This window comes from Streptomyces sp. NPDC037271 (assembly GCF_055603605.1).
Genome location: NZ_JBVJVN010000002.1, coordinates 245784 through 361126 on the forward strand (window position 1 = coordinate 245784; position 115343 = coordinate 361126).

The following is a 115343-nucleotide window of genomic DNA, read 5'->3' on the forward strand; positions in this document are numbered from 1 at the left end:
CCGTACCTCTTTTTTTTTCTGCCCCCCCCCCCCCATCCACCCCCCCCCCCCCCCCCCCCCCCCTCCCCCCCCCCCCCTCCCCCCCCCCCCCCCCCCCCCCCCCCCCCCACCCCGGAGACATCCGCCCCGTCGCTGCTTCGGCAGACTTGCGGCCGCACCGGTCGCGGCACCGGCGCCGGGGAGGCGTCCCGTACCGGTCACGGAACCGGCGCCGGGGAGGCGTCCCGTACCGGTCACGGAACTGGCGCCCGGGAGGCGTCCCGTACGAGTCACGGAACCGGAGCCCGGGCGTCGGCCCCCCGCACCGCGCCACCCGTGCCCCACCACCCTCACCCCGCCGGCCGGGTCAGCCGTGCCGGTGGCGCCGGCCCCGCCGGGCGGGTTCGTTCATGTCGTCCAGGCCGTCGCGGGCCGGCCGGCCCGCTCCCCGTGGGCGCGGCCGGTCAGGGTGACGCCGCGGGCCGGGGCGCCGCAGGCGGTGCGTCAGCCGCGCTCCGCGAGCGTGCGGCGGAACGCCAGGCACTCCTCGTACAGCGGCAGGATTCCCGCGTCCCGGGCCTGGGCCAGTGTCGGGCCCTGGGCGTCCTTGGCGGACAGCTCGGGCGGGCCGGTCACCGGCCACTCGATGCCGATCTCCGCGTCGAGCGGGTGGACGGTCCGCTCGCGTTCGGGGGCGTAGCCCTCGGAGCAGAGGTACGTGACGGTCGCGTCGTCGGTCAGCGCGCAGAATCCGTGGCCGAGCCCCTCGGAGAGGTAGACGGCCTTGCGTTCCCGGTCGTCGAGGCGGACGGCCTCCCACTGCCCGAAGGTCGGCGAGCCGACCCGGACGTCGACGATCACGTCGAGTACGGCACCGCGCACGCAGGTGACGTACTTGGCCTGGCCGGGCGGCACGTCGGCGAAGTGGATGCCGCGCACGACACCGGCCGCGGAGACGGAGAGGTTGGCCTGCTTCAGGTCGAGCGGGTGGCCGACGGCCTCGGCCATGTGCTCGGCCTTGTACCACTCCAGGAAGAGACCGCGGGCGTCACCGTGCTGCCGGGGGACGAACTCCCACGCGCCTTCGATGCCCAGGGGGTTGATCTTCATCGACACGGTCCGTCCGCCCTCAGGCCTCGTGGGTGAGCAGGTTGAGAAGGTAGTCGCCGTAGCCGCTCTTGGTCAGCGGCTCGGCGAGGGCGCGCAGTCGCGCGTCGTCGATGTGTCCGGCACGCCAGGCGGCCTCCTCGATGCAGCCGATCTTCATGCCCTGGCGCTCTTCGACGACACGCACGTACTCGGACGCCTGGACGAGCGACTGGAAGGTTCCGGTGTCGAGCCAGACGGTGCCGCGGTCGAGGACCGAGACCTGGAGTTCGCCCCGGTCCAGGTAGTACTTGTTGACGTCGGTGATCTCCAGCTCGCCGCGGGCGCTGGGCTTGAGCTCCTTGGCGATCTCGACGACCCGGCTGTCGTAGAAGTACAGGCCCGGCACCGCGTAGCGGGACTTGGGGTGCTCCGGCTTCTCCTCGATGGAGCGGGCGCGGCCCTGCTCGTCGAAGTCGACGACGCCGTACGCGGACGGGTCGGAGACGGCGTGCGCGAAGACGACGCCGCCGTCGGGCTCGCTGTACCTGGCGAGCTGCCGGCCGAGGCCGACACCGTGGAAGATGTTGTCGCCGAGGATCAGCGCGACCGGCTCGTCGCCGATGAAGTCCTCACCGATGACGAACGCCTCGGCGATTCCGTTGGGGTTCTCCTGGGTGGCGAACCGGATGTCCAGTCCGAGGTCGCTCCCGTCCCCCAGCAGCCGCTCGAACTGCGCGCGCTCGTCGGGGCCCGTGATGACCAGGATGTCCCGCACGCCCGCCATGATCAGGGTGGACAGGGGGTAATAGATCATCGGCTTGTCGAAGACCGGCATGAGCTGTTTCGACACGGCACGGGTGATCGGCCACAGCCGGGAGCCGGTACCACCGGCGAGCACTATTCCACGCATGGGAAGGCAGACTACGTCAGCCGTGGAGCCGCTCCTCGGGTGCCGGGGGTGAGAACGGCCACTGAACCACCCTTGAACGACCACTGAACGGTGTCGGTCGGCGTGCCCCTAGAATGCTGGCTCTTATGAAGATTCTCGTCACCGGCGGCGCCGGGTTCATCGGTTCACAGTTCGTGCGGGCGCTGCTGCTCGGACAGCTGCCTTCGGGCGAGGGCGCCCAGGTCACCGTCCTGGACAACCTGACCTATTCCGGCAACGAGGAGAACCTCGCGCCGGTGGCCGGCCTGGCCGGTTACGCGTTCGTCCGCGGTGACATCCGCGACTACGGCACGGTCGACGACGTGATGCGCGGCCAGGACGCGGTGGTGCACTTCGCCGCGGAGTCGCACGTGGACCGGTCGATCACGGACTCCTCGCCGTTCGTCACCACGAACGTCCTGGGCACCCAGGTCCTGCTGGACGCCGCGAAGCGCCACGGTGTGGGCCGGTTCGTGCACGTGTCCACGGATGAGGTGTACGGCTCGATCGCCGAGGGGTCGTGGACCGAGGACTGGCCGCTGGCGCCGAACTCCCCGTACTCGGCCTCGAAGGCCGGCTCGGACCTGCTGGCGCTGTCGTACCACCGCACGCACGGCATGGACGTCGTGGTCACCCGCTGCTCCAACAACTACGGGCCGTACCACTTCCCCGAGAAGATGATCCCGCTGTTCACCACGAACCTGCTGGACGGCAGGAAGGTGCCGCTGTACGGCGAGGGCCTGAACGTGCGCGACTGGCTGCACGTCTCCGACCACTGCCGGGGCATCGAGATGGCGCTGCGCGGCGGCCGGGCCGGAGAGGTCTACCACATCGGCGGCGGCACCGAGGTCACCAACAAGGAGCTCACCGGTCTGCTCCTGGACGCCTGCGGAGCGGGCTGGGACATGGTCGAGCACGTCGCCGACCGCAAGGGCCACGACCTGCGCTACTCCCTGTCGATCGCCAAGATCCAGGAGGAGCTCGGCTACACCCCGCTCGTCACCTTCGAGCAGGGCCTGGCCGACACCGTCCAGTGGTACCGCGACAACCGCGCCTGGTGGGAGCCGCTCAAGGCGAAGGCGGCGCTTCCGGCATGACCCGTTGGCTGATAACCGGCGCGGGCGGCATGCTCGGCCGTGACCTCACCGAGGTGCTCACCCAGGACGGGACGCGGTCGGTCACCGCGACGGCCCGCAAGGACCTGGACGTCACCGACCCCGCCGCGGTCCGCGCCGCGGTGGCGGGCCACGGCGTCGTGGTGAACGCCGCCGCCTGGACCGACGTGGACGGCGCCGAGGCCGACGAGACCGCGGCCACCCGGGTCAACGGCGAGGGTCCACGGGTGCTCGCCGAGGCCTGTGCCGCCGAGGGCGCCGTACTGGTCCAGGTGTCCACCGACTACGTCTTCCCCGGTGACGGCACCGAGCCGTACCCGCACGACGCCCCGACCTCGCCGGTCAACGCCTACGGGCGCGGCAAGCTCGCCGGTGAACGGGCGGTGACGGAGCTGCTGCCCGAGCTCGGCTACGTGGTGCGCACGGCGTGGCTGTACGGCGCGCACGGGCGCAACTTCGTCTCGACCATGCTGGACCTCGCCGCCCGGCGCGAGACCGTGGACGTGGTCGACGACCAGCTCGGCCAGCCCACCTGGACCGTCGCGCTCGCCCACCAGATCGTGGAGCTGGGCGAGGCGGCCCTCGCGGGGCGCGCCCGGGCAGGCGTCTACCACGGCACCGCGTCCGGCTCGGGCACCTGGTTCGACCTGGCACGGGCCACGTTCGAGCTGGCCGGTCTCGACCCGGAACGGGTGCGTCCGACGACCTCGGAGAAGTTCGTACGGCCGGCCGTCCGGCCCGCGTACAGCGTGCTCGCGCACGACCGGTGGGCGAAGGCGGGTGTGGCGGTGCAGCCGCACTGGCGCGATCAGCTCTCCGCGGCCCTGGGGACGATGACCGCGAAGGGGCGGGCGGGCGCGTGAGCCTCCTCGACCGCATCACCACGGCGCTGCCGCGGGGCACGGCCTTCGTCGGCGCCGGAACGGCGGTGCTCGGCGTCGCCAGCTACGTCCACCTCGCGGCGGCGGGCCACACGCTCGCCGTCGACGACATGGCGAGCTTCTCGGTCCTGTGGACCGTGGTCTCCTCCATCGGCCTCGGGCTGTTCTTCCCGGTCGAGCAGGAGATCACCCGGATCGTGGCCGGCCGCGTGGTGCGCGGCGACGGGGTCATGCCGGTGCTGCGGCGCGGCGCGGCGCTCTCCCTCGGGCTGCTCGCCGTGGTCCTCGTGCCGCTCGCGCTGTTCGCCCAGGACGTCGCCGACCTGTTCTTCCACGGGGACACGAGCCTGGTGCTGGCGCTCGGCGGCGCCTTCACGGCGCTGGCCGTGGCGTACGTGACGCGGGGTGTCCTCGCCGGTCTCGGCCGTTTCGAGGCGTACGGAACGCAGCTCGGCCTGGACGGCGGGCTGCGCATCGTGCTGTCGGCGGGGCTCGCGGTGGCCGGTGTGCAGTCGGTGTTCGCCTTCGCGGCGGTGCTGACGGTGGCGCCGCTGCTGGCCCTGCTCGCGACGATCAAGCCGGTCTTCCGGGGAGCGCGGGACGGGACGCAGGCCCAGTGGCGTGAGCTGATCGAGCACCTGGGGCTGCTCGTCGGCTCGACGCTGCTGGCCCAGCTGCTGGTCAACATCGCGGTGATCAGTACGAAGGTGATCGCGACCGACGACGACGCCCTGGTCGCGGCGCTGCTGTCGGCGCTGGTCCTGGCCCGCGTGCCGCTCTTCGTCTTCGGCGCCTTCCAGGTGTCGCTGCTCGCGGGGCTGTCGGCGGCGGCGGCCGAGGGCGACACCCAGGGTTACCGGCGGCTGCTGGTGCGGGCGGCGTCCGTCACGGCCGGGCTCGGCGTGGCCGGCGGCATCGGCGCGGTGGCCCTCGGGCCGGCCCTGCTGCCGACGGTGTTCGGGGCGCCGGACGTGCTCGGGGCGGCCGACTTCGCCTGGCTGTCGCTCGGCACGGTCCTGTACATGCTGGCCATGGTGCTGGGGCAGGCGCTGCTCACGAGCGGCGGTGCCCGGATGCAGCTCGTGGCGTGGGTCGTGGGAACGGTGGTCCTGGTGGCGGTCACCCTCAGTCCGCTGGAGCTGCGTACCCGGGTCGAACTGGCCTACGCCGCGGGCTCGCTCGCGGTGGCCACCTTTATGACACTCGTTCTTCGCTCTCATGTAAGCTACCGCCCTGTGCGTTCATAGGATGATCACCCTTCCTGTCACTCTCAGTGAGTATGACGACGGACGGTGGAATGCAGTTCGGCGGCCCTCAGCGGTCGTCCGCCCCCTGGTACAGCCCTGATACACCCCCGGTACAGCCCTGGTACACCCCTGGTACACCCCTGGAAGAGTAGACAGGCCCTTTCCATGAGTCGTCCGATACCCCGGAGCGCGGCGTGAAGTTGTGGATGCTGACTTCGGTCACCGGAGTCTTTCTCGTCGCCTGCATCGTCGAGATGCTGCGCCGCCGCAAACTGAAAGAGAAGTACGCGTTCCTGTGGGTGCTCACCGGCCTGGTGATCATCCCGCTCGGTTTCTTCCCGACCGTCCTGGACTCGGTGGCCAGGCTCGTCGGCGTCGCCTCGGGCGTCAGCCTCATCCTGTTCCTGAGCGTGGCGTTCCTCTTCGTCGTCTGCCTCCAGTTGAGCTGGGAGGTCGGCCACCTGGAAGAGGAGGGCCGCACGCTCTCCGAAGAGGTGGCGCTGCTCCGCATCGACGTCCAGGAGCTCCGGGGCCGGCTGGCAGACCACGAGGCCCCCACCGTCTCCGCCGACCAGGGGGTCCAGAAGTGATCGACGGCAAGCGCGTACTGATCATCATGCCCGCGTGGAACGAGGCGGACGGCGTCGCGGAGGTCATCAAGGAGGTCCACTCCACGCTTCCGGGCGCGGACGTCCTCGTCGTCGACGACGGCTCCACCGACGACACGACCGCCGTCGCCCGGGCCGCCGGGGCGACCGTGATGAGCCTCCCGTACAACCTCGGTGTGGGCGGGGCGATGCGCGCCGGCTACAAGTTCGCCCACGACCGCGACTACGACGTGGCCATCCAGGTGGACGCCGACGGACAGCACGACCCGCGCAACGTGCCCGAGCTGCTGGCCCGCCTGGACGGCGACGCCGACCTCGTCATGGGAGCCCGGTTCGCCGGCACCGGCGAGTACGAGGCCCGCGGTCCGCGCCGCTGGGCGATGCTCGTCCTCGCCTTCTGGCTCTCCCGCATGGCGCGCACCAGGCTCACCGACGTCACCTCCGGCTTCCGCGCGTGCGACCGCGACCTGATCAAGCTGTTCGCCCGCTGGTACCCGGCCGAATACCTGGGCGACACCGTGGAATCCACGATCGCCGCGATCCGCGCCGGTTTCCGCGTCGAGCAGGTGCCCGTGGCGATGCGTCCGCGGACGACCGGCACGCCCAGCCAGTCGCCCTGGAAGGCCACGCTCTACCTCGGGCGCATCGGCATGATCCTGCTGCTCGCGTTCAGCCGCGGCACCTCGCTCGGCCTCGCGCAGAAGGGCAAGTAACCCCGGTGCAGACCCTCGACATCATGCTGCCGCACTACGGCGACACCGGGCTGATGCAGGCCGCCGTGAACAGCGTGCTCGACCAGACCGACAAGGACTGGCGGCTGACCGTCGTCGACGACGGCAGCGAAGAAGGCGTACCGGAGTGGTTCGCGTCACTCGGCGACAGCCGGGTCCGCTATCTGCGCAACGAGCAGAACCTGGGGATCACCCGCAACTTCCGCAAGTGCGTGGAGCTGGTGGAGTCGACGCACTTCACCATGCTCGGCAGCGACGACCTGCTGATGCCGACCTACGTCGAGACGGTACGCGCGGCCGTCGAAGCCGAGCCGGGCGCCGCGATCTACCAGCCGGGCGTCGAGGTCATCGACGAGCACGGCAATCCGTCCACCTCGCTGGGCGACGAGGTCAAGCGGCGGCTGTACGCGCCGAAGGACAAGGGCCGCAGGCTGGTCCTCTCCGGCGAACCGCTCGCCGCGAACCTGCTCGGCGGCAACTGGCTGTACTTCCCGTCGATCTGCTGGCGCGCCGACGCCGTCAAGGCGGTCAGCTTCCGCGAGGACCTCTCGGTCATCCAGGACCTGGCCCTGATCATCGAGCTGATCCGGCGGGGCGAGAAGCTGGTCGTCGACCCCGAGCCGGCGTTCCGCTACCGCCGCCACTCCGGCAGCCTCTCCTCGGCGGAGGCCGTCACCGGCGCCCGTTTCGGTGAAGCCGTGCGATTCTTCAACGAGGTCGCCGACGACATGGACCGGCACGGCTGGCCGAAGGCCGCCCGAGCCGCGCGGCGGCACCTGTCCATGCGGCTGCACGCCCTGACCATGCTTCCCGCGGCGCTGCGCCACCGGCACGCGCAGGCCGTACGCCGTCTGCTCGGATACGCCCTGACAAGATCCGAGTAACCGCCCCACCGAAAGGACAAGGCGCCCCGCACCCCGCCTTACCGCACGTCGCCCCACCCCCGTCGGAAGTCCGAGTCTCATGATCCCCACGCAAAACCCCGTGCCCCGCTTCAGCGTCATCGTGCCGGCCTACGGCGTCGAGGCGTATCTCCGCGACTGCCTCGACTCCGTACTGGGTCAGTCGTTCGAGGACTTCGAGGTCATCGCGGTCAACGACGCCTCTCCGGACGCCAGCGGCGAGATCATGGCCGAGTACGCGGCCAAGGACCCGCGCGTCGTGGACGTGCAGCTCGAACAGAACGTGGGCCTGGGCCGGGCGAGAAACGAGGGCATGGCGCGTGCCCGGGGCACCTACCTGATCTTCCTGGACAGCGACGACACGATGCTGCCGGGCTCCCTCCAGGCGATCTCCCACCGCCTGGAGGAGACCGACGACCCCGAGCTGCTGGTCTTCGACTACTCGCGCACCCACTGGCACGGCCGGATCAGCCCCAACGCGAAGCGGGCGGTACTCACCGAGAGCCCGCGCGGCGTCTTCTCCCTGGACGACAACCCCGAGCTGCTCGGACTGCTCCAGGTCGCCTGGAACAAGGCGTACCGCCGCGACTTCGTGGAGCGCTGGGGCTTCGTCTACCCCACGGGCTACTACGAGGACACCCCCTGGACCTACCCGGTCCTGGTGGCCGCCGAGACCATGGCCGTCCTCGACCGGGTCTGCATCCACTACCGCCAGCGGCGCCAGGGCAGCATCCTGCACTCCACCAGCCGCAAGCACTTCGACGTCTTCGACCAGTACGACCTGGTCTTCGCGTTCCTGTCCGAGCACCCCGAGCTCGAACGCTGGCGGGGCGCGCTCTTCGAGCGCATGACCAACCACCTCCGGGTGATCGAGAACAGCCCCGGCCGGCTGCCCGAGGACGCCCGCGCCGAGTTCCGTACCCGCCGGCTGGCGGCCGAGCGGGCCCACCGCCCGGACGACTACCGGGAGCCCCAGGCCGCCAAGCCGGCCGCGCGCCGCTCCGCCGACCGGCTGCCGGCACCGCTGTACTCCGCCGCCCGCGGCGCGTACCGCTCCGTCCGCCGGGGCCGCCAGTTCTCCCGCAGGGCGAAGAAGGCACTGCGCGGCAGGGTCCTGGCGAACTACTACCGGGCCCACCGCCTGCTGCCGGTGAAGGACGACCTCGCCGTCTTCGCCGCGTACTGGAACGCCGACTACTCCTGCAACCCGGCCGCGGTGCACAGGAAGCTGCTCGAACTCTCCCCGCAGACCAAGACGGTCTGGGTGCTGAAGCCGGGCTCGCGCAACACCCCTCCGCCCGGCACCACGGTCGTCCGCCCGGGCTCATGGGGCTTCTGGCGGACGATGGCGCGCGCCAAGTACTTCGTCAACAACGTCAACTTCCCGACCCGCGTGGTCAAGCGGCCCGGGCAGGTCTTCCTCCAGACCCACCACGGCACACCGCTCAAGCGGATGGGCGTCGACCAGGCCGATTTCCCGATGGCCCAGGGCCAGCTGAACATGCGGGCGCTGATGCAGCGGGTCGACCGGTGGGACTACAGCGTCTCCTCCAACAGCTTCAGCACCGCCGTCTGGCAGCGGGCCTACCCGGCCGAGTACACCTCCCTCGACTACGGCTACCCGCGCAACGACGTCCTGGTGAACGCCACCGACGAGGACAGGGTCCGGGCCCGCGAGGCGCTCGGCATCGCTCCCGACGCCAAGGTCGTCCTGTACGCGCCGACCCACCGGGACTACCACGCCAAGCCGCAGCCGATGCTCGATCTGGAGCACTTCGCCCACCGGCTCGGCGACGACTTCACCGTGCTGTCGCGGTCCCACTACTTCAACCTGGGCGAGGGCCCCGGCGCCGCGGAGGGCTCCGGGATCATCGACGTGAGCGGGCACCCCTCGGTCGAGGAGCTGTACCTCGCCGCGGACTGCCTGCTGACCGACTACTCGTCACTGATGTTCGACTACGCGCTCCTGGACCGGCCGATCGTGGTCCTCGCCAACGACTGGGAGATCTACCGGGCCACCCGCGGCACCTACTTCGACATCCACGACATACCTCCCGGCCACGTGGTGGCAACCGAGGACGACCTTCTCGACGTCTTCCTCTCGGGGCGCTGGTGCGACGACACCTCCGCGAAGGCCCGCCTGGAGTTCCGCGGACGATTCTGCGAGTTCGACGACGGCCGGGCCGCGGAGCGCGTGGTACGCCGGGTCTTCCTGAACCAGGAGAACGTGCCGCCGATGGCCCTCCCCTCGGATCGCCCTGGACGCCGCCCCGCGCGCGACTAGAGCTACCGTGTCCGGCGAGTCCGGTCATCGCCGAACACGAACGAAACCTTGAGAAAGGTGCAGTACCCCACATGCCTCCCCGTCTGTCACTGGTTGTCCCCGTCTACAACGTGGAGCTCTTCCTCGAAGAGTGTCTGCAGTCGATCGCGGACCAGACGTTCACCGACTGGGAGGCCATCGTGGTGGACGACGGGTCCAAGGACGGCAGCCTCGCGATCGCCGAGAGGTGGGCCGAGAAGGACGACCGGTTCCGCGTCGTCGCGCAGGAGAACCAGGGCCTGGGCCCGGCCCGGAACAACGGGGTCGCCCACCTGACCGAGGGCACCGAGTTCCTCGCCTTCGTCGACAGCGACGACGTGGTGCTGCCCGACGCGTACGAGCGGTGCATAGCCAGTCTGGAGGCGACCGGCTCGGACTTCGTCAGCGGCAACGTCAACCTGCTCAAGGCCGGCGAGATCCTGCCGTCCCCGCTGCACCGGAAGCGGCTGCGCACCAGCCGCGAGCGGACCCACATCAGCCGCGACAAGGACCTCGTCTACGACCGCACGGCCTGGAACAAGGTCTTCCGCCGGTCGTTCTGGGACAAGCACGCCTTCGAGTTCCCGGGCATCCTCTACGAGGACGCCCCGGTCACGCTGCCCGCGCATTTCCTGGCCTCCTCGGTCGACGTCCTCGGCGACCCGATCTACCTGTGGCGCCAGCGCACCGGCGGCGCCCCGTCCATCACCCAGCGCCGCACCGAGCCGGTCAACGTCCGGGACCGCATCAGGTCCTGCGACACCGTGAGCCGCTTCCTGGCCTCCCGGCCGGGCGAGCGGTACGCCGCGCACAAGCGCTGGTACGACGAGATCTTCATCACCGACGAGCTGCCGCTCTTCATGGCCGTCCTCGACGAGGCCGGTGACGAGTTCCGCGACCTGTTCATGAGCGGCGCCGCCGACTTCCTCAGCCGGGTCGACCCCCAGGTCATGCCCCGGCTGCCGGTCGCGCTGCGGCTGAAGTGCCACCTGATCCTCGAGGGCCGCCTCGACGAGCTCATGGACCTCCTCGCCTTCGAGCGGGAGACCGGCCGGGCCGTCCCGGTGGTCCGCCAGGGCCTGCGCCACTTCGCCGACTACCCGGTGATCGACACGAAGAAACAGGCGGTGCCCCGCTCGATCCTGCGCGTGGACTCCGACTTCTCGGCCCGTGCCCGGGCCGAGGAGGTCGTGTGGCGCGGCGGCCGTCTGCTCGTCAAGGGCCACGCCTACATCCGCAACCTGGCCGCCGGGGAGCCCCAGCGCACGGCCCTGCGCGTGCTGATGCTGCGCGAGGTCGGCAGCCGGCGCACCGTCCTGGTACGGCCCAGCCGGACCCGCGCCGCGCGCGCCACGCAGACGTCCGGACAGTCGCTGCACAACTACGACTGGTCCGGCTTCACCCTCGCGCTCGATCCGGCCAGGCTCAGGGGCCGCGGCGGCTGGCGTGACGGCGTGTGGCGGGTCACCGTCGCCACCGTGCAGCAGGGCCTCGTCCGCCGTACCCGGCTCAAGGCCGGCGAGACCGGCAGCGCCGAGAGCCCCGCCGCGTTCTGGGTGGACAAGGACGTGCGGGTCGTCCCGTTCGTCTCCGACCAGCACCTGTACCTGCGGGTCGACCGGGTCCGCGCCAAGCTGACCGGCCACCGGACCGTGGACGGTGCCCTGGAGCTGACCGGGGTCCTCGGCCACGAGGCCGCCGCCGGCGCCGCCCCGCTCACCCTGGGCCTCACCCACGGCTCCACGCAGGCGGCGCTCGAGTACCCGGTGGAGCGCGGGTCCGGCCAGGAGTTCTCCGTACGGGTACCGCTGGCCGACCTGGACGTCCCCGGCCGCGACTCCGACAACCTCGAGGTCACCGACAAGTGGGCCGCCGAGCTGGTGATCGGTGCCGAGCACCGGTTCCCCGTGGCCGTCGAGGCCGGCAGCGGCGACCTGGGCCGGCAGTACCCGTTCGACGGACGGCCGGCCGCCGCCTGGGGCGGACGGTCCGTCGCCGTCGCCGATGACGGCGCGGGCCGCCTGGCGCTGCGCACCCAGCCCGTCCAGCCCGTGGTCGCCGACCTGTCCGTCACCCCCGAGGGCCGCATCGTGCTGGCGGGCGTGCTGCCCGCGACCGCGGACGGGCGGGTCGAGGTCGTGCTGCGGCACAGCCGGCACGCCGAGGAGCACTCCCACCCCGCCACCGTCGCCGACGGCGTCTTCCGCACCGAGTTCCTGCCGGTGCCCGACAGCATCAGCGAGGTGCCGCTGCGCCAGGGCCGCTGGTACCTGTTCGCCCGCGACACCGCGACCCGTGTCGAGGTGCCGGTCCGTGCCGCACCGCCGGCACTCGCCGACCTGCCCGTCCGCTTCACCGTGCGCGGCCGGGACTACGCCCTCACCCACCGCTTCTCCGACCGTCTCCTCGTCGAGGCGGCGCCCGACCTGGGCCCGCAGGAGGTGGGCTGGTTCCGCCAGCGCGAGATGCGCACCGGCGTGTACGCACAGGCGCGCACGGCTCCGCTGCGCGACACGGTCCTGTACGCCTCGTTCTCCGGCCGCCAGTTCTCGGACTCGCCGCGCGCCGTCTACGAGGAGCTGCTGCGCCAGGGTGCGGAACTGGAGCACGTGTGGGTCGTGGAGGACCGCCGCGCCGAGATCCCCAAGGGGGTCAAGGCCGTCCGGCGGTGGAGCCGCGAATGGTACGAGGCGCTCGGCCGCAGCCGGTACATCGTGACCAACACCCACATGCCGCACTGGGTCCGGCGCCGCGAGGGCCAGGTCATCGTGCAGACCTGGCACGGCACCCCGCTCAAGCGGATCGGTCACGACATCGGCAGCGTCCAGTTCGCCGACCGCAAGTACCTGTCGAAGGTCGCGGAGGAGACCCCGAACTGGAGTTTCCTCGTCTCCCCGAACCGGTTCTCCACGCCGATCATGAGACGCGCCTTCCAGTACGAGGGCGAGATCCTGGAGTCCGGCTACCCCCGCAACGACGTGCTGCTCTCCGAGAAGACGGAGGAGACGGCACGGGCCGTACGCGAGCGCATCGGCCTGCCGGAGGGCAAGAAGGTCGTGCTGTACGCGCCGACCTGGCGGGACGACCAGTTCTACCGGGCGGGCAACTACAAGTTCGACCTGCGCATCGACATGCGCAAGGCGGCCGAGCGCCTCGGCGACGACCACGTCGTCCTCGTGCGCAAGCACTCCAACATCGTCGACGCGGTACCCGGCGCCGGGGACGGCTTCGTCTTCGACGTGTCCAGCTACCCGGACATCGCCGACCTGTTCCTGATCACGGACGTGCTGGTCACGGACTACTCGTCGCTCATGTTCGACTTCGCGAACACGGGCCGCCCGATGCTGTTCTTCACGTACGACCTGGAGTACTACCGCGACCAGCTTCGCGGCTTCTACTTCGACTTCGAGAAGCAAGCACCAGGACCGCTGCTGCAGAGTTCTGACGAGCTCATCGAGGCCCTCGCCGACACGGAGCGGATCAGCGCCACCTACACGGAGGCCTACCGTGCGTTCAAGGACGTCTTCTGCGACCTCGACGACGGCCACGCCGCCCAGCGGGTGATCAGCCGGATGCTGGAGCTTGCCCACCCCGACCGTCCCACTTCCGAGCCCGCGGAGCAGCGTTGAAAGTCCGAAGAACCTCCCTTGGCGGAGCCCGCCTGAAGGAGCGCCTGGAGCGCATCCCGGCGCGGCGCCGGCTGCCCCTGGCCGTCTACGCCGGCACCCAGCTGATCTTCCTGTTCTGGTGGGCCGCCTTCTACCCCGGCGGGATGAGCTACGACTCCGTCTCGTACGTGTGGCACGTCACCACCGACCACTGGATGTCCAACCACTCGGTGGCCTACGACGCGCTCGTGTGGCTGTCGCTCAAGGCCACGGGCGACCTGGCGGTCCTGACGTTCGCGCAGAGTGTCGCCATGGCGGCGACGCTGGCCTACGTGACGGTGACGCTGCGGAAGTTCGGCGTGCCGGGCAAGTGGAGCGCGGCCGCCGCGATCGCCTGCGCGGCGGTGCCGTCGATCGGCTCGTTCGTCATCTTCGTCTGGAAGGACGTGCCGTTCGTCATCGGCGCGGTCCTGGTGTTCGGTGCGGCCGGGCGGCTGGTGGCGCGCCGGATGCGGGGGATGCAGGACGTCCACGACAAGGAATTCCGGAACGAGATCGCGGTCCTGTTCCTCGGGTTCCTGTCCATGGGCCTGTTCCGCAACAACGGCCTGCTCGTCGCGGTCCTCGCCGTGCCGGTCATGCTGATCGTGCTGCCGCGGATGCGCCGGGCGGTACTCGTCGCCACGGTGGTCCCCACGCTGATCTCGGGCCTGATGAACGTGGCGGTCTATCCGGCGCTGGGGGTGACCACCCCGACGAAGGACCAGGTGTACGCGATGAACTACGCGGACATCGCGGTGGTCTACGGCAAGTACCCGCAGACCTTCACCAAGGCCGACACGGAGCTGATGGCGAAGGTGGCGCCGCTGTCGCACTGGAGCGGCCGGGCCGCCAACTGCTACAACGCCGACTGGGCGATGCGGCCCCCGATGGACCGCCCGGCGGCCGCGAAGCACAACACCGAACTGCTCGACCTGTGGATGCGGGTCCTGAAGCGGTCGCCCGACCAGATGATCGCGGCGCGGCTGTGCCGCTCGCACATCGCCTGGTCGCCGTTCCCGGGTCCGGCGGACAAGGCGGGCAACACCCTGGTCAGCTGGCCGTCGGTGCCGAAGAACCTCTTCGGCTGGGCGGACTGGAACCCCGAGATGCGGGACAGCCCGTACCGTTCCGTCCTGCAGATCCGCCCGGTCAACGACCAGCTGCACGACATCGCCTTCTTCACGTGGAAGGCCAGCAAGGTCCCGCAGCTGGAGTGGCTGCTGTTCCGCGGCGCGATCTGGTGCTACGCGGCGTACGCGGTGCTGCTGGTCTTCGCGCGCCGGCACCGGTCCTGGGCGCCGCTGGGTCTGATGGCGGTCCCGCTGGCGCTCCAGCTGACGGTGGTGGCGGCGAACCCCGCCCCCCTGGCGCGGTACATGTTCGCGCCGATGTTCCTGGGCATCCTGACCCTGCCGCTGATCGGTGAGCGGCTGCGGCACGCCAAGCGGCAACGCGACGCCGTCCGGGCCGAGGGGTCCGACCCGGTGGGCGAGCCGGAGGACGTCCCGTCCGCCGACCGGCACCGGGAGACCGAACCGGCGACCTGACACGGACATCGGCTCGGGACACACCGAAGGGGCCCGCCCACATCCTCACGGATGCGCGCGGGCCCCTTCGGTGTGTCCCGTCCCCCCCCGGTCGTTCCGTCCCGTACCACCGGTCGAACCCGTACGACCAACCGACCCGGACGCAGGTCTGGCCCGCCACCCCCTGATGCCGACGGACGGACGAGCGCCCGGGCCGACAGGGCTGTGCGCGCCCCGGTCGCCCGCCCCGGCACCAGCCCGTGGGGAACGGCGGACCATGCCCTCGGGGTACGGCTGTACGCGCAGCTGGGCGAAGGTTCCTGACCACCGCCGCCCGGCCCCGCCGCTAGAACGGCTCGAAGCCGTCGAACTCCCGCTCCGCCTCGTCGCGTTCCGCGTCCCGGTCCCGGCGTCGCTGGGCCGCCGGGCGGGGCGCCTCGAAGCGGTGGTCCTCGCCGCGGCGGCCGAGCATCTCGGCGCCGGCCGTCACCGACGGCTCCCAGTCGAAGACGACCGCGTTGTCCTCGGGGCCGATGGCGACGCCGTCACCGTTGCGGGCGCCCGCCTTCATCAACCGCTCCTCCACTCCGAGGCGGTTGAGCCGGTCGGCGAGGTAGCCGACGGCCTCGTCGTTGTTGAAGTCGGTCTGGCGCACCCAGCGTTCGGGCTTCTCGCCGCGCACCCGGAACAGACCGTCCTCCTCGCGGGTGACGGTGAAGCCCGCGTCGTCCACGGCCTTGGGCCGGATGACGATCCGCGTGGCCTCGTCCTTGGGCCGGGCGGCACGCGCGTTGCCCACCAGCTCGGCCAGCGCGAAGGACAGCTCCTTCAGCCCCGTGTGGGCCACCGCCGACACCTCGAAGACCTGGTAGCCGCGCGCCTCCAGGTCGGGCCGGACCATCTCGGCGAGGTCCTTGCCGTCGGGCACGTCGATCTTGTTGAGGACGACGATCCGGGGCCGGTTGTCCAGCCCGCCGTACTCCCGCAGCTCCGCCTCGATGATGTCCAGGTCGGTGACCGGGTCGCGCTCGGACTCCAGCGTCGCCGTGTCCAGGACGTGCACCAGCACGCTGCACCGCTCCACGTGCCGCAGGAACTCCAGGCCGAGGCCCTTGCCCTGGCTGGCGCCGGGGATGAGTCCGGGGACGTCCGCGACGGTGTAGACGGTCTCGCCGGCCGTCACCACGCCCAGGTTCGGGACCAGCGTCGTGAAGGGGTAGTCGGCGATCTTCGGCTTGGCCGCGCTCAGTACGGAGATCAGCGAGGACTTGCCGGCGCTCGGGTAGCCGACCAGCGCCACGTCGGCGACGGTCTTCAGCTCCAGCTGGATGTCCTGGAGGTCGCCGGGCACACCGAGCAGCGCGAAGCCGGGCGCCTTGCGCCGCGCGGAGGCCAGCGCCGCGTTGCCGAGGCCGCCCCGGCCGCCCTGCGCGGCGACGTAGGAGGTGCCCTGGCCCACCAGGTCGGCGAGGACGTTGCCCGCCTTGTCGAGGACCACGGTGCCGTCGGGTACGGGCAGGACCAGGTCCTGGCCGTCCTTGCCGGAGCGGTTGCCGCCCTCACCGGGCTTGCCGTTGGTGGCCTTGCGGTGCGGGGAGTGGTGGTACTCGAGGAGCGTGGTCACCGACTGGTCGACGGTGAGGATCACGTCGCCGCCGCGGCCGCCGTTGCCGCCGTCCGGGCCACCGAGCGGCTTGAACTTCTCACGGTGGACGGAGGCACAGCCGTGGCCTCCGTTACCCGCGGCGACATGCAGTTCGACGCGGTCCACGAAGGTGGTCATGGGATGTGCCTCCAGTTACTGCTCACTGCCGGAATGTCTCTTGGGTCAACACGCGAAAGGCGGACCCGCTTCCCCTGGGGGGAAGTGAGGTCCGCCTCGCGAAGGTTTCCGGTCAGGCGACCGGAACGATGTTCACGACCTTGCGGCCACGGTGGGTGCCGAACTGCACCGCACCGGCCTGCAGGGCGAACAGCGTGTCGTCGCCGCCACGGCCGACGCCCGCACCCGGGTGGAAGTGGGTGCCGCGCTGGCGGACCAGGATCTCACCCGCGTTGACGGCCTGACCGCCGAAGCGCTTCACGCCGAGCCGCTGGGCATTGGAGTCGCGACCGTTCCGAGTGGACGATGCGCCCTTCTTGTGTGCCATCTGTTCTCAGTCCCTTACTTCGCAGCCGCGGGGATCTCAGTGACCTTGATCGCCGTGTACTGCTGGCGGTGGCCCTGACGACGGCGGTAGCCGGTCTTGTTCTTGTAGCGCAGAATGTCGATCTTCTGGCCCTTGTGGTGGTCCACGACCTCGGCCTGGACCTTGATGCCGGCCAGCACCCACGGGTCGCTGGTCACAGCGTCGCCGTCAACGACGAGCAGGGTCGAGAGCTCGACCGTGTCGCCGACCTGGGCGGTGGAAATCTTGTCAACCTCAACGATGTCGCCGACAGCAACCTTGTGCTGGCGACCACCGCTGCGCACGATGGCGTACAAGCGGATCTCACTCTCTCGCTCGGGAACGGCACCCCCGCAGTCCAGCCACCCGGTGACACACGCGGACAGCCTCTCCCGACCGGGGCCCGGCAGGGCCCGCGCCCGGAAGGAAAGAGGTTTACGGGGATGTGACGCGTCAGTCGACACGCCGACGGTCAAGATTACGGGGCCGCACGACAGGGGTCAAACCGGGCCCCGCGCCTCACCCGGCGACCGACGCGACGTACTCGGCGTACGCCTCCTTGAGCCGCGCCGGCGGCAGGTCCAGGTGCTCCAGGATCGTGTACCGGCCGGGCCGGGTCCGCGGCGCGAACTCCACGGCCCGCACGAACTCGTCGTCACCGAACCCGATCTCCTGGGCCACCACCGGCAGCCCGTGCCGGCGCAGCGTCCGGGCCATCAGCAGGGAGGCCTCGTGGTCGCCCCGCAGATACGTCGCGAAGGCCGCGCCGATGCCCACCTGCTCGCCGTGGCTCGCGGCGCGCCTGGGGTACAGCAGGTCGAGCGCGTGGCTGATCTCGTGGCAGGCGCCGGACGAGGGGCGGGTGTGCCCGGCGATCGTCATGGCGATGCCGGACAGCACCAGACCCTCGGTCAGCACGGTCAGGAACCCGTCGTCCCCGCAGCCGCCGGGGTGGCGCAGCACCGCCTCGCCGGCCTGCCGGGCCAGGGCCGCGGCGAGGCCGTCGACCTTCTCGCCGTTCACCCGGTGGGCCAGCTCCCAGTCGGCGACCGCGGAGATGTTGGAGACGGCGTCACCGATCCCGGAGCGCACGAAACGGATCGGCGCCTCGCGGATCACCGCCAGGTCGACGACGAGGGCGATGGGCGTCGGCACGCCGTACGAACCGCGGCCCGCGTCGTTGTCCAGTATCGACACCGGCGAGCAGATGCCGTCGTGGGAGAGGTTGGTGGCGACGGCGACCATGGGCAGCCCGACGCGGGCCGCGGCGAACTTGGCGCAGTCGATGACCTTGCCGCCGCCGAGGCCGACGACCGCGTCGTAGCGGCCCGACTTCATCCCGTCGGCCAGCCGCACCGCGTCGTCGATGGTGCCGCCGCCCACCTCGAACCAGTCGGCGCCGGGCAGGGACGGCGACAGCCGCCGGCGCAGCAGCGCCCCCGAGCCGTCGCTGATGGCCACGGCGAGCTTTCCGGACCGGGAGATCCGCTGGTCGGCGAGGACACCCGCCAGGTCGTCGAGGGCGCCCGGGCGGATGTCCACCACGAGCGGCGAGGGGATGAGCCTCGTCAGTACCGGCACGTGATCTTCTCTCCTCGCGGGGCGGGTCGGCGGGGCGGGGACGAGCCGGTGGCACGGCTGTCCGGTGATGATGCGCCCGAAGACGTCCGGGGAAACGTGTGGTCCCTGTCCGAACCGGATTCCCAGCGGATTCCGGACGGACAGGGACCACACGTCCTGCGACAGGCGGCCGGATCAGCCCTCGTCGGTGGCGGCCGTGACCGGGGACGACGCCTGCTGGGCAGCCGCCGCGGTCTTCTTCGACGCCGCCTTCTTGGCCGTGGTCTTCTTGGCCGTGGCCTTCTTGGCGGTCGTCGTCTTCGCGGTCGTCGTCTTGGCCGTGGCCTTCTTGGCCGTGGCCTTCTTCGCGGCCGTCGTCTTCGCGGCCGTCGTCTTCTTGGCCGCGGTCTTCTTGGTGGCGGCCTTCTTCTCCGTCGCCTTCTTGGCCGTCTTGCGGGCCGCCGCCTTCTTGGCCGGAGCGGCCTCCTCGACGGTCTCCGCCGCGACCACGTCCTCCGCGACCAGGTCCGGCTCGGCCGCTTCCGGCTCGGCCGCTTCCGGCTCGGCCGCCGCGTCCGCCGGGACCGACGGGACGACCATGACGGCCGCCTCCTCGGACGCCGTGGACGTCGTGGGCTTGCGCACGGCCCGGCGCCGCGGACGGGCCGGGGCGGCGCTCTCGGCGGCCGTACCGGACGGCTCCGCGGACACCTCGGCGGCGGCCGGCGCCTCCGGCACCTGCTCGGCCTGAGTGGTCTCCGGGACCGTCAGCACGGCGGCCTCGGCCCCGGCGGGCGAACCGGCCGGCGCGGACGCCTTCCGGGTCGCCCGACGGCGGGTACGGCCCTTGGGCGCGGCCTCCTCGGCGGCCGGCACCGGAGCCTCGGCCACGGCCGGGGCTTCCACGACCGCGGGGGCTTCCGCGACGGTCGGCGCCGGGGCGCCGGAAACGGCGTCCTCGACGGCGGCGGGCTCGGCCAGCACCTCGGCGGCGGGCTCCCGCCGCACGGGACGCTCGACCTCCTCCTCGACCGTGACGTCCTGCGCGGTCGGGACCTCGGCGCGCCGGGCCTCGCCCTTCGCGGCCTTCGGGGCGCCCGCCGGGGACGACGCCCGCCGGCTCGCGCGACGCCGCCCGCGACCGCGCGTGGCGGCGGCCTCGGCTTCGGCGGCGCTGCTGTACAGCTCCTCGTCCGCGCTGAAGTCGGGCGCCGGCAGGGCGACCGGCTCGGCCACCTCGGCGGCGACCTCGGACTCGGACTCGGTGTCCGCCTCCTCCTCCGCCGTCACGCCGGTCTCGACACCGGCCACGGCCTCGTGCTCGTGCGGCTGCTCGCCGCCGGCCCGCGCCCGCTTACGACGCTTGCCACCGCCGCCACCGGCAGCGGTCGGCTGGTCCAGGTGGACGATGACGCCGCGGCCGTTGCAGTGGACGCAGGTCTCCGAGAACGACTCCAGCAGTCCCTGGCCCACCCGCTTGCGGGTCATCTGGACCAGACCCAGCGAGGTCACCTCGGCGACCTGGTGCTTGGTCCGGTCCCGGCCCAGGCACTCCAGCAGGCGCCGCAGCACCAGGTCCCGGTTGGACTCCAGCACCATGTCGATGAAGTCGATGACGATGATGCCGCCGAGGTCGCGCAGCCGCAGCTGGCGCACGATCTCCTCGGCCGCCTCCAGGTTGTTCCTGGTGACCGTCTCCTCGAGGTTGCCGCCCTGACCGGTGAACTTGCCGGTGTTGACGTCGACGACGACCATCGCCTCGGTCCGGTCGATCACCAGCGAACCGCCGCTGGGCAGCCAGACCTTGCGGTCCAGCGCCTTGGCGAGCTGCTCGTCGATCCGGTACGTGGCGAAGACGTCGACCTCGCTGGTCCACTTGGACAGCCGGTCGGCGAGGTCGGGCGCCACGTGGGACACGTAGCCGTGGATGGTCTGCCAGGCGTCGTCACCACTGACGACGACCTTGGTGAAGTCCTCGTTGAAGATGTCGCGCACGACCCGGACGGTCATGTCCGGCTCGCCGTAGAGCAGCGTGGGCGCGTTCGAGCTGCCGCCGCTCTTCGCCTTCTTCTGGATGTCCTCCCACTGCCCCTGGAGCCGCTCGACGTCGCGGCGCAGCTCCTCCTCGCTCGCGCCCTCGGCGGCGGTGCGCACGATGACGCCCGCGTCCTCGGGGACGATCTTCTTGAGGATGGTCTTCAGCCGGGACCGCTCGGTGTCGGGCAGCTTGCGGCTGATGCCGGTCATCGAGCCCTCGGGCACGTAGACCAGGTAGCGGCCGGGCAGCGAGACCTGGCTGGTCAGGCGGGCGCCCTTGTGGCCGATCGGGTCCTTGGTGACCTGCACGAGGACCGACTGGCCGGACTTGAGGGCGGACTCGATACGGCGCGGGCCGTTCGCCATGCCCAGCGCCTCGAAGTTGACCTCACCGGCGTACAGGACGGCGTTGCGGCCCTTGCCGATGTCGATGAAGGCGGCCTCCATCGACGGCAGCACGTTCTGCACCTTGCCGAGGTAGACGTTGCCGACGTACGAGGTCGCCTGCTCCTTGTTGACGTAGTGCTCGACGAGCACGCCGTCCTCCAGGACGCCGATCTGCGTGCGCTCGCCGTGCTGGCGGACGATCATGACGCGCTCGACGGCCTCACGGCGGGCCAGGAACTCGGCCTCGGTGATGATCGGAACGCGCCGGCGGCCCTGCTCGCGGCCTTCCCGGCGGCGCTGCTTCTTGGCCTCGAGGCGGGTCGAGCCCTTGATGGACTGCACCTCGTCGGACGGCTCGGCGCCCCTCTCCCGCGCGGGACGGGGCTCACGGACCTTGACGACGGTGCGCTCGGGGTCGTCGGCGGACGACTCGGACTCACCGGAGCCGTCCCCGGCACGGCGACGACGGCGACGGCGACGGCGGCTGCTGCTGGAGCCACCGCCCTCACCCGCGGCGTCCTCGCTCTCCTCGGCGTCCTCGTCGGCCTGCTCGGCGGTGTCCGCGGCGTCCTCATCGGCCCGGTCGGCCTGCTCGGCGGCGGTGCGCTCGTCGCCGTCGGCGGACTCGCCCAGGTCGCCCTCGCCCCGGCGGCGGCGACGGCCGCCCCGGCGACGGCGGCGGCGCGAGCCGGACTCCTCGGAGCCCTCGGCGTCGTCGTGGTCCTCGCCCGACTCGTCGGCGTCGGCCTCGGTCTCGGCCTCGTCGTGCGGCTCGTCCTGCGGCACGGCGGCGGCGGTCCGCTCCTCGGGGGCCTCCTCGGCGGCACCCCGGCGCTTGCGGCGGCGGCGCGACCCGGCGGTCTGCTCCTCCGCGACCTCCGTGACCTCCGCGACCTCCTCGGTCTCCTCGGGCGCCTTCGCCGTCTCCGCCCCGGCCGCCTCGGCGGCGGCCTCGGCGGCGGCCCGCTCGGGCGTCTGGAACTGGGGCTCGGCGAACACGGGCGCCTGGAACACGGCCACGGCGGGACGCGACGGGCGCTTGGGAGCGTCGGCCTCGCCGGACGCCGCGGCGGCCGTCCGCGGCGGCGCGGCGAAGCCGGTGGCGGCCTTGCGGGTGGACCGGCGGCGCGCGCGACGCGGAGCGGCGTCCTCGACGGGCTCGGCGGTCTCCGCCGCCTCGGGGGCCGGGACGGGCTCGGGGGCCGCCGGGACGGGCTCGGGCGCCGGCGCGGGCTCGCGCACGTCGGCGGCGGCGTCGGCGGCGGCGTCGGCGGGTGCGCCGGCCGGGGCGGACACACGCCGCGTGGCACGGCGGCGGGAACGGCGGGGAGCGGCGTCCTCGGCCGCCTCGGCGGGCGCGGGCGCCTCTACGGGCTCGGCGGCGGCGGGCTCGGCGTCCGTCGCCGGAGGGGTGGACGCCTCCGCGGCGGCCGGCTCGGTGGGCGAGGTCACACTGCGCGTGGCACGACGGCGGGTACGACGGGGAGCGGCGTCCTCGGCGGGCGCGGGCGCCTCGGCGGGCTCAGGAGCGGCGGCGGGCTCGGGGACCGCGGCGGGCTCGGCGGCGGCCGAAGCCCCGGCGGTCTCCACGGCGGCCGGCTCGGTGGACGAGGTCACCGCGCGCGTGGCACGACGGCGGGTGCGGCGCGGTGCGGCCCCCTCGGCGGCCTCCGGGCTCGGCTCGGACGCGGCGGCCGGCTCGGGCCGGGCGGGCGTCTCGGCGGCGGAGGACGCCGGAACGACGGTCTCGGCCGTCTCCGCCGACGCCGGGGTCCCGACGGGCGCGGAGGCGCGGCGCACCGCGCGGCGACGCGGCCGGCCCGCGGACGCGGGCTCCGGAGCCGCCACGGCCGCCGCTGCGGCCGCCTCCTCGGCTTCCGTCTCTTCCGGCTCGTCGGCCGCGGCGCTCACACCGGCAGGCGCGACGGTCTCCGCCGGCGCGGCGGAGCCACCGGACGGCGGTCCCGCCGGCCGGGACGCGGCCCTGCGCCGACGGCGCGGCGGCAGGGTGTCGCTGGGGGTGTTCGATTCGGTGTCCGTCGAGGTGGTCGAGGACCCTGTGGGTTCGGTCGGTTCGAGCATGCGGGGGTTTCTCCCGTCAGGCTCCCGGGCGCCGCGCCTGGTCCGGCATCGACCATGTCGACCGCCGGTGACGTCCGCGGCTCGCGCGATGCGCGGTCGCCGCCGTCCGGGGCGCGGGCGCCGCTCGGGAGCTCTCCGTGTCTTGTCTCGCCGGTTCCGTACCCCTTGTCGTGTACGGCCTGGCGAAAGTCTTGTGGTCGGTGCGCTGCCCGACCCAGGTGGCTCCCGAGTTCGAGGGCGGCGCTACGACGTCCGTCCCTACGCGGAACCTTCCTTACGCCGGCGCCTTCGCGGCGGCGGAAGCGGCGGCCGGTTGCGGCTCGGGCGCTTCTGCCTCGCGGTCGGGCGCGAGCGGGTCGGTCACCGCACCGGTCTCTTCATCGAACAGCCCCTGCGCCAGCCTGGTCACCGCTGCGGGGACCGGCGGCGCCAGGTCGGCCACGGCGCGAAGACCGGACAGGACGTCGTCGGGTCGTACGGCAGGCGTCACGTGCCGAACAACCAGCCGCAGTATCGCACAGGGCCGGTCGGTCGGCCTATCAGCCGGCGAACCGTGCGTGGTGACGCTCTCGAGGTGCGCGACGGCGGAGCGGGCGTCGAAGGTGCGGACGCCGTTCTTCGTCCTGCGCTGGACCTCCACGGCCGGGGCCGCGTTGAAGGCCGCCACGGCGCGTTCCGCGTCCGCGGAGTGCACACCGTCCAGCCGCAGCTCCCACACGGAAGCCGTCAACCGGTCCGCGAGTCCGGAGGTCCTGGCCTCGGCCGCCTCGACGATGTCGAGCCCGGCGGGCAGCGACTCGTCGAGGAGCAGCCTGAGCCGCTCCGGGTCACGCGCCTCGGTGAGCGCGATCTCCAGGTACTCCGCCTCACTGCCCGTGCCGGTGGGTGCGGCATTGGCGTACGACACCTTCGGATGCGGCGTGAACCCCGCCGAGTACGCCATGGGCACCTCGGCACGGCGCAGCGCACGCTCGAAGGCGCGCTGGAAGTCACGGTGGCTGGTGAACCGGAGGCGGCCGCGCTTGGTGTAACGCAGTCGGATGCGCTGCACCGCGGGAACGGGCGGCGGGCCTTCGGGCTGTCGCTTGCCCAGGGGAACTTCTCCTTGTGTACGGCGGTCGGGACGGGGCACCGTCCTCGCCTCGGCGGGGGCATCACGCCCAGTCCTCTTTTCTAGAGTACGCGTTCCCGCCACCACGAGTTCCCGCCGGTACGCGAACCGCCACGACGGGACACTTTCCGGCGTCCGACCGTCGTGGCGGTTCGTGCGAGCGAGCGTGCGAGCGAGCGCAGATCAGGCGATGTCGCTCCGCGCCCAGGTCCAGCTGCTGCCGCTGTCCGCGCTGTCCGCGCTGTCCCAGACCTTGACCGGCTTGCCCGAGCCGGACCCGGTGCTCGTCAGCGTCCACAGGCCCGTGCGGCTGCCGCCGTCCGCCTGCACGCCGTAGTCGTACAGCACACCGACGTCACCGCGGCCGTCACCGTTGAAGTCACCGGCGACCGGCTTGGAGCGGTCCCAGCTCCAGCTGCCGCCGTCCACGCTGTCCCAGACCCTGACCGGCTTGCCGAAGGCGGAGCCCGTGCTCGTCAGCTTCCACAGCGCGGTGCGGTTGCCGCCGCCGTCCGCCCGCACCCCGTTGTTGTAGAGCACACCGACGTCGCCGCGGCCGTCACCGTCGAAGTCACCGGCGACCGGCTTCGAGCTGTCCCACCTCCAGCTGATACCGCTGTCCACGCTGTCCCAGGCCATGACCGGCTTGCCGAAGCCGGACCCGGTGCTCGTCAGCGTCCACAGGCCCGTGCGGCTGTCGCCGTCCGCCTGCACGCCGTAGTCGTACAGCACACCGACGTCACCGCGGCCGTCACCGTTGAAGTCACCGGCGACCGGCTCGGAGCGGTCCCAGCTCCAGCTGCCGCCGTCCGCGCTGTCCCAGACCTTGACCGGCTTGCCGAAGCCGGACCCGGTGCTCGTCAGCTTCCACAGCGCCGTGCGGTTGCCGCCGCCGTCCGCCCGCACCCCGTAGTCGTAGAGCACACCGACATCGTCGCGGCCGTCACCGTCGAAGTCACCGGCGACCGGCTTCGAGCTGTCCCAGCTCCAGCTGCCGCCGTCCGCGCTGTCCCAGACCTTGACCGGCTTGCCGAAGCCGGACCCGGTGCTCGTGAACGTCCACAGCGCCGTGTGGTTGCCGCCGCCGTCCGCCCGCACGCCGTAGTTGTACAGCACACCGACATCGCTGCGGCCGTCACCGTCGAAGTCACCGGAGAACGCCTTCGAGCGGCTCCCGTTCCAGCTGCCGCCGTCCGCGCTGTCCCACTTCATCTGCGGCTCGGCCATCCCGGACCCGGTGCTGGTGAGCGACCAGAGAGTCGAACGGGACCTGCCGTCCTGGAGGGCGCCGTTGTCGTAGAACACGCCGACGTCGCTGCGGCCGTCGCCGTCGAAGTCGGAGCCGGGAGTGGCCCGGGCGTTGGCCGTGATCCAGTCCCGGACGTCGTCGACACGGGTGCTGATCGCGGTGCTGGGGGTGCCCGCCGGGGCGTCGTTGCCGAAGCAGCCCGCCTGGTCGGAGCGGCTGCTGATCGCGACGAGCGCCGGCTTACCGTCGACGGTGCGGACGGCGGGGCCTCCCGCGTCGCCCTGACAGACTGCGGCGCCGCCCTTCCCACTGAGGGTGAGGTCGCCGCCGGCGACGGAGGCGACGGCGAACGTGCCGGTGTGCCCGCCGAGCGGCGCCCATTCCCCGGCCGTACGGCCGTGTCCGGCGACGGTGAGCTCCTGCCCGGCGGCGGGCGCCGCGGCGGCGACGGCGACCGGGGTCACGCCGCGCACGGGCTGGGCGAGACGGGCCAGGACGAGGTCGCGCTCGCCGTGCGGTCGCAGTTCGGCCACGGTCCGGGACTGGCCGCCGCCCACGGTCACGACGGTCTTGACCCTGGGGGCGCCGGCCGGCACCGTGCGGTCGGCGACCGGGTCCTCGGCGAAGCAACTGGCGGCCGTGAGCACCCACTCGGCGGATATCAGCGCGCCGGAGCAGCCTCGCTCGTAGTCGCCGACGAGAAGCCGGGCGGTGAAGCCGTAGGAAGCGCCCTCGGCAGGCTCACCGACCACCGCGTGGCCCGGTGAGGCGGTCATGAGCAGCAGCGGCGCCGCACCGAGCAGGGCCGCTGACCTGATCGCGGCGGCTCCGGGCGCCTGCCGTCTGGATCGCTTCGGATGTGCTGTGCTGGGGGTGCCGGGTGCTCTCATCACTGTCCTAGAGATCGTTCGGGCACAACTGGACTGGAGGATGCGGCCCGCCGGCGGCCCCCGGACACCCGGAAGTCACGTAGGCGCCACCGCAACTTCGGACATCTAAGATCATCTACGTGATCTCGTCCACCGGTCCATCCCAGGCAAACTGACCGTACGTCACACACCGAATGTGACGTACGGCACCACGCCACGTCACCCGCGCCGCACGGTCCCCCGCTCAGCCGGCTACTTGACCGTCAGCGGCAGCAGCTTCTTGCCGGTCGGACCCACCTGGATCTCGGTCTGCATGGCCGGGCACACGCCGCAGTCGAAGCACGGCGTCCAGCGGCAGTCCTCGACCTCGGTCTCGTCGAGGGCGTCCTGCCAGTCCTCCCAGAGCCACTCCTTGTCGAGGCCGGAGTCGAGGTGGTCCCAGGGGAGGACCTCCTCGTAGCCCCGCTCGCGGGTGGTGTACCAGTCGACGTCGACGCCGAACGGCTCCAGTGCCTTGTCGGCGCAGGCCATCCAGCGGTCGTACGAGAAGTGCTCGCGCCAGCCGTCGAAGCGGCCGCCGTCGTCGTAGACGGCGCGGATGACGGCGCCGATGCGGCGGTCGCCGCGGGAGAGGAGGCCCTCGACGATGCCGGGCTTGCCGTCGTGGTAGCGGAAGCCGATGGAGCGGCCGTACTTCTTGTCGCCGCGGATCTTGTCGCGGAGCTTCTGCAGCCGGGCGTCCGTCTCCTCGGCGGAGAGCTGCGGGGACCACTGGAAGGGGGTGTGGGGCTTGGGGACGAAGCCGCCGATGGAGACCGTGCAGCGGATGTCGCCCGAGCCGGAGACCTCGCGGCCCTTGGCGATGACGCGGGTGGCCATGTCGGCGATCTGGAGGACGTCGTCGTCGGTCTCGGTGGGGAGGCCGCACATGAAGTACAGCTTCACCTGGCGCCAGCCGTTGCCGTACGCGGTGGCGACGGTGCGGATCAGGTCCTCTTCCGAGACCATCTTGTTGATGACCTTGCGGATGCGCTCGGAGCCGCCCTCGGGGGCGAAGGTCAGGCCGGAGCGGCGGCCGTTGCGGGTCAGCTCGTTGGCGAGGTCGATGTTGAAGGCGTCGACGCGGGTGGAGGGGAGGGACAGGCCGATCTTGTCCTCCTCGTACCGGTCCGCGAGGCCCTTGGCGACGTCGGCGATCTCCGAGTGGTCCGCGGAGGACAACGACAGCAGGCCGACCTCCTCGAAGCCGGTCGCCTTCAGGCCCTTCTCGACCATCTCGCCGATGCCGGTGATGGAGCGCTCGCGGACCGGGCGGGTGATCATGCCGGCCTGGCAGAAGCGGCAGCCGCGGGTGCAGCCGCGGAAGATCTCCACCGACATGCGCTCGTGGACCGTCTCGGCGAGGGGGACGAGGGGCTGCTTGGGGTAGGGCCACTCGTCGAGGTCCATGACGGTGTGCTTGGAGACGCGCCACGGGACGCCCGAGCGGTTGGGGACGACGCGGGCGATACGGCCGTCGGGGAGGTACTCGACGTCGTAGAAGCCGGGGACGTAGACCCCGCCGGTCTTGGCGAGGCGGAGGAGGAGCTCCTCGCGGCCGCCGGGGCGGCCCTCGGCCTTCCAGGCGCGGATGATCGCGGTGATCTCCAGGACGGCCTGCTCGCCGTCGCCGATGACGGCGCAGTCGATGAAGTCGGCGATCGGTTCGGGGTTGAAGGCCGCGTGTCCGCCGGCCAGGACGACCGGGTCGTCGATGCCGCGGTCCTTGGACTCCAGCGGGATGCCGGCCAGGTCCAGGGCGGTCAGCATGTTCGTGTAGCCGAGCTCGGTGGAGAAGGAGAGGCCGAACACGTCGAAGGCCTTCACCGGGCGGTGGCTGTCGACCGTGAACTGCGGGACGGTGTGTTCCCGCATCAGCGCCTCCAGGTCCGGCCACACGCTGTAGGTGCGCTCGGCGAGGACGCCCTCCTGCTCGTTGAGGACCTCGTAGAGGATCATGACGCCTTGGTTGGGCAGACCGACCTCGTACGCGTCGGGGTACATCAGGGCCCAGCGGACGTCGCAGGATTCCCAGTCCTTGACCGTGGAGTTGAGCTCTCCGCCGACGTACTGGATCGGCTTCTGCACATGCGGGAGCAGCGCTTCGAGCTGCGGAAACACGGAAGACACAGACTCGGCGGCTTCGGCAGGCATCTCACGGAACCTTCGTGTGCTGACAAGGGGGACCATCCAGCCTAACCCGGCGCGGGCGGTCCCCCGTACCGCTCGGGCGGCCGGTGCCCTGCCTTACGCCGACATCGGTCTCTGCACCGTGATCGACTGGAGCAGGCCCACCGCTATCCACACGGCGAACATGGAGGAGCCGCCGTACGACACGAAGGGCAGGGGGAGGCCGGTGACCGGCATGATGCCGAGGGTCATGCCGATGTTCTCGAAGGTCTGGAAGGCGAACCAGGCGACGATGCCGGCGGCGACGACCGTGCCGTACAGGTCGGTGGTCTCGCGGGCGATCCTGCAGGCGCGCCACAGGACCACGCCGAGCAGGGCGATGATCAGGCCCGCGCCGAGGAAGCCCAGTTCTTCTCCGGCGACGGTGAAGACGAAGTCGGTCTGCTGCTCCGGGACGAACTGGCCGGTGGTCTGGGAGCCGTGGAAGAGGCCGGAGCCGGTCAGGCCGCCGGAGCCGATCGCGATGCGTGCCTGGTTGGTGTTGTAGCCGACGCCCGCGGGGTCGAGTTCCGGGTTGGCGAAGGCGGCGAAGCGGGCGATCTGGTAGTCGTCGAGGATGCCGAGCTGCCAGACGGCGAGCGCGCCGGCGGTTCCCGCGCCGAGCAGTCCGAACACCCAGCGGTTGGAGGCGCCGGAGGCGAGCAGCACGCCCAGCACGATGATGACCATGACCATGACCGACCCGAGGTCGGGCATGAGCATCACGATCAGCATCGGCACGACGGCCAGGCCCAGGGCCTGGAGGACGGTCCGGTGGTCCGGGTGGGACCGGTCCCCCGCGTCGACGCGTGCGGCCAGCAGCATCGCCATGCCGAGGATGATCGTGATCTTCACGAACTCCGAGGGCTGCAGGGAGAAGCCGCCGGGGAGTTTGATCCAGGAGTGGGCGCCGTTGATGGTCGAGCCGAGCGGGGTGAGCACCAGCAGGATCAGGAACACGGAGAAGCCGTACAGGACCGGCACGGCGGTGCGCAGGGTGCGGTGGCCGAGCCAGACGGTGGCGATCATCAGGGCGAGCCCGATGCCGGTGTTCAGCAGGTGCCGGGTCAGGAAGTAGTACGGGTCGCCCTGGTTGAGCTCGGTGCGGTTGCGGGTCGCGGAGTAGACGAGCAGGGAGCCCATCAGCGAGAGCGCGACGGCGGCCAGCAGTATCGGCCAGTCGAGCCGGCGTGCCATCGAGTCCCGGGCGAGCAGCCGGGTCCAGCCGGCTTTCTCGGGTCCGTAGCCGGAGACCTGGAAGCTGTTGGAACCGGTCATGCGCGTGTCCTCCGGCTTCCGCTTCTGGCCGCCCCGCGGCTTCCGCTGCCGCGACGGCCCCCGCCGCGTCGTCGGTGGCGGCGCGTGTCGCGGTTGTCGCCGTTCTGTGCCGGTGGCGTCGCTCCCTGTTCCTGTCCGTCGACGGGGGCGTACTCGTCCTCCGGGGAGGCCTTCTCCTTGGGGAGGAGGTCCTTGATCACGTCCTTGGGGATCTTCGGTGCGGGGATGGTCCCGTCCGCCTTGATCGTCGGCAGCTTCGCCTGCGGTTCGGGCAGCAGCCCCTTCCTGCTGTCGACCTCCCCGTCGTCCGAGACGCCGTACAGCGCGTCGTAGATGTTACGGACGGCGGGACCGGAGGCGCCCGAGCCGGTACCTCCCTGGGAGATCGTCATGACGATCGCGTACTCGTCGGTGTAGGTGGCGAACCAGGAGGTGGTCTGCTTGCCGTAGACCTCGGCCGTGCCGGTCTTGGCGTGCATCGGGATCTTGTCCTGCGGCCAGCCGTCCTGGGCGAACCGCCAGGCGGCGGTGCCGCGGGTGGCGACGCCTTCGAGGGCGTCGTCCATCTTGGCGAGCGTGGTCCTGCTTATCGGCAGCTTGCCGTGGGCCTTGGGCTCGATCGGGCGGATCTCCTTGCCGTCGGGGCTGATGATCGCCTTGCCGATGCTCGGGTCGTACATGGTGCCGCCGTTGGAGATGGCCGCGTAGATGGTGGCCATCTGGATGGGGGTGACGAGGGTGTCGCCCTGTCCGATGGAGTAGTTGATGGCGTCACCGGCGCGCATCTGGTTGCCCTCGAGGCAGTTCTCGTACGCGATCTGCTCGACGTAGGAGCCGCCCTTCTTGCCGGACTTGCACCAGGCGTCCTTGTTGGCCTCCCAGTACTCCTGCTTCCACTGGCGGTCGGGGACGCGGCCGGTGACCTCGTTGGGGAGGTCGATGCCGGTCTTCTTGCCGAGGCCGAAGTCGTGGGCGGCCTTGTAGAAGTAGTCGTCGGGGTTCTTCGGCTTCATGCCGCCGTCCTTCTTCCACTCCTGGTGGGCCAGGCGGTAGTAGACGGTGTCGCAGGAGAGTTCCAGGGCGCGGCCGAGGTCGATCGAGCCGTAGCTGGCGGACTCGTAGTTCTTGAAGACCTGGCCGCCGACGGAGTAGGAGCTGGAGCAGTCGTAGCCGCCGTCGAAGTCGTAGCCGGCGTCCACGGCGGCGGACGTGGAGATCACCTTGAAGATGGAGCCGGGGGCCGCCTGGCCCTGGGTGGCCCGGTTGAGCAGCGGGTAGCGGGAGTCCTTGCCGGTGAGCTTCTTGTAGTCGGCGGCGGAGATTCCGCCGACCCAGGCGTTGGGGTCGTACGCGGGGTTGGAGGCCATGGCGACGACGCGGCCGGTCTTGGCCTCCATCACGACGACGGCGCCGGCGTCGGCCTTGTAGTTCTCGCCGGTGTTGTCGTCGTAGACCTTGCGGGCTTCCTTCATCGCCGCGTTCAGCTCGTACTCGGCGACCCGCTGGACGCGGGCGTCGATGCTGGTGACGAGGTTGGAGCCGGGCACGCCGGGGTCGGACTCGGCCTCGCCGATGACCCGGCCGAGGTTGTCGACCTCGTAGCGGGTGACGCCGGCCTTGCCGCGCAGCGCCTTGTCGTACTGGCGTTCCAGGCCGGAGCGGCCGACCTGGTCCGAGCGCAGGAAGGGCGAGTCGGTGTCCTGGGCCTTCTGGATCTCCTCGTCGGTGACCGGTGAGAGGTAGCCGAGGACCTGTGCGGTGTTGGACCCGCCGGGGCCGGCGTAGCGGCGCAGCGCCTCGGGTTCGGCGGTGATGCCGGGGAAGTCCTCGGCGCGCTCGCGGATCTGGAGGGCCTGCTTGGGGGTGGCCTCGTCGGTGACGGGGATCGGCTGGTAGGGCGAGCCGTTCCAGCAGGGCTGGGGGGTTTCGGCGTCGCACAGCCGGACCTTGTCCATGACTTCTTTGGGCTGCATGCCGAGGACGCCGGCGAGCTTGGTGAGGACGGCCTTGCCGTCGTCCTTCATCTTCAGCAGGTCGGTGCGGGAGGCGGAGACGACGAGGCGGGTCTCGTTGTCGGCGAGGGCCACGCCGCGGGCGTCCAGGATCGAGCCGCGGGTCGCGGGCTGGACGACCTGCTGGACGTGGTTGCCGGAGGCCTCCTCGGCGTACTCGTCGCCCTGGCGGATCTGGAGGTACCAGAGCCGGCCGCCGAGGGTGGCGAGGAGGGAGAGGACGAGGATCTGGATGACGACGAGCCGGGTCTGGACGCGTGTGCTGCGGCCGGTCTCCGGAATGTTACTCATGGGAGCAGCCCATTCCGTTGAGGGTGGTGGTGGGCGACGGGCGGGGGTCGGTCACTGCGGCTGCCTCCCCCGTTCAGTGGGTGTACGTGTCGAGGCGGTCGTACGGCCGGGAGGTCGTCGTCACAGCCGCTTGACCCCCTTGATGCGTCCGGCCCGGGCGACCCGCGCCCGCGCCGCCTTGGCCCGCAGTCCGTTGCGCTGGCTGCCGATGCGCAGTCCGGTGCCGCCGGAGAGCCAGCCGGAGGCGATGTCGGTCTTCTGGCCCGCGGAGTTGGTCTCGGCGAGCGGGTCGTTCTCGGCGCGTCGGGCCAGGGCCATGATGCCGGGGACGACGAAGGGCGCGAGCAGCAGGTCGTACAGGGCGGCCGTGAACAGCAGGCCGGGCAGGCCGACATGGCGGGCGGCGGTGTCGCCGACGAGGGCGCCCACGCCGGCGTAGAGCAGGGTGGTGCCGAGGGCGGCGACGACCACGACGGCCATGGGGCCGGTGGCCGACCTGAGCCGGCCGTTCTCCGGTTTGGCGAGCCCGGCGAGGTAGCCGATGACGCAGAGTACGAGGGCGTATCGGCCGGCGGCGTGGTCGGCGGGCGGGGCGAGGTCGGCGAGGAGTCCGGCGCCGAAGCCGACGAGGGCGCCGCCGACGTGGCCGTAGACCAGGGCGAGGCCGAGGACGGTGAGGAGCAGCAGGTCGGGGACGGCGCCGGGCAGGTGGAGGCGGGCGAGGACGCTCACCTGGATGACCAGGGCGACGACGACGAGGGAGACGGACAGCAGGATCCGGTTGACGCGCATGGGGTGAAAGCTCCTACTGCTCGGTCTGCTGGTTCTGCTCGGTCTGCCCGTCCTGCTGGGTCTGCCCGTCCTGCTCGTCCTGCTCGTCCTGCGACTGGCCGTCGACGGGGGCCCCGGCGGACGGAGTGACGGTCACCGTCACGGTCGGCCTGGGTTCCGGCTTGGGCTTGTCCGGGAGCACCGTGTCCCGCGGGTCCTTCTGCGGGGCCTGGACGACGACGCCGACGATGTCGAGCTTGGTGAAGCTGACGAACGGTGTGACGTCGAGGGTGCGGGTCAGGTCGCCGCCGGAGGGGTCGACGCGGGAGACGACGCCGACGGGCACGCCGGGCACGAACGGCTTGTCGGCCTGGGAGCCGAAGGTGACCAGGCGGTCGCCCTTCTTGACGTCGGCCTTGCCGTTGAGGAGTTCGACGCGCAGGGGGCGGCCGCCCTGGCCGGAGGCGAAGCCGAGTTCGTCGCTGCCCTCCATCCGGGTGCCGACGGTGAAGTCGGGGTCGTTGGCGAGCAGCACGGTGGCGGTGTTCGGGCCGACGGTGGTGACGCGGCCGACGAGGCCGTCGCCGTTGAGGACCGTCATGTCGCGCTTGATGCCGTCGCCCGCGCCGGCGTCGATGGTGATGGTCCAGGAGAAGCCCTGCGCCGCTCCTATGGCGATGACCTGGGCGCCCTTGATGCCGTACTGGCCGGCGCCGGCGAGCCCGAGCATCTTGTCGAACTGCTTCAGGCGGCTGCGGCCGCGCTCGTCGCTGCCGAGCTTCGCCTCCAGGGCCGCGTTCTGCGTCTCCAGTTCGGAAAGGCGGTCGTGCCGGTCGCCGGATTCACGGATCGCCGTGATGGCGTTGCCCACCGGGTCGACCGCGGACGACACCCCGTTCTCGATCGGGCCGAAGACGGTGGCCGCGGCCTGCCGGGCACCGTCGACCGGTGAGTCCTCCCCGCCGCGGATGTCCACCGTGATCAGTGCGAACGCGATGGCGATCAGCAGCACCAGGAGCAGCCGGCTCTCTTTCGTGTCCCTCACGTGCGGCGGCCGTGCCTTCCTCGTCGAATTCGGGAATTACGTGGCGGTGTTCAGGAATTCAGGCGATTCGGTACCCGAGGTACATGCGCGGTACCGCACCTCTATATCAACGATCCGCCGTACGAGAGGAGTTCGTCTCGTACGGCGGAACCGAGGGGTCACGTCATCTGCGGGGCTGGGCGTCCAGCACCTGCTGGAGCGCGTCGAACTCCTCGACGCACTTGCCGGAGCCGAGCGCCACGCTGTCCAGCGGGTCCTCGGCGATGTGGATCGGCATTCCGGTCTCCCGGCGCAGCCGCTCGTCGAGCCCGCGCAGCAGCGCGCCGCCGCCGGTCAGGACGATGCCCCGGTCCATGATGTCGCCGGACAGCTCCGGCGGACACTTGTCGAGGGTCGTCTTGACGGCGTCGACGATCGCGTTGACCGGCTCCTCGATCGCCTTGCGTACTTCGGCGGCGGAGATGACGACGGTCTTGGGCAGCCCGGAGACGAGGTCCCTGCCGCGGATTTCGGTGTGCTCGTCGGTGTCGAGGTCGTACGCCGAGCCGACCGTGATCTTGATCTGCTCGGCCGTGCGCTCGCCCAGCAGAAGGCTGTACTCCTTCTTCACGTGCTGGATGATCGCGTTGTCCAGCTCGTCACCCGCGACGCGGATGGACTGGGCGGTGACGATGCCGCCGAGCGAGATGACCGCGACCTCCGTGGTACCGCCGCCGATGTCCACCACCATGTTGCCCGTGGCCTCGTGGACCGGCAGGCCGGAGCCGATGGCCGCGGCCATGGGCTCCTCGATGATGTGCACCTGACGGGCGCCGGCCTGGGACGACGCCTCGATGACGGCGCGGCGCTCGACGCCGGTGATGCCCGAGGGCACACAGACGACGACCCGCGGGCGAGCCAGATAACGCCGCTTGTGGATCTTCAGGATGAAGTAGCGGAGCATCCGCTCGGTGATCTCGAAGTCGGCGATGACGCCGTCCTTCAGCGGGCGTACGGCAACGATGTTGCCGGGCGTGCGCCCGATCATCTTCTTCGCTTCGGCGCCGACCGCGAGGATGCCACCGGTGTTGGTGTTGATCGCGACGACGGACGGCTCGTTGAGTACGATCCCGCGACCCCTGACGTACACCAGCGTGTTGGCGGTCCCGAGGTCGACAGCCATGTCACGGCCGATGAACGACATTGAGTTCCCCATCAGGATTCGACTGGCCTTCCCATGAGCTTTTGAGGGCTTTTCAGGTAGGCGAGGTGGGTGCAGTGACGCGTGGAGGCTTCCATCGTAGACGCGCTTTCGCGAACACTGCGCGAGGGTCTTCGCCATTGTCAGCAGATGGCGCATCGCCTCGCTTGTGGAGACGGGCCAACGGAGGCATCAGTTCCCCCGAACAGGCGCGCATATGCCACAGGGCGGTCGCTTTTACGCGACCGCCCCGGTCTGCTGCGGGCCATTCGACTGACGTCGCGTCAGAAAAAAGCCGTGTCCGGCGTGTCCGGGAAGGGACTCAGACCCGGCCCGGGAAGAAGATCTTCAGCTCGCGCTCGGCGGACTCCTCGGAGTCGGAGGCGTGGATCAGGTTCTCCCGCACGATCACGCCGAAGTCCCCGCGGATGGAGCCGGGGGCGGCGGCGATCGGGTCGGTCGGGCCGGCCAGCGCGCGCAAGCCCTCGATGACCCGCTCCCCCTCGACGACCATGGCGACGACCGGGCCGGACGCCATGAACTCGACCAGCGGCTCGTAGAAGGGCTTGCCCTTGTGCTCGCCGTAGTGCTGCTCCAGCGTCTCGGCGTCCAGAGTGCGCAGTTCCAGCGCGGTGATCTGCCAGCCGGCCTTGCGCTCGATACGGCTGATGATCTCGCCGGTCAGGCCGCGACGGACGGCGTCGGGCTTGAGGAGGACGAGGCTGCGCTGGGTCACGACGGGCTCCTTGGAGAGGTGCGTTCGCACGGGCGTGCGAACGTGCGGTGGTACGAAGTGATGACTGAGGTTACCGGGCGTGTCGCGGCGCCCGTCACGCAGCGTCAGGCGGCGTCGGGCGCCGCGGCGTCCGCCTGGGCCGCGAACCTCGCCTTCGCTTCGTCGATCTTCCGCCCGTAGTGCACGGACGCCCACCACAGGGCGGCGAAGACCGCCCCCAGGAAGAACATGGTCGGCACGACGAACCCGGAGGCGATCAGTGCGATCTGCAGGGCCCAGCCGAAGGCGACGCCGCCCGGCCGGGTGACCACGCCGCACAGCGCCACGCACAGGAACATCGCGATGCCGCTGACCGTCCACACCGTCCCCATGGACAGGTCCGGGTCCTTCATGGCGACCAGTCCGGCGAAGCCGATCACGAAGACCTCGCCGATCAGAGTCGAAGCGCAGAGCGTACGCACGTTTCTCAGCCCCTCCCGAGGAGCAGTCGGGCCTCGCCGACGGTGATGACGGAACCGGTGACGAGCACACCGCCGCCCGCGAACTCGCCCTCCTCCTCGGCCAGCGTGATCGCGGCCTCCAGGGCGTCCGGCAGCCGCGGCTCGACCTGGACGCGGTCCTCGCCGAACACCTCCACGGCGACGGACGCCAGCTCGTCCGCGTCCATCGCGCGGTGGCTGGAGTTCTGGGTGACGACGACCTCGGCGAAGACCGGCTCGAAGGCCTCCAGCAGCCCCCGCACGTCCTTGTCGCCGCTCGCGCCGACCACACCGATGAGCCGGCTGAACTGGAACGCCTCCCCGACCGCCTCCGCGGTGACGCGGGCCCCGGCCGGATTGTGCGCGGCGTCCAGCACCACGGTCGGCGAGCGCCGCACCACCTCCATCCGCCCCGGCGAGGCGACGGCGGCGAAGGCCTTGCGCACGGTGTCGATGTCCAGCGGCCCGGGACGCTGCGCCCCGACGCCGAAGAACGCCTCCACGGCGGCCAGCGCCACGGCCGCGTTGTGCGCCTGGTGGGCGCCGTGCAGCGGCAGGTAGACCTCGGTGTACTCGCCGCCGAGCCCGCGCAGGGTCATCAGCTGCCCGCCGACGGCGACCTGCCGGGCGACGACCCCGAACTCCAGCCCCTCGCGCGCCACGGTGGCGTTGACGTCCACGGCCTTCTTCAGCAGCACCTGCGCCGCGTCCACCGGCTGCTGGGCCAGGATCACCGTGGCGTCCTGCTTGACGATGCCGGCCTTCTCGGCCGCGATCGCGCCGGGCGTCTCGCCGAGCCGGTCGGTGTGGTCCAGGTCGATGGGGGTGACGACGGCGACGTCCCCGTCGATGACGTTGGTGGCGTCCCAGGAGCCGCCCATGCCGACCTCGACGACGGCCACGTCGACGGGCGCGTCGGCGAAGGCGGCGTAGGCCATGCCGGTCAGTACCTCGAAGAAGGACAGCCGGTAGTCCTGCTGCGCGTCGACCATCTCGACGTACGGCTTGATGTCCTCGTACGTCTCGATGAACCGCTCGGCGGAGATCGCGGCGCCGTCCAGGCTGATGCGCTCGGTGACCGACTGCACGTGCGGCGAGGTGTACCGCCCGGTGCGCAGGTCGAAGGCGCCGAGCAGCGCCTCGATCATGCGGGCGGTGGTGGTCTTGCCGTTGGTCCCGGTGATGTGGATGGACGGGTACGACCGCTGCGGGTCGCCCAGCACGTCCATCAGCGCGGCGATGCGGGCGACGGACGGCTCCAGCTTGGTCTCGCCCCAGCGGGTGGCGAGCTCCGCCTCCACCTCGCGCAGGGCCTTGTCCACCTCGGGGTCCTCGGGGCGCGCGGGCACGTCGGCCTGCGGGGGGCCGCCCTGGGTGCGGAGGGTGCGGCTGCCGGCCTCGATCACGGCGAGGTCGGGGTCGCGGGTCGTCTCCGCGTCGATGATCTCGTCGAAGGATTCGAGAGGGTCGGGCTGGTTCTCGCCGGGGTTGTCGCTCACGGGACCAGTCTACGGAGGGGCGCCGCCAAAGGTCGCGGGTGGCTTGCCCGTCGTACGTCCGCGGGCCGCCGCGGGCCGCGGACGCCCACGCGGCTGAGTCGTGGGGCGCCCGCCCACACGGCTGAACCGCACACCGGTACGGCCCCGCTCCCCCGGGTACGCGAAGGCTCCCGGCACCCACAGGGGGCACCGGGAGCCTTCGTCCACGTGCCGGCGATTACGCCTGCGGCAGCTTCTCCAGCTGCGCCTGGAGCCGCGCGATGTCGTCGTCGGCCTTGGCCAGCCGGCCCCGGATCTTGTCCACGACGTGGTCCGGAGCCTTGGCGAGGAACGCCTCGTTGCCCAGCTTGGCGCCCGCCTGCGCCTTCTCCTTCTCGGCGGCGGCGAGGTCCTTGGCGAGGCGCTTGCGCTCCGCCTCGACATCGATCACACCGGAGAGGTCGAGGGCGACCTCGACCCCCGCGACCGGCAGGGTCGCCGTGGCCGTGAAGGCGTCGCCCTCCGGCTGGAGGCGCAGCAGCTGCCGGACGGCCGCCTCGTGCGCCGCGAGCGCGGTGCCGTCGAGGGTCAGCCGGGCCGGGACCCGCTGGCCGGGCTGGAGGCCCTGGTCGGCGCGGAAGCGGCGGACCTCGGTGACGACGGACTGGACGGTCTCGATCTCCCGCTCGGCGCCGGCGTCCCGGAAGCCGCCCGGGGCGTCAGCCCCAGGAACGGACACAGCGGCCGGCCAGTCGGCGATGACGAGCGACTCGCCGCCCGTGAGCGTGGTCCACAGCGTCTCGGTGACGAACGGGACGACCGGGTGCAGCAGCCGCAGCGTGACGTCGAGGACCTCTCCGAGGACGCGCTTGCTGACCTCGGCGGGCTCGCCGCCCGCCTGGAACGTCGTCTTGGACATCTCGACGTACCAGTCGAAGACCTCGTCCCAGGCGAAGTGGAACAGGGCGTCGGACAGCTTCGCGAACTGGTAGTCCTCGTAGTACGCGTCGACCTCGGCGACCACCGAGTTCAGGCGGGAGAGGATCCAGCGGTCGGTCGAGGACATCCTCGACGCCTCGGGCAGCGGGCCCTCGACCGTCGCGCCGTTCATCAGCGCGAAGCGGGTGGCGTTCCAGATCTTGTTGGCGAAGTTGCGGGAGCCCTGGACCCAGTCCTCGCCGATCGGGACGTCGACGCCCGGGTTGGCGCCGCGCGCGAGGGTGAAGCGGAGCGCGTCGGAGCCGTACTTGTCCATCCAGTCCAGCGGGTTCACGACGTTCCCGAACGACTTGGACATCTTCTTGCCGTTCTGGTCACGGACCATGCCGTGCAGGGCGATGGTGTGGAACGGCGGGGTGCCGTCCATCGCGTAGAGGCCGAACATCATCATCCGGGCGACCCAGAAGAAGAGGATGTCGTAGCCGGTGACCAGGACGGAGTTCGGGTAGAACTTCGCGAGCGAGTCGGTCTGCTCCGGCCAGCCCAGCGTGGAGAACGGCCACAGGCCCGACGAGAACCAGGTGTCCAGGACGTCGGCGTCCTGGTGCCAGCCCTCGCCGCTCGGCGGCTCCTCGTCGGGGCCGACGCAGACGACCTCGCCCTCGGGGCCGTACCAGACGGGGATGCGGTGGCCCCACCACAGCTGGCGCGAGATGCACCAGTCGTGGAGGTTGTCGACCCAGTCGAAGTACCGCTTCTCCATCTCCTGCGGGTGGATCTTGACCTTGCCGTCGCGGACCGCGTCGCCGGCGGCCTTGGCCAGCGGGCCGACCTTGACCCACCACTGCATGGACAGGCGCGGCTCGACGGTGGTCTTGCAGCGCGAGCAGTGGCCGACGGAGTGGACGTACGGCCGCTTCTCGGCGACGATCCGGCCCTCGGCACGCAGCGCGGCGACGATGGCGGAACGCGCCTCCAGCCGGTCCAGGCCCTGGAAGGGGCCGTGGGCGGTGATGATCGCGTGCTCGTCCATGACCGCGATGGCGGGCAGGTCGTGGCGCCGGCCGATCTCGAAGTCGTTCGGGTCGTGGGCGGGCGTCACCTTGACGGCGCCGGTGCCGAACTCGGGATCGACGTGCTCGTCGGCGACGACCGGGATGGAACGGTCGGTCAGCGGCAGCTTGATCAGCTTGCCGACCAGGTGCTTGTACCGCTCGTCCTCGGGGTGGACGGCGACGGCGGTGTCACCGAGCATCGTCTCGGCACGGGTGGTGGCGACGACGATCGTCTCGTCCCCGTCGCCGTACTTCATGGAGACGAGCTCGCCGTCGTCGTCCTGGTACTCGACCTCGATGTCGGAGATCGCGGTCAGGCAGCGGGGGCACCAGTTGATGATGCGCTCGGCGCGGTAGATCAGCTCGTCGTCGTAGAGCCGCTTGAAGATGGTCTGGACGGCCTGGGACAGGCCCTCGTCCATGGTGAAGCGCTCACGCGACCAGGCGACGCCGTCTCCCAGGCGGCGCATCTGGCCGCTGATCTGCCCGCCGGACTCGCCCTTCCACTGCCAGACGCGCTCGACGAACGCCTCGCGGCCGAGGTCGTGCCGGGACTTGCCCTCCTTGGCCAGTTCCCGCTCGACGACGTTCTGCGTGGCGATGCCGGCGTGGTCCATGCCGGGCTGCCAGAGCGTCTCGAAGCCCTGCATGCGCTTGCGGCGGGTCAGCGCGTCGATGAGCGTGTGCTCGAAGGCGTGCCCGAGGTGCAGGCTGCCGGTGACGTTCGGCGGCGGGATGACGACGGTGTACGGCGGCTTGTCGCTGTCCGCGTCCGCCTCGAAGTAACCCCGTTCCACCCAGCGCTCGTACAGCTGCCCCTCTACCTCGGCCGGCGCGTACTGGGTCGGCAGTTCGGTGGCGGGTGCTGGCTGCGGCTGCTGAGAGTTCTCGGTCACGGGGGTCAGTTTAAGGGCGTCACGACCCTGTCCCGAAACTCGTTTCGTTTGTAACGGTGCGGCCCCCGGTGACCTGCGCACGCCAGGTCTGGGTCAGGATGTCAGCATCACATAAGCATCTGGAGGGGAACCCAGAAATGAGTCACAACCAGCCGGGCCCGTACGGCGGGCAGCCCCAGCAGCCCGGACCGTACGGCCAGCCGGGTCCGTACGGCCAGCAGCCGCCGCAGGCCCCCCAGCCCGGCTACGGCTACCCCCAGCAGGCTCCTCCCCCGCAGCCGGGCTACGGCTACCCGCAGCAGCCCCAGCAGGGCGGCGTCCCGCCGCAGCAGCCGCCGTACGGCCAGCAGCCCGCCTACGGCCAGCAGCCGCCCGGCCAGGCCCCGTACGGCATGCCCCAGCCCCCGGCCCCGGGCGGCGGCAAGAAGAAGACGGGTCTGATCATCGGCGCGGTCGCGGTCGTGGCGGCGATCGGCGTGGGGGCGTACTTCGTGTTCGGCGGCGGCGCGGGCGGCGGCTCGGACCTCGCCGACGACGGCCCGCACAAGCTGACGACCCCGGCGACGGTGCTCGGCGAGTACAAGAAGGCCGACGGTGACAGCGGCAGCACAAACGCCGGTGACATGAAGGACGCCGAGAAGTGGGGGGTGAAGGACGCCAAGGACGTGAGCGCCGAGTACGCGACGGAGAACGAGGAAAACCCGCTGGCGAGCAAGCAGCTCATGTTCGGTGGCGTCTACGGCACGATCGACGATCCGGAGAAGGCGCTCGACGCGATGTTCGCGTTCATGGAGAAGGAGAGCCAGGAGGGCGGCAGCGACGAGGACGTGACGTTCTCCGGAGAGCCGAAGGAGTACAAGCCCGATTCCCTCGACGGCGCCATCATCAAGTGCCAGGAAGCCAAGGTCGACAACTCCGACGGCGGGGAGAACGCGCCCAAGTCGATGACCATCACGTACTGCGCCTGGGGCGATCACAGCACGCTCGGCCTCGTCATGCCGATGAGCCTTCTGGACATCGCGGCCGGCAAGAAGACCGACCCGGCCGAGGCGGCCGAAATCACCGCCAAGCTCCGCAAGGAAGTCCGCGTCAAGGCCTGACGCGGAAACGGACACGCCGAAGGGGCCCGGTCGGTCGACCGGGCCCCTTCGGCGTTCGTAGGTGGTGCGGCTACGCCGTCTTCTGCTCGCCCGGCCCCCGCCCCCGCGCGTCCCGCGGGATGAGGGTCGGGTTGACGTTGGAGAGGACCACGTCGGCCGTGATGACGACGCGGGCGACGTCCTTGCGGGAGGGGACCTCGTACATGACGCCCTGGAGAACTTCCTCCATGATGGCGCGCAGGCCGCGGGCGCCGGTCTGGCGGAGGATGGCCTGGTCGGCGATGGCCTCCAGGGCCTCACGCTCGAAGTCCAGCTCGACGCCGTCGAGTTCGAAGAGGCGCTCGTACTGCTTGACGAGCGCGTTGCGCGGCTCGATCAGGATCTGGAGCAGGGCCTCGCGGTCGAGGTTGTGGACCGAGGTGATGACGGGGAGCCGGCCGATGAACTCGGGGATCATGCCGAACTTGACCAGGTCCTCGGGCATGACGGACTCGAACTGGTCCTTGGACTCCAGCTCCCGCTTGGAGCGGATCGTCGCGCCGAAGCCGATTCCCTTGGCGCCGGCCCGGCCCTCGATGATCTTCTCCAGGCCCGAGAAGGCACCGCCCACGATGAACAGGACGTTCGTCGTGTCGATCTGGATGAACTCCTGGTGCGGGTGCTTGCGGCCGCCCTGCGGCGGGACCGAGGCCGTGGTGCCCTCGAGGATCTTCAGCAGGGCCTGCTGGACGCCTTCGCCGCTGACGTCGCGCGTGATCGACGGGTTCTCGCTCTTCCGCGCCACCTTGTCGATCTCGTCGATGTAGATGATCCCGGTCTCGGCCTTCTTGACGTCGTAGTCGGCCGCCTGGATCAGCTTGAGCAGGATGTTCTCGACGTCCTCGCCGACGTACCCGGCCTCGGTGAGCGCCGTGGCGTCGGCGATCGCGAACGGGACGTTGAGCATGCGCGCCAGGGTCTGGGCGAGGAGGGTCTTGCCGGAGCCGGTGGGGCCCAGCAGCAGGATGTTGGACTTCGCCAGCTCGATGGCGTCGTCGCGGCCTTGGGCGCCGCCGTTCTCACCGGCCTGGACGCGCTTGTAGTGGTTGTACACCGCTACGGAGAGCGCCTTCTTGGCGGCTTCCTGGCCGACGACGTACCCGTCGAGGAACTCGTAGATCTCGCGGGGCTTGGGAAGCTCCTCCCAGCGCACCTCGCTGGTCTCCGCGAGCTCCTCCTCGATGATCTCGTTGCAGAGGTCGATGCACTCGTCGCAGATGTACACACCAGGCCCTGCGATGAGCTTCTTGACCTGCTTCTGGCTCTTGCCGCAGAACGAGCACTTGAGCAGATCGCCGCCGTCACCGATGCGTGCCACGGTGTGCTTCCCCTTCGCCTGGGAGACGCCCAGCCGTCGACGTCACGTCAACGGCCGGCGGACTCCTGGTGCTGCCTTATGTCCGACGGTACCTTGCCGAGCCCCCCGTCCGGGCCCCCCTTGGCACGGTTCACTTCGACGTGGACCGTGCCAAGGAGCAGCAGACGATACCCGTCCGCGTCAGCGAACCGACTCGTTGTTCATCTTGCGGGTGGAGATGATCTGGTCGACCAGACCGTAGGCCAGGGCGTCCTCGGCCGTGAGGATCTTGTCGCGCTCGATGTCCTCGCGGATCTTCTCGACCGGCGTGGTGGAGTGCTTGGCCAGCATCTCCTCCAGCTGCGCGCGCATGCGGAGGATCTCGTTGGCGGCGATCTCCAGGTCGGAGACCTGGCCGCGGCCCGTCTCGCTGTACGGCTGGTGGATCAGGACGCGGGCGTTCGGCAGCGCCATGCGCTTGCCCGGCGTGCCGGCGGCCAGCAGGATCGCGGCGGCGGAGGCCGCCTGGCCCATGCAGACCGTCTGGACGTCCGGCTTCACGAACTGCATGGTGTCGTAGATGGCCGTGAGCGCCGTGAAGGAGCCGCCGGGGCTGTTGATGTAGATCGAGATGTCCCGGTCGGGGTCCATCGACTCCAGGCACAGCAGCTGCGCCATGACGTCGTTGGCGGAGGCGTCGTCGATCTGGACGCCGAGGAAGATCACACGCTCTTCGAAGAGCTTCGCGTACGGGTCGTACTCGCGAACGCCCTGGGAGGTGCGCTCGACGAAGCGCGGGATCACGTAGCGGGACTCGGCGGTGGGGCCGGTGTACTCGGCACGCGGGCGGCCGTGCAGGCCGCTGCCGGGGAAGTCGTTCACAGTGTCTCCTGGAAAGGGGCTGAGGCGGTCGGCTCGGGACCGGCTGGACGGGCGCGCTGGGCCCGCGGAGGGCTGGGCTCGGCTCCGCGGGGCCCGGGGAGACCCGGGGAGCCCGCGGGGAGCGGCTCAGGCCCCGGTGCCGCCGCCGCCCGGCATGCCGGCGGCCGTGGTGATGACGTCGTCGACGAGGCCGTACTCCTTGGCCTCGAAGGCGTCGAACCAGCGGTCGCGGTCCGAGTCGCGGGTGATCTGCTCGATCGTCTGGCCGGTGTGCTGGGACGTGAGCTCCGCCATGCGCTTCTTGGTGTGCAGCAGCCGCTCGGCGTGGATCTTGATGTCCGAGGCGGAACCGGCCAGGCCGGCGGAGGGCTGGTGGATCAGGATCTCGGCGTTCGGGAGCGCGAAGCGCTTGCCCGGGGTACCGGCACTGAGCAGGAACTGGCCCATCGAGGCCGCCAGGCCCATCGCGATCGTCACCACGTCGTTCTTGATGTACTGCATGGTGTCGTAGATCGCCATACCCGCCGTGATCGAACCGCCGGGGCTGTTGATGTACAGGAAGATGTCCTTGTCCGGGTCGGCGGCAAGGAGCAGCAGCTGCGCGGTGATCTTGTTGGCGATGTCGTCGTCGACCGGCTGGCCGAGGAAGATGATCCGCTCACCGAGCAGCCGGTTGTAGACCTGGTCGCCGAGGCCACCACCGATGGAGGGCTCGCCGGCGGCGGAGGGCATCAGATTCGTCACGTATCCACCTGCTCGTCTTACGACGGCGCCGGGCCGTCTCACGTGTTCTGCCGGGGCACGGGGCCGTCCGGCCGGTTTCGGGGACTCCCCTGCCCTCGTATTCATGGACCCTAACGCGCAGGCCCTGCGGTGCCATCCCGGTTCTCGCGGTGTTCGCTGTGAGCGCATGTCGCTCCGCTGCGTGAGCGGGGTGCGGCTCCGCCGTGGGCGGTCCGGTCCGTCCCCGGCCGGAGGCCGTGGGGGCCTGGGGCCGCGCCCGCCGTCGTGCCGTGCTCCGGGACCGTACGGCGTCGCCGGGACGTGAGCGCGACGGGCCCCGAAGCGCTTACCGCGTCTCGGGGCCCGTCGTTACTGCGTCAGGGGTGCCGTGGGGCTCAGCCCTCGGTCTTCTCCTCGGCCTCGGCCTCGGTGGCGTCGGTGGGCTCGGCGGCGGCCTCCGCGGCCTCCGTCTCCTCCTCCTCGTCCTCCAGGTCGACGACCTCGCCGTTGGTGTCCTTGACCGTGGCCTTCTCGACCACGACGGCCAGGGCCTTGCCCCGGGCGACCTCGCCGACGAGGAGCGGGACCTGGCCCTGCTCGACGACGGCCTGTGCGAACTGGTCGGGGGACATGCCGGAGGAGGCGGCGCGGCGCATGAGGTGCTCGGTGAGCTCCTCCTGGCTGACGTTGAGCTTCTCCTGCTTGACCAGCTCGTCGAGGACGAACTGGGTCTTGATGCCCTTGACCGCGGCCTCGCGGGTCTCGGTCTCGAACTCCTCGGCGGTCTTGCCCTGGATCTCCAGGTACTTGTCGAGGTCCAGGCCCATCTGGCCGAGCTGGTGGTGCTCCAGGTTGTGCTTGCGGGTGTTGACCTCGTCCTCGAGGAGCTTCTCGGGGACGGGGACCTCGACCAGCTCGAGGAGCTTGTCGAGCACGCGCTCCTGGGCCTGCGTGGCCTGGTCGTACTGCTTCGTGTTGGCCAGGCGCTTGCGGCTGTCGGCCTTCAGCTCCTCGAGCGTGTCGAACTCCGACGCGAGCTGCGCGAAGTCGTCGTCCAGCTCGGGCAGCTCGCGCTTGGCGACCTGGGTGACCTTGACGGTGACCTCGGCCTCCTTGCCGGCCGCCGAGCCGCCCTTGAGCTCGGAGGTGAAGGTGGCCTCGCCACCGGCCTCCAGGCCCTTCACGGCGTCGTCGATGCCTTCCAGCAGCTCACCGGAGCCGATGGTGTAGGAGACGCCGTCGGCGACGCCGTCCTCGAGGACCTCGCCGTCGACCTTGGCCTGCAGGTCGAGGGTGACGACGTCACCGTCCTCGGCGGCCCGCTCGACCGGGGAGGTGGAGGCGAAGCGCTCGCGCAGCTGCTCCACCGCCTTCTCGACGTCCTCGTCGCTGATCTCGACGGCGTCGACCTCGACCTCGATGCCGGAGTAGTCCGGGATCTCGATGGCCGGGCGGATGTCGACCTCGGCGGTGAAGTTCAGCGTCTCGCCGTCCTTCAGCTCCGTGATGTCGACCTCGGGCTGGCCGAGCGGGTTCAGCTCGGCCTCGTTGACCGCGTCGGTGTAGAACTTCGGAAGCGCGTCGTTGACCGCTTCCTCCAGAACCGCACCGCGGCCGAACCGCTGGTCGATGACCCGGGCCGGGATCTTGCCCTTGCGGAAGCCCTTCACCGTGACCTGCTGGTTGATCTTCTTGTACGCCGCGTCGAGGCTGTCCTTGAGCTCCTCGAAGGGCACCTCGACAGTGAGCCGAACCCGGGTCGGGTTCAGGGTCTCCACGGCGCTCTTCACGGTTCGGTCTCCTTGGTGGCTGACTTCTTGGGTTCTGCCGGAGCCAGAGCGGCATCCGGCAAATTTCGCCGCCCGGAGACTTCAGACGCTGAGCACACGGGCGTGCAGCTTGCATAGTAACGGCAGCGACTACACGGCCCAAAAGGCGATCACGGGAATCCCGGGTCGTTCACCCGAGGCGACCGGCCCAAGACCCGAGGGGCGACCGGCCCAAGGCCCGAGGGGCGACCGGCCCAAGGCCCGACGAGAGGCCGCGGAGCGCCGGTGGCCGGGCGGGACGCGGCGGTGACCGGCCGGGAAGCAGCGGTGGCCGGCCGGGGGCCGGTGGCGCCGTTGGGCGGCCGGGAGCCGGGCGGGTTCCACGGTCCCGACGGTCGGGTAGGCCGGCCGCGACCGGCGGCGGGCCGGCCGGGACGACAGCGGCCGGCAATCGGTCGGGGTGGCGGGATTTGAACCCACGGCCTTCCGCTCCCAAAGCGGACGCGCTACCAAGCTGCGCCACACCCCGTCTGGTGCGACACGTAGGGTACATGCCCCCAGGCACCGGGGCCGTCCGATTGCCCGAGCGTCCGCGAAGGTCCGGCGCGCTCCGGAAGGGGTGTGCGGTGAAGGACGACGACCCGCTAAGATGCCTGCAGTGCCGCGGTCACCGACCTGCGGCGCGCGCCGCGCGGGCGTAGCTCAATGGTAGAGCCCTAGTCTTCCAAACTAGCTACGCGGGTTCGATTCCCGTCGCCCGCTCCGAGAGGCCTCCGGCCCGGTCCCTTCGCAGGGGCCGGGCCGGAGGCCTTTGTGCCGCAGGGCGCAGGGCGCAGGAGGGAGTCGACGCGGAGTCGACGCGGAGCGGTGGGGCCCCTCCCGCTCGGCGGAGCCGAGAGCGGGGGGAGCGACGGCAAGGCCGCAGACGCGCGTGCGGGACCCGCGTCCGGGGCGTGATCCCGCCGGCAGGCCCTAGAACTGGATGGAGTTCAGCGTCTCCGCTATCGAGTCCAGGAAGCGCTGGATGTCGTCGGCCATGCCGGTCGAGGCCAGGAAGAAGCCGAAGAGGACCGCGACGACCGCTGGGCCCCCCTTGAGTGACCCTCCTCGCAGCAGCACCACCAGGATGATCCCCAACAGCAGCACCACTGACAGTGAAATGGCCACAACTGATCACACCCTCGGTCGGTCCGCTCTCCCGGCCCGGGGGTCAGCCCTGCACACCCCCGCCAGAACCATCGTGCCACCAACCCGGCCCGGTCATGCGGCAGGTGACACATCATCCGGACGGATCCGGGTGCGAGCACTCCCCCGTACACGTGGACACACCCGCCCCTCACATCCCGTACAGAGATTCGACAGGGCACCCGCGCGAGGAATTCCGGGCACTTCGTTTCGATGTCCACACAACGCGTTCGCAGATATTTCGAATTGTCACGGGGCGCACACCGAAGGGGGCGTCACAGGGAGATCACAGGAATCCGTCAGGCTCCCGTGAACGCATTGGAGCGGACATTGCAGCGGAGTTGCCCACCGCGCTTATGGCCTGTTCAGTCCGGATGAGTCATGACAATCCGGGTGGCTCGGGAGCCGCTGCGGTGTGCGACCGCGCACGGCGGCGTGGGAACCGTCACGCGACCGGAGAGGCGGAGTTCCGCGAAATGCGGGGCACTCGCGAGGCACTCGGGACCCGAAATACGGGAATGACTTCGAAGGTTTTACGGAATCCCACCGGAACGCTAGGGTGCCTCAGATGTTCTACGCTGCCTCGTCCCCCACCAGAGCAGCGAGGTCCTGCGACGTCCCGCCGATTTCCTGGCGGGGGGCCGCATGACGAACTCGCTGCGACCGCACGGCGACCGGGAGACGCCGTCACCATCGGACCAGCAGACACCGGACCGGCAGTCACCGGACCGGCAGACACGGCCCAGCCGGCAGACCGGGCCGGGCCGACACCGCGACGCGTTCTTCGACAACGCCAAGTACCTGGCGATCGTGCTGGTCGGTGTAGGTCACGCCTGGGGACAGATCCTGGACGGGAACCGGACCGTGGAGACCCTGTACCGGGTCCTGTACACGTTCCACATGCCGGCCTTCATCATCATCTCCGGCTACTTCTCGCGCAGCTTCGATCTGAGCCCCAAGCGCGTCAAACGGCTGATCACCGGTGTCGCCGTCCCCTACGTCGTCTTCGAGGTCGCCTACGCGCTGCACCGCCGCGTCAGTGAGGACCCGGACAACGACATCAGTCTGCTGGACCCCACCTACCTGCTGTGGTTCCTGTGCGCGCTGTTCGTCTGGCGGCTGACCACGCCCATCTGGCAGACGATCCGCCGGCCGCTGCCGATCGCCCTGGGCATCGCCGCGCTGGCGTCCGTGACCCCCACCATCGGGAACGACCTGAACATGCAGCGGGTGCTGCAGTTCCTGCCGTGCTTCGTACTGGGCCTGCTGCTGCGCCCCGAGCACTTCCAGCTGGTGCGGCGCCGCTCGGTGCGGATGCTGTCCGTGCCGGTGGTCGCGGCGGCGGTGGCCGTCGCCTGGTGGTCGGTGCCGCGCATGGAGACCGGCTGGTTCTACCGCAACGCCGCCGTGCAGGACTCGGGCGCCCCCTGGTGGTCCGGTCCCGTCCTGACGCTCGCGCTCTTCGGCTGCTCACTGGTGCTGACCGCGTGCTTCTTCGCCTGGGTGCCGGGCCGGCGCATGTGGTTCACGGCGCTCGGCGCGGGCACGATCTACGGCTACCTGCTGCACGGGTTCCTGTCGAAGGAGGGCACCTTCGCGGGCTGGTTCCACGACCCCGCGTGGGGCAGGCCGCTCGGCGTGATCGTACTGACCGTCCTCGCGGCCGCCGTCATCACCCTGCTGTGCACGAAGCCCGTCCAGCGGGTCCTGCGGTGCGTGGTGGAGCCGAGGATGGACTGGGCCTTCAAGCGGGACCCCGGCGAGGCCGCCCGGGTCCGCGAGCGGCGGGAGGAGAACGAGGTGCGCGAGGCGCGGGCGACGAGCGGGGCCGGCGAGAAGGTTTCCGTCTAGGGCCGCCTGCCGCTGCGCGTCAGGCCGGCCCGACCAGGCCGAGGAGTGCGCGCATCCGCGTGTACTTCTCGGCCAGTCGTGCGCGGGTGGCGGCGTCGAGGACCGCGAGCCGGGCCGGATCGGCGTTGTGCGCCAGGTCCGCCTCCTTGACCAGTCGCGCCCCGGGCGTGTCGAGGATGCGCGCGGCGTACGCCTCGGGCGGCTCCCCGGCCCGCTTGGTGAGGGCGAGGACGATGTCCTTGGTACGGCGGCTCAGTGAGGCCTCCCGCAGCCACCGTTCGGACAGCGCGTCGTCCTCGACGGCGTCGTGCAGCCAGGCCGCCGCGATCTGCTCGTCGTCCCCGCCGCGCCGTCGTACCCCCTCGGCGACGGCCCGCAGGTGCTCGGTGTACGGCCGTCCCGCCTTGTCGGTCTGTCCCGCGTGGGCGGCACGGGCGGCGGCCTCCACGTCGGCGAGGGAGAGCCGCGGGACGGGCCCTGTGGCGGGCCCGGGGGTGAGCCGCGAAGCCGGCTGCGACGCCGGCTGCGAGGTGGTCTCAGAGGTGCGTGGCCGTGACGGGGTGGGGGACACGTGGTCCAGTGTGTCAGTCCGCCGACGCCGGGGACTGGGACGTCGGGCCCTCCCGGCAGATCAGCAGGAGCGCGCGGTCGTCGTTGACGTCCTTGGCCACCGCCTCGATCAGGTGCCAGGCGGCGCCGTGGAAGCCGCCCGCGACGTAACGGTCGGCCTCGCCGGTGAGGCGGTCGATGCCCTCGGTGATGTCGCGCTCGGAGGTCTCCACCAGGCCGTCCGTGAACAGCATCAACACGTCTCCGGGCCTCAGCGTGCCCTTCACCGGGTCGAACTGCGCCCCGTCGTACACACCCAGCAGCGGTCCCTCGGCCGACTTCTCCTCCCAGCGGCCGGTGCCCGCGCTGAGCTGGAGGCCCGGCGGGTGTCCGGCGGAGTACAGCTCGTAGTCGCCGGAGTCGAGTTCCAGGACGAGGTGGATGGAGGTGGCGAAGCCCTCGTCCCAGTCCTGGCGGAGCAGGTAGCCGTTGGCGGCCGGCAGGAACGCGTGCGGGGGCAGGCTGCCCAGCAGGCCGCCGAACGCGCCCGACAGCAGCAGGGCGCGCGAGCCCGCGTCCATGCCCTTGCCGGAGACGTCGGTGAGGACCACCTCCAGCGTCCGGCCGCCGTTGGTGCGCGCCGCGACGACGAAGTCGCCCGAGAAGGACTGTCCGCCGGCGGGGCGCAGCGCCATCTCACGGTGCCAGCCCGGCGGGAGACCCGGCAGCTTGCTCTGGACGCGGATGCGTTCGCGCAGGTCGAAGAGCATGGTGCCGCCGCGTCGCCAGGGCACGCCGACCCGGCTGCGGAACTGGGCGACCAGCAGCCCGAAGAAGCCGCAGGCCGCGACGACCAGGACCACGCCGGGGGTGACCCGGGAGGGGCCCTCCGTGTACGGGCCCAGCTGCACCGACTCCACGATCAGCGCCGTGGCCGCCGCCGCGTACAGGGCGAGCAGGCTGGCCGGGCGCAGCAGCAGGCCGCCCGCGACGATCGGCAGGACCAGCGCGGCGGGTGAACACCACACGGAGTTCGCCATCGTGGTGGCCGCGATGACGGGGATCATCAGCATCAGTCCGGCCAGGGCGATCCAGTCCGAGCCGTCACCGCGGAAGTAGTCGACGGCGGATCTGCGCATGCCTACGCGGGCCCGGTGCCACTGCTTCTTCCACCGGGCCGTGAACGTCTCGGCTTCCGCGCGCCGCTGTCGTCCTGCTGCCATTAGTTCGGGACCCTATCCATCGGACCGGGCACTTGGCACGGGAGGTCCTGCTTGTCCCCCGTCCGAGGCCCGACTTCACAGTGAACTTCACGAACGGCCGTCGCGCCGCAACCTGGCGGAAATTCCCTCGCCGACCCCCGGGGGCCCTGGTACGCATGGTCCATGGGCAATTGCGATGACGGTGGCGACCTGACGACCGAGCTGCGGGTACTGCGGCGGGACGAGTGGAAGACGTGGTACGGGACACTGGTCCGTGCCTTCAGCGGGGTCCCGGAGTCGGCCGAGGAGCTGGAGCTGTACGAGGCCCTGACCGAGGCCGACCGCTCGCTCGGCGTCTGGGAGGGCGAGGAGTGCGTCGGGACGGCGGGGGCGTTCGGTTTCCGGATGACCGTGCCGGGTGGTGCTCAGGTGCCCGCGGCGGGCGTGACGATGGTGGGCGTCGCCGCCACGCACCGGCGCCGGGGTGTGCTGACGTCGATGATGCGGCGGCAGTTGGACGACATACGCTCCTGGGGCGAGCCGCTGGCCGTGCTGACGGCCTCCGAACCGGCGATCTACGGCAGGTTCGGGTACGGCGCGGCGACCTTCCAGCTCAACGCGGAGATCGATACGGACCGGGTCCGTCTGTCGGTGCCGGACGGCACGGATGACGTACGGCTGCGGTACGCGGCGCCCGCGGACGTCCTCGACGCGTGCGAGGCGGTGTACGCGCGGCTGGTGCCGGGGCGGCCCGGGATGCTGGCCCGGCGGCCCGGCTGGGAGCGGGTGGGGCTGCTGGACCCGGCCGGTGAGCGGGAGGGGGCGTCGCCGTTGCAGTGCGTGGTCGCCCGGCGGGACGGCGAGGTCACCGGGTACGCGCGGTTCCGGGTACGGCCGGCGTGGGGGGCCGGGGGCCCCGAGGGCACGGTGGTCCTGGACGACCTGGCGGGGCTGGACCCGGCGACCGAGGCGGCACTGTGGCGCTTCCTGTGGGGCATCGACCTGACGACGACGCTGACCGTGCGCGGGCGGCCGGTCGACGAGGCGTGGCAGTACCAGGTGTCGGACATCCGGCGGTGCCGGCCGGGGCTGCGGGACGCGTTGTACGTACGGCTGGTGGACGTGGGTGCGGCGCTCGCGACGCGGACCTACCAGGCGCCGGTGGACGTCGTGTTCGCTGTCGAGGACGCCTTCTGCCCCTGGAACGCGGGGCGTTGGCGGCTGACCGGGGACGCGAAGGGGGCGTCCTGCGAGCGTACGTCCGACGCGGCGGATCTCGCTCTGTCCGTACGGGAGTTGGGGGCGGCGTACCTCGGCGGCGTGAGCCTGGCCTCGCTGGGCGCGGCCGGGCGGGTGCGGGAGGTGCGGCCGGGGACGCTGGCGGAGGCGTCCCTGGGGTTCGGGTCGGACGTCGCGCCGTGGCTGCCGCACGGGTTCTGACGGCCGTCGCCTACGTCCGCCCCCGCTGGCAGGCCGGGCACCAGAAGAGGTTGCGGGCGGCGAGGTCCGCGGTGCGGACGGTCTCGCCGCAGAGGTGGCAGGGCTGGTCGGCCCGGCGGTAGACGTAGACCTCGCCGCCGTGGTCGTCGACGCGGGGCGGGCGGCCCATGGCCTCGGGGGTGTGTTCGGGGCGGACGGTGTCGATGCGGTTGTTCCGGACGCCCTCGCGCATCAGTTCCGTGAGGTCCTGCCAGATCGCGTCCCATTCGGCGCGGGTGATGTCCCGGCCGGGGCGGTACGGGTCGATGCCGTGGCGGAAGAGGACCTCGGCGCGGTAGACGTTGCCGACGCCGGCGATGACCTTCTGGTCCATGAGCAGGGCGGCGATGGTGGTGCGGCTGCGGGAGACGCGGCGGTACGCGGCTTCGGGGTCGGCGTCCTGGCGCAGGGGGTCGGGGCCGAGGCGGTCGTGTATCGCCTGCTTCTCGGGGTCCGTGATCAGGGTGCAGGTGGTGGGGCCGCGGAGGTCGACGTAGGCCGTCTCGTTGAGGAGCCGGAGGCGGACGGTGTCCGTGGGGGGTGGTGCGGGGGTTTCCCCGAAGGTGACCTTGCCGAAGAGGCCGAGGTGGATGTGGATCCAGTCGGCGTCCCGGAAGCCGAGGAAGAGGTGCTTGCCGTGGGCCTCGGTGCGGGTGAGGGGGGTGCCGGTGAGGAGGGTGGCGGCGTCGGAGAACTTGCCCTGCGGGCTGGTGGCCCGCACGGGTGTGCCGGTGGCGAAGGCGGCGGCGTAGTCCTGGGCCAGTCTGTGGATCGTGTGGCCTTCCGGCACGGGGTGTCCTTCCTGCGTACTGCGCGCGCCCGCTCGCCCGCCCGGCGCGGAGGGCCGACCGGGAGGCGGGCTCGCCCCGGGGCTCCGGCCCGGACCACCGCGGGGACTGTGCGTCTGCTGCTCCGCGTGCGGGCCAGCGTCTGCTGCCCCGCGTGCGGGCCTTGCTGCCCTGTACGGGCGCCCTGCTGCCCCGTGCGGGCCGGGCGCCGGCCCCGCGCCCTTCCTGGGCACCCGGCACCGCACCCTCCCGGGACGCCGTCGCCAGGCCCTCGTGAGGGCCTGGCGTCGTCCGGGACAGGGGCCCGGACGACGCCGGGCGGCGGACTACTGCTGCGGGTGGTGGGGCGGGACGGGGGGAAGGTCGCCCGTCGTCTCGTAGGACGTGAGCATGTCGATGCGGCGGATGTGGCGCTCGTCGCCGGAGAACGGGGTGGCGAGGAAGGTCTCGACGAACTTCGTCGCCTCCTCCTGCGTGTGCATGCGGGCGCCGACCGCGACGACGTTGGCGTTGTTGTGCTGCCGGCCCAGCGACGCCGTCTCCTCGCTCCAGGCCAGCGCCGCGCGCACGCCCTTCACCTTGTTCGCCGCGATCTGCTCGCCGTTGCCGGAGCCGCCGATCACGATGCCGAGGGCGTCGGGGTCCGCGGCCGTCCGCTCGGCGGCGCGGAGGCAGAAGGGCGGGTAGTCGTCCTGGGCGTCGTAGATGTGCGGGCCGCAGTCGACGGGCTCGTGACCCGCCGCCTCGAGCCACTCGACGAGGTGGTTCTTGAGTTCGTAGCCCGCATGGTCGGAGCCGAGATACACGCGCATGGATCGAGTGTGACACGCCGGGCGCGGGGCAGCAGCGCCGGGTGTCGAGGTCTGGAGAAGAACGAGTGAAGCTGTAGAAGCTCAGGAAAAGCTCAGGTAACAATACGGAATCATAGGTTCCTGAATTCTTTCACCTCCGTTTCACTGGTCCGGCTCGTACACCCCTCGGTACGGGAACCTGCTCGACCGGCGCAAAGGAAGACCACCCCCATGACTTCGCAGCCGACTCTCACGAAGCCCGAGGACGGGACCGGAGGCCCCGGAGAACCCGGGTCCGGGCTCCAGGCCGGGCTCAAGAACCGCCATCTCTCCATGATCGCCATCGGCGGTGTCATCGGGGCCGGGCTGTTCGTGGGATCCAGTTCGGGAATCGCCACCGCCGGGCCCGGCATCCTTCTCTCGTACGCCCTCGTCGGCACGCTCGTGGTGCTGGTGATGCGGATGCTCGGGGAGATGTCCGCCGCCAACCCGACCTCGGGTTCCTTCTCCGCGCACGCCGACCGGGCGCTCGGACCCTGGGCCGGGTTCTCCATCGGCTGGCTGTACTGGTTCTTCTGGGTCGTCGTGCTGGCCGTGGAGGCGACCGCCGGGGCCAAGATCCTCGAAGGCTGGATACCGGCCGTGCCCCAGTGGGGCTGGGCGCTGATCGTGATGGTCGTGCTGACCGCCACCAACCTCGCCTCGGTCGGCTCCTACGGAGAGTTCGAGTTCTGGTTCGCCGGGATCAAGGTCGTCGCGATCGCCGCGTTCATCGTCGTCGGCGGGCTGGCCGTCTTCGGGGTGCTGCCCGGCGTCGACAGCGAGCAGGCGGGGCTGGCCAACCTGACGGAGCACGGCGGATTCCTCCCGAACGGGGCCGGGGCCATCCTCACCGGCGTGCTGCTCGTCGTCTTCTCCTTCATGGGCAGCGAGATCCCCACCCTGGCGGCCGGCGAGTCCGAGGACCCGCAGCGGGCCGTCACCAAGGCGACCAACAGCATCATCTGGCGTATCGCCGTCTTCTACCTCGGCTCGATCTTCGTCGTCGTCGCGCTGCTGCCCTGGGACGCGCAGTCGATCATCGACCAGGGTTCCTACGTGGCCGCCCTCGACTCGCTCGGCATCGCGAACGCCGGTCAGATCATGAACTTCATCGTGCTGACGTCCGTGCTGTCCTGCCTGAACTCCGGGCTCTACACGGCCTCCCGCATGGCCTTCTCGCTCGGTGAGCGCGGTGACGCGCCGAAGGCGTTCGCCCGGACCACCCGGCGCGGTGTGCCGCGGACGGCGATCCTCGTCTCCGTGGTGTTCGGATTCGTCGCCGTCTTCTTCAACTACGAGTTCCCCGACTCCGTCTTCCTCTTCCTCGTCAACTCCTCCGGCGCCGTGGCCCTCTTCGTCTGGCTGGTGATCTGCTTCTCGCAGCTGCGGATGCGGAAGATCATCCAGGCGGAGGCGCCGGAGAAGCTGGTGGTGCGGATGTGGCTGTTCCCGTACCTGACCTGGGCGGCCGCCGCCGTGATCGTCTTCGTGCTCGGCTACATGCTGACCGACACCGAGCACAACGGGCGCACCACCGTGCTGCTGTCGCTGCTCGTCGCGGCGCTCGTCCTCGCCGTCGCCTTCGCCAAGCAGCGGGTCACCGCGCGGAAGGCCGCCGCCGGGAAGGACTGACGGCCGCCGGACGCGAGAAAGAGGCTCGCCGGAACGCTGCTGCGATCCGGCGAGCCTCTTCGTGGGACTACCGCCCCACCGGCGCGGTGCTACCGCTTGCCGACCAGCTTCCAGGCGGTCGGCAGTACGCCCATCGCCAGGGCGGCCTTCAGCGCGTCACCGATCAGGAACGGGGTGAGGCCGGCCGCGATCGCGGCGGTGAGGGACATGTCGGCGGCGAGGGCGAGGTACGGGACGCCGACGGCGTAGATGACCGCCTCGCCGAGCAGCATCGTGCCGGCCGTGCGCAGCACCGAGCGGTCGGCGCCGCGGCGGGCCAGGGCGCCCACGACGGTGACGGCGAGCAGCATGCCGAAGACGTAGCCCAGCGACGGGGCGCCGGTGCCGGAGCCGCCCTCCGCGAACCACGGCACGCCCGCCATGCCGACCAGTGCGTACAGGGCGAGCGAGAGCAGGCCGCGGCGGGCGCCGAGCGAGGTGCCGACGAGCAGCGCGGCGAAGGTCTGGCCGGTCACCGGCACCGGGGAGCCGGGGACGGGCACCGCGATCTGGGCCGCGAGGCCGGTGAGTACGGCACCGCCGGCCACGAGCACGGCGTCCCGGACTCGGGAGGCGGGGATGAGGTCGGCGAGGACCTGCCCGGAGCGGTGGGCGGGGACGGCAGCGGTGCTCATGGGGACTCCGCGGTGGTGTGGACATGTCGGGACACCGCGACGCTATCCCAGCGGGTCGGGCCCGATCACCAGCAGCGCTCGACAAAGGCTCGATCGGCGGCTTGGTGGGCTCCCGACAAAGGAGACCGGCTGCACGCGGTCCCGGGTGACACCGGTCACCGCGGCGGGGAGGCGAGCGTCACCCGGAAGCGGAGTGCCGCATTCGGACGGTCACGTTCCGTACCGGGAGCGTCCGTATCGTGGGCAACCGGTGTCGCCGACCGGCGCGAGACCGGAGACTGTGGGCGTTTTTGCCCTGCCCCCCGTCCCCCCACGCATTGGACGAGCCGCTCCATGTCCAACAGCACCACCACCGGTACGCCGCCGCAGTCGGACGACGCCTCCCTCTCCCACGGCCTCAAGCAGCGCCATCTGTCGATGATCGCCCTCGGCGGGGTGATCGGCGCCGGGCTGTTCGTCGGCTCAGGGGCCGGCATCGCCGCCGCCGGGCCGTCGATCGTCGTCGCCTACGCCCTCTCCGGCCTCCTCGTGATGCTGGTGATGCGGATGCTGGGCGAGATGTCGGCCGCGTATCCGTCGTCGGGTTCGTTCTCCGCGCACGCCGAGCGGGCGATCGGCCCCTGGGCCGGCTTCACCGCGGGCTGGGCGTTCTGGGTGCTGCTGTGCACGGCCGTCGGGCTGGAGGGCATCGGCGCCGCGGCGATCGTCCACGGCTGGCTGCCGGGCACGCCCGAGTGGGTGTGGGTGGCGCTGTTCATGGTGGTGTTCTGCGGGACGAACCTGGCGGCCGTGAAGAACTTCGGCGAGTTCGAGTTCTGGTTCGCCGCCCTCAAGGTCGGCGCGATCTCGCTGTTCCTGGTGCTCGGCGTGCTGGCGGTCGCCGGCGTCCTGCCGGGCACCGACTCCCCCGGCACCTCGCACCTGAGCGACTTCCTGCCGAACGGCGGCAACGGTCTGATCATCGGCCTGCTCGCCTCGGTGTTCGCGTACGGCGGCCTGGAGACGGTGACCATCGCGGCGGCCGAGTCGGAGAACCCGGTCAAGGGCGTCGCGAGCGCCGTGCGGACGGCGATGTGGCGGATCGCGCTGTTCTACATCGGCTCGATGGCGGTCATCGTCACCCTGGTCCCCTGGGACTCCCCGGAGGTCGTCGAGAAGGGCCCGTACGTCGCCGCCCTCGACGAGCTGGGCATCCCGGGCGCCGGTCAGCTGATGAACGTCGTCGTGCTGGTCGCGCTGCTCAGCGCGATGAACGCCAACATCTACGGCGCCTCGCGCATCGGCTACTCGCTGGTCGAGCGGGGGCAGGGCCCGAAGGCGCTGGGCCGGGTGTCGGGCGGGGTGCCGCGGATCGCGGTGCTCGTCTCCTCCCTCTTCGGCTTCGGCTGCGTACTGCTCAGCTACTGGCGGCCGGACGACGTCTTCTCCTGGCTGCTGAACATGATCGGCGCGGTCATCCTGGTCGTCTGGGTCTTCATCGCCGTCTCCCAGCTGCGGCTGCGGCGCCGGCTGGAGCGGGAGGCGCCCGAGAAGCTGGTCGTGCGCATGTGGGGCTTCCCGTGGCTGACCTGGGTGGCCCTGGCGGGCATGGCCACGGTGTTCGTCCTGATGGCCCGCGAGCCGGACACCCGGGTGCAGCTGTACTCGACGGGCGGGATGACGCTGGCCCTGGCCGCCGTCGGCTACGCCCGTCAGCGGCGCCGGGCGCGCGGCTAGCCGCCACCGGGAGCACCGGCCGCCACCCGGAGCATCCCGAGGGCCCCCGCACGGAGACGGATCCGTGCGGGGGCCCTTTCGCGTGCCCCGGCGCGCCCCTCCGCCCCTCGGGCCTTCGCGGCCCTCTTGCTGCTAGCGTGCAGTTGCAAGCCTTTTGCAATAAGAGGTCGGAGGGGATCCGCCATGTCCGTCTACACGCTTCCTGAACTGCCGTACGACTACTCCGCGCTGGCCCCCGTGATCAGCCCCGAGATCATCGAGCTGCACCACGACAAGCACCACGCGGCCTACGTGAAGGGCGCCAACGACACGCTGGAGCAGCTCGCCGAGGCGCGGGACAAGGAGTCGTGGGGCGCGGTCAACGGCCTGGAGAAGAACCTGGCCTTCCACCTCTCCGGGCACATCCTGCACTCGATCTACTGGCACAACATGACCGGCGACGGTGGCGGCGAGCCGCTGGAGGCGGACGGCACGGGCGAGCTGGCCGACGCGATCGCCGAGTCGTTCGGCTCCTTCGCCGGCTTCAAGGCGCAGCTCACCAAGGCCGCCGCGACCACGCAGGGCTCCGGCTGGGGCGTGCTGGCGTACGAGCCGCTGAGCGGCCGTCTGATCGTCGAGCAGGTCTACGACCACCAGGGCAACGTCGGTCAGGGTTCCACCCCGATCCTGGTCTTCGACGCCTGGGAGCACGCCTTCTACCTCCAGTACAGGAACCAGAAGGTCGACTTCATCGACGCCATGTGGGCCGTCGTCGACTGGCAGGACGTGGCGAAGCGGTACGAGGCCGCGAAGTCCCGTGCGAACACGCTGCTGCTGGCGCCCTGAGTCCCCGGTACGTCCTGCCTCGTGATCGTCTTCTCACCCTTCACGGCGGCAGGCGGAAGAAGAGAAGCCCCCGCGAGGACGTGACTCGCGGGGGCTTTTCCGTGTACGCACAGGGGCGTCACGGCTCGCGAGGACGGCACGGTGCCGCTCTCGCCGCAGCCGTCCTGCGCCGCCTCGTGGGCGCGCCGAGCCCGTCCCACCGGCGCGCGGGCCCGCCCCGCGCGCCGTACGGGCTTCTGTTCCCCCGGTCTCCCCCGGCCCCGCGTCTGGCGCGGCGCGCGGGCCGCGCGCTGTACTGCCGTCCCGGCCCCACGGGTACTGCGGAGGTTGCGATGAGGAAGAGCCTGGCCTGCCCCACCTGCGGGGGGATGCAGGACTTCCGCCCGCTCGACGACGCCGAGAGGGCGGCGGTGCGGGAGCAGCTGAAGATCCCGTACGTGCACGACTACTGGCGCTGCGACGTCGCCGGGTGCCTGCGGTTCCAGCGCTGGGACAAGCAGCGCGCCGGCGGCCTGCTCCCGGAGAGGTTCCGGAGGCAGGCCGCCGACGGGGAGAAGTGACCCTGGGGCCTCTGGGGCCCCCGGCCGCTACAGGTTGCTGAAGTCCGGGCCCTTGGTGCGGGTGCGCTTGATCTCGTAGAACCCGGGGACCGAGGCGACCGCGAGGGTGCCGTCCCAGAGCTTGGCGGCGTCCTCGCCCTTGGGGGCCGGGGTGACGACCGGGCCGAAGAAGGCGAGCTGCTCGCCGTCGGCGCCGGGGACGGCGATGACCGGGGTGCCGACCTCCTGGCCGACCTTGTCGATGCCCTCCTTGTGGGAGGCGCGCAGCTGGGGCTCGTACGGGGTGGAGTCCCAGTGGTCCATGAGGGACTCGGGCAGGCCGACGTCCTTCAGGGCGGCGGCGACCGTCTCCTTCTCCGGGCCCTCGCCCTGGTTGTGGAAGCGGGTGCCGAGCGCCGTGTAGAGGTCGCCGAGGACCTCGGGGCCGTGCTCCTCCTGTGCGGCGATGACGACGCGGACCGGGCCCCAGGCCTTGGTCCGGAGCATCTCGCGGTACTCCTCGGGCAGCTCGTCGATCTTGTCCTCGTTCAGGACGGCGAGGCTCATCACGTGCCAGCGGACCTCGATGTCCCGGACCTTCTCCACCTCCAGGACCCAGCGGGAGGTCATCCAGGCCCAGGGGCACAGCGGGTCGAACCAGAAGTCGACGGGCGTCTTGACCGACATGTCTCTCCTCGATGGGGCGGCAGGGCCGAGCGTTTCTCCAGGGAACCGACCGGACGCCCCGGCCATTCCCGGCCCGCCCCGCCTGTCCCGGCCCGCCCCGGGCGCGTTCCCCGATCCACCCCGACCGATTCCCGGCCGTTCCCGGCTGCCGTGCGTCAGGGGCACATGGCAGGATCGGTGCTGTCCGCATGCTGAACACCACCCGAGGGAGTGCCGCCCGTGCCCGGTGAGAATCTGTCCCGCGACGAGGCCCGGGAGCGGGCCGCCCTGCTGTCCGTCGACGGGTACGACGTGTCCCTCGACGTGCGTTCGGCCACCGGTGAGGCGGAGGGCGACGGTCCGCGCACCTTCCGGTCCGTCACCACGATCCGCTTCCGCTGCAACGAGCCCGGCGCGAGCAGCTTCGCCGACCTGATCGCACCGAGCGTCACCGCGGTCTCCCTCAACGGCCGCGACCTCGACCCGAGCGAGGTCTTCGACGGCTCCCGCATCGCCCTGGAGGACCTGGCCGCCGAGAACGAGCTGGTCGTCGACGCCCGGTGCGCCTACTCCCGCACCGGTGAGGGCCTGCACCGCTTCGTCGACCCGGAGGACGGCGAGGTGTACCTGTACACCCAGTACGAGCCGGCCGACGCCCGCCGGGTCTTCGCGGGCTTCGAGCAGCCGGACCTCAAGGCGCCCTTCCGCTTCGAGGTGCGGGCGCCCGAGGAGTGGACGGTGTGGTCCAACGGCGCGGGTGAACGCGCCGACGGGGTGTGGCGGTTCGCGGAGACCAAGCCGATCTCGACGTACATCACGTGCGTGGTCGCGGGTCCGTACCACTACGTGACGGACTCCTACGAGCGGGTGTTCGAGGACGGCACGCGGCTGGAGATCCCGCTCGGCGCGATGTGCCGCAAGGGGCTCGCCCCGCACTTCGACGCCGACGACGTCTTCCTGGTCACCAAGCAGGGCCTGGACTTCTTCCACGACCACTTCGACTACCCGTACCCGTTCGGGAAGTACGACCAGGCGTTCGTGCCCGAGTACAACCTCGGCGCGATGGAGAACCCGGGACTGGTCACCTTCCGGGAGGAGTTCATCTTCCGGGGCAAGGTGACGCAGGCCTCCTACGAGGGCCGCGCCAACGTCGTCCTGCACGAGATGGCGCACATGTGGTTCGGCGACCTGGTCACCATGGAGTGGTGGGACGACCTGTGGCTGAAGGAGTCGTTCGCCGACTTCATGGGCGCCTTCTCGCTGGTCGGCGCGACCCGCTTCACCGACGGCTGGATCACCTTCGCCAACCGCCGCAAGGCGTGGGCCTACCGCGCGGACCAGCTGCCGTCCACCCACCCGGTCACCGCCGACATCCGCGACCTCCAGGACGCCAAGCTCAACTTCGACGGCATCACGTACGCCAAGGGCGCCTCGGTGCTCAAGCAGCTGGTGGCGTACGTCGGCCAGGACGCCTTCCTGGAGGGCGCCCGGCGCTACTTCAAGCGGCACGCGTACGGCAACACGCGCCTCGGCGACCTGCTGTCCGTGCTGGAGGAGACCAGCGGGCGGGACATGGCGGCCTGGGCGCGGTCCTGGCTCCAGACGGCGGGCGTCAACTCGCTGACCCCGCAGGTGCTGCTGAGCACCGAGGGCCGCGTCGACGAGCTCGCGGTGGTGCAGGAGGCCGCGGAGTCCCACCCCGAGCTGCGCCCGCACCGGGTGGCGGTCGGCCTGTACCGGCGTACGGCCGAGGGCGCCCTGGAGCGGTACGCCCGCGCCGAGGTGGACGTCGACGGGCCGCGCACGGTGGTGGCGGAGCTGGCCGGCGCCGAGGCGCCCGAGCTGGTCCTCGTCAACGACGACGACCTGACGTACTGCAAGACCCGCTTCGACGAGACCTCGCTGGCGACGCTGCGCGAGCACCTGGGCGCCCTGACCGACCCGCTGGCCCGCGCCCTGTGCTGGTCGGCGCTGTGGAACATGACCCGGGACGCGCTGCTGCCGGCCCGGGACTTCGCCGGCCTGGTGATGCGCTTCGCCGGGCGCGAGTCCGACATCGGCGTCCTCCAGATGCTGCACGCCTGGGCGAACTCGGCGCTGACGCACTACGTGGCCCCCCAGTGGCGGGAGGCCGGCGGCCGGCTGCTCGGCGAGGGCGCCCTGCGGGAGCTGCGGGACGCGGTGCCGGGCAGCGAGCAGCAGCTGGCGTGGGCGCGGTTCTTCGCGGCGGTGGCCTCCAGCGAGGCGGAACTGAGGCTGCTGCGGGGGCTCCTGGAGGGCACGGAGAAGATCGACGGTCTGGACGTGGACCAGGAGCTGCGCTGGACGTTCCTGGAGCCGCTCGCCGCGCACGGCGAGGCCGACGAGGGCGTCCTGGCCGCCGAGCTGGCCCGGGACGACACGGCCTCCGGCAAGCGCCACCAGGTGCGCTGCCTGGCGGCCCGCCCGTCGGCGGCGGTGAAGGCACAGGCCTGGGCGCAGGTCGTGGAGTCGGACGCGCTGTCGAACGCGCTGGTGGAGGCGACCATCGCGGGCTTCGCGCAGGCCTCGCAGCGGGAGCTGATCGCCCCGTACGCCGAGAAGTACTTCGCGGCGATCGAGCGGGTGTGGGACGAGCGGTCCATCCAGATCGGGATGGACGTGGTGCGGGGGCTGTTCCCGTCCCTGCGGGACTCCCAGGACACCCTGGAGGCGACGGACGCGTGGCTGTCCGCGCACGAGGGGGCCGCGCCCGCGCTGCGCCGGCTGGTGCTGGAGGCGCGGGACGACCTGGCGCGGGCACTGCGGGGTCAGGCGTGCGACGCGGCTGCCGGACGCTGAACCCCCGATCTCTGGCCAACGATTGAGCGTTCCGTCATCGTTACGGAATTCGGGCAACAGCAGCCGTAACCCCTGGCCCGCACCGAGCGGACCAGGGGTTTTCGGCATCCGAACACCCGTCCTTTAGGGCGGTCCTGTCCGGATTTGTCGATGAGCTTGTAACAGCGGTTAAAGAGCGGGTCGGACACGGGAAAGTCCCGGTCATGACGCACAACACCCCGCTCTCCCCTCGCATCCTCCACCACCTGGCCGACAGCCGGCGCCGGCTGATGACGGCGGCGCAGCTGCGGGCGCACGGTGTCCTGGCCGCCGAGACCAACGAGCAGTGCCGGCCCGGCGGGCCCTGGCAGCAGATCCTCCCCAACGTCGTCCTGCTCCACCCGGGCCCGCCGACCAGCGAGGAGCGTCTGCACGCGGTGCTGCTGTACGCGGCACGGGAGCGGACCGGCGGCGTGAACGGCGGTGCGGCCGCCGGCGTCACCGCCTCGGTGCCGGTCCAGCCGGGCGGGGAGGAGAGGCCGCCCGCCCCGGCCTACGCGGAGGCGATGATCACGGGACTGGCCGCGCTGACGCTGCACGGCTTCTCCGCCACGCCCCCGCTGCCGTCCCTGGACGTCATCGACGTCCTGGTCCCGAGGCTGCGCCGGCTGCGGACGACGGGCTGCGCGCGGATCGTCCGCACGACCGCGCTGCCCACCCCCGTGCAGGTCACGGGCGTTCCGGTGGCCCCGGTGGCGCGGGCCCTGGCCGACGCGGTGGCGGAGCCGGCGGACGCGGGCGTCGTCCGCCGGCTGCTGACGGAGGCGGTGCGCGGCGGGCACTGCGAACCGGCGGCGGTGGTGCGGGAACTGAACCGGGCCCGGCTGCTGAGCCGCCCGCACGTGGTGGACGCGGTGGACTCGCTGGCCGCCGAGGGGCGGGCGCTGGCCGAGCAGCGCCTGTACCGGATGGTGCGCGAGCACGGCCTGCCGGAACCGGTCTGGAACGTCGGCCTGGCCCTGCCCGGCGGCCCCCACCTCGGCGGCGTGGACGCCTTCTGGCCCGAGCACGCGGTGGCGCTGGAGCTGGACACCCGCGCCCACCGGCAGCAGGACGACGACGCGCTGTGGGCGGAGCACGCGCGCAAGCGGGAGCACCTGGAACGGCTGGGCATCACGGTCGTGCACCTCACGCCGCGCAAGCTGCGGGACTGCCCGGAGCATCAGGCGACCGTCGTCCGCACGGCGCTGATGGCGGCCGGGGACCGGGAACCCGCCGCGTATGTCGTGGTGTTGCCCCGGTAGTGACGGACCGGGACGACACCAGGAGGGGAGAGGAGGGGCCGCCGCGGTGCCGGGGCCCCTCCTCGTGCGTGGCGCGTCCGCTCGTGCGCGGCGCGTCTACTCGGGGCAGAACTCCGCCTGGATCACCGCCTCGCCGTCGCCCGACCAGTCGCCGTTGAAGTTGAAGGCGAGCGCGTGCCGGCCGTCCCCGGTCGTCACCGCGTTCGACAGGGAGCCGTGGATGCCGCCGGCATGGCCCCAGACGGTCACTCCGCAGTCGAGTTCGCGCTTGATCAGGCCGAGGCCGTAGTCGGCACCCGGTTCCGCGGGCACCGTGGTGGTCATCTCGGCCAGTTGCTCGGCGGGCAGCAGCCTGCCGCGGAACAGGGCGGTGTAGAAGCGGTTCAGGTCGGCGGAGCTGGAGATCATCTCGCCCGCCGGGCCGGCGATGGAGGGGTTGAGCCGCGTGACGTCGTACGTGCGGCCGGTGACCGCCCCGTCCAGCTTGGAGTACGCGCGGCTGCTGGGCTCCGGCAGGCCGGTCCGGGTGCCCGGGACCGACGTGGCACGCAGCTTCAGCGGCTCGATGACGCGGCGGCGCACTTCGTCGCCGTACGGTCGGCCGGTGACCTCCTCGATCACCATGCCGGCCAGGAGGTAGTTGGTGTTGGAGTAGTTCCAGTCGGCGCCGGGGGCGAAGTCCGGTTCGTGGGTCATGGCGATCGCGACCAGCTGTCGCGGTGTCACCGTGTCGTAGCGGTGCTCGAGGAAGCCGTCCTTGGTGAAGTAGGCGCGGGCGAAGTCCTCGTCGGCCGTGACGTTGAAGATCCCGCTGGTGTGGTTGAGGAGTTGGCGCAAGGTGATGCGGCTGCCGTCGTGGCCGTTGCCTTCGACCACGCCCGGCAGCCACTTGTCCACCGTGTCGTCCAGCGAGAGCCGGCCCTCGGCCTCCAGCTGGAGCAGGACGGTGGCGACGAAGGTCTTGGTGATGCTGCCGACCCGGTAGCGGTCCCGCTCCGAGCGCGGTTCGCCGGTCCTGAGGTCGCCCACGCCGGCGGTCTCGGACCATGTGCGGTGGCCGTCCCGGGCGGTCGCGGTCACGCCGGGCACGCCGTCCGCTACCGCGGCTTCCATGGCGCGGCGGGTGGCGTCGTGGCCTCCGGTGCCGGGCGCCGCCACGGCCGGGGCGGCCAGCGCCACCGACAGTGCCACGGCGGTGGCCGCCACCAGGCTGGTCCGTACGCGAGCGGTCATGTCTTCCCCCATCGTCTGCGTCGTCTGCGTCGTCTGCGTCATCTGCGTCGTCTGCGTTCGCTGCGTTGCTCGGTCGGCGAGAGGGACCGGACCGGCGGCGGGAAGGTTGCCGCGCCCTCGGGCGGTTGAGCGCGTTTCAGCCTTCCTCGCTCCGAAGGCGTCCCGCCCGTCCCGACGGCGGTCTCTCCCGCCACAGCCGCAGTCCGATGTCGACCATCGGCACCCGGGTCAGCCCCGGGACGGCGGTCAGGTCCTGCCAGGCCGCCAGGTCCGTGGAGCCACCGATCTCGAACCGCAGGTCACCGCCGGTGACCCGGACCTCGTAGACGAGCTGTACGCCGTGGTGGTCGACGGTTCGCCGCAGGAGACCTCCGAGCCCGGCGCGGCTCGGGCGGGTGACGCGGTGGGAGCCGACGCCGAGCAGGGCGGTGGGCTCGACGCGGTAGCCGGTCTCCTCCCCGACCTCGCGCACGACGGTGTCGTGGGGGTCCTCGCCGTGCTCCATGCCGCCGCCCGGCAGCACCCACTCGGGGACCCCGCCGGGCCCCGGTGACCGGGCGAGCAGGATCCGTCCGTCACGGACGCATATGGCGTAGGCCGCCACCCTCAGCTTTCGGCGCACTCCGGGACGTTAACCCGCCGGGCGCGGGCCGGGGTGCGGCTCACAGGATTGTCACAGCCCGCCCCTTGTGTCCCCGATGGCGTATGGCGGAAGTACGCCATGGCTCCATCCCGTCCCGGACAACTCTCCCCAAACAGTGAACCCTTGCGTAAAGCTGAGCGGTCGTCCGGGATCGGATTCCGGACTGCTTCGGCCAGGACCGATCGGCCCCGGTCGTTGTCGCACGTTCCTTCACCTACAAGGGATGCCGATGACCCACAGCCCCCAGCGCGAACCGATAACGGGCGCGAGACGCGCGGCCCGCCTTGCCGTGGCCACCGGCCTCGTCGCCGCGCTCTGCGCGGCCGGGCCGATACCCGCGGCCTTCGCCGCCGACGGTCCCGGAACCGCGCCCCCCGTCGACGCCTCCGTCGACGGGGGCGTCAAGTCCGCGCCCGACAAGCTCGGTTCGGACGACGCGGACCTGCTCGCCGAGGCGAAGGCCGACGGCACGAAGAACGTCACGATGATGGTCGCCACCGCGCCGGGCGAGACCGAGCAGGTGGCGAAGGAGCTGGACGCGGTCGGCGGCGGCTCCGTCGGCCGGACCTACGACGAACTCGGCTACGTCCGCGCCACCGTGCCCACCGCCGAGGCGGACTCGGCCATCGCCGCCGCCGTGAAGCTCTCCTCCGTGCACGGCATCGACCTGCGCGACGAGATCCCGCTGGACGACCCGACGCCGGGCGCGGACCGGGCGAAGGGCGGCGAGCACCACAAGGGCCGCTCCTACCCCGCGCCGGACCGCCGCACCCCCGCCGAGAACCCGTACAACCCGTCCTTCGAGACGGGCGCCGTCGACTTCGTGAAGAAGCACCCGAAGGCGGACGGCCGCGGCGTCACCATCGGCATCCTCGACTCGGGCGTCGACCTCGCCCACCCGGCGCTGCAGAAGACCACCACCGGCGAGCGCAAGATCGTCGACTGGGTCACCGCGACCGACCCGGTCGTCGACGGCGACCGGACCTGGCGCCCGATGACCACCTCCGTCTCCGGACCCACCTTCACCTACGGCGGGCGGACATGGACGGCGCCGGCCGGTTCCTACCGGGTCAGCACCTTCCTGGAGTCGTACACCACCGGTGGTGACGCCGGGGGCGACGCCAACCGGGACGGCGACACCATCGACTCCTGGGGCGTCCTCTACGACGCGGCGGCCGGCACGGTCCGCGTCGACCTGAACAGCAACCACGACTTCGCCGACGACACCCCGATGAAGCCGTACAAGGACGGCTTCCAGATCGGGTACTTCGGCACCGACGACCCGAAGACGGACGTGGCCGAGCGCCAGCCGTTCGTCGTCGAGATCCGTAAGGACGTCGTCTACAACGGGGCGGGCGCGAAGGCCGACTTCGTCAACATCGGCGTCATCGAGGGCTCGCACGGCTCGCACGTGGCCGGCCTCGCCGCCGCCAACGGCCTGTTCGGCGGCCGGATGGACGGCGCCGCGCCCGGCGCGAAGATCGTCTCGTCGCGCGCCTGCACCTGGAGCGGCGGCTGCACCAACGTCGCGCTCACCGAGGGCATGTTCGACCTCGTCGTCAACCGGGGCGTCGACATCGTCAACATGTCGATCGGCGGCCTCCCCGCGCTCAACGACGGCAACAACGCCCGCGCCGAGCTGTACACGCGGCTCATCGACACCTACGGCGTCCAGCTGGTGATCTCCGCGGGCAACTCCGGCCCCGGCGCCAACACCATCGGCGACCCGTCGCTCGCCGACAAGGTGATCTCGGTCGGCGCGTCCGTCTCCCGCGAGACCTGGGCCGCCAACTACGGCTCCGCGGTGAAGACCAAGTACGCGATGATGCCGTTCTCCTCGCGCGGCCCCCGTGAGGACGGCGGCTTCACGCCGACACTCACCGCGCCCGGCGCCGCCGTCAACACCATCCAGACCTGGATGCCCGGCGCCCCGGTCCCGGAGGCGGGCTACGACCTCCCCGCCGGCTACGGCATGCTCCAGGGCACCTCGATGGCGTCCCCGCAGGCCGCCGGCGCCTCCGCGCTGCTGCTGTCCGCCGCGAAGCAGGCCGGCATCGACCTCACCCCGGCCAAGCTGCGCACGGCCCTGACCTCCACCGCCGACCACATCAAGGGCGTGCAGGCGTACGAGGAGGGCGCGGGCCTCATCAACATCCCCGACGCCTGGCGCGCGATCCGCAAGGGCGCCACCGCCCACGAGTACACGGTCAAGGCGCCGGTGGACACCGCGATCGACCAGCTCCTGGAGACCCCGGGGTACGGCACCGGCCTCTACGACCGCGAGGGCGGCCTGAAGGCCGGCGAGCGCAAGACGTACGACATCACGCTCACCCGTACGTCCGGCGCGGACCGCGCGATCCGGCACGAGCTGCACTTCGAGAACAACACCGACCGCACCTTCCGGATCGTCGGCTCCGACGAGGTGAAGCTGCCGCTGAACGAGCCGGTGACCGTCAAGGTGCAGGCGAAGCCGCGCTCCGAGGGCATCAAGAGCGCGATCCTCGAGGTCGACGACCCGCGCACCGAGGGCACCGACAAGCTGGTCCTGACCACGGTCGTGGCCTCGGCCCCGCTGGAGTACGACTTCTCCGCGAAGGGCTCCGTGCAGCGCAACGACACCGAGTCGTACTTCGTGACCGTCCCCGAGGGCGCCAAGACGCTGGAGGTGGCGATGAGCGGGCTGAAGGACGGGAGCCAGACCCGGTTCGTCGCCCTCCACCCGTACGGCGTCCCGGTCGACAACACCTCCACGCCGTACTGCTACAACAACTACCTCGACGGCAACGGCTGCCGGCCCGACGTGCGCGCGTACGCCGACCCGCAGCCCGGCGTCTGGGAGATCGAGGTCGAGTCGCGGCGCACCTCGCCGCTGCTGGACAACCCGTACGAGCTGGACGTCACCGTCCTCGGCGCGGTGTTCGACCCGGAGGTCGTGACCGTGCCCGAGGCCAAGGCCGGCACCCCGGCCGACGCCTCCTGGAAGGTGACGAACCGGTACGGCCCGATCGACGGCAAGCTGGTCGGCGGCCCGCTCGGCTCGGCCGAGACGTCCCGCCCGTCGATCGCGCAGGGTGAGACGAAGAGGTCCACGGTAGAGGTGCCCGAGGGCGCCGAGTCGCTGGACGTCGTCATCGGGGGCGTCTCCGACGCGGCCGCCGACCTGGACCTGACGGTCTACGACAAGGACGGCAACGTCGTCGGCCAGTCCGCCGACGGCGACTCGGAGGAGTCGGTCTCCGTGCCGAAGCCGGCCGCCGGCGCCTACACCGTCGAGGTCGTGGGCTACGCGGTGCCGTCGGGCAGCACGGAGTACGACTACCGGGACGTGTACTTCGCCGCGTCCCTCGGCTCGGTCACCGTGGACGGCTCGGCGCCGGTGAAGCTCGGCACGGGCGACTCGGCGACGGTCTCCGGCAGCGTCACGGCGCTGGCCGCCGCGCCTGAAGGACGTGAGTTCTTCGGGCAGGTCCAGCTGGTGAACGCCCACGGCACGGCCGCGGGCCTGGGCAGCGTTCGGATCGGGACGGTCGTGCCGTAGTCCGGTGCGGCACGCATCGGGGGCGGGCGCTCCGCGGGGCGCCCGCCCCTTCCGCGTGCCGGCGTCAGTCGCAGGTGCGGGTGCGGGCCTCGGGCAGGGACGCGGTGATCCAGGCGCGTTCGGCGGCGATGGCCTCCTCGCCGGTGATCACGGCGTCCGGGCTGTCGCCGTCCAGCGGGATGCCGATCAGCGCGCGGTCGCCCACGGCGAGCCGGGCGGTGGTGTCGTCCAGGACGAACGTGATCCGCTCGCCCGTCTTCCCCGGCCGCTCCCGCGGCTTGTGGGAGCGGGTCACGTCCAGGGTGATCCGGTGCTGCCGGGCCCCCGGCACCGGTTCGGAGCCGGTCACCTTGCCCTCGGCCACCAGACGGGCGCAGGCGAGGTAGCGGGGGCTGCCGAAGGCGACGCCGCCGGCCTCGGCGGAGTCCGCCCGCCGGTCGCTCGCCTCGGCACTGCCGCTCGCCGTGTCGTCGGAGGTCCCGCTTCCGCCCTGGACCACCAGCCATCCGAGGCCCGTCACCACCGTGGCGGCGCAGGCCGCCGCGAGGGCACCGAAGGCGGGGGCGAGCGGACGGCGCCGGGGGCGGCGAGCGGGCTCGCCCACCGGGGAGGTCCCGGGGCCGGGTGGCGGTTCGCTCAGCGACCGGCCGATGATCCCCAGCTGCTCCCGCAGCAGCGCCACGTCGGCCGCCGCCGACCGGTACTCGGCGTCGGCGCCGGCGTCCGCCCCGGGCGGCAGCGGCTCGCCCGTGAGCGCGGCCATCAGCGCGTCCTGCCCACCGGGATGCTGTTCGGCGGCCATCTCACACCACCTCGTCCTCGTGCAGGCGGGCCCGCAGCGCCCGCACCGCCGTGTGCAGCCTGCTCTTGACCGTGCCCTCGGGGATGCCGAGCTCCTCGGCGATGCCGCGCACCGGCAGGTCGGCGTAGAAGCGCAGGACGAGGACCTGGCGCTGGGCGTCGGGCAGCTCGTCCAGGCCCTGCGCGACGGCGAGGGAGATCACGCTGGTGTCCTCCCCGGAGGGCTGCTCCGCCTGGCGCAGGGCGGCGAGGCGTTCACCGAGCCGGTCCTGGCGGCGCCTGGCCCGGTGCCAGTCCATGGCCAGGTTGGAGGCGACGACCGCCGCCCACGCGGACACGTCGCGCGGCGCCTCGCGTCCGCTCGCCGTCCGCTCCAGCAGCCGCAGCCGGACCTGCTGCACCCCGTCCGGCAGGTCCGCCTGCGGCACTCCGCCGAGCGCGAGCACCGCCCGCACCCTGCGCTCCTGGGCCGCGTCCAGGGGATCGTCGAGTACGGCGTCCCCCTGGCCGCGGCGGGCCTTCCTGCGCAGCACAGCCACCCCTCCCCCAGGCCCGAGGGCCCGGCCGCGTTTCCCCTATGACGCCGGCGGGGCCGGAAACGTTCGCCCGGCCGGCCGCGCTCCGGCACGAGGCGCGCGAGGCGTGCGTCACATCGTCGTGTGAGGGGGGAAGGGATGGGCAGGGGCCGGAACAGCACAGCTTGCGGCGCGGGGCCCGGCGGAGGTGAATTTCTGCAGTTCAGCACGGGTTTCCGCCGAAGGACCGCGCCTGCTGTCCGAGCCGCCGCGTCCCAGGGTGCGGGCACGGGGCGCAAAGAATTGGACAGGCGGGCCGGGCTTCGCCCCATGATGGAAAAGTCTCGGCCGAGCAACGCGCGCGTGAAGACACGCGCACAGACGGAGAAGGAGTCACCGTGAGGGTCGGAATCGTCGGAGCCACCGGTCAGGTCGGCACGGTCATGCGCAGGATCCTCACGGAACGGAACTTCCCGGTCACCGAGCTGCGCCTGTTCGCCTCCGCCCGCAGCGCCGGCAAGGAGCTGGAGGGCGTGACGGTGGAGGACGCGGCCACCGCCGACTACTCCGGCCTGGACATCGTGCTGTTCTCCGCGGGCGGCGCCACGTCCAAGGCGCTGGCCGAGAAGGTCGCCTCCCAGGGACCGGTCGTGATCGACAACTCCTCCGCCTGGCGCCGTGACCCCGAGGTCCCGCTGGTCGTGTCCGAGGTGAACCCGCACGCGATCGCCGACCGCCCCAAGGGCATCATCGCCAACCCGAACTGCACGACGATGGCCGCGATGCCGGTCCTGCGGCCGCTGCACGCGGAGGCGGGCCTTCAGGCGCTGGTCGTCGCCACCTACCAGGCGGTGTCCGGTTCCGGCGTGGCCGGCGTGGACGAGCTGTTCGAGCAGGTCCAGAAGGTCGGCGCGGATGCGCCGGGGCTCGCCCACGACGGTTCGGCGGTGGAGTTCCCGAAGCCGGAGAAGTACGTGGCGCCGATCGCGTACAACGTGCTTCCGCTGGCCGGCTCCATCGTGGACGACGGCCTGCACGAGACGGACGAGGAGCAGAAGCTCCGCCACGAGTCCCGCAAGATCCTGGAGGTCCCGGAGCTGAAGGTCTCCGGCACCTGCGTGCGCGTGCCCGTCTTCAGCGGCCACTCCCTCCAGATCAACGCCCGCTTCGCCCGCCCGATCAGCGTGGAGCGCGCCAAGGAGCTGCTGGCCGGTGCCCCCGGCGTCGCGCTCACCGAGGTGCCGACCCCGCTGGAGGCGGCCGGTCAGGACCCGTCGTACGTGGGCCGTATCCGCCAGGACGAGACCGTGGACAACGGCCTCGCCCTGTTCGTCTCCAACGACAACCTGCGCAAGGGCGCGGCCCTGAACGCGGTGCAGATCGCGGAGCTGGTGGCGGCGGAGCTGAAGGGCTAGGCCCCCGGGGCCGGCGGAGCTAGCCCCGCCTCACCTCGTAGAGGAAGCAGCCGTACTCGACGGCCCGGACGTGGACGAACGCCACGGCCGGGTCGTCGAACGCTTCCCGGAGGGCGTACGCGAAGGCGCCGGGGTCCCCGATCAGCCGCCCGCCGACGATGTGCCCGTCGGTGGAGTAACGGCGCAGGACGCGGTGCGAGTCGGTGAAGGCGAGGCCGTCCGCCTCCGGTCCCGCGCACTCCTCGGCGTGGACGAAGACCGGGCCCTGCTCGTCGTAGGCGCCCGGGTCGGCGCCGGTCTCGGCGGCCCAGCGGCGCAGCGGGGCGTACGAGACGAGCGTGATCCTCTCCCCCGGGCGGCTGCGGCGCAGGCAGCAGCGCAGGGGTGCGCCGCCCTCGTCGTCGGTGAACGGGGCGGGTGCGCGGCCCGCGTCGTCGGTGGTGCGCAGTTCCTTCAGGGCGGCCGGCGGGATCGGCCGTGCGGTGTAGTGCTGCATGGCCCCCAGGCTCGCGCGCGCCCGGTCCGCGCACCGGCGGGAAATGGACATCGCGTTCCGTACCGGCCACGTGGAAGGATGGCGCAACCCACACATAACGAGGAGATGACCGCGTGCCTGGCACAAACCTGACTCGCGAAGAGGCGCGGCAGCGGGCGACGCTGCTGACCGTTGACTCGTACGAGATCGATCTCGACCTCACCGGCGCGCAGGAGGGCGGCACCTACCGGTCCGTGACCACGGTGCGCTTCGACGTCGCCGAGGGCGGCGGCGAGTCCTTCATCGACCTGGTCGCGCCGACGGTCCACGAGGTGACGCTGAACGGCGACGCCCTCGACGCCGCCGAGGTCTTCCAGGACTCCCGGATCGCCCTGCCGGGGCTGCTGCCGGGGCGCAACATCCTGCGCGTGGTCGCCGACTGCGCGTACACCAACACCGGTGAGGGCCTGCACCGGTTCGTCGACCCGGTCGACGACCAGGCCTACCTGTACACGCAGTTCGAGGTGCCGGACGCGCGCCGCGTCTTCGCGAGCTTCGAGCAGCCGGACCTCAAGGCGACCTTCCAGTTCACCGTGAAGGCGCCCGAGGGCTGGACGGTCATCTCCAACTCGCCCACCCCCGAGCCGCAGGACGACGTCTGGGTCTTCGAGCCGACTCCGCGCATCTCGTCGTACATCACGGCGCTGATCGTCGGCCCGTACCACTCGGTGCACAGCGTGTACGAGAAGGACGGCCAGTCGGTGCCGCTCGGCATCTACTGCCGCCCCTCGCTGGCCGAGCACCTCGACGCGGACGCCATCTTCGAGGTGACCCGGCAGGGCTTCGAGTGGTTCCAGGAGAAGTTCGACTACCAGTACCCCTTCGCGAAGTACGACCAGCTCTTCGTGCCCGAGTTCAACGCGGGCGCGATGGAGAACGCGGGCGCGGTGACCATCCGGGACCAGTACGTGTTCCGTTCGAAGGTCACGGACGCCGCGTACGAGGTGCGGGCGGCGACGATCCTGCACGAGCTGGCGCACATGTGGTTCGGCGACCTGGTCACCATGGAGTGGTGGAACGACCTGTGGCTGAACGAGTCGTTCGCCACCTACGCGGAGGCCGCCTGCCAGGCCGACGCGCCCGGTTCGAAGTGGCCGCACTCGTGGACGACGTTCGCGAACCAGATGAAGACCTGGGCGTACCGGCAGGACCAGCTGCCGTCCACGCACCCGATCATGGCGGACATCAGCGACCTGGACGACGTGCTCGTCAACTTCGACGGCATCACGTACGCCAAGGGCGCCTCGGTGCTCAAACAGCTCGTGGCGTACGTCGGTGAGGACGCGTTCTTCCGCGGCGTGCAGGCGTACTTCAAGCGGCACGCGTTCGGCAACACGCGCCTGTCCGACCTGCTGGGCGCGCTGGAGGAGACCTCCGGCCGCGACCTGAAGACGTGGTCGAAGGCGTGGCTGGAGACGGCCGGCATCAACGTGCTGCGCCCGGAGATCGAGACGGACGGCGAGAACGGGACCGGGGTCATCACGTCCTTCGCGATCCGCCAGGAGGCCCCGGCGCTCCCCGCGGGTGCCAAGGGCGAGCCGACGCTGCGGCCGCACCGCATCGCGATCGGCTCCTACGACCTCGACGGCGACGGCAAGCTGGTGCGCGGCGAGCGTATCGAGCTGGACGTGGACGGCGAGCTGACGGCCGTGCCGGAGCTGGTCGGCAAGCGCCGCCCGGCGGTCGTGCTGCTCAACGACGACGACCTGTCGTACGCCAAGGTCCGTCTGGACGAGCAGTCGCTGGCCGTCGTCACCGAGCACCTGGGTGACTTCGCCGAGTCGCTGCCGCGCGCCCTGTGCTGGGCGTCGGCGTGGGACATGACCCGGGACGCGGAGCTCGCCACCCGCGACTACCTCTCCCTGGTGCTGTCCGGCATCGGCAAGGAGTCCGACATCGGCGTCGTGCAGTCGCTGCACCGCCAGGTGAAGCTGGCCATCGACCAGTACGCCGACCCGGCCGCCCGCGATGCGCTGCTCACCCGCTGGACGGAGGCCACGCTGGCCCACCTGCGGGCCGCCGAGGCGGGCAGCGACCACCAGCTGGCGTGGGCGCGCGCGTTCGCGGCGACGGCCAGGACGCCGGAGCAGCTGGACCTGCTGGACGCCCTGCTGGACGGCACGCAGACGATCGAGGGCCTGGCCGTCGACACGGAGCTGCGCTGGGCGTTCGTGCAGCGGCTGGCGGCCGTGGGCCGGTTCGGCGGGTCGGAGATCCAGAGCGAGTACGAGCGGGACAAGACGGCCGCCGGTGAGCGCCACGCGGCCACCGCGCGTGCCGCCCGCCCGACCGAGGCGGCCAAGGCGGAGGCCTGGGAGTCGGTTGTGGAGTCCGACAAGCTGCCGAACGCCGTGCAGGAGGCGGTCATCGCCGGCTTCGTCCAGACCGACCAGCGGGAGCTGCTGGCGCCGTACACGGAGCGGTACTTCGAGGCGCTGAAGGGCGTCTGGGAGTCCCGTTCGCACGAGATGGCGCAGCAGATCGCGGTCGGCCTGTACCCGGCGGTGCAGGTGTCGCGGGAGACCCTGGACCGCACGGACGCCTGGCTGTCCTCCGCGGAGCCGAACGCGGCCCTGCGGCGGCTGGTGTCGGAGTCCCGCTCGGGCGTCGAGCGCGCGCTGAAGGCGCAGGCGGCGGACGCGGCGGCGAAGTAGGCAGCACGACCAAGCGGGGCGCCCGGTGATGTACCGGGCGCCCCGTTGCCGTTCGCGCTGCAGCCGGCCGGGTCGGCGATTCTTTGTCTGAGTCAGTACAACCTTTCCGCGTGTGACGCAGGTCATGATCGATAATCGTCGGTTGTTCGCTTCTTCCCGATTCCCCTACTGGACGTCCGAGCCAAGGCCCGGCTTCTATGGGGGACTTGTCCCTGGACGAGACCCGGACTCCAAGCACCCCGTTGCATGCACCGGTTGAGGCCTTTGTGACGCGGCCGCCGACAGGACGCCCTGTCAGCTGTGCAACCGAGGAAGGAAGTACGTTGTTCAACAGAGGAATCCGCGCCAGACGGGCTCGCGGTGCTCTGAACGCCGGCACAGCCCCGGCGGCCACCGCCGGCCTGCTCACGGCTGCGCCGGCCGCGCAGGCGGTCTCCGGCGAGCCCGCGGCCGCTGGGGACCACGCTTTCACCGCCCGGCTCGTCACCGGCGAGGGTGACGCCATGCGTGGCTGCTCCGCCGCGCTGGTGCACCAGCAGTGGCTGCTGACCGCCACGAGTTGTTTCGCCGCCACTCCGGGCGGCGAGGTCGAGGCGGGCAAGCCCGCGCTGAAGTCCACGGCGACCCTGGGCACGCGGACCCTCGGCATCGTCGAGGTGGTCCCGCGCGACGACCGGGACGTGGCCATGGTCCGGCTCGCCGAGCCCGTCACCACGGTCGCGCCGGTGGGGCTGGCCGCCGACGCCCCCGAGGCGGGTGAGACCCTGATCGGTGCCGGATTCGGGCGGGCCCGCACCGAGTGGGTCCCGACCCAGTTGCACACCGGTGAGTTCCGGGTGGACTCCGCCACCGACACCACCGTGGCGCTGACCGGTCAGGACGGCGTGTCCGTCTGCGCCGGTGACACCGGGGGCCCGGCTCTGCGCCGCACGGACAGTGGGGTGGAGCTGACCGCCATCCACAGCCGTTCCTGGCAGGGCGGGTGCTTCGGCGGGACGGAGACCCGGACCGGTGCCGTGGACGCCAGGGTCGACGGCTTGGCGGGCTGGGTGAAGGACGTCCGCAACCGCGACCGGAGCCACTCGGCCGACGTCGACGGCGACGGCGAGGCCGACATGTTCGTCCACACCAAGGACGGGAGGGTCGCGGTCCGCACCGACCACTGCACCTACTGGGACAGCGGCAAGGTCGTGATCACTCTCTGAAGCCGCGGCTCCGCGTCCTTCTGATACCCGGCCGTTCGTGAACAGGCTGTCCGCGAACGGCCGGTTCGCATGGCCCCGAGGTGCTGGTGGACCGCCGCCAGTTGATGAAGTCATCGAATTCGAGAGCGGGCACCGTCGGCGACGGCGGTACGCCGGGAGGCAGGGCAGGAAAATGACAGGGATCAGCCGACGAGGGCTGCTGCGCGGCGGCATGGCGGCCGGGGCGGTCGCGGTCGTGGGGGGCACGGCATCGGCGGCCCGGGCCGACGCCGTGGGCATCAATCCGTCCGTCGCGGGCGAGGCAGCGCACGTCCGTGCTCTGCGCAAGGCGCTGGACGACGCGGCGGCGGGCATCGTCGGTCCGCACGGCGTCGATGACAAGGGCCGGATCATCGTGAAGGCCGGGTACGCGGGCGTACCCACCTACACGCTGCTCAACACCTTGATCATCGGTGGCAACACGGTCCTGGACGGCACCGGTGCGCGCTTCGTCGCCAAATTCGGCACCGTCACGCGGAAGTACACGCTGGACCGGACGAACCAGCACTCCCCCAGTCCCGAGTACGTCACGGACAGCCAGGGGGCGTTCAGCGCGCCCGCGGTCAGCGGTGCCAGGGCCGCCACCATGCTGCTCAACCATGTTCCTCCTGCCACGGAGGGCTACTCGGCCCCGGGCAACATCATGGTCAAGGGCGGCGAATGGGACCCCATCTCCGCGTGGGTGTGGAACGACTCGGGCACCGCGCGGGCACGTGCCGACAAGGCACCGCCGATGAACGTGCTGACCTTCACCCACACCCAGGACGTGGAGGTCGAAGCCGTGACCATCTGGAACGTCAAGTGGTGGCACGCGGTCGAACTCAACGCCGTGCGCCGGGGTGCGGTCCGGGACTGCTTCTTCAAGGGCTGGGTCGAGAATCCGACGTGGGGCCTGTGGCAGGGTGAGGCGGTCCAACTCGACCTGCCCCTCTCCGGCAACACATGGGCCGGGGCCAGCGACGGCACCCCGACCGTGGACGTACAGGTCCAGCGCAACTACGCGGGTGCGTCCGGATCCCAGCCGTCCTGGGCGAAGCTGGTCGGATCGCACACCGGCGGCGAGAAGGTCGGCCAGGTGCACGCGCGGGTGCTGATCGAGGGCAACGTCGTCGACGACGCCAAGTGGGACGCCATCGGCGCGATGAACACCACCGACATCGTCGTTCGCGGCAACACGATCAACAACAGCGTAGGCGGGGTCTACGTCAGCTCCGTGTCGGCGAGGATCTTCAGCCGACCGCCGGTCCAGGTAGGGCCGAATCCCGTCTCCGGGGTCGACATCGTCGACAACCACGTGACCGTGGCGGCAGGCGCTTCGGGGGCCTCGCGCAACGCGGTCCGCGTGAGCGCGGACACGGTCGGGTTCGTCTCGCCGGTCAGCGACGTCGCGGTCACCGGCAACCGGGTCAGCGGCGGAGGTTTCTACTACACCCCGCACGTGACGTTCCGGCCGGGCACCACACCACAGCGCTGAGTGCCTTCCCCCGGGATGAGGGGTGCGTCTGTGCGGGGCGGGGGCGGGGGCTCAGCGGTCGGTCTTGTCGAGACGCGCCCCTGCCGCCGTGCGCAGGGCCGCCGGCACGGTGCCGACGGCCGCGCCCTCGCCGCCGCCCCTGCGCACCGCGACGACGACGTGCCGGACGGGCCGGTCCGCGTGCAGCTCGCGCATCACCGCGCCGGTCCGCGGCACGGCCGCCGTGCGCGGGACCAGGGCCACACCCATGCCCGCCCCGACCATCGCGAGGATCGCCGTCCAGCCGGCCGCCGTGTGGGCCTGGTACGGGGAGGAACGCCGCGCCGCCCAGTTCGGCGGGCCTGCGGCGCAGCAGCGCGCTGTACGACCCGAAGCAGCAGGCGGCGGCGATCATCCACAGGTCGCCGGCCGAGAAGGAGGCCCCGCCGCCGACCAGCAGCAGCACGCCCGCGCAGGCGATGAGCAGCCCGGCGACCCGGCGCGGGCCGAGCCGTGTGCCGCCCGCCCGTTCCCAGAGCGCCATCAGCACCGGGGACGCGGCCATGATCATGCCCATGTTGGCGGCGGGTGTGGTGACTCCGGCCTGGTTGACGAGCGTGTGGTAGACGGTGACGCCGAGCAGGGAGGCGAGGAGGACGAAGCCGAGGTGGCGCCGGATCAGCGCGCGTTGCCGCCAGGCCCGCCGGGCCCGCCGGGCACCGAACGGGGCGACGACCGCGAGGGCCACCACCCAGCGCCAGAAGGCGTGCTGGACGGGCGGGACGCTGTCGCCGAGGGCCCGGGAGGTGACGAAGCTGCCGGACCAGACGAGGGTGGCGAGGACGGCGAGCCCGATGCCGAGGGCGGCGGGGGCGGCCGGTCCCGGCCGTGCGGCGGTGGGTGCCTCGGTGCTGATCCGGCGTTCGACTACGGCCACGGAGTTCCTTTCGCTGGTCGGCGATGGCGGTGGCTCTACCGTCGCAGCGTCGCACCCGTCAGGTCCATCGAATCCTTTCGACTGTTCCGTGCAGGAGACCTGAAAGGTCGGGGCCGCGCCGCGGTCCCGCCCCGCGACGTGAGCTGCCCGGCGACCGTCGCCCCGAACGCCAGCGCCATGCCCGCCAGTTGCACCGGCGTCAGCGTCTCGCCGAGCGCCGCCCAGCCGACGACGGCGGCGGTCAGGGGTGAGAGCGGGCCGAGGAAGGTGACCTGGGTGGCGGAGAGCCTGCCCATGCCGCGGAACCAGAGCCAGTACGCCACCGCCGTGTTGGCCAGCGCCAGGTAGAGGTAGCCGCCGGCCGCCGGGCCGTCCAGCGCGGGCGGGGCACCCTCGACCAGGAGGGCGAGCGGTGCGATGAGCAGGCCGCCCGCGGTCAGCTGCCATCCGGTCAGGGCGAGGGGGCCGACGCCGTCGGGCCGGCCCCACCGGTTGGTGAGCACGGTGCCGGTGGACATGGAGGCGGTGGAGGCGAGTGCGGCCAGCGCGCCGAGCGGGTCGAGCGCCCCGGCCGCCCTCAGCACCACCAGGCTCACACCGAACGCCGCCACGACCCCGGCGAGCACGGAGCGGGTGGTGGGCCGCTGGCCGAGCAGCAGCGCGGAGAGCCCGACGACGAAGAGCGGGCCGATGGAGCCGACGACGGCGGCCATGCCGCCCGGAAGGCGGTAGGCGGCGAGGAACAGCAGCGGGAAGAAGGCCCCGATGTTCAGCGCACCCAGGACCGCCGCCTTCCACCACCAGGCGCCGCGCGGCAGTACCCGGGTGAGGACGAGGAGCAGCAGGCCGGCGGGCAGGGCGCGCATCAACCCGGTGAACAGGGGCCGGTCCGGTGGCAGGAACTCGGTGGTGACGGCGTAGGTGGTGCCCCAGGAGACGGGGGCGAGGGCGGTCAGGGCGATGAGGGCGGGACGGTTCGCGGCCACGGAAGGCCCCCTTCGAATAGGTCGACAATAAGTAGCTTACTGACAAGCTACTTATTGACAAGCCACTTTCTTGCGGCCGACCTGACGGCCGTCGATACTCGTCCCATGAGTGAGCGCCCCGAGCAGCACAAGGATCCGGTCGACGCGATCATCGGCCAGTGGGCGGTGGTCCGGCCGGACCTCGACACCACCGCGATGGAGGTCTTCGGGCGCGTCAACCGGCTCTCGCGGGCGATCGGCGAGCGGATGGACAGGGCCTACGCCGGGTTCGGGATCGCCCGCGGCGAGTTCGACGTCCTGGCGACGCTGCGCCGCTCCGGTGAGCCGTACGCGCTCTCGCCCCGGCAGCTCTCGGCGACCCTGATGCTCACCACGGGCGGCATGACGGGCCGGCTCGACAAACTGGAACGGGCCGGTCTCCTGCGCCGCTCCCCCGACCCGCACGACCGCCGGGGCCTCAGGGTCACGCTCACCGACAAGGGGCGGGAACTCGTCGACGAGGCGGTCGGCGCGGGTCTCGCCGTGCAGGCGGAGGCCCTGTCCGCCGCTCTCGACGCCGAGCGGGCCGGCCAGTTGGCCGACCTGCTGCGGGACCTGCTGGCGGCGACCGAGGGGTAGCGCACGGCATGCGGAAGGCGCCGGTCCCGCCCGCGCACGGCTGCTTGCCGGCTGCGGGAGGACCGGCGCCCTCGGTACAGCTGAGGTGGGCCGTCGGGCCGTGGGCCCGTCGGGTGGAACCCGTCAGGCCTTGGCGTCGGCCTTGGGCCGGGTCTTGATGTTGCGGGAGGTCACGCGGTGCTCCTCCTTGGACTTGTCCAGGACCATGACCAGGGCCGCGATGACCACGAACAGCACGATCGGGGCCACGACGTAGAGGCCCACCGTCTCGATGACGCTGAGGCCCGGACCGGGGTCGTCGCCGTCGTCGCGGGTCAGCGCGAGCGCGGGGGACGACATGAGCAGCATCATCAGCGTCGTACCGGCTGCCAGGGCGCCGGCGCGCAGGGCGTTCTTCTTGTCCACGGTGCAAAGTTAGCGAACGGCCGTCAGGGGCGCGCGCCCGGGGTGCCGTACGAGGCCCGTGCACGGCCTCCGGGCGGGCCGCTCAGTCGCCGGCGCGGTCCCGTACCGCGTCGATCAGGCCGTGCAGCCGGGGTGAGACGGCCAGGTCCTCCAGGGTCACGGGGCGGCCCTCGGCGTCGGCGACGGGCAGGCGCCAGTTCGGGTACTGGTCCCAGGTGCCGGGGAGGTTCTGCGGGCGGCGGTCGCCGACGGCGTCCGGGAGCCAGATGCCGGTCATACGGGCGGGGGTGCGCCGCAGGAAGCGGTGGACGGCCTGGATGCCGGCCTCCTCGGAGGGGGCGCCGGTGTCGCCGCCGGTGCCGCGCAGCAGACCGAGCCGGGCCAGCAGGTCCAGCCACTCCGCCGCGTCCGCCGACGCCTCGGCCCGTTCCTCCTCGAGCGGGCGGGTGAGCAGACCGAGGCGGTCGCGGAGTTCGACGTGTTCGCCGGTGAGCCGGGCGGCGGTGGACGGCAGGTCGTGGGTGGTGGCGGTGGCCAGGCAGTCGGCGCGCCACCGTTCGGGGGGCAGGGGGCGGCCGTCGCCCGCCCAGTCGCGTTCGAACCACAGTACGGAGGTGCCGAGCACCCCGCGTTCGCGCAGCGCCTCGCGCACGCCGGGTTCCACGGTGCCCAGGTCCTCCCCGATGACCACGGCGCCGGCCCGGGACGCCTCCAGGACGAGGACGGCGAGCATGGCCTCGGCGTCGTAGCGGACGTAGGTGCCCTCGGTGGGCGGCCGCCCCTCGGGGACCCACCAGAGCCGGAACAGGCCCATGACGTGGTCGATGCGCAGGGCTCCGGCGTGCCGGAACAGTCCCCGCAGCAGGTGCCGGAAGGGCGCGTAGCCGCAGGCGGCCAGGCGGTCGGGGCGCCAGGGCGGCAGGCCCCAGTCCTGGCCGCGGGCGTTGAAGGCGTCGGGCGGCGCGCCCACCGACATGCCGGCGGCGAAGTACTCCTGCTGCGCCCAGGAGTCGGCGCCTCGCGGATGCACGCCCACGGCGAGGTCGTGGACGATCCCGACCGGCATCCCGGCCTCGCGTGCGGTGTGCTGGGCGGCGGTGAGCTGGGTGTCGGTGAGCCAGGCGAGGCGGGAGTGGAAGTCGACGCGGTCCATCAGCTCGGTGCGGGCGCGGTCGGTGTCGGCCGAGCGGGGGTGGCGCAGTCCTTCGGGCCACCGGCGCCAGTCGGAGCCGTGGACCTCGGCGAGCGCGCACCAGGTGGCGTGGTCCTCCAGGGCGGTGCCCTGTTCGGCGAGGTAGTCGCAGTAGGCGGCGCGGCGGCCGGGTCCGAGGGGGACCTCGTGGAGCAGTTCGAGGGCGGCGCGCTTGAGCTCCCACACGGCGTCCCGGTCGATCAGGGCGTTCTTCTCCAGCACGGCCGCGCGCAGTCGTCCGGCCCGCTCCCGCAGGTTCCGGGCGCCCTCGTGGTCGGTGACGTACGCGAACTCGGGCACGTCCTCGATCCGCAGGTGCACGGGGTCGGGGAAGCGGCGCGAGGAGGGCCGGTACGGCGAGGGGTCGGTGGGGGCGCCGGGCACGGCCGCGTGCAACGGGTTGACCTGGACGAATCCGGCGCCGAGGGCGCGTCCGGCCCAGGCCGCCAGTTCACTGAGGTCGCCGAGGTCGCCCATGCCCCAGGAGTGGCGGGAGAGGAGGGAGTAGAGCTGGACGAGGAGTCCGTAGCAGCGGGTGGCGGGGGCGGGCAGCCGGGCGGGCGCGACGATCAGGTGGGCCTGTGCGGTGCGGCCGTCGGGCGCGGTGGCGGTCAGCCGGTGGACACCGGCCGGGAGCCGGCCGGCGTCGGCGCGGGTCTCGCCCTGTTCGGTGTCCACGCGCAGCCGGGTGCCCTCGGGCAGGGCGGCCAGGGCGGCCGGTGTGCCGCCGCCCTGCCGGCCGACCACGGTGGGCGGCAGCAGGCGTGCGCGCAGCTCGTCCTCACGGGCGGCGAGCGCGGCGCGCACGGCCCCGGGAGTGCTCGTGTCGACGTCGAGGGCGGCCAGCGCGAGGGTGACGGCGGTGGCCGGGACCGTGACGGTGCGGTCCGGGGACGGGCTGTAGGAGGTGGCGACGCCGTGCAGGGCGGCGAGCCGGGTCAGATCCTCGGGAAGGTCCTCGGTGGGGGGCTCGGCCGGCCGGGCTGCTGGCATCTGTGACCTCTACGACCTCGTGGGTTCCGGGACGGCGAAGGAGGGGCCGCCCTGCTCCGGCACGTCCGCCGTGAGTTCGGGCGAGGACTCGCTGGTCAGCGGCACGGCGTCGGCGAACGGCGACTCGCTGGTGAGGGGCTCGGCGTCGGGCAGCGGCGGTTCGCTGGTGAGCGGGGTCTCGGCGCAGCTGCCGGTGGCGCCGAAGACGCAGTAGTGCGGGGTGCCGGAGACGGCGGAGGGCTCCGCCCAGGGGGTGGACGGCTCCGCCACGGGTTTGGACGGGGCCGGGAGCAGAAGCGGTGCCAGTGCAGCCACGGGGGACTCCTTCGTAGTACGTCGTCGAGATCCATCGAGATTCGTCGAGAGTCGTCGACTTCTGTCGAGCGCGCTTTTGGCGGGTTACGGCTTGGCCGGTTACGGCAGCCCTACCCAGTCCGCGCGAGGACAGACGCCCCAACGGCGGCAACGTGGCCCTGGTCACACTCCACGTCGGCGATCTCCCATCGAATCGGCATAAAACAGTCACCTAACCCGTTCGGTGACCACGCAAACCGGTGAAGGGAGCGAGCGTCGTTGACACGTTGATCACGCGAGTGGTGGGCTCACTCGTGACACAGACGTGACCCGGACGTGACCCAGGGGGCGCGGGCGCCGGGCGACGACCGGAAGGAGCCGGTGCCCGTGCAGTCACGGCGCAGGAGGAGGGCGGCCGCCCTCGCGATCGCCGTCCTGGCCGGAACACTGGCGCCCGCGGGCGCCCTGGTGGCGGCCCCCGCCGCACTGGCGGGCCCCGGCCCGGGTGCGGCCGCCGCGTCCTCCGGCCGGAAGACCGGCGACGCGGTCGCGGTCTGGCCCCGCCCGCAGTCCCTCCGTTCGAACGGCGCCCCGGTCCCGGTCACCGACGAGGTCGCGCTGATCACCGACACGTCGGCCGACCCGTACGCCGTCGAGGCGCTGCGCACCCTGCTGGGGCAGGCGGGGGCGCGCCGGATCACGACCCCGGCGGCCGGCGGGCGTCCGCCCGCGGGAGCGCTGGTGGTGCGCGCGGAGACGGAGGAACCCCAGGGTCGGGGCGGCTCCCGGAAGGGGCTGCCGTCGGGTGGCTACCGCCTGTCGGTCGGCCGGGGCGCCGTCACTCTGTCCGGGGCCGGCCCGGACGGGCTGTTCCACGCCGTGCAGACGCTGCGTCAGCTGGTACGGCCGGACGACGGAACGCTGGTGGCGGCTGTGGTCCGGGACTGGCCCGGCACCGCCGTGCGCGGCATCACGGAGGGCTTCTACGGCACGCCCTGGACCCACCGGGAGCGGCTGGCGCAGCTGGATTTCCTGGGACGCACCAAACAGAACCACTACCTCTACGCCCCCGGTGACGACCTCTACCGGCAGGCCCGCTGGCGCGAGCCGTACCCCGCCGGGCAGCGGACGCGGTTCCGGGAGCTGTCCGACCGGGCCCGCCGCAACCACGTCACGCTCGCCTGGGCGGTGTCGCCGGGCCAGGCGATGTGCCTGTCCTCGGACGCGGACGTGCGGGCGCTGACGCGCAAGCTGGACGGGATGGAGGAGCTGGGCTTCCGCGCCTTCCAGCTCCAGTTCCAGGACGTCAGTTACAGCGAGTGGCACTGCGCCGCGGACGCGGAACGGTTCGGGTCGGGGCCCGGGGCGGCGGCGCGGGCGCAGGCCCGTGTGGCGAACGCGGTGGCCCGGCACCTGGCCGAGCGCCGTCCGGACGGCGCAGCCGGGCTGACGGTGATGCCGACCGAGTACTACCAGGACGGGCCGACCGCCTACCGCCGGGCGCTGGCGGGCGCCCTGGACCGGCGGGTCCGGGTGGCGTGGACGGGGGTGGGCGTCGTGCCCCCGGCCATCACGGGCCGCGAACTGTCCCGGGCGCGGGAGGCGTTCGGGCATCCGCTGGTCACCGTGGACAACTACCCGGTCAACGACTACGCCCCCGGCCGTCTCTTTCTCGGCCCCTACCAGGGCCGTGAACCGGCGGTCGCCACCGGTTCGGCGGCGCTGCTCGCCAACGCGATGCAGCAGCCGGAGGCGTCCCGTATCCCGCTGTTCACCAGCGCCGACTACGCCTGGAACCCGCGCGCCTACCGTCCCCGGGAGTCCTGGCGGGCCGCGATCCGCGACCTCGCCGGAGACGACGGCCGCCGTGAGGAGGCGCTCACGGCGCTCGCGGGCAACGACGCGTCCTCGGTCCTCGGCACCGCGGAGTCGGCGTATCTGCGACCGCTGATCGAGGCGTTCTGGGACGAGCGTCCCACCGGACGCGACACGGCGGCGAAGCGGCTGCGCGAGGAGTTCGCGGTACTGCGCGAGCTGCCGGCCCGGCTCCCCGGCGCGGGGCGCGCCACCGGTCTCGCCGCCGAGGTCGCCCCCTGGTCCGGGCAGCTGGCCCGCTACGGCGAGGCGGGCACGGCCGCGCTCGACATGCTGCGCGCCCAGCGTGCCGGCGACCCGGCGGCGGCCTGGGCGGCGTACCGGGACCTCGGCGTGCTGGGCGGGCGTCTGGGTTCGTCGCGGGTGACGGTGGGCGAGGGCGTGCTGGAGCCGTTCCTGCGGCGGGCGCGGAAGGCCTACGAGGCGTGGGCGGGACTGGAGCAGCCGGAGCCGGCCGACGGCGCGGACGGTGCGGACGACGGGGACGACAGCCGTACGGTGCGTTTCCCGCGCGCCCGTTCCCTGGCGGCGGTGACGGCGCTGGCGGAGCCCGGCACGCGCGGTGACGTGGAGGTCCGCGTTCCCGGCGGGGGCTGGCGGCGGATCGGCGCGCTGGACGCGAGCGGCGCCACGGAACTGACCGTGCGCCGGGACGCCGAGGCGGTCCGCGTCACCGGCCCGGACGCCTCCCGCGTACGGCATCTGGTGCCGTGGTTCGACGACACGGCCGACGCGTCGCTGGACATCCCGGCGGCAAGGGCGAACGGGGGCCCGCGGACGGACGCGGAGACGGACGCGGAGATCGGTGGCACCGAGCGGCTGACCGTCCGGCTCGGCTCGCTGCGCCCGGCGGACGTCCGCGGCACGCTGACGGCGCAGGCACCGAAGGGCGTGGAGGTCCGCGTCCCCGAGGGCCCGCTGACGCTGCCGCGCGGCCAGGAGGTGGACGTTCCCGTGGAGGTGGCGGTCGTCCCGGACACGCCGACCCGGTCGTACGACGTCCGGCTCGCGTTCGGCGGTACGACCCGCACCCTCACCGTCCACGCTTTCCCGCGCACCGGCGACCCCGACCTGGCCCGCACCGGAACGGCACGGTCCTCGGCCGACGAGACGCCCGGTTTCCCCGCGTCGGCGGCGAACGACGGCGACCCGGCCACGCGCTGGTCGTCCCCGGTCGACGACGGCGCCTGGTGGCAGGTGGGATGGGCGCGGCCGGTGCGGCTCGGGCAGGTGGTGCTGCGCTGGCAGGACGCGTACCCGTCCGCGTACCGGATCCAGGTCTCGGCGGACGGCCGCCACTGGCGCACGGCGGTGTCGGTGCGCGACGGGCGGGGCGGCCGGGAGGCCCTGCGCATGGACGAGGGGAACGTGCGGTACGTGCGCGTACAGGGCGAGAAACGGGCCACGCGGTACGGGTACTCGCTGTGGTCGGTGGAGGCGTACGCGGTCGGGGAGTGACCGCCGGCACCGTCCGGCACCGGCCACTACGGACCGTCACCGGAAACTGGTCCAGCCCGACTATTCACTCAGTACATGTACGTGGTGAATACTGAGTGCATGAGCACCCGTCACATCCTGCTGGGGCTGCTCGCTTCGGGGCCGAGCCATGGCTACGACCTGAAGCGGCGCCACGACGAACGCTTTCCCCAGGCCCGCCCGCTGGCCTACGGGCAGGTCTACACGACCCTGCAGCGCCTGGTCCGGGACGGTCTCGCGGAGGTCGACGGCACGGCGTCGGACGGCGGTCCGGAGCGGACCGCGTACCGCGCGACGGACGAGGGAGCGCGTGAACTGGCGCGGTGGGCGGGCGAGATCGCGCCGCCCGCGCCGTTCGTGACGAACGAGATCTTCGCCAAGGTCGTCGTCTCGATCCTCACCACCGGTGACGCGGGTGCCTATCTGCTGGCCCAGCGCGCCGCCCACATGGACCGGATGCGGGAGCTCACTGCGGTCAAGACGGCCCCGGGCACGGACCTGACGACCGTCCTGTCGGCCGACTACGCCCTCAACCACCTCGACGCCGACCTCCGTTGGATGACCACCACGGCGGCCCGGCTCACCACCCTGACCGCGGAGGTCCGCACAGCATGAGAGACGGGGACACGAACGGGACCACGGCGGGACCGCTGCTCGCCGCCCGCGACCTGGTGAAGGCCCACGGCAGGACGCAGGCCCTGCGCGGCGCCTCGGTCGACCTGTGGGCCGGCGAGATCCTCGCCGTCACCGGGGCCAGCGGCAGCGGGAAGTCGACGCTGCTGCACTGCCTGGCCGGGATCGTCCGGCCGGACGCGGGTTCGGTGGCGTACGGCGTTCAGCGGCTGGACCGGCTGCCGGAGAAGCGGCTGAGCGAGCTGCGCCGCACCGATTTCGGGGTGGTCTTCCAGTTCGGGCAGCTGATCCCGGAGCTGACGGCGCTGGACAACGTGGCACTGCCGCTGATGCTGGCCGGCGTCGCACGGGGCGAGGCGCGGGTGCGGGCCGGGGAGTGGCTGGAGCGGTTCGGGGCGCGTGGGCAGGAGGAGCTGCGGCCGGGTGAGATGAGCGGCGGGCAGGCTCAGCGGGCGGCGCTGGCCCGGGCGCTGGTCACCGGGCCGAAGGCGGTGTTCGCGGACGAGCCGACCGGGGCGCTGGACTCGCTGGCGAGCGAGCAGGTGATGACGGCGCTCGCGCACACGGCCCGGGAGTCGGGCACGGCGGTCCTGCTGGTCACGCACGACGCCCAGGTGGCGGCGTACGCGGACCGCGAGGTCCGGCTGCGGGACGGCGCCGTGGCGCCGGTGGAGGTGATGGCGTGAGCACGGTGGTTTCGGATGTCCGGCTGGCCCGGCAGCTCGTGCGCGGGTCGGACCGGCGTGAGTGGTGGCGGGTCATGCTCACGGCGGTGGGTGCGGCGCTGGCGACGGGCTTCGCGCTGGCGGCGGTCACTCTCGCGTCGGTCCCGGACGGTTACACCGTCTCCGCCTTCCACGGCCTGCTGAGTGAACCCGGCACCCGTGGTGGAGTGATCAGCGGTCTGCTGCTGTTGCTGGTGCCGGTGCTGGCGTTCCTCGGCCAGTGCGCCCGGATCGGCGCCGTGCACCGCGACCGGCGGCTGGCCGGGCTGCGGCTGGCCGGGGCGACGCCCTGGCAGGTGCGGCGGATCGCCGGGCTGGAGACCGGGCTCGCGTGTCTGGCGGGTTCGGCGGTGGTGACCGTCTTCTCCGTCCTGTTGCTGCTGCGTCTGTGGAACCGGCCGACCGCCCTCACCTGGGTGGGCCTCGCGCTGGTCGCCGTCGGCGTGCCGGTGCTGGGCGCGGTGGCGGCCGTGCTGGCGCTGCGCCGGGTGGTGGCCTCGCCGTTGGGCCGGGTGCGCCGGGTGGGGCCGGGCTCGGGCCGGGGGCCGGGGCTGCTGTTCCTGGGTGCGCTGGTCATGCTGGCCGGGACGGCGTCGCTCGCCCTGGGCGGTGGCCATGTCCCGGGCAACCGGTTCGACTGGCGGACGCCGCTGACCGTCTTCCTGCTCGTCATCACGCTCGGTGCCGGCGCGGTGTGGCTGTCCGGGGCCACGGCCCGGTTCACCGGGCGGCTGCTCGCCGGCCGGGCCCGGACGGCGGCTTCGCTCATCGCGGCGGAACGGCTGCGTGACGACCCGTGGGCCCCGGCCCGCACCCACGCCGCGGTGCTGCTGGTGACGGTCGCCGGTACGGCCTTCCTGTGCGTCCGGTACGCGTTGCTCATCGACCTGCGCGCCACCGGGCAGGGCCACCCCGCCGCCGACATGGAGTACTACACCACCGGCATCGACCTGACCGGCGTCGCTGTGCTCGTCGCTTTCGCCATCGCCCTCTCGGGCCTCGCCGTGGGCACCGCCGAGTCCGTGACCACCCAGCACCGGGCGCTGTCCGCCCAGGTCGCCGCCGGCGTCCCGCGTACGGTCCTCAACCGTGCCCTGCTGATGGAGACCGCCGTCCCGCTCGGGCCCGCCCTGCTGCTGGCCGGTGCGGGGGGCCTGGCGATCGGCGTCTGGTACTCCGCGCTCAGCGGCGACGGCTCGATTCCGTGGACGGCCCTGCTGGTCGCGCCCGCGGTGTACGCGTCGTGCCTGCTGGCGGCGGCGACGGCACTGCCGCTGCTGGGGCGTTCGGTCCGGCCGGGGGAGCTGCGGTACGCGTGACGCACGGCGGCCGGCGACCGAGGGCGCTCGCGTCAGCTGCCACCACGGGGAGTTGGGCAGGGGCTGGGCCTACTGGGAGGGCGCGGAGCTCGGCCCCACCCCGGAGTACCCCTCGGCGGCCGCGTATCTGGAGGCGGTGGCAGACGCCTTCGAGTACGACGCCGCCCCCTGGTGTCGAGTCCGGCGCCGAACGGCACGCGCCCGGGACCGTGGGCGGGGCGCTGTTTTGGGCGAACCTGGACCACCCTCACGGCGTTCCGCACGGCGGGCGGGCGGTGCAGGCGCCCCCTGCCTCAGTCCCGACCCCGGCCGATGGCCGTCCCACTGCGGGGCCGGGGGCGGGTACCTCGTTGTAAAGCGTGAACTATTCCGGGCGAACGTCCCTTCGGGGCTCAAATGAGCGGACCGAGGACGGAAGCGGTGAAAAGTTCACGCTTTTGGGCAAGGCATGCCGCTCGGGGGACTCCCCCGCCGTCCCGGAACCTCAGCCGAGGGAAGCCGTGAACCGCCCCCAGGCTTCCGGCCCGAGACGGAGTATCGGGCCATCACCGGACTCCTTGGAGTCGCGCACGGCCACGGTCCGGTGACTGTTGAGGGCCACCTCGACGCATTCGCCGGAGGTGTTGCTGTAGCTGGACTTCACGAAGTCGAGATCAAACTCGGACACCGGTCACATCTCCTGTCGGATGGCGTCGATGAGTCGGATCGAGTCGCGCTGAGCAAGACTCCGCCGGGCCGTGCGATCAAAGAGATCGCCGTACTGGCTGCTCGCCGCTTCGTTCTCCACCCACACACTGGACGCGATCGTGTCGGCCTGGACCACATCCAACGCCTCGGTCTCATTGAACGACAAGATGGTGAACGGGCCCGTGATGCACGGATGCCCTCCGGCGTGGAACGGCAGGACCTGCAGGCGGACATTGTCCAGTGCGGCAACTTCCAGGAGCCGCCCCAACTGTCCCCGCATGGTCGAGGAGCCACCGATCAACTGCCTCAACGCCGCCTCCCAGACGACGGCGTACACCTCGAGCGGGCGTTTCCCCACCAGGCGGTCCTGCCGGCGCATCCGGATGTCGACGACCCGCTCGATCTCCGAAGGATCTTCCCAGGGTCCGACCCCCTCACTGACCGCCAACGACCGTGCGTATTCAGGGGTCTGGAGGAGGCCCGGAACAAGCGACAGCTGCCAGGTGCGCACGCGACTGGCCGCGTCTTCCATGGCGATGAACTCGGTGAGCGCCCCAGGGTGCGGGGAGTCCTGCCACCACCCCTTCGCCTTGCGTCTTTCACGGTCCAGCCTGGCCAGTTCCAGCAGTTGGGCCACGGCCTCGGTATCCGCCGAACCGTAGAACCCGCACAGCGCACGAATGTCCGGATCGCGCATCGGAACCCAGCCGCGTTCCATCTTGACGATCTTCGAGTTGGTCGCACTGATGACCTCGGCGGCCTGCTGCTGCGTCATGCCCGCGGCGTCCCGCAAGCGCAGAAGTTCGGCACCGAGCCTGCGCCCGAGCACAGTTGACGTCCTGTTGCCGAGTTGCGTGGTTCGAGTCACCCCCACATGGTGCCGGACTGGAACCCTCGAGCTCCCAGCAGTGGAGACAAATGTCTCCGATTCAATTGCACCCAGGACGGACAAGCCGCTACTTTCGGTATTCATCCGCTCACTCTGCGGTTCCGACCTCGGCGGAAGTGCACCGTCCTGCCCCACGCAGGTACGGCAGAGACACCGCCGCCCGCACCCGGAGGCACCGCTTCCATGGCAGAACCCGTACCCTTGCCGCCGCCCGTACCGCTTCCCCACGAGGACCTGCTCGACTACGCCCCCACCCAGCGCAGCGTCCCCCTCGCCCGGCGCCGGGCCGCGCGGCTCGTGGCCGGGTGGGGTCAGCCGGGCCTCGCCGGAGACGTCGCCCTCGTCGTCTCGGAGCTGATGACCAACGCCCTGCTGCACGGCAGCCTGAGAGGCCGGCTCATCCGCGTACGCGTCACCCTCGATCACCGCACCCTGCGGATCGAGGTGAGCGATCCGCGCGGTGAGCGGTTGCCGCGTACCCGCCCGGCAGAAGACATCGACGAGCGATTCGGGCGGGGACTCCTCCTGGTCGGAGCGCTGACCGCGCGATAGGGCTGGGAGCCGCGCACCATCGGCAAGACCGTGTACGCCGAGTGGGACACCCCGGCCGCCAGGCCGGATCTCCCCTACGCTGAGCGTGTGGACCCCCGCAGATCCGGAGGAGCCTTGTGACCGTGACCGCTGACAGGCCGCAGATGCTCGTCACCGAGTTCGAAGAACTCGCCCGCCATGCCGACCGGAGCACAGAAGGTGTGCGACTCGAGTTCATCGGCGGGCATCTTGGGGGGAAGGCCGTACCCGACGGCGACCACGGAAGCATCATCGAATGGCTCACGCGCATCTGCATGCGGCAGCGTCCGGACCTGTGGCTCGACTCTCACCAGGGTCTGATGGTCGAGGCCTACCGCGAGGGCCGCGCCCGTCCCGACGGCTCACTCGTCCCCAGCCACGCCTTCGCCGGCGCCGGCGAATGGGCCGACCCCACCCCCGTCCTCATGGTCGTCGAGGTCACCTCGTACGACTCCGACACCGACCGGCGCGACCGCGTCGAGAAGCCCCGGGCCTACGCCGGGACCGGCATCCCGGTGTACCTGCTCATCGACCGGGACACCTTCGAGGTCAAGGTGCACAGCCGCCCGGACGGCGGACGGTACGAGACCGTGCAGACACTCCCCTTCGGCAAGGAGGTCGCGCTGCCCGATCCCGTCGGGATCACCCTGGACACCGAGCCGCTGAAGAACTGGGTGCGCTGACCCACCGCCCCGGCCGCACGGCGGACGAAGGCCCGGACCGTCAGGCGGAAATGCCGTCGATCCGGGCCATCGCGTCCTCCGCGCCGTACGGCTGCAAGTACGGCAGCCAGCGCGGGTCCCGGTGGCCCGTGCCGATGATGCGCCAGGCCAGACCCGTGGGCGGGGCGGGTTTGTGGCGCAGGCGCCAGCCGATCTCGCCGAGGTGGCGGTCGGCCTTGACGTGGTTGCAGCGGCGGCACGACGCCACCACGTTGTCCCACGCGTGCAGGCCCCCGCGACTGCGCGGGACGACGTGGTCGACGCTGGTGGCGACGGCGCCGCAGTACATGCAGCGGCCCCCGTCGCGCGCGAAGAGCGCCCGCCTCGTGAGCGGGACGGGCCCCCGGTAGGGAACCCGCACGAACCGCTTCAGCCGGACCACGCTGGGGGCGGGCACGGTGACGGTCGCGCTGTGCAGGTAGGCGCCGGACTCCTCGAGGCACACGGCCTTGTTCTCGAGGACGAGGACGAGCGCGCGGCGGAGCGGTACGACGCCGAGCGGCTCGTACGACGCGTTGAGAACCAGGACATGCGGCACGGATGCCTCCTTGTACGCCGGCGGCGCGTGGCTCGCGCCGGGACGATCCGTAGTCAGTCTCCCCTCATGCCTGGTGGAAGCGCCACCATGTCCCCGTAACGGGCTGGAAGTGTTTTCGACCACATGGGATGCATCCCCAGGACCGTGACCTGTTCAAGCGCGGGTGAGGACGGTCTCTCCTGTGAGCTTCGCGCCGTTCCGCACACCGTGCCCCGTTAGTGTGGTGATTCCGCCCGTCCGGTGACCGTTCCGTGACCTTGGACCGACCGCGCCGGCGGTGGGCGGCCGCTGCACCTGGAGGTATCCGCCGTGTCCCTGTCCGCCGCCGTCCTACTGGCCGACAGTACGTCGCCGTCCCCGTCGCCGTCGCCGACGGCCCCGGCCGTGCCCTCGTTCCAGGACGCCCAGGAGAGCGCCTCGAACGCCGCCGGCTGGGTCGAGGAGAACTGGTCGACGTGGCTCGCGATCGGGCTGCGGGTGCTGCTGATCGTGGTGATAGCGGCGGTGCTCAGAGCGGTGGTGCGGCGGGCGATCACCAAGCTGATAGACCGCATGAACCGCCGGACCGGGGCGGGCGGCACCGCGCTGAGCGGGCTGCTGGTCAACGCCGAGCGGCGCCGTCAGCGCTCCGAGGCCATCGGCTCCGTACTGCGCTCGGTGGCCAGCTTCCTCATCCTCGGCACCGCCGCCCTGATGGTCCTCGGCACCTTCCAGATCAACCTGGCCCCGCTGCTGGCGTCCGCCGGTGTCGCCGGTGTGGCGATCGGCTTCGGCGCCCGCAACCTGGTCACCGACTTCCTCTCCGGCGTCTTCATGATCCTGGAGGACCAGTACGGCGTCGGCGACAGCATCGACGCGGGCGTGGCATCCGGCGAGGTCATAGAGGTCGGCCTGCGGGTGACCAAGCTGCGCGGCGACAACGGCGAGATCTGGTACGTCCGCAACGGCGAGGTCAAGCGGATCGGCAACCTCTCCCAGGGCTGGTCGACCGCCGGCGTGGACGTCACCGTCCGCTCCGACGAGGACCTGGACAAGGTCAGGGAGACGATCCGCGCGGTCGGCGAGCGGATGAGCAAGGAAGAGCCCTGGAACGAGATGCTCTGGGGCCCGATCGAGGTCCTCGGCCTGGACTCCGTGCTGCTCGACTCCATGGTGGTGCGGGTCTCCGCGAAGACCATGCCCGGCAAGTCCCTCACCGTCGAGCGCGAGCTGCGCTGGCGCGTCAAGCGGGCCTTCGACGCGGCCGACATCCAGATCGTCGGCGGCCCCGAGGTCCCGGGGCAGGCTGCCGCGGCACCCGACCCGACGGCCGGCGTGGCGGCACCGTCGGCGTACGCGAGCACCGTGTCGCCGCAGTCCATGGCGGCGGCCCCGATCACCCCGCCGAGCACCACCAAGTAGACCTGGCCCCTGGAGTGCGGCTGCGTCGGCCAGACCGACGTGGCGGTCGTGACGGCCGGCGGGGAGGTCCTCGCCACGGCCCGCGACGGCGCCTTCCGGCCGCCCGCCGTGGGCGTGGAACGGGCCGTGGACGCCCTCGCCCGGGCCGTGACGGCGGCCTTCGCGACGGCGGGCGTCACCTCCGGCGGCCACGTCTCGGCGTGCCTGGCCAACGCCGACCCGCCCGTGGAGGAGGAGCGGCCGGCCCCCGGGGCCCACGCACGGGCGCGGGCGCACTTCGCCGCCTGAGCCCGCCGGCCGGTCGCCCGGTCGGCCGGTCGGAGCGGTCCGGCCGGGAACCGGACCGGGTTCCGGGGGCGTGTTCATGGGCAGGGGTGGTGCGTCGGACCGGGACCGGGACACAGGCGCCGGCGCCGGGCGCCGGGACACCGGGACCGGATCAAGATCGGTGAAGGCCGGTGCGAATGTCGGCTCGGGCAGCGATACTTGCGGCGACGGATGACCATGGGGGAGGTCAGCAGTGACTCGACCGCCGAAGGGCAGCGCGGCGTCGCCACCGGGCGCGGGCATGCCCACCCTGCCCGCCGTGCCGCCGCAGCCGCAGCCCCGTCCGTCGCCCCAGCAGCGGCCCGGCGGCCTCGCCCCCGCCACGCCCCCGCCGTCGCCCCGGCGCACCGCGTTCGCCGAGGGCGTGGACCGGCTGCGCGCGGCGGCCGTCACCGAGCCGGGACGGCTGCGCATCATCGGCGCGCTGCTCGCCGCGCTCGTCCTCGCCTTCGGCGCCGTCACCGCCTGGCAGATGCACGACCGGTCCGCGGCGGCCGACGACGTGCTGCACCGCAGCCAGCCGCTCACCTCCGAAGCGGCCGACATCTACCGCTCCCTGGCCGACGCCAACACCGCGGCCTCCAGCGGGTTCCTCGCCGGCGGCCAGGAGACCAAGGCGTCCCGCGACCGGTACGAGAAGGACATCCGCGCCGCCGCCGAAGGGCTCGTGCAGGCCGCCGCCAACTCCGACGCCGCATCCTCCTCCGCGGCGACCATCACCGAGCTCAACCGCCTCCTGCCCGAGTACAAGGGCCTCATCGAGCGCGCCCGCACCTACAACCGCCAGGGTTTCCCGGTCGGCGGCGCCTACCTGCGCCACGCCAACGCGATGATGCAGGAGGAGATGCTCCCGAGGGCGGAGGACCTCTACACGACGGAGAACCAGCGGCTGCGCGCCGACTACGCCGACGCCGAGCCCTACCCCTGGGCCGCGCTGGCCCTCGGCGTCCTCGCGCTCGCCGCCCTGGCCTGGGCGCAGCGCCGCGACTACCGGCGCACCCACCGCGTCCTGAACCAGGGCCTGGTCGCCGCCACCGCCGCCACCACGACCGTCCTGCTGTGGCTGGTCGTCGGCCACAGCGTCGCCCGGTCGAACCTGACCGACTCCTACGACCACGGAGTGCGCTCGCTGAACGTGCTGCACGACGCCCGCATCGCCTCCCTCAAGGCCCGGGGCGACGAGAACCTCACACTGGTGGCGCGCGGCGCGGAGACGACGACGGTGGACGGCACGACGTACGACACGTACGACTTCTCCCACGGCAAGAACATGGACACCCTCCGCAAGGCACTGGCCGAAGCGGCGCGGCTCGCGGACGACGAGGCGGGCGAGCGGCCGGTCACGGCGGCGAACGACGACATGACGGAGTGGAAGAAACGCCACGCGTCGGCCCGTGAACAGGACGAGAACGGCAACTACCAGCAGGCGCTGGACCTGGTGATCGGCAGCGCGGACAGCACGGTCGAGCCCACCGTCGAGTGCTTCGACGGCGTGGACGCCGCGCTCGCCACCGCCCTCGCCCACGAGGGACGGGAGTTCGAGCAGGCGGCGGGCGACGGCCTGGACGCGATGGGCTACCTGCCGCAGGGCGCCGGCGTCCTCGCCGGGCTCGGCGCGGCCGGCGCGCTGCTGGGCATCGGCCGCAGGCTCTCGGAGTACCGGTGAAGCGGGGCGCGGACCCGGCGGACGGGTGGAAAGGGATACCCGTGGAAGGAGGAGCGAGGATGCGTGCACGACGACTGCGGAGCGGCCTGAAGGGCTGGGGCGGTGTGGGGGCGATGGCCTTCGCCTGCGCCCTCGCCGTGCTCTTCGCCCTGCTCCTGCCGGTGGTCCGCCCGCACGGCGAGGGCGACGGCAGCGGAGTCGGCACCGCCGGCCACGGCGTCGCCCACGGCAGCCGGGCACGCGCCGCCGAGGAGTGCACGGACCCGGAGAAGCAGAGCCTGTCCCCGGACGACGCCGACGGCCCCACCATCGACGCGATCAAGAACCGCCGGGGCGAGAAGCGCAAGCTGATCGTCGGCGTCGACCAGAACAGCTACGCCTGGGGCTACCGCGACCCGAACAGCGGCGGTGCGGCCGAGCTCGAGGGCTTCGACATCGACCTGGTGCACCGCATCGCGAAGGACATCCTCGGCGACCCGGACGCCGTGCAGTTCAAGGCGATCCCCACCGACCAGCGCATCCCCGCGATCCAGGACGGCCGGGTCGACATGGTGGTCCGCACGATGACCATCAACTGCGACCGCCTCACCGAGGTCGCCTTCTCCGCGCCCTACTTCAGGACCGGACAGCAACTGCTCGCGCCCAAGTACTCCGCCATCACCGGATACGACGCCACGCTGGCCGGCAAGAAGATCTGCACGGCGCAGGGTTCGACGGCGAACAGCACGCTGGTGAAGGACCAGTCGGACGGCAGGCCGGCCGCCGGCGCCGACCTCGGCACCACCGTGCCCAACCAACTGGACTGCCTGGTGAGACTCCAGCTCGGCGAGGTCGACGCGGTCGTCACCGACGGCGCGCTCGCCGCGAGCCAGGCCGCACAGGACCCCGCGGTCGAACTGAAGGGTGACGCCTTCACCACCGAGTACTACGGCGTGGCGATGAAGAAGGACGCCGACGACCTGGTACGCCGGGTCAACCAGATCCTCGTGGAGTGGCACGCGGACAAGGCCGGGGGCTGGCAGCACTCGTACGACGTGTGGCTGTCGGAGACGATGGGCGGGGACGCGGCGAAGTCGCGGCCCCCGGCCCCGGTGTACCGGGGCACGAGCTGAACGACCGCCGCACCGCAGGGAAGAAGCACGCACAAGTCCGCGACAGCGAAAGGTGATCGATGGGCGACACGGGACCCACCGGGCCGGTGATGGACCGGGACGAGGTGGACCGTGCGCTGGCGCGGCTCGGCGCGGAGCACGAGGCGGTCGAGACCTCACTCCTCGCCCTGCAGGACCACGCGGGCCGCAGACTCCTCGAAGGCGCCGAACTCACGGGAGTGACCGGCGAACGCTGGGCCGCCGCGGAGGCGTCGATCACGCTGCTGTGGACCTACTTCGACGCGTACACGGGCGCGCTGCGCACGGCCAGGGAGATCCGCTCCCGGCGCCGCTGGTCCAGCCGCGAGGACCTGGCCGAGCTGACCGAACTGCTGCGCGGCGAGGCCGTCACGGTGGCCGGCAGCGCCACCGCCACGGCCGCGGCGCCCACCCTGAACGGCGCTCCGGGCCGCCTCAGCGAGCGGTACTCGCTGGCGACGCTGGTGGACCGGATGAACCAGCTGTACGCGACCTCCCTCGACATGGTGGTCGCCGCCGACGCGGTGTGGTCGGCGCTGCCCGCACGGATCGATTTACTCGCCGCCGAGCTGAGGCGCACCCGCGAACTCGCGCACTCCGTGGGCGTCCGCCCCGGCGAACACCCGGCCGGCGACGACCTGGAACGGATCACCCGCACCCTGACGAGGCTGCGGGAGCAGGTGGTGTCCGACCCGCTGGCCTTCTGGCTGCCCGCGGAGGGCAGTGCGGCGCCCGGCGGCGGCCGGCCGGACACCACGGTGTACGACCGCGAGGCGCGCGCCCTGGAGGAGGTGCGCCGCGAGATCGACGCCGTACTGGCCGTGCGCCAGGACGCCGAGCAGCGGATCGTACGGCTGCGGGACGTGCTCTCCCGCGCGGACCGCACGCTCGCCGAGGCCCGCACCGCGCGCGGCGAGGTACTGGCGAAGATCGCCGCGACGGAGGTGCCGGTGGTCAGCGGGCCGCCGACCGTGCTGCAGGAACAGCTGGCGGCGGCCGCCGAGTACCGCAGACACGCGCAGTGGCACCGCCTGTCCCCCCTCCTGGAGTCGCTGGAGGAGAAGGCGGAGGACGAGCTGCTGCGCGCCCGCGAGTCGCTGACGGCGGTCACGGCGCCGCTGGCGGTCCGGGCCGAGCTGCGCGGCCGGCTCGACGCGTACAAGGCGAAGATGGCCCGGCTCGGTTTCGCCGAAGACCCCGAGCTGGTCGAGAAGTACGAGAAGGCACGCCGCATGCTGTGGAGCGCGCCCTGCGACCTGCGCGTCGCCGGTCAGGCCGTGCTGCGCTACCAGCACGCGGCGGCCGAACTGCTCGGCTCCGCCCCGCACGTGCCCGGACAGGGCGGGCCGGTGGACCGGACGGGGCCCGGCGCGTGAGCGACGAGGGGGAGGCAGCGTCATGAGTGAGACACCGCGGACGTGTCAGCGTCCCGGCTGCGACGGGACCTACGAGGACATGGGCGGCGGCGAGCTGTACTGCGACACGTGCGGTCTCGCGCCGGTCGTCCCCGCCAACGGGATGTTCGGCTCGACGCCGGCCGGGACCACCGGCGACGGCCGGGGCTCGCGCGGTTCACGCGGCTCGGCGGGCAGCGGGAGCGCACGGTCCGGCAGCCGCGGCTCCCGTACGTCGTCGCAGTCGTCGAAGTCCCGGCGTTCGGTGTCGGGACGGCTCTCGCGGTCGGTGTCGGGCCGGTCGACGAGCCGGTCGGTGTCGGTACGCAGCTCCGGTTCCCCCGCCGGTTCCTCCCCGCGCAGCCGCCTCGGCGCCGGCCTGGTCGAGGTCCCGGTGATCCCGCGGCCCGACCCGCGCGCGATGGTCCTGGACAACCCCGAGGTGCCCGAACGGAAGCGGTTCTGCTCACGCTCGGACTGCGGCGCGCCGGTCGGACGGTCGCGCGGCGAGCGCCCGGGGCGCACGGAGGGCTTCTGCACCAAGTGCGGCCACCCGTACTCGTTCGTGCCCAAGCTGAAGACCGGGGACATCGTGCACGGCCAGTACGAGGTGGTGGGCTGCCTCGCGCACGGCGGGCTCGGCTGGATCTACCTCGCCGTCGACCGTGCGGTCTCCGACCGCTGGGTGGTCCTCAAGGGCCTGCTGGACACCGGCGACCAGGACGCGATGGCGGCGGCCATCTCGGAGCGGCGGTTCCTCGCCGAGATCGAGCACGCCAACATCGTGCGGATCTACAACTTCGTCGAACACCTCGACCAGCGGACGGGGTCGCTGGACGGGTACATCGTCATGGAGTACGTCGGCGGCAAGTCGCTGAAGGAGATCGCCAACGCACGGCGCTCCCCGGAGGGCAGGCGGGACCCGCTGCCGGTGGAGCAGGCCTGCGCGTACGGCCTCGAGGCGCTGGAGGCACTCGGCCACCTGCACAGCCGCAACCTGCTCTACTGCGACTTCAAGGTCGACAACGCCATCCAGACCGAGGACCAGCTCAAGCTGATCGACATGGGCGCGGTACGCCGGATGGACGACGACGAGTCCGCCATCTACGGCACGGTGGGATACCAGTCGCCGGAGGTCGCCGACGTCGGCCCGTCCGTGGCGTCCGACCTGTACACCGTCGGCCGCACGCTCGCCGTGCTGACGTTCGACTTCCAGGGCTACACCAACGTCTACGCCGACTCCCTGCCGGACCCCGACACCATCGACGTCTTCCGGCGGTACGAGTCGTACTACCGGCTGCTGGTGCGTGCCACCGACCCCGACCCGGCCCGCCGGTTCGCCTCCGCGCAGGAGATGGCCGAGCAGCTGACCGGAGTGCTGCGCGAGGTCGTCTCCCTCCAGACGGGCCACGCCCGGCCCGCCGTGTCCACCCTGTTCGGGCCCGAGGTCAGGGTGACGGACACGGAGTTGTTCCCCCGGCCGGACGGCGACGTGTCGCGGCTGGGGGCGCGGGAGCCCCGTAGGAGGCGGCGCGGCACCGGTGCGGCGGTGGCCCGGCGGCCGGGCGGCGCGGGCACCGGCCCCGCGCTGCCGGGCGGGACGAGCGCGGCGGTCGGAGCACCCGGCGGAACGGGCACGGACGTCGCAACGGGCGGCGGAACGGGCGGCGCCCTCGGGACGTCGGGCGGAACGGGCGGGGGGCTCGGCGTCTTCGGCGCGTCGGGTGGGGGCCTCGGCGTCCCCGGCGCGACGGGCGGGGGTCTCGCCACCTCCGGCGCGACGGGCACAGCGCACGCGCACGGAGCCTCCGGCGGGTCGGGCGCGCACGTCGGGCAGCACTCCGGCAGTGCGGGCGCGGGCGCGGGCTCCGCGCCGCCGGGCGCGGAAGGCGCGGGCGGCGGCACGGCCGGTGACGGCGTCACCGGCCTGGTCAAGCCCGCCGACGCGCCCGTCGCCGCCCTCGCACTGCCGGTGCCCCGGGTCGACGCCGACGACCCCAACGCCGGTTTCCTCGCCGGCCTCATGGCGTCCGCGCCGGGTGAACTGCTGACCGCGCTGGCCGCCGCGCCCGCGCCGTCGACCGAGACCCGGCTGCGGCAGATCCGGGCCCGGCTGGAGAACGGCGACGCGCCCGGCGCACTGGAGGCCCTGGAGACGCTGGAGGGCGAACGGCCCGACGACTGGCGGGTCGTCTGGTACCGGGGGCTGGCCGCACTGACGACCGGCGACCACGAGGGCGCCGCCCTGGCCTTCGACGCGATCTACGACGCCTTCCCCGGCGAGATCGCGCCCAAGCTGGCCCTCGGCCTGTGCGCGGAGGTACTGGGCCAGCTCGACAACGCCGCCGAGTACTACCGCCTGGTGTGGTCGTCCGACCCGAGCCATGTGAGCGCCGCGTTCGGGCTGGCCCGCGTCCAGCTCGCCGGCGGCGACCGGACCGGTGCCGTACGGACGCTGGAGTCGGTGCCGGAGTCGTCCATCCACTGCACGGCCGCGCGCGTGGCGGCCGTACGGGCACGGCTGCGGCAACGCACGGCGAGCGCGGGCGACGTGGCGTTCCTGGACGATCTGGTCGCCGCGGCGCGGCAGGTCGAGGCGTTGGACGTGTACGGTCTGGATCCGGCGCGGCGCGAGCAGCTGTCGGCCGAGGTCCTCGGATGTGCGCTGGACTGGGTACTCTCCGGAGGTCGGGGTTCCGTCCCTCCCCCACTCTCGGCTCCGCCCGAGCGGGGGGACCCCCATGCCGCCGGGGGCCGGACGCTGCTCGGCAGTAGCCTGGACGAACGCGGCCTGCGTTTCGGCCTGGAGCGTTCGTACCGCACGCTGGCCCGGCTGGCGCGGGGCGGCGAGGAGAGGATCGACCTGGTGGAACGTGCCAATCGTTACCGCCCCCGGACGTGGGTGTAGTTGATGTCGCAGATGCCCCAGCAGGCCGCTGTGCCGAAGTGCCCGAGCTGCGAGGAACCCCTCGAGTCGGGTGACCGTTTCTGCGGTGCCTGCGGATACGACCTGTCCGCCGTGCCCGCGCGGCCCGAGGACAGCCCGGCGGTCGCCGTCAACGGCTCGGTGCCCGCCCCGACGCCGCCGCCGGACGGTGTGGACCGGCCCGCGGCCCGGGACGCGAACGGCTTCGGCCGGACCGCCCCGGCGGCCGGAATGCCGGATACCGGCTGGGGCGGCCCCCCGCCGCCACCACCGCCCACGGCGCCCCCGCCACCACCGCCCGCGGCACCGCCGATGCCCGCGGCACCGCCGCAGCCGGCCGCGGCCGGCGTGCGGTTCGACGGTCCCGACCACGCGCGGGAGCCCGACGAGTACCCGCTGCAGGCGCCCGCCCCCCGGCCGGCCGCCGAGCCGGTGCCGTCCGCGCCGGCCGCCGACGGGAAGGTGTGCGTGGCCTGCCGCGCGGGCCGGGTCGACGACGACGGCTACTGCGAGACCTGCGGACACGCCCAGCCCCGCGAACGCGACCACATGGAGCAGGAGTCCGGGCCCGTCGCCGCGGTCAGCGACCGCGGCCTGCGCCACCACCGCAACGAGGACGCCTTCTCCGTCGGCTGCACCGCGCTGCCCGACGGCGCCCCCGCGACCGTGGCGATCGTCTGCGACGGCGTGTCCTCCGCGACCCGTCCCGACGACGCCTCGCTGGCCGCGTCCAGGGCGGCCGGCCAGTCATTGCTCGCCGCCCTGCCCCGGGGCACGCATCCGCAGCAGGCCATGCACGACGCCATCGTCGCCGCCTCGCACGCCGTCAACGCGCTGGCGGACGAACCGGCCACCGCCCGCGAGCAGGCCCCCCACCAGAACGCGCCCGCCTGCACGCTGGTCGGCGCCGTGGTCACCGCGGGCCTGCTGGTCGTCGGCTGGGTCGGCGACAGCCGCGTCTACTGGGTGCCGGTCGACCGGAGCACACCGCCCGCCCGGCTCACCGAGGACGACTCGTGGGCCGCGCAGATGGTCGCCGCCAACCTGATGAGCGAGGCCGAGGCGTACGCCGACGAGCGCGCCCACGCGATCACCGGGTGGCTCGGCGCCGACGCCTACGAACTGGAGCCGCACACCGCGTCCTTCAAACCGGACCGCCCGGGTGTGGTCGTGGTCTGCACGGACGGCCTGTGGAACTACGCCGAGTCGGCCGAGGAGATGGCCGAGGTCATGCCCCTCGACGCGGCCACCCGTCCGCTGCACAGCGCCCGCGTGCTCGTCGGTCACGCCCTGGACGGCGGGGGCCACGACAACGTAACAGTGGCCCTCCTGCCGTTCCCCGCGCCGCCGCAGGGGGCAGGATCGGCCTGAGGCCCCCGCCCGGGTACACGGGGACGGGTGCGCACGCGGGGGCCGCTCTCGCGGGCCGCAGGGGGCGGTCCGCGCCAGCAGCCATCGCCCCCACCACCGTGGGGGCGTAGAGGGGGATGCGAACCGGCATGGCCAATTTCTCGAAGTCGAACGTGCCGCAGTTCTCGGTGGACGTCTACCAGAACGAGTACCTGCCCGAGGGCGGCCGTGAGGTCAACGCCATCGTGACGGTCACCGCGACCGGCGGCGGCACGATCGGGAGCGCGGTGGCAGCGCCCCACCTGTACTCACCGGGCCAGGGCCCGTCGGCGGCCGTGGCGGTCATGGTCGACTGCTCGGGTTCGATGGACTACCCGCCCACCAAGATGCGCAACGCCCGCGACGCGACGGCCGCCGCGATCGACACCCTGCGCGACGGTGTGCACTTCACGGTGATCGGCGGCACGCACGTGGCCAAGGAGGTCTACCCGGGCGGCGGCCGGCTCGCGGTCGCCGACGCCACCACCCGGGAGCAGGCCAAGCAGGCACTGCGCCGGCTGAGCGCGGGCGGCGGCACCGCCATCGGCACCTGGCTGCGGCTGGCCGACCGGCTGCTGTCCACCGCGGACGTCGCCATCCGCCACGGCATCCTGCTCACCGACGGCCGCAACGAGCACGAGTCGCCCGAGGACCTCAAGGCGGCGCTCGACTCCTGTGCCGGCCGGTTCACCTGTGACGCCCGCGGCGTGGGCACCGACTGGGAAGTGAAAGAAGTCACAGCCATCGCCTCCGCCCTGCTCGGCACCGCCGACATCGTCGCCGACCCGGCCGGCCTCGCCGCCGACTTCACGCGGATGATGGAGGCGGCCATGGGCAAGGAGGTCGCGGACGTCGCCCTGCGCCTGTGGACCCCGGTCGGCACCACGGTGAAGTTCGTCAAGCAGGTCGCGCCCACCGTCGAGGAGCTGACCGGCCGCCGCACCGAGGCGGGCCCGCGCTCCGGCGACTACCCCACCGGGTCCTGGGGCGACGAGTCCCGCGACTACCACGTCTGCGTGGAGGTCCCGGCCGCGAACCTGGGCCAGGAGATGCTGGCCGCCCGCGTCTCCCTGGTCGTCCCGGAGCCCGGAGGCGCCTGGCTCCCGGGCGCAACCGGGAGTGGAGGAGGCGGCGTCCGCAGCCTCGGCGCGCAGGGTCTCGTACGGGCCGTGTGGACGGACGACATGGCCGCCTCCACGTCGATCAACCCGCAAGTCGCCCACTACACCGGGCAGGCCGAACTGGCACAGGTCATCCAACAGGGTCTGGATCTGCGCAAAGCGGGCGACATCGAAGGAGCAACGGCCAAACTGGGCCGTGCGGTTCAGCTCGCCGGAGTCTCCGGAAACGCCGATACGGCGAAACTGCTTGCGAAGGTGGTGGACGTGGTCGACGCGGCGGCAGGTACTGTGCGACTGAAAGCGAAGGTCGAGGAGGCCGACGAGATGACTCTCGAGACCCGGTCGACAAAGACTGTTCGTGTAAAGAAGTGACGCAGGACGACCACGCTCCACAAGCCCGCAAGAGAGGGAAGCACCGACATGCCGACCTGCCCGAACGGACACCAGTCGGGTTCCGACGACTGGTGCGAGGTTTGCGGTCACCGCATGGCCGGTGCCGTCCCGCCCCCTCCTCCGCCCCCGCCCCCGGGCGGCGGCTACGGCTTCCCGCCGCCGGCCGGCCCGGGTGGCCCGGGCGGCGGCCCCGGTGGCCCGGGCGCCGGTCCCGGTCGTCCCGGTGGCCCGGGCGGCGGTCCCGGGGCTCCCGGCGCCGAGCCGCAGCTGTGCCCGCAGTGCCGTACGCCGCGTGAGGGCGGGGCACCGTTCTGCGAGGAGTGCCGGTGGAACTTCCTCACCAACACGGCCACCTCGTACACGCCGGCCGCTCCGCGCCCGCCGGCGTCCGGCGGCCCGGCGCCGCACTTCCAGCAGCCGCCGGCGGGTCCGTCGTACGGCGGCGGTGACTCGTACGACTACCAGAGCTCCCGCCCGTCCCGGATGAACCGGCCCGCCGAGCCGATCCCCCCGGGCCCGCCGCCCTTCGGCGGTCCCTCGGGGCCGGGCGGCCCCGGTGGTGGCCCCGGTGGTCCGGGCAGCGGTCCCGGGGGTCCGGGCAGCGGTCCCGGCGGTCCGGGCAGCGGTCCTGGGGGCCCGGGCAGCGGTCCCCAGGGTCCAGGCAGCGGTCCCCAGGGCCCGGGCGGCCCGAACGGCCCCTCTGGCCCCTTCAACCCCAACGGCCCTGGTGGGCCCGGTGGCCCCAACGGTCCCGGCGGTCCCAACGGCCCCGGCGGTCCCGGCGGTCCCAACGGCCCCGGCGGTCCCGGCGGTCCCAACGGCCCCGGCGGTCCCGGCGGTCCCAACGGCCCCGGCGGTCCCGGCGTTCCCAACGGCCCTGGCGGTCCCGGCGCATACGGTGGCCCCGGCGGCCCGAACGGGCCTTCCGGTCCGTCGGCCCCACCCGGTTTCGGTGCCGACCCGTCACGGCCCGTACCGCCGCCGCCCGGTCCCGGTGGATCCGGGAACGGCGCTCCGCAGGGGTACCAGCAGTCCGGCCCACCGGCCCCGCCGGCCTTCCCGCAGGAGACCAACCGGCCGCAGCAGGGCGGTCCCTCCTTCGGCGGCGGTGACGACTGGGTGCTCTCCCCGCCGTCGTCCACCGATCACGGAGGACCGGGTGGCGGCCCCGGTGGTCCCGGCGGCCACGGTGGCCCTGGCGGCCCCGGCCGTCCCGGTGGTCCCGGTGGTCCGAACGGCCCCGGACCGGCCCAGGGCGGCGGCTACGGCTACCCTCAGCCCGGCGCGGCCCAGACGCCGCCGCCCCCGCCCGGCAACGGCTTCCCGCAGCAGCCCCAGCAGCCGCAGCGGCCCCAGCAGCCGACGACCTGGACGGCGACGATCGGCCCGGACCGCGACTACTTCATGGCGATGATGCAGCGCTCCGGTCCCGAGGCCGCGGGTCTGAACCTGCCCGCGTACTCGCCCGAGCAGCAGCGCACGCTCACCGGCAACCGGATCACCATCGGCCGCCGCCGGCACTCCACCGGCGACACCCCCGACATCGACCTGGCCGTGCCGCCGGAGGACCCGGGCGTCTCGCACCAGCACGCGATGCTGGTGCAGCAGCCGGACGGCACCTGGGCGGTCGTCGACCAGAACTCGACGAACGGCACCACGGTCAACGGCGGCGAGGAGCCGATCCAGCCCTTCGTGCCGGTGCCGCTCCAGGACGGCGACCGGGTGCACGTCGGCGCCTGGACGACGATCACGGTCCGCCGGGGCTAGCCGGGGCCAGTCACCGGTCCGTACGTCAGGTGAAGGGCCAGGCGTACGGGCCCTCCGGGTCGTCCAGCCAGGCCCAGGCCCGTTCGCCGCTGACGGTGATGCCGTAGCGCTCACGGCCCGGGGCGTCCTCGCGGTCCCACAGCGCGTACGCCTCCTGCGGGTCGAGCCGGCCCCGGCTCAGCGCGAGCAGGAAGCGGTACAGGTCGTTCTCCCGGGCCCGGCGCGGCACCCCGCCGAGGCCCGGCGTCTCCGGCTCGGACCGGTCCGCGCCGCGCAGGGGCACGAAGTACGCGGGCGTGTGCAGGAAGCGCCCTTCGGCGTGCTCCGCGTCGCGGACCGTGAGGACGACCAGGCCGGTGGCGAGCGGCGTCAGGATCCGGCCGCCGGGGCGGCACTGGGCCGGCCAGGCACGCGGGATCGAGGGCAGCGCGCAGGTGGCGAGGATCCGGTCGTAGGGGGCGCGCTCGGGCACCCCTCGGGCGCCGTCGCCGGTGACGACGGCCGGGTGGTATCCGGCGGCGGCCAGGTGCCGGCGGGCCGACTCGGTGATGTCGGCGTCCAGGTCGATCGTGGTGACCAGGTCGTCGTCGCCGAGCCGGTGGGCGAGCAGGGCGGCGTTGTAGCCGGTGCCCGCGCCTATCTCCAGGACCCGGTCACCGTCCCTCACTCCCAGCTCCACCAGCATCATCGCCATCAGCGACGGCTGGCTGCTGGAGGAGAGCAGTTCACCGTCGCGCAGCCGGGTGGCCAGCGGGGCGTCGGCGTACGCGCCGCGCACCCAGCGCTCGCGGGCCGCCCGGTCGGGGTGCTCGCCCCACCGGCGTTCGTAGCCCCCCAGGACGCCGACGTAGTAGTACGGCACGAAGAGATGGCGCGGCACCGCCTCGAACGTCTCCCGCCAGACCGGGTCGGCGGCCCAGGCGCCGCTCAGCTCGATCTCCCGCACCAGCTCCGCCCGCGCGGAGGCGGCGAGGCCGTCCAGATCCTGGTGCCCGCCCATGTCTCCACAGTACGGGCCCGACGGCGGGCGGTGGAGGTCCTAAGCCTCAAGTCCTATGTCCACGCGTCTGAGACCATGGACGACGTGAATGAGATTCGGCGCGGCACGCTTCAGGAGCAGACCTTCTACGAGCAGGTCGGCGGGGAGGAGACCTTCCGTCGGCTCGTCCACCGTTTCTACCAGGGGGTGGCCGAGGACCCGCTTCTGCGGCCGATGTACCCGGAGGAGGACCTCGGCCCGGCCGAGGAGCGTTTCGCGCTCTTCCTGATGCAGTACTGGGGCGGCCCCACGACGTACAGCGACAACCGCGGCCACCCGCGGCTGCGGATGCGCCACGCCCCGTTCGTCGTCGACCGGGCGGCGCACGACGCCTGGCTGAAGCACATGCGGGTCGCCCTCGACGAGCTGGGGCTCTCCGAGGAGCACGAGCAGACGCTGTGGAAGTACCTGACGTACGCGGCCGCCTCGATGGTCAACACCCCGGACTGACCGAAGGCCTGTCGGGGAGGGGACTGCGGGTCGCGGCGGCCGGTCAGCGCACGCTGATGCCCAGCGCCCCGGTCCCCGCCCGGCGCAGGACGACGGAACCATAGGGCGTGCGCAGCCGCAGCCACGCGCCCGAGGAGAACAGCTTCGGGGCGTCGTCCGCGCCGGACGTCCCGGTGGGGCGCAGGAACCCCAGTGACTGGGCCGCGTGCACGGCCCGCACCGGCAGTGCCGTGTCCCCGACCGTCCGGGACCACATCTCGCGTCCGATCCGGTCCAGCTCCGCCCGGGTGCGCCGCTCGGGCGGCAGCTGTGCCGTGCGGGCGCGGAACTCCGCCACCGCCGCGGCGACCAGCGCGCGCAGGTCGTCCGGGGCGGGCAGCCCCGGATCGGGCCGCCAGCCGCCGCGCGGGGGCAGCACCCCGGCCCACGGAGGCCCGGTCACCGCGCCCGGAACACCGGCTGTCGCCGCCGGCTCGTCCACCCGCTCCAGCAGCTCACCGGCGGACACGGTCACGTCCAGCGTGACGTCGATTCCGTTCTCGTACGGCTTGGCCAGCCGCACCGCGCGCACGGCCAGCACGTCGAAGGAGGGCGGCCGGCCGAAGACGGCGAGGGCCGTGCCGGCCGCCTGCAGGCGCACCGCCGCCGAACGGTCGTAGTGGAGCAGGCGGGAGAGGAAGCCCGCGAGATCCGCGGCCTCCCCCTCGTCGGCCAGATGGAGCACCGTCATGCGGCGACGGCCCCCTCCTTGTCGTCCGTGTACTCCCGGAGGAACTCGCGTTCCTCCTCGGTGATCCGGCGGGGCCGCTGCGTCTCGAAGTCGAACGGCACGATCACCGTCGAGGCGCGGACGTAGACCTGGTCGCCGTCCTTGACCTCGTAGGTGAGCGTGAAGGAGGCGGCCCTTATCTCCGTGACCCACAGCTCGATGTCGACCGGGTGGTGCCGGTGGACGAGCTGCCGCTTGTAGTCGATCTCGTGGCGCGCCACCACGGACCCCTGCTTGAAGTCCTTCTCCGGGCGGAACAGGAAGTCGATACGGGCCTCCTCCAGGTAGCGGAGGAAGACCACGTTGTTGACGTGGCCGTACGCGTCCATGTCCGCCCAGCGCAGCGGGCAGCGGTAGATGTGCCGCAAGATCAGCCCCGGGTCAGCTTCTTGTAGGTGGCCCGGTGCGGGCGTGCGGCGTCCGCGCCGAGCCGCTCGACCTTGTTCTTCTCGTACGACTCGAAGTTGCCCTCGAACCAGAACCACTTGGACTCGCCCTCGTAGGCGAGGATGTGCGTGGCGACGCGGTCGAGGAACCACCGGTCGTGGGAGACGACCACGGCGCACCCCGGGAACTCGAGCAGCGCGTTCTCGAGGCTGCCGAGGGTCTCGACGTCGAGGTCGTTGGTCGGCTCGTCGAGGAGGAGCAGGTTGCCGCCCTGCTTGAGGGTGAGCGCGAGGTTGAGCCGGTTGCGCTCACCGCCGGAGAGCACCCCGGCCGCCTTCTGCTGGTCCGGTCCCTTGAAGCCGAAGGCGGAGACGTACGCCCGCGAGGGCATCTCCACCTGCCCGACGTTGATGTAGTCGAGCTCGTCGCTCACGACGGCCCAGAGCGTCTTCTTCGGGTCGATGTTCTCGCGGCTCTGGTCGACGTAGGAGATCTTGACGGTGTCGCCGACCTTGATGCTCCCGGAGTCCGGCTCCTCGAAGCCCTGGATCATCTTGAAGAGGGTGGTCTTGCCGGCGCCGTTGGGGCCGATGACACCGACGATGCCGTTGCGCGGCAGGGTGAAGCTGAGGTCGTCGATGAGGAGCTTGTCCCCGAAGCCCTTGGTGAGGTTGTTGACCTCGACGACGACGTTGCCCAGGCGCGGGCCCGGCGGGATCTGGATCTCCTCGAAGTCCAGCTTCCGCATCTTGTCGGCCTCGGCGGCCATCTCCTCGTAGCGGGCCAGACGGGCCTTGGACTTGGCCTGCCGCCCCTTGGCGTTGGACCGCACCCACTCCAGCTCGTCCTTGAGCCGCTTGGCGCGCTTGGCGTCCTTCTGGCCCTCGACCTTGAGGCGGGTCTGCTTGGTCTCCAGGTACTTGGAGTAGTTGCCCTCGTAGCCGTGCAGGCGGCCGCGGTCGACCTCGCAGATCCACCCGGCGACGTTGTCCAGGAAGTACCGGTCGTGGGTCACGGCCACGACGGTGCCCTCGTACTTGGCGAGGTGCTGCTCCAGCCAGTTCACCGACTCGGCGTCGAGGTGGTTGGTGGGCTCGTCGAGCAGCAGCAGGTCGGGCGCCTCCAGCAGCAGCTTGCAGAGCGCGACGCGGCGCTTCTCACCACCGGAGAGGTTCACGACGGGCCAGTCGCCGGGCGGGCACCCGAGCGCGTCCATGGCCTGCTCCAGCTGGGCGTCGAGGTCCCAGGCGTTGGCGTGGTCCAGCTCCTCCTGGAGCTTGCCCATCTCCTCGAGCAGGGCGTCCGAGTAGTCGGTCGCCATCTGCTCGGCGATCTCGTTGAACCGGTCGAGCTTGCCCTTGACCTCGGCGACACCCTCCTGGACGTTCTCCAGGACGGTCTTCTCCTCGTTCAGCGGGGGCTCCTGCAGCAGGATGCCGACCGTGTAACCCGGCGACAGGAACGCGTCGCCGTTCGACGGCTGCTCCAGCCCCGCCATGATCTTCAGAACGGTCGACTTACCGGCGCCGTTCGGTCCGACCACGCCGATCTTCGCGCCGGGCAGGAAGCTCAGGGTGACGTCATCGAGGATCACCTTGTCGCCGTGCGCCTTGCGCGCCTTGCGCATGGTGTAAATGTACTCAGCCAAGAGAAACCGTCCGGCAGCTTGATCAGGCAGTGGGCAGATACACCCCATCTTGCCGCACCGCCACCCCTACGAGGAAACGCGTTCCCTACGAGGGCTCTGACCTGGGGTTTCCTGGTGGGCGCCCGAGCCTCGCCTGTCACTGTCGGTCGCCGTCGGTCGGCCTCGGGCACCTTCGCACGGCCCGGGGACGGCTTAGGCCGAGGGTGCCGCGCCCCCACCGTGCTGGGCTACGGTGCGGCCGTGACCAGCGCATCGGAGCGCCCCCTCGCTCGCACCGGGGTGAGCACCGCCTCAGGAGTTCGGTCTGCGCTCGCCCCTGACGCCGTCACCGGCTGGCCCGAAGGCCGTCCGGAGGCGCTGCTGACGCCGACGTCCGGCCTCGTTGATGTCGGCCGTGGAGGTCAGGCGGAGCGGGGAACGATGCTCACCGCCCGGTAGTCGTACCCGTCCTGCTTGAAGCCGGGCGCTTCCCAGGTGAGATCGACCTGCTGCCCTGGTGACAGCGTGCGGAAGCCGGGCGCCTGAATGTCGGAGAAGTGGCCGAAGCACCCTCCGGGAGTCTCGGGCGAGTCGAGGACACCCCAACCCTCCTCGTCGCTCCACTCACGCACCGTCGCGGTCACGACCGCGGGGTCCCTACGGGTCTCTCTGCGGCGACCCATCTGCTTCTCCCTTCACGTATGGCGCTGTCACCGGCCGACCGTGATGCCGATCGCGGCCGTGCGGTTCACGACGCCTGCTCCAGCGTGCGGGCCTGCCTCGGGGAGGACGGCGAGAGTACCGGCGGTGAGGTCACTGTTCGCTCTTCCTGCGGACGAACAGGAGGACCGCGCCGCCGATCATGACCAGGCCGATGGCCGTGCCGCCGATCAGGGGCGTTACCCCGGAGCTGCCGGTTTCGGCGAGGTTGGGGTTCGGGGCGGGGGTGGTGACCGTGGCGGGGGCCGGTTCGCCGAGGGGGCGGGTGGTGTCCGGCAGTGCGGCGCTCCGGGTGCGGCAGTCGAGGACGCCCTTGAAGCGTTGTTCGAAGCCGGCCGGGCCGCGGATCGTGAAGTCGTAGGCGCGGTCCTCCGGCAGCGGGACGGTCACCGTGCGGGTCTCGCCGGCCGCGATGGTGTACTCGGTGTCCAGCAGCTGGAAGGTGAAGGGCTCGTCGCCGTTGTTGACCGCGGTGATGTCCAGGGCGCCCTCGGCGCAGTTCTTCGTCGCGGACAGGGCGGGTATCGCGCCCTGGTCGGCCCACGAGGCGGTGGCCGTCGCCGCGACCGTGGACTCGCTGGAGCCGGCCAGGATCTGGGTCTGGCTGCGGCTCTCGGAGGCGAGGGCACGGCCGACCGGCACGGTGGTCGAGGCCTGGACCGTCAGTTCGGCGGTGCCGGCCGCCGCGTCCTCGGGCACGTCGAAGAAGATCTGGGAGCCGTTGGTGACGGAGGTGACGGGCTCGCCCTGCTTGTCGACGATGCGCACCCCGCCGGCGGTGGCGTCCACCGGGGGTGTCACCGTGGCGCCGCCGCCGTTGGTGCGCACCGTCACCGGGCCGAGCCGCTCACCGGGGCGGCCGGAGACCGCGGGCGGGTCCAGGGAGAGCGACGCCGCGGGCTCCGCGAGAACGCGGGCCTTCTTCTCCAGGTAGTCGGCGAGCCGCTCGGCCTGGGGATCGAGTGCCTCGACGTCCGTGTCGTCCGAATAGCGCCAGACGGCCACCTGCGTGCCGGCCGCCGCGTCCTGCTCGGTGAGTCCGCCGCGGACACCCGCCTTCTTCGCCAGCGCGGCGAGGTCGTTGACCTGGGGGTAGGAGTTCTGCAGGATCCAGCGGATGCGGCCCGCGTCCTTGTTGGTTCCCAGGGACGTGCCGCTCCAGGGCGTCTCGTGGTACTTGGCGTCCTTCTGCGTCGGGTTCTGGACGTCGACGCAGTACGTCTGCAGCATGCCGCCGCCCTCGACGGACATCTCGAACAGGCCGGCCGGCACCTCCTGGGGGCCGTCCGCCCCGTGGACGACCGCGACGCCGTGCGCCTTGAGGCCTCCGATGGTGGCCGTCGCCCCGCCCTGCCCCTGCGCCGCCGCGCCCTGGGCGGCGGCTGCCGGTCCGGCACCGGTCACCACCCCTGCGGCGGCGAACGCGGACACCAGTGCCGCGGTGGCGCGTCGCACCGCCCCTCGGCCGGACGGAGACAGCGCAGCGAGCGAAGAAAACACCAAATTCCCCTTCGAGCAGGACCCGTTGACGTGGGGGGCACGGTCCCACCAGCAGAATCACCAGCCCCTCAGGGCTCGTTCGGCATCCTAAGGACGTGGCGCACCGTGCTTGCCGGTGATGTTCGTCCACACGGTGATCCGAATCGGAATCGTTATCGCCGACAGGCCCGTGAGCAGGGCTTATCGACAAATCCACCCGGGTTCGTCCGGTGCGTATTCGCCGATAAGCCGCACTTCGGTCAGTTCCGGCGGACCGTCGGCTTCACGCCACCGCTGCGGCGGGTTCCGGCCGTTGTTCGGTGGTGTCCGTGCCGTCCGGCTCCCCGGCCGGTGTCTCCCAGTTGGGCTCCGGCTGTGGTGGGGAGACCGCCGTCTCCGCCTTTCCGGTGCGCCGGAACGCCGCCGTGCCGCGCGCGAGGTCGTGGCCGATCGCCACCGCGTCGATGTCCGCGGAGGTCCAGTTCTGCCCCTCGCGCACGTCCGTGCGCACCTTCAACCGTCCCTGCACGATGACGGGTTCGCCCACCGCCAAAGACGCCGAGGCGTTGGCGGCGAGCTGCCGGTTGGCCCACACCGTGAAGAAGTTGGTGTGCCCGTCCGTCCACGCGCTCTTCTCCCGGTCCCAGTAGCGCGCGGTGACCGCCAGCCGGAACCGCGCCGACGGTCCGTTCGCCAGCTCCCGGAACACCGGCCGCGTGGCCACGTTGCCCACGGCGCAGATCATCGTCTCGTTCATCGCGAGTCCTCCCTCCCGTACGGGCCTTCCCGTACGGCTGCGTCCGGCGCGGGGGGGGGGGGGGCCCCCCCCCCCCCCCCCCCCCCCCCCCCCCCCCCCCCCTCCCCCCCCTCCTCCCCCCCCCCCCCCCCCCCCCCCCCCCCCCCGCCCGTGACGACCGCGTCCGTCGCGATCGCCGCGACGCCAGACTGCCCCGCCCGGGGCGGGGCCCGCCAAGGGCTGTGGACCGTCATCTCGTCTGTGGAGAACTCCGCCACCCCCATGGGTGTCCCCCGTGTCCCCCCTGTCCCCCGTGTCCCCCTGTCCCCCGTGTCCCCCGGGGCCGTCCCGCCGCTGGGTTCCCCGGGCGGGCGATCGCCTCCGCCCGCCCAGCGCCCCGGCACCCCAGCGCCCCGGCACCCCGGCACCTACGTCTACCTCGCCGTGGTTCCCACCCCCGCGACCCTCCCGTACTGCTCCCGGACTTCCCGGTACCGCAGCAGTTCCGCCGCCAGCGGATCCAGGACCCTGGCCCGGCCGCATCCCGCGGCCGCCTCCCGCAGCAGGCGTTCCGCCTCGTGGCCGTAGCGTCGTGCCGGTCCGCGCGCCGCGATGCGGCAGCTCCATTCGATGAGGGGTCCGCCGACGATGCCGGCGACCATCAGCAGCACCGGCACGCCCAGGTTCGGCGGCAGGAAGCCGATGATCTGGCCCAGCAGCCACAGGCCGCCCGCCACCTGCAGGAGGGTCATGGACGCCTGGGCCAGCACGGCCACCGGCCACCAGCCCGGCCGCGGCGGACGCCCCGGCGGCGGCCCCGTGCGCACCACCAGCTCGTCGAGGGCCTCCGGCAGCCCCTGGGCGCCCCGGACGGCCGCCTCGCGCATCGCCTGCGCCCATGGCGCGGGCAGCCCGGCCGACGCCCGGTCGGACACCGTGCGCACCGCCTGCTCGACGCGCTGACGGGCGGTGGCCTCCTCGTCCGCCTGGGCGCGCAGCGAGAGCCGGCCCGTGGGAGGTTCGCGCCGGTCGTGGTACCAGCGCCACAGCCGCAGCCAGGGTGTGCCGCACGCGCGGTTGGCGTTGCGCAG

The 115343-nt window shown here is 72.1% G+C and carries 89 protein-coding genes, 2 tRNA genes and 4 pseudogenes (1 of these 95 only partly in view); 41 read left to right on the forward strand and 54 right to left on the reverse strand.

The genetic code is table 11. The features are described 5' to 3' along the window. Nucleotides 1-483: 483 nt before the first annotated feature. Entirely contained in the window at nucleotides 484-1083 is a 600-nt protein-coding gene (gene rfbC / locus ACZ7G3_RS05815; protein ID WP_426603326.1) for a dTDP-4-dehydrorhamnose 3,5-epimerase, read from the reverse strand. A gap of 25 nt (nucleotides 1084-1108) precedes the next feature. After that, nucleotides 1109-1978, reverse strand: a complete 870-nt coding sequence (gene rfbA, locus ACZ7G3_RS05820) for a glucose-1-phosphate thymidylyltransferase RfbA (RefSeq protein WP_470923450.1) — start codon at nucleotides 1976-1978, stop codon at nucleotides 1109-1111. A 125-nt stretch (nucleotides 1979-2103) separates the two neighbouring features. Here rfbA and rfbB point away from each other — a divergent pair, with 125 nt between their 5' ends. The 9 genes from rfbB to ACZ7G3_RS05865 all read left to right on the forward strand — a co-directional run bounded on the left by rfbB (nucleotide 2104) and on the right by ACZ7G3_RS05865 (nucleotide 14979). Further along, on the forward strand, nucleotides 2104-3093 hold the full coding sequence (gene rfbB / locus ACZ7G3_RS05825) for a dTDP-glucose 4,6-dehydratase (RefSeq protein WP_470923452.1): 990 nt from the start codon (nucleotides 2104-2106) through the stop codon (nucleotides 3091-3093). Next, nucleotides 3090-3974 (forward strand): dTDP-4-dehydrorhamnose reductase, encoded by an 885-nt coding sequence (rfbD, locus tag ACZ7G3_RS05830; RefSeq protein WP_470923454.1) that lies wholly within the window; start codon nucleotides 3090-3092, stop codon nucleotides 3972-3974. The genes rfbB and rfbD overlap by 4 nt, the downstream gene beginning before the upstream one ends. Then, a complete protein-coding gene (locus ACZ7G3_RS05835; RefSeq protein WP_470923455.1) occupies nucleotides 3971-5239 on the forward strand; it encodes a lipopolysaccharide biosynthesis protein in 1269 nt (422 codons plus the stop codon). Before rfbD ends, ACZ7G3_RS05835 begins: the two co-directional genes overlap by 4 nt. A gap of 206 nt (nucleotides 5240-5445) precedes the next feature. Next, nucleotides 5446-5829, forward strand: a complete 384-nt coding sequence (locus ACZ7G3_RS05840) for a DUF2304 domain-containing protein (protein WP_426603307.1) — start codon at nucleotides 5446-5448, stop codon at nucleotides 5827-5829. After that, nucleotides 5826-6560 carry a glycosyltransferase family 2 protein gene (locus ACZ7G3_RS05845; protein WP_426603308.1) on the forward strand — a complete coding sequence of 245 codons (735 nt, stop codon included), beginning with the start codon at nucleotides 5826-5828 and terminating at the stop codon, nucleotides 6558-6560. Before ACZ7G3_RS05840 ends, ACZ7G3_RS05845 begins: the two co-directional genes overlap by 4 nt. Nucleotides 6561-6565: 5 nt before the next feature. After that, nucleotides 6566-7462 carry a glycosyltransferase family 2 protein gene (locus tag ACZ7G3_RS05850; RefSeq protein ID WP_470923458.1) on the forward strand — a complete coding sequence of 299 codons (897 nt, stop codon included), beginning with the start codon at nucleotides 6566-6568 and terminating at the stop codon, nucleotides 7460-7462. A gap of 79 nt (nucleotides 7463-7541) precedes the next feature. Next, a complete protein-coding gene (locus ACZ7G3_RS05855) occupies nucleotides 7542-9764 on the forward strand; it encodes a bifunctional glycosyltransferase/CDP-glycerol:glycerophosphate glycerophosphotransferase (protein ID WP_470923460.1) in 2223 nt (740 codons plus the stop codon). A gap of 71 nt (nucleotides 9765-9835) precedes the next feature. Further along, nucleotides 9836-13411, forward strand: coding sequence for a bifunctional glycosyltransferase/CDP-glycerol:glycerophosphate glycerophosphotransferase (locus tag ACZ7G3_RS05860; protein WP_470923462.1), 3576 nt, complete (start codon nucleotides 9836-9838; stop codon nucleotides 13409-13411). Beyond that, nucleotides 13408-14979: a DUF6020 family protein gene (locus ACZ7G3_RS05865; RefSeq protein ID WP_470923464.1), complete on the forward strand. Its 1572-nt coding sequence runs from the start codon at nucleotides 13408-13410 to the stop codon at nucleotides 14977-14979. Before ACZ7G3_RS05860 ends, ACZ7G3_RS05865 begins: the two co-directional genes overlap by 4 nt. Before the next feature lie 325 nt (nucleotides 14980-15304). Here the strand turns inward: ACZ7G3_RS05865 and obgE are convergent, their stop codons facing one another. From obgE to ACZ7G3_RS05950, 17 genes are all read right to left on the reverse strand, one after another. Then, a complete protein-coding gene (gene obgE / locus ACZ7G3_RS05870) occupies nucleotides 15305-16741 on the reverse strand; it encodes a GTPase ObgE (protein WP_470923465.1) in 1437 nt (478 codons plus the stop codon). 112 nt (nucleotides 16742-16853) lie between these two features. Beyond that, nucleotides 16854-17108, reverse strand: coding sequence for a 50S ribosomal protein L27 (gene rpmA, locus ACZ7G3_RS05875; protein WP_003976205.1), 255 nt, complete (start codon nucleotides 17106-17108; stop codon nucleotides 16854-16856). Between the two features lie 14 nt (nucleotides 17109-17122). Further along, complete coding sequence (gene rplU, locus ACZ7G3_RS05880; protein WP_007449531.1) at nucleotides 17123-17443, reverse strand: 50S ribosomal protein L21; 321 nt, start codon at nucleotides 17441-17443, stop codon at nucleotides 17123-17125. Nucleotides 17444-17645: 202 nt separating this feature from the next. After that, nucleotides 17646-18707 carry an iron-containing alcohol dehydrogenase family protein gene (locus ACZ7G3_RS05885; RefSeq protein WP_470923466.1) on the reverse strand — a complete coding sequence of 354 codons (1062 nt, stop codon included), beginning with the start codon at nucleotides 18705-18707 and terminating at the stop codon, nucleotides 17646-17648. Nucleotides 18708-18881: 174 nt separating this feature from the next. After that, a complete protein-coding gene (locus ACZ7G3_RS05890; RefSeq protein WP_470923468.1) occupies nucleotides 18882-23192 on the reverse strand; it encodes an Rne/Rng family ribonuclease in 4311 nt (1436 codons plus the stop codon). A 274-nt stretch (nucleotides 23193-23466) separates the two neighbouring features. Beyond that, the gene (locus ACZ7G3_RS05895; protein ID WP_426600480.1) at nucleotides 23467-24243 is read right to left on the reverse strand and encodes a TIGR03936 family radical SAM-associated protein; all 777 of its coding nucleotides are present in this window, start codon (nucleotides 24241-24243) and stop codon (nucleotides 23467-23469) included. A gap of 243 nt (nucleotides 24244-24486) precedes the next feature. Then, the gene (locus tag ACZ7G3_RS05900; protein ID WP_470923470.1) at nucleotides 24487-26328 is read right to left on the reverse strand and encodes a S1 family peptidase; all 1842 of its coding nucleotides are present in this window, start codon (nucleotides 26326-26328) and stop codon (nucleotides 24487-24489) included. A gap of 345 nt (nucleotides 26329-26673) precedes the next feature. Next, nucleotides 26674-28614, reverse strand: coding sequence for a TIGR03960 family B12-binding radical SAM protein (locus tag ACZ7G3_RS05905; protein WP_426600482.1), 1941 nt, complete (start codon nucleotides 28612-28614; stop codon nucleotides 26674-26676). Between the two features lie 93 nt (nucleotides 28615-28707). Further along, nucleotides 28708-29907: a rod shape-determining protein RodA gene (gene rodA / locus ACZ7G3_RS05910; protein ID WP_470923473.1), complete on the reverse strand. Its 1200-nt coding sequence runs from the start codon at nucleotides 29905-29907 to the stop codon at nucleotides 28708-28710. Then, nucleotides 29904-32210 (reverse strand): penicillin-binding protein 2, encoded by a 2307-nt coding sequence (gene mrdA / locus ACZ7G3_RS05915; RefSeq protein WP_470923475.1) that lies wholly within the window; start codon nucleotides 32208-32210, stop codon nucleotides 29904-29906. The genes rodA and mrdA overlap by 4 nt, the downstream gene beginning before the upstream one ends. A gap of 120 nt (nucleotides 32211-32330) precedes the next feature. Beyond that, the gene (mreD, locus tag ACZ7G3_RS05920) at nucleotides 32331-33002 is read right to left on the reverse strand and encodes a rod shape-determining protein MreD (protein ID WP_426600485.1); all 672 of its coding nucleotides are present in this window, start codon (nucleotides 33000-33002) and stop codon (nucleotides 32331-32333) included. Nucleotides 33003-33015: 13 nt separating this feature from the next. Next, nucleotides 33016-34026 (reverse strand): rod shape-determining protein MreC, encoded by a 1011-nt coding sequence (mreC, locus tag ACZ7G3_RS05925; RefSeq protein WP_470923477.1) that lies wholly within the window; start codon nucleotides 34024-34026, stop codon nucleotides 33016-33018. 163 nt (nucleotides 34027-34189) lie between these two features. Then, nucleotides 34190-35209, reverse strand: coding sequence for a rod shape-determining protein (locus tag ACZ7G3_RS05930; RefSeq protein WP_398130593.1), 1020 nt, complete (start codon nucleotides 35207-35209; stop codon nucleotides 34190-34192). Between the two features lie 319 nt (nucleotides 35210-35528). Next, on the reverse strand, nucleotides 35529-35942 hold the full coding sequence (gene ndk / locus ACZ7G3_RS05935) for a nucleoside-diphosphate kinase (RefSeq protein ID WP_470923478.1): 414 nt from the start codon (nucleotides 35940-35942) through the stop codon (nucleotides 35529-35531). Nucleotides 35943-36046: 104 nt separating this feature from the next. Beyond that, a complete protein-coding gene (locus ACZ7G3_RS05940) occupies nucleotides 36047-36403 on the reverse strand; it encodes a DUF4233 domain-containing protein (RefSeq protein ID WP_426517218.1) in 357 nt (118 codons plus the stop codon). Between the two features lie 5 nt (nucleotides 36404-36408). Further along, complete coding sequence (folC, locus tag ACZ7G3_RS05945) at nucleotides 36409-37920, reverse strand: bifunctional tetrahydrofolate synthase/dihydrofolate synthase (protein ID WP_470923480.1); 1512 nt, start codon at nucleotides 37918-37920, stop codon at nucleotides 36409-36411. A gap of 217 nt (nucleotides 37921-38137) precedes the next feature. Continuing rightward, nucleotides 38138-40789, reverse strand: a complete 2652-nt coding sequence (locus ACZ7G3_RS05950; RefSeq protein ID WP_470923482.1) for a valine--tRNA ligase — start codon at nucleotides 40787-40789, stop codon at nucleotides 38138-38140. Between the two features lie 137 nt (nucleotides 40790-40926). On the opposite strand from ACZ7G3_RS05950, the gene ACZ7G3_RS05955 reads away from it, so the two are divergent. Beyond that, a complete protein-coding gene (locus ACZ7G3_RS05955) occupies nucleotides 40927-41889 on the forward strand; it encodes a hypothetical protein (RefSeq protein ID WP_470923484.1) in 963 nt (320 codons plus the stop codon). Between the two features lie 70 nt (nucleotides 41890-41959). Here the strand turns inward: ACZ7G3_RS05955 and clpX are convergent, their stop codons facing one another. The 5 genes from clpX to ACZ7G3_RS05980 form a co-directional block, all read right to left on the reverse strand. Next, nucleotides 41960-43246 (reverse strand): ATP-dependent Clp protease ATP-binding subunit ClpX, encoded by a 1287-nt coding sequence (clpX, locus tag ACZ7G3_RS05960; RefSeq protein ID WP_426600490.1) that lies wholly within the window; start codon nucleotides 43244-43246, stop codon nucleotides 41960-41962. A 180-nt stretch (nucleotides 43247-43426) separates the two neighbouring features. Next, complete coding sequence (locus ACZ7G3_RS05965) at nucleotides 43427-44107, reverse strand: ATP-dependent Clp protease proteolytic subunit (protein ID WP_426600491.1); 681 nt, start codon at nucleotides 44105-44107, stop codon at nucleotides 43427-43429. 126 nt (nucleotides 44108-44233) lie between these two features. Further along, entirely contained in the window at nucleotides 44234-44839 is a 606-nt protein-coding gene (locus ACZ7G3_RS05970; RefSeq protein WP_031040345.1) for an ATP-dependent Clp protease proteolytic subunit, read from the reverse strand. Between the two features lie 386 nt (nucleotides 44840-45225). Further along, nucleotides 45226-46620 (reverse strand): trigger factor, encoded by a 1395-nt coding sequence (tig, locus tag ACZ7G3_RS05975; RefSeq protein ID WP_470923487.1) that lies wholly within the window; start codon nucleotides 46618-46620, stop codon nucleotides 45226-45228. 434 nt (nucleotides 46621-47054) lie between these two features. After that, nucleotides 47055-47128 (reverse strand) — tRNA-Pro (locus tag ACZ7G3_RS05980). 162 nt (nucleotides 47129-47290) lie between these two features. Here ACZ7G3_RS05980 and ACZ7G3_RS05985 point away from each other — a divergent pair. Further along, a tRNA-Gly gene (locus tag ACZ7G3_RS05985) sits at nucleotides 47291-47361 on the forward strand. Nucleotides 47362-47571: 210 nt separating this feature from the next. Here the strand turns inward: ACZ7G3_RS05985 and ACZ7G3_RS05990 are convergent. After that, nucleotides 47572-47766, reverse strand: a complete 195-nt coding sequence (locus ACZ7G3_RS05990) for a hypothetical protein (RefSeq protein ID WP_426517176.1) — start codon at nucleotides 47764-47766, stop codon at nucleotides 47572-47574. Between the two features lie 663 nt (nucleotides 47767-48429). Between ACZ7G3_RS05990 and ACZ7G3_RS05995 the strand changes: the two genes are divergently transcribed. Beyond that, nucleotides 48430-49635 (forward strand): acyltransferase family protein, encoded by a 1206-nt coding sequence (locus ACZ7G3_RS05995; protein ID WP_470923489.1) that lies wholly within the window; start codon nucleotides 48430-48432, stop codon nucleotides 49633-49635. A 19-nt stretch (nucleotides 49636-49654) separates the two neighbouring features. Here the strand turns inward: ACZ7G3_RS05995 and ACZ7G3_RS06000 are convergent, their stop codons facing one another. Then, nucleotides 49655-50083, reverse strand: coding sequence for an HD domain-containing protein (locus ACZ7G3_RS06000; RefSeq protein WP_426600558.1), 429 nt, complete (start codon nucleotides 50081-50083; stop codon nucleotides 49655-49657). A 136-nt stretch (nucleotides 50084-50219) separates the two neighbouring features. Further along, complete coding sequence (locus tag ACZ7G3_RS06005) at nucleotides 50220-51407, reverse strand: PP2C family protein-serine/threonine phosphatase (RefSeq protein ID WP_470923490.1); 1188 nt, start codon at nucleotides 51405-51407, stop codon at nucleotides 50220-50222. A 162-nt stretch (nucleotides 51408-51569) separates the two neighbouring features. Between ACZ7G3_RS06005 and ACZ7G3_RS06010 the strand changes: the two genes are divergently transcribed. Beyond that, nucleotides 51570-52826, forward strand: a complete 1257-nt coding sequence (locus ACZ7G3_RS06010; protein ID WP_470923492.1) for a GNAT family N-acetyltransferase — start codon at nucleotides 51570-51572, stop codon at nucleotides 52824-52826. Nucleotides 52827-52836: 10 nt separating this feature from the next. Here the strand turns inward: ACZ7G3_RS06010 and ACZ7G3_RS06015 are convergent, their stop codons facing one another. Both ACZ7G3_RS06015 and ACZ7G3_RS06020 read right to left on the reverse strand, forming a co-directional pair. Continuing rightward, nucleotides 52837-53655 carry an Fpg/Nei family DNA glycosylase gene (locus ACZ7G3_RS06015; RefSeq protein ID WP_470923493.1) on the reverse strand — a complete coding sequence of 273 codons (819 nt, stop codon included), beginning with the start codon at nucleotides 53653-53655 and terminating at the stop codon, nucleotides 52837-52839. Nucleotides 53656-53979: 324 nt separating this feature from the next. Next, nucleotides 53980-54465, reverse strand: a complete 486-nt coding sequence (locus tag ACZ7G3_RS06020; protein WP_426600498.1) for a ribose-5-phosphate isomerase — start codon at nucleotides 54463-54465, stop codon at nucleotides 53980-53982. Between the two features lie 210 nt (nucleotides 54466-54675). On the opposite strand from ACZ7G3_RS06020, the gene ACZ7G3_RS06025 reads away from it, so the two are divergent. After that, nucleotides 54676-56118, forward strand: a complete 1443-nt coding sequence (locus tag ACZ7G3_RS06025) for an amino acid permease (RefSeq protein ID WP_470923495.1) — start codon at nucleotides 54676-54678, stop codon at nucleotides 56116-56118. Between the two features lie 89 nt (nucleotides 56119-56207). On the opposite strand, the gene ACZ7G3_RS06030 is transcribed toward ACZ7G3_RS06025, so the two are convergent. Continuing rightward, on the reverse strand, nucleotides 56208-56792 hold the full coding sequence (locus ACZ7G3_RS06030) for a biotin transporter BioY (protein WP_426517162.1): 585 nt from the start codon (nucleotides 56790-56792) through the stop codon (nucleotides 56208-56210). 333 nt (nucleotides 56793-57125) lie between these two features. Here ACZ7G3_RS06030 and ACZ7G3_RS06035 point away from each other — a divergent pair, with 333 nt between their 5' ends. The 3 genes from ACZ7G3_RS06035 (at nucleotide 57126) to ACZ7G3_RS06045 (ending at nucleotide 59893) form a co-directional block, all read left to right on the forward strand. Beyond that, entirely contained in the window at nucleotides 57126-58508 is a 1383-nt protein-coding gene (locus ACZ7G3_RS06035) for an amino acid permease (protein ID WP_426600501.1), read from the forward strand. Nucleotides 58509-58691: 183 nt separating this feature from the next. Continuing rightward, nucleotides 58692-59333, forward strand: a complete 642-nt coding sequence (locus tag ACZ7G3_RS06040; protein WP_426554529.1) for a superoxide dismutase — start codon at nucleotides 58692-58694, stop codon at nucleotides 59331-59333. Nucleotides 59334-59665: 332 nt separating this feature from the next. Continuing rightward, the gene (locus ACZ7G3_RS06045) at nucleotides 59666-59893 is read left to right on the forward strand and encodes a hypothetical protein (RefSeq protein WP_426517152.1); all 228 of its coding nucleotides are present in this window, start codon (nucleotides 59666-59668) and stop codon (nucleotides 59891-59893) included. 27 nt (nucleotides 59894-59920) lie between these two features. Here ACZ7G3_RS06045 and ACZ7G3_RS06050 read toward each other — a convergent pair whose 3' ends face one another. Then, complete coding sequence (locus tag ACZ7G3_RS06050) at nucleotides 59921-60559, reverse strand: mycothiol-dependent nitroreductase Rv2466c family protein (protein WP_470923498.1); 639 nt, start codon at nucleotides 60557-60559, stop codon at nucleotides 59921-59923. 219 nt (nucleotides 60560-60778) lie between these two features. Between ACZ7G3_RS06050 and pepN (ACZ7G3_RS06055) the strand changes: the two genes are divergently transcribed. Both pepN (ACZ7G3_RS06055) and ACZ7G3_RS06060 read left to right on the forward strand, forming a co-directional pair. Next, nucleotides 60779-63358, forward strand: coding sequence for an aminopeptidase N (pepN, locus tag ACZ7G3_RS06055; protein WP_470923500.1), 2580 nt, complete (start codon nucleotides 60779-60781; stop codon nucleotides 63356-63358). A 203-nt stretch (nucleotides 63359-63561) separates the two neighbouring features. Further along, nucleotides 63562-64641: a hypothetical protein gene (locus ACZ7G3_RS06060; RefSeq protein ID WP_470923502.1), complete on the forward strand. Its 1080-nt coding sequence runs from the start codon at nucleotides 63562-63564 to the stop codon at nucleotides 64639-64641. Nucleotides 64642-64737: 96 nt separating this feature from the next. On the opposite strand, the gene ACZ7G3_RS06065 is transcribed toward ACZ7G3_RS06060, so the two are convergent. Both ACZ7G3_RS06065 and ACZ7G3_RS06070 read right to left on the reverse strand, forming a co-directional pair. Further along, entirely contained in the window at nucleotides 64738-65874 is a 1137-nt protein-coding gene (locus tag ACZ7G3_RS06065) for a serine hydrolase domain-containing protein (RefSeq protein ID WP_470923503.1), read from the reverse strand. A gap of 136 nt (nucleotides 65875-66010) precedes the next feature. Beyond that, nucleotides 66011-66496 carry an NUDIX hydrolase gene (locus ACZ7G3_RS06070; protein ID WP_470923505.1) on the reverse strand — a complete coding sequence of 162 codons (486 nt, stop codon included), beginning with the start codon at nucleotides 66494-66496 and terminating at the stop codon, nucleotides 66011-66013. Nucleotides 66497-66746: 250 nt separating this feature from the next. Here ACZ7G3_RS06070 and ACZ7G3_RS06075 point away from each other — a divergent pair, with 250 nt between their 5' ends. Then, entirely contained in the window at nucleotides 66747-70055 is a 3309-nt protein-coding gene (locus tag ACZ7G3_RS06075) for a S8 family serine peptidase (RefSeq protein ID WP_470923507.1), read from the forward strand. Between the two features lie 64 nt (nucleotides 70056-70119). Here the strand turns inward: ACZ7G3_RS06075 and ACZ7G3_RS06080 are convergent, their stop codons facing one another. Both ACZ7G3_RS06080 and ACZ7G3_RS06085 read right to left on the reverse strand, forming a co-directional pair. Beyond that, entirely contained in the window at nucleotides 70120-70857 is a 738-nt protein-coding gene (locus ACZ7G3_RS06080; protein ID WP_470923509.1) for a hypothetical protein, read from the reverse strand. Nucleotide 70858: 1 nt separating this feature from the next. Then, nucleotides 70859-71395, reverse strand: coding sequence for an RNA polymerase sigma factor (locus ACZ7G3_RS06085; protein WP_426600510.1), 537 nt, complete (start codon nucleotides 71393-71395; stop codon nucleotides 70859-70861). Between the two features lie 374 nt (nucleotides 71396-71769). Here ACZ7G3_RS06085 and ACZ7G3_RS06090 point away from each other — a divergent pair, with 374 nt between their 5' ends. Continuing rightward, nucleotides 71770-72786, forward strand: a complete 1017-nt coding sequence (locus ACZ7G3_RS06090) for an aspartate-semialdehyde dehydrogenase (protein WP_470923511.1) — start codon at nucleotides 71770-71772, stop codon at nucleotides 72784-72786. Nucleotides 72787-72805: 19 nt separating this feature from the next. Here the strand turns inward: ACZ7G3_RS06090 and ACZ7G3_RS06095 are convergent, their stop codons facing one another. After that, nucleotides 72806-73282, reverse strand: a complete 477-nt coding sequence (locus tag ACZ7G3_RS06095; RefSeq protein ID WP_470923513.1) for a DUF1203 domain-containing protein — start codon at nucleotides 73280-73282, stop codon at nucleotides 72806-72808. A 113-nt stretch (nucleotides 73283-73395) separates the two neighbouring features. Between ACZ7G3_RS06095 and pepN (ACZ7G3_RS06100) the strand changes: the two genes are divergently transcribed. The 3 genes from pepN (ACZ7G3_RS06100) to ACZ7G3_RS06110 all read left to right on the forward strand — a co-directional run bounded on the left by pepN (ACZ7G3_RS06100) (nucleotide 73396) and on the right by ACZ7G3_RS06110 (nucleotide 78693). After that, complete coding sequence (gene pepN, locus ACZ7G3_RS06100) at nucleotides 73396-75975, forward strand: aminopeptidase N (protein ID WP_470923515.1); 2580 nt, start codon at nucleotides 73396-73398, stop codon at nucleotides 75973-75975. 323 nt (nucleotides 75976-76298) lie between these two features. Further along, nucleotides 76299-77180, forward strand: coding sequence for a S1 family peptidase (locus tag ACZ7G3_RS06105; RefSeq protein WP_470923517.1), 882 nt, complete (start codon nucleotides 76299-76301; stop codon nucleotides 77178-77180). A 172-nt stretch (nucleotides 77181-77352) separates the two neighbouring features. Then, the gene (locus ACZ7G3_RS06110) at nucleotides 77353-78693 is read left to right on the forward strand and encodes a hypothetical protein (protein WP_470923519.1); all 1341 of its coding nucleotides are present in this window, start codon (nucleotides 77353-77355) and stop codon (nucleotides 78691-78693) included. Between the two features lie 51 nt (nucleotides 78694-78744). Here the strand turns inward: ACZ7G3_RS06110 and ACZ7G3_RS06115 are convergent. The 3 genes and pseudogenes from ACZ7G3_RS06115 to ACZ7G3_RS06125 all read right to left on the reverse strand — a co-directional run. Continuing rightward, a pseudogene (locus ACZ7G3_RS06115) lies at nucleotides 78745-79002 on the reverse strand (LysR substrate-binding domain-containing protein); the annotation flags it as partial. Between the two features lies 1 nt (nucleotide 79003). After that, nucleotides 79004-79609, reverse strand: a pseudogene (locus ACZ7G3_RS06120) (DMT family transporter); the annotation flags it as partial. Between the two features lie 35 nt (nucleotides 79610-79644). After that, complete coding sequence (locus ACZ7G3_RS06125) at nucleotides 79645-80595, reverse strand: EamA family transporter (RefSeq protein ID WP_470923521.1); 951 nt, start codon at nucleotides 80593-80595, stop codon at nucleotides 79645-79647. A gap of 105 nt (nucleotides 80596-80700) precedes the next feature. Here ACZ7G3_RS06125 and ACZ7G3_RS06130 point away from each other — a divergent pair, with 105 nt between their 5' ends. Next, the gene (locus tag ACZ7G3_RS06130; protein ID WP_426600517.1) at nucleotides 80701-81213 is read left to right on the forward strand and encodes a MarR family winged helix-turn-helix transcriptional regulator; all 513 of its coding nucleotides are present in this window, start codon (nucleotides 80701-80703) and stop codon (nucleotides 81211-81213) included. Nucleotides 81214-81336: 123 nt separating this feature from the next. On the opposite strand, the gene ACZ7G3_RS06135 is transcribed toward ACZ7G3_RS06130, so the two are convergent. The 3 genes from ACZ7G3_RS06135 to ACZ7G3_RS06145 all read right to left on the reverse strand — a co-directional run bounded on the left by ACZ7G3_RS06135 (nucleotide 81337) and on the right by ACZ7G3_RS06145 (nucleotide 84118). Further along, entirely contained in the window at nucleotides 81337-81618 is a 282-nt protein-coding gene (locus ACZ7G3_RS06135) for a hypothetical protein (protein WP_426600518.1), read from the reverse strand. 82 nt (nucleotides 81619-81700) lie between these two features. Next, on the reverse strand, nucleotides 81701-83803 hold the full coding sequence (gene malQ / locus ACZ7G3_RS06140) for a 4-alpha-glucanotransferase (protein ID WP_470923523.1): 2103 nt from the start codon (nucleotides 83801-83803) through the stop codon (nucleotides 81701-81703). A 9-nt stretch (nucleotides 83804-83812) separates the two neighbouring features. Continuing rightward, complete coding sequence (locus ACZ7G3_RS06145; RefSeq protein WP_426600520.1) at nucleotides 83813-84118, reverse strand: hypothetical protein; 306 nt, start codon at nucleotides 84116-84118, stop codon at nucleotides 83813-83815. 366 nt (nucleotides 84119-84484) lie between these two features. Between ACZ7G3_RS06145 and ACZ7G3_RS06150 the strand changes: the two genes are divergently transcribed. The 4 genes from ACZ7G3_RS06150 (at nucleotide 84485) to ACZ7G3_RS06165 (ending at nucleotide 90125) form a co-directional block, all read left to right on the forward strand. Then, entirely contained in the window at nucleotides 84485-87430 is a 2946-nt protein-coding gene (locus tag ACZ7G3_RS06150) for a beta-N-acetylglucosaminidase domain-containing protein (RefSeq protein ID WP_470923525.1), read from the forward strand. A gap of 99 nt (nucleotides 87431-87529) precedes the next feature. Beyond that, entirely contained in the window at nucleotides 87530-88063 is a 534-nt protein-coding gene (locus tag ACZ7G3_RS06155) for a PadR family transcriptional regulator (protein WP_470923526.1), read from the forward strand. Continuing rightward, entirely contained in the window at nucleotides 88060-88767 is a 708-nt protein-coding gene (locus tag ACZ7G3_RS06160) for an ABC transporter ATP-binding protein (protein ID WP_470923528.1), read from the forward strand. The genes ACZ7G3_RS06155 and ACZ7G3_RS06160 overlap by 4 nt, the downstream gene beginning before the upstream one ends. After that, nucleotides 88764-90125 carry an FtsX-like permease family protein gene (locus ACZ7G3_RS06165; protein WP_470923530.1) on the forward strand — a complete coding sequence of 454 codons (1362 nt, stop codon included), beginning with the start codon at nucleotides 88764-88766 and terminating at the stop codon, nucleotides 90123-90125. The genes ACZ7G3_RS06160 and ACZ7G3_RS06165 overlap by 4 nt, the downstream gene beginning before the upstream one ends. Nucleotides 90126-90609: 484 nt before the next feature. On the opposite strand, the gene ACZ7G3_RS06170 is transcribed toward ACZ7G3_RS06165, so the two are convergent. Next, nucleotides 90610-90792, reverse strand: coding sequence for a DUF397 domain-containing protein (locus ACZ7G3_RS06170; RefSeq protein ID WP_470923532.1), 183 nt, complete (start codon nucleotides 90790-90792; stop codon nucleotides 90610-90612). A 3-nt stretch (nucleotides 90793-90795) separates the two neighbouring features. Further along, nucleotides 90796-91680 carry a helix-turn-helix domain-containing protein gene (locus ACZ7G3_RS06175; RefSeq protein WP_470923534.1) on the reverse strand — a complete coding sequence of 295 codons (885 nt, stop codon included), beginning with the start codon at nucleotides 91678-91680 and terminating at the stop codon, nucleotides 90796-90798. Between the two features lie 204 nt (nucleotides 91681-91884). Between ACZ7G3_RS06175 and ACZ7G3_RS06180 the strand changes: the two genes are divergently transcribed. Together ACZ7G3_RS06180 and ACZ7G3_RS06185 are read left to right on the forward strand one after the other, a co-directional pair. Further along, nucleotides 91885-92253, forward strand: a complete 369-nt coding sequence (locus ACZ7G3_RS06180; RefSeq protein ID WP_470923535.1) for an ATP-binding protein — start codon at nucleotides 91885-91887, stop codon at nucleotides 92251-92253. A 116-nt stretch (nucleotides 92254-92369) separates the two neighbouring features. Then, nucleotides 92370-92954: a Uma2 family endonuclease gene (locus tag ACZ7G3_RS06185; protein ID WP_470923536.1), complete on the forward strand. Its 585-nt coding sequence runs from the start codon at nucleotides 92370-92372 to the stop codon at nucleotides 92952-92954. A gap of 40 nt (nucleotides 92955-92994) precedes the next feature. Here ACZ7G3_RS06185 and ACZ7G3_RS06190 read toward each other — a convergent pair whose 3' ends face one another. Then, the gene (locus ACZ7G3_RS06190) at nucleotides 92995-93531 is read right to left on the reverse strand and encodes an HNH endonuclease (RefSeq protein WP_210962055.1); all 537 of its coding nucleotides are present in this window, start codon (nucleotides 93529-93531) and stop codon (nucleotides 92995-92997) included. Nucleotides 93532-93840: 309 nt separating this feature from the next. Here ACZ7G3_RS06190 and ACZ7G3_RS06195 point away from each other — a divergent pair, with 309 nt between their 5' ends. The 9 genes and pseudogenes from ACZ7G3_RS06195 (at nucleotide 93841) to ACZ7G3_RS06235 (ending at nucleotide 107045) form a co-directional block, all read left to right on the forward strand. Beyond that, entirely contained in the window at nucleotides 93841-94932 is a 1092-nt protein-coding gene (locus ACZ7G3_RS06195) for a mechanosensitive ion channel family protein (protein WP_470923538.1), read from the forward strand. 9 nt (nucleotides 94933-94941) lie between these two features. Continuing rightward, a pseudogene (locus ACZ7G3_RS06200) lies at nucleotides 94942-95199 on the forward strand (ATPase); the annotation flags it as partial. A gap of 301 nt (nucleotides 95200-95500) precedes the next feature. Continuing rightward, on the forward strand, nucleotides 95501-96925 hold the full coding sequence (locus ACZ7G3_RS06205) for a hypothetical protein (RefSeq protein ID WP_470923975.1): 1425 nt from the start codon (nucleotides 95501-95503) through the stop codon (nucleotides 96923-96925). Between the two features lie 59 nt (nucleotides 96926-96984). Beyond that, entirely contained in the window at nucleotides 96985-98037 is a 1053-nt protein-coding gene (locus ACZ7G3_RS06210) for a glutamate ABC transporter substrate-binding protein (RefSeq protein ID WP_470923540.1), read from the forward strand. 59 nt (nucleotides 98038-98096) lie between these two features. Next, nucleotides 98097-99431 (forward strand): hypothetical protein, encoded by a 1335-nt coding sequence (locus ACZ7G3_RS06215; RefSeq protein ID WP_470923542.1) that lies wholly within the window; start codon nucleotides 98097-98099, stop codon nucleotides 99429-99431. A gap of 22 nt (nucleotides 99432-99453) precedes the next feature. Next, on the forward strand, nucleotides 99454-102357 hold the full coding sequence (locus ACZ7G3_RS06220; protein ID WP_470923544.1) for a serine/threonine-protein kinase: 2904 nt from the start codon (nucleotides 99454-99456) through the stop codon (nucleotides 102355-102357). A gap of 3 nt (nucleotides 102358-102360) precedes the next feature. Further along, a complete protein-coding gene (locus ACZ7G3_RS06225; protein ID WP_470923545.1) occupies nucleotides 102361-103746 on the forward strand; it encodes a PP2C family serine/threonine-protein phosphatase in 1386 nt (461 codons plus the stop codon). Nucleotides 103747-103874: 128 nt separating this feature from the next. Next, nucleotides 103875-105257, forward strand: coding sequence for a vWA domain-containing protein (locus tag ACZ7G3_RS06230; protein ID WP_470923977.1), 1383 nt, complete (start codon nucleotides 103875-103877; stop codon nucleotides 105255-105257). A 48-nt stretch (nucleotides 105258-105305) separates the two neighbouring features. Beyond that, on the forward strand, nucleotides 105306-107045 hold the full coding sequence (locus ACZ7G3_RS06235; RefSeq protein WP_470923547.1) for an FHA domain-containing protein: 1740 nt from the start codon (nucleotides 105306-105308) through the stop codon (nucleotides 107043-107045). A 25-nt stretch (nucleotides 107046-107070) separates the two neighbouring features. Here ACZ7G3_RS06235 and ACZ7G3_RS06240 read toward each other — a convergent pair whose 3' ends face one another. Then, complete coding sequence (locus tag ACZ7G3_RS06240) at nucleotides 107071-108045, reverse strand: methyltransferase domain-containing protein (RefSeq protein ID WP_470923549.1); 975 nt, start codon at nucleotides 108043-108045, stop codon at nucleotides 107071-107073. 75 nt (nucleotides 108046-108120) lie between these two features. Between ACZ7G3_RS06240 and ACZ7G3_RS06245 the strand changes: the two genes are divergently transcribed. Beyond that, a complete protein-coding gene (locus tag ACZ7G3_RS06245) occupies nucleotides 108121-108534 on the forward strand; it encodes a globin (RefSeq protein ID WP_426517092.1) in 414 nt (137 codons plus the stop codon). Nucleotides 108535-108577: 43 nt separating this feature from the next. Here ACZ7G3_RS06245 and ACZ7G3_RS06250 read toward each other — a convergent pair whose 3' ends face one another. From ACZ7G3_RS06250 to ACZ7G3_RS06285, 8 genes and pseudogenes are all read right to left on the reverse strand, one after another. Then, complete coding sequence (locus tag ACZ7G3_RS06250) at nucleotides 108578-109264, reverse strand: DUF8185 domain-containing protein (protein ID WP_470923551.1); 687 nt, start codon at nucleotides 109262-109264, stop codon at nucleotides 108578-108580. Next, nucleotides 109261-109671 (reverse strand): acyl-CoA thioesterase, encoded by a 411-nt coding sequence (locus tag ACZ7G3_RS06255; protein ID WP_426517088.1) that lies wholly within the window; start codon nucleotides 109669-109671, stop codon nucleotides 109261-109263. Before ACZ7G3_RS06255 ends, ACZ7G3_RS06250 begins: the two co-directional genes overlap by 4 nt. Nucleotides 109672-109673: 2 nt before the next feature. After that, nucleotides 109674-111338 (reverse strand): energy-dependent translational throttle protein EttA, encoded by a 1665-nt coding sequence (ettA, locus tag ACZ7G3_RS06260; protein WP_426517086.1) that lies wholly within the window; start codon nucleotides 111336-111338, stop codon nucleotides 109674-109676. A gap of 401 nt (nucleotides 111339-111739) precedes the next feature. Continuing rightward, nucleotides 111740-112000, reverse strand: coding sequence for a S1 domain-containing protein (locus ACZ7G3_RS06265; protein ID WP_470923553.1), 261 nt, complete (start codon nucleotides 111998-112000; stop codon nucleotides 111740-111742). 36 nt (nucleotides 112001-112036) lie between these two features. Continuing rightward, nucleotides 112037-112132, reverse strand: a pseudogene (locus ACZ7G3_RS06270) (GntR family transcriptional regulator); the annotation flags it as partial. After that, nucleotides 112131-113537, reverse strand: a complete 1407-nt coding sequence (locus ACZ7G3_RS06275; protein WP_470923555.1) for a Cys-Gln thioester bond-forming surface protein — start codon at nucleotides 113535-113537, stop codon at nucleotides 112131-112133. The pseudogene ACZ7G3_RS06270 and the gene ACZ7G3_RS06275, both read right to left, overlap by 2 nt. A gap of 262 nt (nucleotides 113538-113799) precedes the next feature. Beyond that, a complete protein-coding gene (locus ACZ7G3_RS06280) occupies nucleotides 113800-114273 on the reverse strand; it encodes a single-stranded DNA-binding protein (protein WP_470923557.1) in 474 nt (157 codons plus the stop codon). A 413-nt stretch (nucleotides 114274-114686) separates the two neighbouring features. Continuing rightward, nucleotides 114687-115343: the end of a YfjP family GTPase gene (locus ACZ7G3_RS06285; protein ID WP_470923559.1), read on the reverse strand. Its footprint extends 1626 nt past the window's final position; only the last 657 of its 2283 coding nucleotides appear in the window; its start codon lies beyond the right edge, outside the window; it ends in the stop codon at nucleotides 114687-114689.

Excerpts from the sequence above, each read along its gene's own strand:
- rfbA (WP_470923450.1), bottom strand. The coding sequence starts at position 1,978 with ATGCGTGGAATAGTGCTCGCCGGTGGTACCGGCTCCCGGCTGTGGCCG.
- rfbB (WP_470923452.1), top strand. The coding sequence starts at position 2,104 with ATGAAGATTCTCGTCACCGGCGGCGCCGGGTTCATCGGTTCACAGTTC.
- rfbD (WP_470923454.1), top strand. The coding sequence starts at position 3,090 with ATGACCCGTTGGCTGATAACCGGCGCGGGCGGCATGCTCGGCCGTGAC.
- ACZ7G3_RS05840 (WP_426603307.1), top strand. The coding sequence starts at position 5,446 with ATGCTGACTTCGGTCACCGGAGTCTTTCTCGTCGCCTGCATCGTCGAG.
- ACZ7G3_RS05855 (WP_470923460.1), top strand. The coding sequence starts at position 7,542 with ATGATCCCCACGCAAAACCCCGTGCCCCGCTTCAGCGTCATCGTGCCG.
- ACZ7G3_RS05860 (WP_470923462.1), top strand. The coding sequence starts at position 9,836 with ATGCCTCCCCGTCTGTCACTGGTTGTCCCCGTCTACAACGTGGAGCTC.
- obgE (WP_470923465.1), bottom strand. The coding sequence starts at position 16,741 with ATGACCACCTTCGTGGACCGCGTCGAACTGCATGTCGCCGCGGGTAAC.
- rpmA (WP_003976205.1), bottom strand. The coding sequence starts at position 17,108 with ATGGCACACAAGAAGGGCGCATCGTCCACTCGGAACGGTCGCGACTCC.
- ACZ7G3_RS05890 (WP_470923468.1), bottom strand. The coding sequence starts at position 23,192 with ATGCTCGAACCGACCGAACCCACAGGGTCCTCGACCACCTCGACGGAC.
- ACZ7G3_RS05900 (WP_470923470.1), bottom strand. The coding sequence starts at position 26,328 with ATGACCGCCTCACCGGGCCACGCGGTGGTCGGTGAGCCTGCCGAGGGC.
- ACZ7G3_RS05905 (WP_426600482.1), bottom strand. The coding sequence starts at position 28,614 with ATGCCTGCCGAAGCCGCCGAGTCTGTGTCTTCCGTGTTTCCGCAGCTC.
- rodA (WP_470923473.1), bottom strand. The coding sequence starts at position 29,907 with ATGACCGGTTCCAACAGCTTCCAGGTCTCCGGCTACGGACCCGAGAAA.
- mrdA (WP_470923475.1), bottom strand. The coding sequence starts at position 32,210 with ATGAGTAACATTCCGGAGACCGGCCGCAGCACACGCGTCCAGACCCGG.
- mreD (WP_426600485.1), bottom strand. The coding sequence starts at position 33,002 with ATGCGCGTCAACCGGATCCTGCTGTCCGTCTCCCTCGTCGTCGTCGCC.
- ACZ7G3_RS05930 (WP_398130593.1), bottom strand. The coding sequence starts at position 35,209 with ATGTCGTTCATCGGCCGTGACATGGCTGTCGACCTCGGGACCGCCAAC.
- ACZ7G3_RS05955 (WP_470923484.1), top strand. The coding sequence starts at position 40,927 with ATGAGTCACAACCAGCCGGGCCCGTACGGCGGGCAGCCCCAGCAGCCC.
- ACZ7G3_RS05970 (WP_031040345.1), bottom strand. The coding sequence starts at position 44,839 with ATGCCCTCCGCCGCCGGCGAGCCCTCCATCGGTGGTGGCCTCGGCGAC.
- ACZ7G3_RS05995 (WP_470923489.1), top strand. The coding sequence starts at position 48,430 with ATGACGAACTCGCTGCGACCGCACGGCGACCGGGAGACGCCGTCACCA.
- ACZ7G3_RS06005 (WP_470923490.1), bottom strand. The coding sequence starts at position 51,407 with ATGGCAGCAGGACGACAGCGGCGCGCGGAAGCCGAGACGTTCACGGCC.
- ACZ7G3_RS06010 (WP_470923492.1), top strand. The coding sequence starts at position 51,570 with ATGGGCAATTGCGATGACGGTGGCGACCTGACGACCGAGCTGCGGGTA.
- ACZ7G3_RS06020 (WP_426600498.1), bottom strand. The coding sequence starts at position 54,465 with ATGCGCGTGTATCTCGGCTCCGACCATGCGGGCTACGAACTCAAGAAC.
- ACZ7G3_RS06025 (WP_470923495.1), top strand. The coding sequence starts at position 54,676 with ATGACTTCGCAGCCGACTCTCACGAAGCCCGAGGACGGGACCGGAGGC.
- ACZ7G3_RS06030 (WP_426517162.1), bottom strand. The coding sequence starts at position 56,792 with ATGAGCACCGCTGCCGTCCCCGCCCACCGCTCCGGGCAGGTCCTCGCC.
- ACZ7G3_RS06035 (WP_426600501.1), top strand. The coding sequence starts at position 57,126 with ATGTCCAACAGCACCACCACCGGTACGCCGCCGCAGTCGGACGACGCC.
- ACZ7G3_RS06040 (WP_426554529.1), top strand. The coding sequence starts at position 58,692 with ATGTCCGTCTACACGCTTCCTGAACTGCCGTACGACTACTCCGCGCTG.
- ACZ7G3_RS06045 (WP_426517152.1), top strand. The coding sequence starts at position 59,666 with ATGAGGAAGAGCCTGGCCTGCCCCACCTGCGGGGGGATGCAGGACTTC.
- ACZ7G3_RS06050 (WP_470923498.1), bottom strand. The coding sequence starts at position 60,559 with ATGTCGGTCAAGACGCCCGTCGACTTCTGGTTCGACCCGCTGTGCCCC.
- ACZ7G3_RS06060 (WP_470923502.1), top strand. The coding sequence starts at position 63,562 with ATGACGCACAACACCCCGCTCTCCCCTCGCATCCTCCACCACCTGGCC.
- ACZ7G3_RS06065 (WP_470923503.1), bottom strand. The coding sequence starts at position 65,874 with ATGACCGCTCGCGTACGGACCAGCCTGGTGGCGGCCACCGCCGTGGCA.
- ACZ7G3_RS06075 (WP_470923507.1), top strand. The coding sequence starts at position 66,747 with ATGACCCACAGCCCCCAGCGCGAACCGATAACGGGCGCGAGACGCGCG.
- ACZ7G3_RS06080 (WP_470923509.1), bottom strand. The coding sequence starts at position 70,857 with ATGGCCGCCGAACAGCATCCCGGTGGGCAGGACGCGCTGATGGCCGCG.
- ACZ7G3_RS06095 (WP_470923513.1), bottom strand. The coding sequence starts at position 73,282 with ATGCAGCACTACACCGCACGGCCGATCCCGCCGGCCGCCCTGAAGGAA.
- ACZ7G3_RS06110 (WP_470923519.1), top strand. The coding sequence starts at position 77,353 with ATGACAGGGATCAGCCGACGAGGGCTGCTGCGCGGCGGCATGGCGGCC.
- ACZ7G3_RS06130 (WP_426600517.1), top strand. The coding sequence starts at position 80,701 with ATGAGTGAGCGCCCCGAGCAGCACAAGGATCCGGTCGACGCGATCATC.
- malQ (WP_470923523.1), bottom strand. The coding sequence starts at position 83,803 with ATGCCAGCAGCCCGGCCGGCCGAGCCCCCCACCGAGGACCTTCCCGAG.
- ACZ7G3_RS06155 (WP_470923526.1), top strand. The coding sequence starts at position 87,530 with ATGAGCACCCGTCACATCCTGCTGGGGCTGCTCGCTTCGGGGCCGAGC.
- ACZ7G3_RS06160 (WP_470923528.1), top strand. The coding sequence starts at position 88,060 with ATGAGAGACGGGGACACGAACGGGACCACGGCGGGACCGCTGCTCGCC.
- ACZ7G3_RS06180 (WP_470923535.1), top strand. The coding sequence starts at position 91,885 with ATGGCAGAACCCGTACCCTTGCCGCCGCCCGTACCGCTTCCCCACGAG.
- ACZ7G3_RS06205 (WP_470923975.1), top strand. The coding sequence starts at position 95,501 with ATGCCCACCCTGCCCGCCGTGCCGCCGCAGCCGCAGCCCCGTCCGTCG.
- ACZ7G3_RS06210 (WP_470923540.1), top strand. The coding sequence starts at position 96,985 with ATGCGTGCACGACGACTGCGGAGCGGCCTGAAGGGCTGGGGCGGTGTG.
- ACZ7G3_RS06215 (WP_470923542.1), top strand. The coding sequence starts at position 98,097 with ATGGGCGACACGGGACCCACCGGGCCGGTGATGGACCGGGACGAGGTG.
- ACZ7G3_RS06220 (WP_470923544.1), top strand. The coding sequence starts at position 99,454 with ATGAGTGAGACACCGCGGACGTGTCAGCGTCCCGGCTGCGACGGGACC.
- ACZ7G3_RS06225 (WP_470923545.1), top strand. The coding sequence starts at position 102,361 with ATGTCGCAGATGCCCCAGCAGGCCGCTGTGCCGAAGTGCCCGAGCTGC.
- ACZ7G3_RS06230 (WP_470923977.1), top strand. The coding sequence starts at position 103,875 with ATGGCCAATTTCTCGAAGTCGAACGTGCCGCAGTTCTCGGTGGACGTC.
- ACZ7G3_RS06235 (WP_470923547.1), top strand. The coding sequence starts at position 105,306 with ATGCCGACCTGCCCGAACGGACACCAGTCGGGTTCCGACGACTGGTGC.
- ACZ7G3_RS06240 (WP_470923549.1), bottom strand. The coding sequence starts at position 108,045 with ATGGGCGGGCACCAGGATCTGGACGGCCTCGCCGCCTCCGCGCGGGCG.
- ACZ7G3_RS06245 (WP_426517092.1), top strand. The coding sequence starts at position 108,121 with ATGGACGACGTGAATGAGATTCGGCGCGGCACGCTTCAGGAGCAGACC.
- ACZ7G3_RS06250 (WP_470923551.1), bottom strand. The coding sequence starts at position 109,264 with ATGACGGTGCTCCATCTGGCCGACGAGGGGGAGGCCGCGGATCTCGCG.
- ACZ7G3_RS06265 (WP_470923553.1), bottom strand. The coding sequence starts at position 112,000 with ATGGGTCGCCGCAGAGAGACCCGTAGGGACCCCGCGGTCGTGACCGCG.
- ACZ7G3_RS06280 (WP_470923557.1), bottom strand. The coding sequence starts at position 114,273 with ATGAACGAGACGATGATCTGCGCCGTGGGCAACGTGGCCACGCGGCCG.